The sequence below is a fragment of the Collimonas sp. OK242 genome, from assembly GCF_900107095.1.
Lineage (GTDB): Bacteria > Pseudomonadota > Gammaproteobacteria > Burkholderiales > Burkholderiaceae_D > Collimonas.
Genome location: NZ_FNOR01000014.1, coordinates 1 through 114226 on the forward strand (window position 1 = coordinate 1; position 114226 = coordinate 114226).

At 57.6% G+C, this 114226-nt stretch carries 111 protein-coding genes, 1 tRNA gene and 2 pseudogenes (1 of these 114 cut by a window edge); 15 read left to right on the top strand and 99 right to left on the bottom strand.

Features of this window, described 5'->3' with window-relative positions; translation table 11 throughout:
- The first annotated feature begins 180 nt into the window (after positions 1-180).
- A pseudogene (locus tag BLV81_RS16055) lies at positions 181-430 on the top strand (DUF3297 family protein).
- A 154-nt stretch (positions 431-584) separates the two neighbouring features.
- Here BLV81_RS16055 and BLV81_RS16060 read toward each other — a convergent pair.
- The 13 genes from BLV81_RS16060 to BLV81_RS16115 form a co-directional block, all read right to left on the bottom strand.
- Complete coding sequence (locus BLV81_RS16060; RefSeq protein ID WP_092358067.1) at positions 585-1355, bottom strand: nucleotidyltransferase domain-containing protein; 771 nt, start codon at positions 1353-1355, stop codon at positions 585-587.
- Positions 1356-1412: 57 nt separating this feature from the next.
- Positions 1413-2525: an FRG domain-containing protein gene (locus tag BLV81_RS16065; protein WP_092358069.1), complete on the bottom strand. Its 1113-nt coding sequence runs from the start codon at positions 2523-2525 to the stop codon at positions 1413-1415.
- Positions 2526-2912: 387 nt separating this feature from the next.
- Positions 2913-2997, bottom strand: a tRNA-Leu gene (locus BLV81_RS16070).
- Between the two features lie 120 nt (positions 2998-3117).
- Positions 3118-3243 carry a hypothetical protein gene (locus BLV81_RS24240; RefSeq protein WP_255365271.1) on the bottom strand — a complete coding sequence of 42 codons (126 nt, stop codon included), beginning with the start codon at positions 3241-3243 and terminating at the stop codon, positions 3118-3120.
- Complete coding sequence (locus BLV81_RS16075; RefSeq protein ID WP_092358071.1) at positions 3240-3629, bottom strand: hypothetical protein; 390 nt, start codon at positions 3627-3629, stop codon at positions 3240-3242. Before BLV81_RS16075 ends, BLV81_RS24240 begins: the two co-directional genes overlap by 4 nt.
- The gene (locus BLV81_RS16080) at positions 3626-3922 is read right to left on the bottom strand and encodes a hypothetical protein (protein WP_092358073.1); all 297 of its coding nucleotides are present in this window, start codon (positions 3920-3922) and stop codon (positions 3626-3628) included. The genes BLV81_RS16075 and BLV81_RS16080 overlap by 4 nt, the downstream gene beginning before the upstream one ends.
- A 410-nt stretch (positions 3923-4332) precedes the next feature.
- A complete protein-coding gene (gene iolB, locus BLV81_RS16085) occupies positions 4333-5127 on the bottom strand; it encodes a 5-deoxy-glucuronate isomerase (RefSeq protein WP_092358075.1) in 795 nt (264 codons plus the stop codon).
- The gene (iolE, locus tag BLV81_RS16090) at positions 5124-6047 is read right to left on the bottom strand and encodes a myo-inosose-2 dehydratase (RefSeq protein ID WP_092358077.1); all 924 of its coding nucleotides are present in this window, start codon (positions 6045-6047) and stop codon (positions 5124-5126) included. The genes iolB and iolE overlap by 4 nt, the downstream gene beginning before the upstream one ends.
- Positions 6048-6075: 28 nt before the next feature.
- Positions 6076-7962, bottom strand: a complete 1887-nt coding sequence (gene iolD / locus BLV81_RS16095; RefSeq protein ID WP_092358079.1) for a 3D-(3,5/4)-trihydroxycyclohexane-1,2-dione acylhydrolase (decyclizing) — start codon at positions 7960-7962, stop codon at positions 6076-6078.
- On the bottom strand, positions 7959-9923 hold the full coding sequence (gene iolC, locus BLV81_RS16100; protein WP_092358081.1) for a bifunctional 5-dehydro-2-deoxygluconokinase/5-dehydro-2-deoxyphosphogluconate aldolase: 1965 nt from the start codon (positions 9921-9923) through the stop codon (positions 7959-7961). Before iolC ends, iolD begins: the two co-directional genes overlap by 4 nt.
- Before the next feature lie 53 nt (positions 9924-9976).
- Complete coding sequence (locus BLV81_RS16105; RefSeq protein ID WP_092358083.1) at positions 9977-10759, bottom strand: ATP-binding cassette domain-containing protein; 783 nt, start codon at positions 10757-10759, stop codon at positions 9977-9979.
- Positions 10760-10761: 2 nt separating this feature from the next.
- Positions 10762-11856, bottom strand: a complete 1095-nt coding sequence (locus BLV81_RS16110) for an ABC transporter permease (RefSeq protein WP_092358337.1) — start codon at positions 11854-11856, stop codon at positions 10762-10764.
- Positions 11857-12138: 282 nt separating this feature from the next.
- Complete coding sequence (locus BLV81_RS16115; RefSeq protein WP_176992861.1) at positions 12139-13182, bottom strand: sugar ABC transporter substrate-binding protein; 1044 nt, start codon at positions 13180-13182, stop codon at positions 12139-12141.
- A gap of 192 nt (positions 13183-13374) precedes the next feature.
- Here BLV81_RS16115 and BLV81_RS16120 point away from each other — a divergent pair, with 192 nt between their 5' ends.
- A complete protein-coding gene (locus BLV81_RS16120; protein WP_092358085.1) occupies positions 13375-14256 on the top strand; it encodes a MurR/RpiR family transcriptional regulator in 882 nt (293 codons plus the stop codon).
- A 19-nt stretch (positions 14257-14275) separates the two neighbouring features.
- Here BLV81_RS16120 and BLV81_RS16125 read toward each other — a convergent pair whose 3' ends face one another.
- The 19 genes from BLV81_RS16125 to ndk form a co-directional block, all read right to left on the bottom strand.
- Complete coding sequence (locus BLV81_RS16125) at positions 14276-15301, bottom strand: Gfo/Idh/MocA family oxidoreductase (protein WP_092358087.1); 1026 nt, start codon at positions 15299-15301, stop codon at positions 14276-14278.
- The gene (gene iolG / locus BLV81_RS16130; protein WP_092358089.1) at positions 15298-16290 is read right to left on the bottom strand and encodes an inositol 2-dehydrogenase; all 993 of its coding nucleotides are present in this window, start codon (positions 16288-16290) and stop codon (positions 15298-15300) included. The genes BLV81_RS16125 and iolG overlap by 4 nt, the downstream gene beginning before the upstream one ends.
- Positions 16291-16451: 161 nt before the next feature.
- Positions 16452-17768 carry an MFS transporter gene (locus BLV81_RS16135; protein ID WP_092358091.1) on the bottom strand — a complete coding sequence of 439 codons (1317 nt, stop codon included), beginning with the start codon at positions 17766-17768 and terminating at the stop codon, positions 16452-16454.
- A 247-nt stretch (positions 17769-18015) separates the two neighbouring features.
- On the bottom strand, positions 18016-18552 hold the full coding sequence (locus BLV81_RS16140) for a phosphoribosyltransferase (RefSeq protein ID WP_092358093.1): 537 nt from the start codon (positions 18550-18552) through the stop codon (positions 18016-18018).
- A 7-nt stretch (positions 18553-18559) separates the two neighbouring features.
- Complete coding sequence (locus BLV81_RS16145; protein WP_092358095.1) at positions 18560-19873, bottom strand: adenylosuccinate synthase; 1314 nt, start codon at positions 19871-19873, stop codon at positions 18560-18562.
- A 3-nt stretch (positions 19874-19876) separates the two neighbouring features.
- Positions 19877-21025, bottom strand: a complete 1149-nt coding sequence (locus BLV81_RS16150) for an ATP phosphoribosyltransferase regulatory subunit (protein ID WP_092358097.1) — start codon at positions 21023-21025, stop codon at positions 19877-19879.
- 185 nt (positions 21026-21210) lie between these two features.
- Positions 21211-22107 (bottom strand): protease modulator HflC, encoded by an 897-nt coding sequence (gene hflC, locus BLV81_RS16155; protein WP_092358099.1) that lies wholly within the window; start codon positions 22105-22107, stop codon positions 21211-21213.
- Complete coding sequence (hflK, locus tag BLV81_RS16160) at positions 22107-23402, bottom strand: FtsH protease activity modulator HflK (RefSeq protein ID WP_092358101.1); 1296 nt, start codon at positions 23400-23402, stop codon at positions 22107-22109. Before hflK ends, hflC begins: the two co-directional genes overlap by 1 nt.
- An 85-nt stretch (positions 23403-23487) precedes the next feature.
- A complete protein-coding gene (hflX, locus tag BLV81_RS16165) occupies positions 23488-24621 on the bottom strand; it encodes a GTPase HflX (RefSeq protein WP_092358103.1) in 1134 nt (377 codons plus the stop codon).
- Positions 24622-24684: 63 nt separating this feature from the next.
- Positions 24685-24921 (bottom strand): RNA chaperone Hfq, encoded by a 237-nt coding sequence (gene hfq, locus BLV81_RS16170; protein ID WP_019141241.1) that lies wholly within the window; start codon positions 24919-24921, stop codon positions 24685-24687.
- A 139-nt stretch (positions 24922-25060) separates the two neighbouring features.
- Positions 25061-26407: a ribosome biogenesis GTPase Der gene (gene der / locus BLV81_RS16175; protein WP_092358105.1), complete on the bottom strand. Its 1347-nt coding sequence runs from the start codon at positions 26405-26407 to the stop codon at positions 25061-25063.
- A gap of 35 nt (positions 26408-26442) precedes the next feature.
- Entirely contained in the window at positions 26443-27594 is a 1152-nt protein-coding gene (gene bamB / locus BLV81_RS16180) for an outer membrane protein assembly factor BamB (protein WP_092358107.1), read from the bottom strand.
- A gap of 21 nt (positions 27595-27615) precedes the next feature.
- Entirely contained in the window at positions 27616-28266 is a 651-nt protein-coding gene (locus BLV81_RS16185) for a YfgM family protein (RefSeq protein WP_092358109.1), read from the bottom strand.
- A gap of 61 nt (positions 28267-28327) precedes the next feature.
- A complete protein-coding gene (hisS, locus tag BLV81_RS16190) occupies positions 28328-29707 on the bottom strand; it encodes a histidine--tRNA ligase (RefSeq protein ID WP_092358111.1) in 1380 nt (459 codons plus the stop codon).
- Between the two features lie 53 nt (positions 29708-29760).
- Complete coding sequence (gene ispG / locus BLV81_RS16195; RefSeq protein ID WP_092358113.1) at positions 29761-31026, bottom strand: flavodoxin-dependent (E)-4-hydroxy-3-methylbut-2-enyl-diphosphate synthase; 1266 nt, start codon at positions 31024-31026, stop codon at positions 29761-29763.
- Between the two features lie 32 nt (positions 31027-31058).
- The gene (locus BLV81_RS16200) at positions 31059-32066 is read right to left on the bottom strand and encodes a helix-turn-helix domain-containing protein (RefSeq protein WP_092358115.1); all 1008 of its coding nucleotides are present in this window, start codon (positions 32064-32066) and stop codon (positions 31059-31061) included.
- On the bottom strand, positions 32059-32901 hold the full coding sequence (gene pilW / locus BLV81_RS16205) for a type IV pilus biogenesis/stability protein PilW (protein WP_092358117.1): 843 nt from the start codon (positions 32899-32901) through the stop codon (positions 32059-32061). The genes BLV81_RS16200 and pilW overlap by 8 nt, the downstream gene beginning before the upstream one ends.
- Complete coding sequence (rlmN, locus tag BLV81_RS16210) at positions 32898-34073, bottom strand: dual-specificity RNA methyltransferase RlmN (protein ID WP_092358119.1); 1176 nt, start codon at positions 34071-34073, stop codon at positions 32898-32900. The genes pilW and rlmN overlap by 4 nt, the downstream gene beginning before the upstream one ends.
- A gap of 216 nt (positions 34074-34289) precedes the next feature.
- A complete protein-coding gene (gene ndk, locus BLV81_RS16215; RefSeq protein WP_092358121.1) occupies positions 34290-34700 on the bottom strand; it encodes a nucleoside-diphosphate kinase in 411 nt (136 codons plus the stop codon).
- A 280-nt stretch (positions 34701-34980) separates the two neighbouring features.
- Between ndk and BLV81_RS16220 the strand changes: the two genes are divergently transcribed.
- Positions 34981-35676, top strand: a complete 696-nt coding sequence (locus tag BLV81_RS16220; protein ID WP_092358123.1) for a Bax inhibitor-1/YccA family protein — start codon at positions 34981-34983, stop codon at positions 35674-35676.
- A gap of 80 nt (positions 35677-35756) precedes the next feature.
- Here BLV81_RS16220 and rlmD read toward each other — a convergent pair whose 3' ends face one another.
- The 5 genes from rlmD to surE all read right to left on the bottom strand — a co-directional run bounded on the left by rlmD (position 35757) and on the right by surE (position 40978).
- Positions 35757-37109 carry a 23S rRNA (uracil(1939)-C(5))-methyltransferase RlmD gene (gene rlmD, locus BLV81_RS16225; RefSeq protein WP_092358125.1) on the bottom strand — a complete coding sequence of 451 codons (1353 nt, stop codon included), beginning with the start codon at positions 37107-37109 and terminating at the stop codon, positions 35757-35759.
- Between the two features lie 165 nt (positions 37110-37274).
- Positions 37275-38300 carry an RNA polymerase sigma factor RpoS gene (rpoS, locus tag BLV81_RS16230; RefSeq protein WP_092358127.1) on the bottom strand — a complete coding sequence of 342 codons (1026 nt, stop codon included), beginning with the start codon at positions 38298-38300 and terminating at the stop codon, positions 37275-37277.
- Positions 38301-39287, bottom strand: a complete 987-nt coding sequence (locus tag BLV81_RS16235) for a peptidoglycan DD-metalloendopeptidase family protein (RefSeq protein WP_092358129.1) — start codon at positions 39285-39287, stop codon at positions 38301-38303. It lies immediately after the preceding gene.
- Between the two features lie 102 nt (positions 39288-39389).
- On the bottom strand, positions 39390-40244 hold the full coding sequence (locus tag BLV81_RS16240; RefSeq protein WP_092358131.1) for a protein-L-isoaspartate(D-aspartate) O-methyltransferase: 855 nt from the start codon (positions 40242-40244) through the stop codon (positions 39390-39392).
- The gene (gene surE, locus BLV81_RS16245; RefSeq protein ID WP_092358133.1) at positions 40241-40978 is read right to left on the bottom strand and encodes a 5'/3'-nucleotidase SurE; all 738 of its coding nucleotides are present in this window, start codon (positions 40976-40978) and stop codon (positions 40241-40243) included. Before surE ends, BLV81_RS16240 begins: the two co-directional genes overlap by 4 nt.
- Before the next feature lie 346 nt (positions 40979-41324).
- Here surE and BLV81_RS16250 point away from each other — a divergent pair, with 346 nt between their 5' ends.
- Entirely contained in the window at positions 41325-41828 is a 504-nt protein-coding gene (locus tag BLV81_RS16250; protein WP_143036354.1) for a polyhydroxyalkanoate granule-associated phasin, read from the top strand.
- A 165-nt stretch (positions 41829-41993) separates the two neighbouring features.
- Here the strand turns inward: BLV81_RS16250 and BLV81_RS16255 are convergent, their stop codons facing one another.
- The 23 genes from BLV81_RS16255 to BLV81_RS16365 form a co-directional block, all read right to left on the bottom strand.
- Entirely contained in the window at positions 41994-42656 is a 663-nt protein-coding gene (locus BLV81_RS16255; protein WP_092358137.1) for a DUF799 domain-containing protein, read from the bottom strand.
- Positions 42657-42666: 10 nt separating this feature from the next.
- The gene (locus BLV81_RS16260; protein WP_092358139.1) at positions 42667-43026 is read right to left on the bottom strand and encodes a DUF4810 domain-containing protein; all 360 of its coding nucleotides are present in this window, start codon (positions 43024-43026) and stop codon (positions 42667-42669) included.
- A 26-nt stretch (positions 43027-43052) separates the two neighbouring features.
- Positions 43053-43730 (bottom strand): CsgG/HfaB family protein, encoded by a 678-nt coding sequence (locus tag BLV81_RS16265; protein ID WP_255365278.1) that lies wholly within the window; start codon positions 43728-43730, stop codon positions 43053-43055.
- Positions 43731-43980: 250 nt separating this feature from the next.
- Positions 43981-44679: a 4'-phosphopantetheinyl transferase family protein gene (locus tag BLV81_RS16270; RefSeq protein ID WP_092358143.1), complete on the bottom strand. Its 699-nt coding sequence runs from the start codon at positions 44677-44679 to the stop codon at positions 43981-43983.
- Position 44680: 1 nt separating this feature from the next.
- Positions 44681-45937: a beta-ketoacyl-ACP synthase gene (locus BLV81_RS16275; protein WP_092358341.1), complete on the bottom strand. Its 1257-nt coding sequence runs from the start codon at positions 45935-45937 to the stop codon at positions 44681-44683.
- A gap of 8 nt (positions 45938-45945) precedes the next feature.
- The gene (fabG, locus tag BLV81_RS16280) at positions 45946-46713 is read right to left on the bottom strand and encodes a 3-oxoacyl-ACP reductase FabG (protein ID WP_092358145.1); all 768 of its coding nucleotides are present in this window, start codon (positions 46711-46713) and stop codon (positions 45946-45948) included.
- Entirely contained in the window at positions 46710-47195 is a 486-nt protein-coding gene (locus BLV81_RS16285; protein WP_092358343.1) for a hotdog family protein, read from the bottom strand. The genes fabG and BLV81_RS16285 overlap by 4 nt, the downstream gene beginning before the upstream one ends.
- Positions 47196-47209: 14 nt before the next feature.
- Entirely contained in the window at positions 47210-48391 is a 1182-nt protein-coding gene (locus BLV81_RS16290; RefSeq protein ID WP_176992862.1) for a beta-ketoacyl-ACP synthase, read from the bottom strand.
- 2 nt (positions 48392-48393) lie between these two features.
- Positions 48394-49026: a DUF3261 domain-containing protein gene (locus BLV81_RS16295; RefSeq protein ID WP_369823891.1), complete on the bottom strand. Its 633-nt coding sequence runs from the start codon at positions 49024-49026 to the stop codon at positions 48394-48396.
- A complete protein-coding gene (locus tag BLV81_RS16300; RefSeq protein ID WP_092358151.1) occupies positions 49023-50267 on the bottom strand; it encodes an NAD(P)/FAD-dependent oxidoreductase in 1245 nt (414 codons plus the stop codon). Before BLV81_RS16300 ends, BLV81_RS16295 begins: the two co-directional genes overlap by 4 nt.
- Entirely contained in the window at positions 50251-52656 is a 2406-nt protein-coding gene (locus BLV81_RS16305; protein WP_092358345.1) for an MMPL family transporter, read from the bottom strand. Before BLV81_RS16305 ends, BLV81_RS16300 begins: the two co-directional genes overlap by 17 nt.
- A 43-nt stretch (positions 52657-52699) precedes the next feature.
- Positions 52700-53317, bottom strand: a complete 618-nt coding sequence (locus tag BLV81_RS16310; protein WP_092358153.1) for an outer membrane lipoprotein carrier protein LolA — start codon at positions 53315-53317, stop codon at positions 52700-52702.
- Positions 53314-53748: an acyl-CoA thioesterase gene (locus BLV81_RS16315; RefSeq protein WP_092358155.1), complete on the bottom strand. Its 435-nt coding sequence runs from the start codon at positions 53746-53748 to the stop codon at positions 53314-53316. Before BLV81_RS16315 ends, BLV81_RS16310 begins: the two co-directional genes overlap by 4 nt.
- A gap of 4 nt (positions 53749-53752) precedes the next feature.
- Positions 53753-55303: an HAL/PAL/TAL family ammonia-lyase gene (gene hutH, locus BLV81_RS16320; RefSeq protein ID WP_092358347.1), complete on the bottom strand. Its 1551-nt coding sequence runs from the start codon at positions 55301-55303 to the stop codon at positions 53753-53755.
- 19 nt (positions 55304-55322) lie between these two features.
- Positions 55323-56285: an LpxL/LpxP family acyltransferase gene (locus tag BLV81_RS16325; protein ID WP_092358157.1), complete on the bottom strand. Its 963-nt coding sequence runs from the start codon at positions 56283-56285 to the stop codon at positions 55323-55325.
- Positions 56282-57100 (bottom strand): glycosyltransferase family 2 protein, encoded by an 819-nt coding sequence (locus BLV81_RS16330; protein WP_092358159.1) that lies wholly within the window; start codon positions 57098-57100, stop codon positions 56282-56284. Before BLV81_RS16330 ends, BLV81_RS16325 begins: the two co-directional genes overlap by 4 nt.
- On the bottom strand, positions 57087-58898 hold the full coding sequence (locus BLV81_RS16335) for an ApeI family dehydratase (protein WP_255365281.1): 1812 nt from the start codon (positions 58896-58898) through the stop codon (positions 57087-57089). Before BLV81_RS16335 ends, BLV81_RS16330 begins: the two co-directional genes overlap by 14 nt.
- Positions 58891-59505, bottom strand: coding sequence for a COG4648 family protein (locus tag BLV81_RS16340; RefSeq protein ID WP_092358163.1), 615 nt, complete (start codon positions 59503-59505; stop codon positions 58891-58893). Before BLV81_RS16340 ends, BLV81_RS16335 begins: the two co-directional genes overlap by 8 nt.
- 24 nt (positions 59506-59529) lie before the next feature.
- Positions 59530-59802 (bottom strand): acyl carrier protein, encoded by a 273-nt coding sequence (locus tag BLV81_RS16345; protein ID WP_092358165.1) that lies wholly within the window; start codon positions 59800-59802, stop codon positions 59530-59532.
- A gap of 9 nt (positions 59803-59811) precedes the next feature.
- Positions 59812-60072, bottom strand: a complete 261-nt coding sequence (locus tag BLV81_RS16350) for a phosphopantetheine-binding protein (protein WP_092358167.1) — start codon at positions 60070-60072, stop codon at positions 59812-59814.
- The gene (locus tag BLV81_RS16355) at positions 60059-60838 is read right to left on the bottom strand and encodes a lysophospholipid acyltransferase family protein (protein ID WP_255365282.1); all 780 of its coding nucleotides are present in this window, start codon (positions 60836-60838) and stop codon (positions 60059-60061) included. Before BLV81_RS16355 ends, BLV81_RS16350 begins: the two co-directional genes overlap by 14 nt.
- On the bottom strand, positions 60831-61616 hold the full coding sequence (locus BLV81_RS16360; RefSeq protein WP_255365283.1) for a beta-ketoacyl synthase chain length factor: 786 nt from the start codon (positions 61614-61616) through the stop codon (positions 60831-60833). The genes BLV81_RS16355 and BLV81_RS16360 overlap by 8 nt, the downstream gene beginning before the upstream one ends.
- Before the next feature lie 330 nt (positions 61617-61946).
- On the bottom strand, positions 61947-62138 hold the full coding sequence (locus BLV81_RS16365; RefSeq protein WP_092358171.1) for a DUF1289 domain-containing protein: 192 nt from the start codon (positions 62136-62138) through the stop codon (positions 61947-61949).
- 255 nt (positions 62139-62393) lie between these two features.
- Between BLV81_RS16365 and BLV81_RS16370 the strand changes: the two genes are divergently transcribed.
- Both BLV81_RS16370 and BLV81_RS16375 read left to right on the top strand, forming a co-directional pair.
- Positions 62394-63059, top strand: coding sequence for a TetR/AcrR family transcriptional regulator (locus tag BLV81_RS16370; RefSeq protein ID WP_092358173.1), 666 nt, complete (start codon positions 62394-62396; stop codon positions 63057-63059).
- Positions 63059-63640, top strand: coding sequence for an LOG family protein (locus BLV81_RS16375; protein ID WP_092358174.1), 582 nt, complete (start codon positions 63059-63061; stop codon positions 63638-63640). The genes BLV81_RS16370 and BLV81_RS16375 overlap by 1 nt, the downstream gene beginning before the upstream one ends.
- A gap of 57 nt (positions 63641-63697) precedes the next feature.
- On the opposite strand, the gene BLV81_RS16380 is transcribed toward BLV81_RS16375, so the two are convergent.
- The 18 genes and pseudogenes from BLV81_RS16380 to BLV81_RS16460 all read right to left on the bottom strand — a co-directional run bounded on the left by BLV81_RS16380 (position 63698) and on the right by BLV81_RS16460 (position 83487).
- Positions 63698-64933 (bottom strand): cystathionine gamma-synthase family protein, encoded by a 1236-nt coding sequence (locus BLV81_RS16380; RefSeq protein WP_092358175.1) that lies wholly within the window; start codon positions 64931-64933, stop codon positions 63698-63700.
- 80 nt (positions 64934-65013) lie between these two features.
- Positions 65014-66531, bottom strand: coding sequence for an amidophosphoribosyltransferase (purF, locus tag BLV81_RS16385; protein ID WP_092358176.1), 1518 nt, complete (start codon positions 66529-66531; stop codon positions 65014-65016).
- 104 nt (positions 66532-66635) lie between these two features.
- Entirely contained in the window at positions 66636-67124 is a 489-nt protein-coding gene (locus tag BLV81_RS16390; RefSeq protein ID WP_092358178.1) for a CvpA family protein, read from the bottom strand.
- A 100-nt stretch (positions 67125-67224) separates the two neighbouring features.
- Entirely contained in the window at positions 67225-68145 is a 921-nt protein-coding gene (locus BLV81_RS16395; RefSeq protein ID WP_092358180.1) for an SPOR domain-containing protein, read from the bottom strand.
- A gap of 67 nt (positions 68146-68212) precedes the next feature.
- Complete coding sequence (gene folC / locus BLV81_RS16400) at positions 68213-69523, bottom strand: bifunctional tetrahydrofolate synthase/dihydrofolate synthase (protein WP_092358349.1); 1311 nt, start codon at positions 69521-69523, stop codon at positions 68213-68215.
- Positions 69524-69589: 66 nt separating this feature from the next.
- Positions 69590-70462 (bottom strand): acetyl-CoA carboxylase, carboxyltransferase subunit beta, encoded by an 873-nt coding sequence (gene accD / locus BLV81_RS16405; protein WP_092358182.1) that lies wholly within the window; start codon positions 70460-70462, stop codon positions 69590-69592.
- A 113-nt stretch (positions 70463-70575) separates the two neighbouring features.
- The gene (gene trpA, locus BLV81_RS16410; protein ID WP_092358184.1) at positions 70576-71373 is read right to left on the bottom strand and encodes a tryptophan synthase subunit alpha; all 798 of its coding nucleotides are present in this window, start codon (positions 71371-71373) and stop codon (positions 70576-70578) included.
- Between the two features lie 87 nt (positions 71374-71460).
- A complete protein-coding gene (gene trpB, locus BLV81_RS16415; RefSeq protein ID WP_092358185.1) occupies positions 71461-72726 on the bottom strand; it encodes a tryptophan synthase subunit beta in 1266 nt (421 codons plus the stop codon).
- Positions 72727-72791: 65 nt separating this feature from the next.
- A complete protein-coding gene (locus BLV81_RS16420; RefSeq protein ID WP_092358187.1) occupies positions 72792-73484 on the bottom strand; it encodes a phosphoribosylanthranilate isomerase in 693 nt (230 codons plus the stop codon).
- Between the two features lie 111 nt (positions 73485-73595).
- Positions 73596-74420 (bottom strand): tRNA pseudouridine(38-40) synthase TruA, encoded by an 825-nt coding sequence (gene truA / locus BLV81_RS16425; protein WP_092358189.1) that lies wholly within the window; start codon positions 74418-74420, stop codon positions 73596-73598.
- A 93-nt stretch (positions 74421-74513) separates the two neighbouring features.
- The gene (locus tag BLV81_RS24435) at positions 74514-75740 is read right to left on the bottom strand and encodes a motility hub landmark protein FimV (protein ID WP_369823892.1); all 1227 of its coding nucleotides are present in this window, start codon (positions 75738-75740) and stop codon (positions 74514-74516) included.
- 822 nt (positions 75741-76562) lie between these two features.
- A pseudogene (locus tag BLV81_RS24440) lies at positions 76563-77519 on the bottom strand (FimV family protein); the annotation flags it as partial.
- Positions 77520-77816: 297 nt separating this feature from the next.
- The gene (gene asd, locus BLV81_RS16435) at positions 77817-78950 is read right to left on the bottom strand and encodes an aspartate-semialdehyde dehydrogenase (protein ID WP_092358193.1); all 1134 of its coding nucleotides are present in this window, start codon (positions 78948-78950) and stop codon (positions 77817-77819) included.
- Positions 78951-79031: 81 nt separating this feature from the next.
- Positions 79032-80102, bottom strand: coding sequence for a 3-isopropylmalate dehydrogenase (leuB, locus tag BLV81_RS16440; protein ID WP_092358195.1), 1071 nt, complete (start codon positions 80100-80102; stop codon positions 79032-79034).
- A gap of 49 nt (positions 80103-80151) precedes the next feature.
- Entirely contained in the window at positions 80152-80799 is a 648-nt protein-coding gene (leuD, locus tag BLV81_RS16445) for a 3-isopropylmalate dehydratase small subunit (protein WP_092358197.1), read from the bottom strand.
- A gap of 39 nt (positions 80800-80838) precedes the next feature.
- Positions 80839-80961 carry an entericidin A/B family lipoprotein gene (locus tag BLV81_RS16450; protein ID WP_092358199.1) on the bottom strand — a complete coding sequence of 41 codons (123 nt, stop codon included), beginning with the start codon at positions 80959-80961 and terminating at the stop codon, positions 80839-80841.
- A gap of 39 nt (positions 80962-81000) precedes the next feature.
- Positions 81001-82401, bottom strand: a complete 1401-nt coding sequence (gene leuC, locus BLV81_RS16455; RefSeq protein WP_092358201.1) for a 3-isopropylmalate dehydratase large subunit — start codon at positions 82399-82401, stop codon at positions 81001-81003.
- Between the two features lie 201 nt (positions 82402-82602).
- Complete coding sequence (locus BLV81_RS16460) at positions 82603-83487, bottom strand: DMT family transporter (RefSeq protein ID WP_092358203.1); 885 nt, start codon at positions 83485-83487, stop codon at positions 82603-82605.
- Between the two features lie 447 nt (positions 83488-83934).
- Between BLV81_RS16460 and BLV81_RS16465 the strand changes: the two genes are divergently transcribed.
- Together BLV81_RS16465 and BLV81_RS16470 are read left to right on the top strand one after the other, a co-directional pair.
- Positions 83935-84333: a type 1 glutamine amidotransferase family protein gene (locus BLV81_RS16465; RefSeq protein ID WP_143036355.1), complete on the top strand. Its 399-nt coding sequence runs from the start codon at positions 83935-83937 to the stop codon at positions 84331-84333.
- Between the two features lie 26 nt (positions 84334-84359).
- Entirely contained in the window at positions 84360-85925 is a 1566-nt protein-coding gene (locus BLV81_RS16470) for a sensor domain-containing diguanylate cyclase (RefSeq protein WP_092358207.1), read from the top strand.
- 25 nt (positions 85926-85950) lie between these two features.
- Here BLV81_RS16470 and BLV81_RS16475 read toward each other — a convergent pair whose 3' ends face one another.
- Both BLV81_RS16475 and BLV81_RS16480 read right to left on the bottom strand, forming a co-directional pair.
- Positions 85951-86145 (bottom strand): hypothetical protein, encoded by a 195-nt coding sequence (locus BLV81_RS16475; protein ID WP_092358209.1) that lies wholly within the window; start codon positions 86143-86145, stop codon positions 85951-85953.
- Positions 86146-86228: 83 nt separating this feature from the next.
- Positions 86229-87620 carry a collagen-like triple helix repeat-containing protein gene (locus tag BLV81_RS16480; RefSeq protein ID WP_092358211.1) on the bottom strand — a complete coding sequence of 464 codons (1392 nt, stop codon included), beginning with the start codon at positions 87618-87620 and terminating at the stop codon, positions 86229-86231.
- A gap of 619 nt (positions 87621-88239) precedes the next feature.
- Between BLV81_RS16480 and BLV81_RS16485 the strand changes: the two genes are divergently transcribed.
- A complete protein-coding gene (locus tag BLV81_RS16485; protein WP_092358351.1) occupies positions 88240-88938 on the top strand; it encodes a peptidoglycan DD-metalloendopeptidase family protein in 699 nt (232 codons plus the stop codon).
- A 96-nt stretch (positions 88939-89034) separates the two neighbouring features.
- Here the strand turns inward: BLV81_RS16485 and BLV81_RS16490 are convergent, their stop codons facing one another.
- The 13 genes from BLV81_RS16490 to BLV81_RS16550 form a co-directional block, all read right to left on the bottom strand.
- Positions 89035-90264, bottom strand: coding sequence for a DUF3443 domain-containing protein (locus BLV81_RS16490; protein ID WP_092358213.1), 1230 nt, complete (start codon positions 90262-90264; stop codon positions 89035-89037).
- 13 nt (positions 90265-90277) lie between these two features.
- The gene (locus BLV81_RS16495; RefSeq protein ID WP_092358215.1) at positions 90278-90748 is read right to left on the bottom strand and encodes a DUF2844 domain-containing protein; all 471 of its coding nucleotides are present in this window, start codon (positions 90746-90748) and stop codon (positions 90278-90280) included.
- Positions 90749-90922: 174 nt separating this feature from the next.
- Positions 90923-92281, bottom strand: a complete 1359-nt coding sequence (locus BLV81_RS16500; protein ID WP_092358217.1) for a TAXI family TRAP transporter solute-binding subunit — start codon at positions 92279-92281, stop codon at positions 90923-90925.
- An 85-nt stretch (positions 92282-92366) separates the two neighbouring features.
- The gene (locus tag BLV81_RS16505) at positions 92367-95381 is read right to left on the bottom strand and encodes a transglycosylase domain-containing protein (RefSeq protein ID WP_092358219.1); all 3015 of its coding nucleotides are present in this window, start codon (positions 95379-95381) and stop codon (positions 92367-92369) included.
- Between the two features lie 214 nt (positions 95382-95595).
- Positions 95596-96864, bottom strand: coding sequence for a dihydrolipoamide acetyltransferase family protein (locus BLV81_RS16510; RefSeq protein WP_092358221.1), 1269 nt, complete (start codon positions 96862-96864; stop codon positions 95596-95598).
- Positions 96861-97919: an alpha-ketoacid dehydrogenase subunit beta gene (locus BLV81_RS16515; RefSeq protein WP_092358223.1), complete on the bottom strand. Its 1059-nt coding sequence runs from the start codon at positions 97917-97919 to the stop codon at positions 96861-96863. The genes BLV81_RS16510 and BLV81_RS16515 overlap by 4 nt, the downstream gene beginning before the upstream one ends.
- Positions 97920-97921: 2 nt before the next feature.
- Positions 97922-99154 (bottom strand): 3-methyl-2-oxobutanoate dehydrogenase (2-methylpropanoyl-transferring) subunit alpha, encoded by a 1233-nt coding sequence (locus BLV81_RS16520; RefSeq protein WP_092358225.1) that lies wholly within the window; start codon positions 99152-99154, stop codon positions 97922-97924.
- Positions 99155-99293: 139 nt separating this feature from the next.
- Positions 99294-99779 carry an adenosine-specific kinase gene (locus BLV81_RS16525; RefSeq protein WP_092358353.1) on the bottom strand — a complete coding sequence of 162 codons (486 nt, stop codon included), beginning with the start codon at positions 99777-99779 and terminating at the stop codon, positions 99294-99296.
- A gap of 93 nt (positions 99780-99872) precedes the next feature.
- Positions 99873-100343, bottom strand: coding sequence for an aminoacyl-tRNA deacylase (locus BLV81_RS16530; protein ID WP_092358227.1), 471 nt, complete (start codon positions 100341-100343; stop codon positions 99873-99875).
- Positions 100344-100439: 96 nt separating this feature from the next.
- Positions 100440-100826, bottom strand: coding sequence for a hypothetical protein (locus tag BLV81_RS16535; protein WP_143036356.1), 387 nt, complete (start codon positions 100824-100826; stop codon positions 100440-100442).
- Positions 100827-101080: 254 nt separating this feature from the next.
- The gene (locus tag BLV81_RS16540) at positions 101081-101863 is read right to left on the bottom strand and encodes an anti-sigma factor family protein (protein WP_092358231.1); all 783 of its coding nucleotides are present in this window, start codon (positions 101861-101863) and stop codon (positions 101081-101083) included.
- Positions 101864-101913: 50 nt separating this feature from the next.
- Positions 101914-102435, bottom strand: a complete 522-nt coding sequence (locus BLV81_RS16545) for a sigma-70 family RNA polymerase sigma factor (protein WP_092358233.1) — start codon at positions 102433-102435, stop codon at positions 101914-101916.
- Between the two features lie 77 nt (positions 102436-102512).
- Positions 102513-102875, bottom strand: coding sequence for a COG4315 family predicted lipoprotein (locus BLV81_RS16550; RefSeq protein ID WP_092358235.1), 363 nt, complete (start codon positions 102873-102875; stop codon positions 102513-102515).
- Positions 102876-103150: 275 nt separating this feature from the next.
- Between BLV81_RS16550 and BLV81_RS16555 the strand changes: the two genes are divergently transcribed.
- The 4 genes from BLV81_RS16555 (at position 103151) to BLV81_RS16570 (ending at position 108102) form a co-directional block, all read left to right on the top strand.
- Positions 103151-103870: an ABC transporter ATP-binding protein gene (locus BLV81_RS16555; RefSeq protein WP_092358237.1), complete on the top strand. Its 720-nt coding sequence runs from the start codon at positions 103151-103153 to the stop codon at positions 103868-103870.
- 14 nt (positions 103871-103884) lie between these two features.
- Positions 103885-106479, top strand: a complete 2595-nt coding sequence (locus tag BLV81_RS16560) for an ABC transporter permease (protein ID WP_092358239.1) — start codon at positions 103885-103887, stop codon at positions 106477-106479.
- Positions 106479-107579, top strand: a complete 1101-nt coding sequence (locus BLV81_RS16565; RefSeq protein ID WP_092358241.1) for a lipocalin-like domain-containing protein — start codon at positions 106479-106481, stop codon at positions 107577-107579. The genes BLV81_RS16560 and BLV81_RS16565 overlap by 1 nt, the downstream gene beginning before the upstream one ends.
- A gap of 151 nt (positions 107580-107730) precedes the next feature.
- Positions 107731-108102 carry a hypothetical protein gene (locus BLV81_RS16570; RefSeq protein ID WP_092358243.1) on the top strand — a complete coding sequence of 124 codons (372 nt, stop codon included), beginning with the start codon at positions 107731-107733 and terminating at the stop codon, positions 108100-108102.
- 100 nt (positions 108103-108202) lie between these two features.
- Here the strand turns inward: BLV81_RS16570 and BLV81_RS16575 are convergent, their stop codons facing one another.
- The 5 genes from BLV81_RS16575 to BLV81_RS16595 all read right to left on the bottom strand — a co-directional run bounded on the left by BLV81_RS16575 (position 108203) and on the right by BLV81_RS16595 (position 111733).
- Positions 108203-108817 carry a glutathione S-transferase gene (locus BLV81_RS16575; protein ID WP_092358245.1) on the bottom strand — a complete coding sequence of 205 codons (615 nt, stop codon included), beginning with the start codon at positions 108815-108817 and terminating at the stop codon, positions 108203-108205.
- 172 nt (positions 108818-108989) lie between these two features.
- Positions 108990-109175, bottom strand: a complete 186-nt coding sequence (locus BLV81_RS16580) for a hypothetical protein (RefSeq protein WP_092358247.1) — start codon at positions 109173-109175, stop codon at positions 108990-108992.
- 486 nt (positions 109176-109661) lie between these two features.
- Positions 109662-110417 carry an anti-sigma factor family protein gene (locus BLV81_RS16585; protein ID WP_092358249.1) on the bottom strand — a complete coding sequence of 252 codons (756 nt, stop codon included), beginning with the start codon at positions 110415-110417 and terminating at the stop codon, positions 109662-109664.
- A complete protein-coding gene (locus BLV81_RS16590) occupies positions 110414-110962 on the bottom strand; it encodes a sigma-70 family RNA polymerase sigma factor (protein WP_092358251.1) in 549 nt (182 codons plus the stop codon). Before BLV81_RS16590 ends, BLV81_RS16585 begins: the two co-directional genes overlap by 4 nt.
- A 177-nt stretch (positions 110963-111139) precedes the next feature.
- On the bottom strand, positions 111140-111733 hold the full coding sequence (locus BLV81_RS16595; RefSeq protein ID WP_092358253.1) for a YdeI/OmpD-associated family protein: 594 nt from the start codon (positions 111731-111733) through the stop codon (positions 111140-111142).
- A gap of 174 nt (positions 111734-111907) precedes the next feature.
- On the opposite strand from BLV81_RS16595, the gene BLV81_RS16600 reads away from it, so the two are divergent.
- Together BLV81_RS16600 and BLV81_RS16605 are read left to right on the top strand one after the other, a co-directional pair.
- The gene (locus BLV81_RS16600) at positions 111908-112342 is read left to right on the top strand and encodes a MarR family winged helix-turn-helix transcriptional regulator (protein ID WP_092358255.1); all 435 of its coding nucleotides are present in this window, start codon (positions 111908-111910) and stop codon (positions 112340-112342) included.
- 10 nt (positions 112343-112352) lie between these two features.
- Positions 112353-114107: a chloride channel protein gene (locus BLV81_RS16605; RefSeq protein WP_092358257.1), complete on the top strand. Its 1755-nt coding sequence runs from the start codon at positions 112353-112355 to the stop codon at positions 114105-114107.
- 47 nt (positions 114108-114154) lie between these two features.
- Here BLV81_RS16605 and BLV81_RS16610 read toward each other — a convergent pair whose 3' ends face one another.
- On the bottom strand, positions 114155-114226 hold the final stretch of the coding sequence (locus BLV81_RS16610) for an acyltransferase family protein (RefSeq protein ID WP_092358259.1). It continues 975 nt past the right edge of the window; 72 of the gene's 1047 nt are visible here — the last part of the coding sequence; its start codon lies beyond the right edge, outside the window; it ends in the stop codon at positions 114155-114157.

Sequence of the window (114226 nt, forward strand, 5' to 3'; positions counted from 1 at the left end):
TTCAGTTCTGGGCAATCTGCCGCCCTCCGTCTACGAACGGAACATGGCAGCAAAAAAACCTATCGCCGTGTCCGAATTTACTTGACCACTACAAGTTGGCCGATAGCGGTCAACCAAGTGATTTAGCGAAACCACGCAAAAAAATTGTTTTGGTTAATCTTATAGTTGATAATTGTGGCCATGAACGATACCCAAACCCGCCCCCCAACTTCCTGATCGGCTCTCAGTCGATCCTCGTAGCCCTTACTATAATGCTGCCATATTTGAACATGATGTTGGTATTAAACTTAACAATAAGGAGCACTTCGAAGTTGAGGAATATTGCATCAGCGAGGGATGGATTAAAGTCCCGGCCGGAAAGGCGTTAGATCGGAAGGGCAACCCCTTAATGACTAAAGTAAAAGGCATGGTCGAACCTTTCTATCGGTAGGTGCTGTTCTTTGATTAGCATTTCTTACCTTCTTTGATTGTCTGCAAGGGCGTGTGCGCTAACGTCTTTTCGATAGCGATTACACGTCCATTTTTGGCCGATTACCGACTATCGCGATGAGTATTTGCCTGTAACTGCTAAGACGAACCATATTTCAGATCTGCAGTTGCATCCATGCCGAAAAAAATCGCAGCCGTTCGATGAAATCGTCCTGGTCGCTATCCAACATTTGTTGCTGGAAAAGGAAATAGGCAATCTGTGGCCTCATTTCTAGGTATGTCACCAGAAATTGATCAGCATGATCTTCGAGTGATTCGGGCCACGATAGCGCCTCTACGGGACGAAGTACGTTGGTCGAGCGAATGAGTTTCCTTGATGCAGCTCTCTTGAGACGTTCGATCAAAAGGACGTTATTCTCAGCTTCTATGCGTTGTGCGTAAGCAGCTAACACATCAGGAAAGTCTCCATTCACCGCTCTTGCAATCAGTCTGGATGGCCGGAATAGAGCGAATTGATTCGCAAGATCATTGCCATAGACGCATCGGCAATGATGCTTTAACCAGAAACCCCATTTATAGAGATTTTCAGGAGCATTGACATCCGCGAGACACCCAATATCGAAGTCGACCTTTGTAACTTCGGAATGTCGACTTTCTAGTGCGAGGCGCACAGACTCAATGGCTTGGGTGTCTTGTAAAGTAGGTTCACGGATCAGAATCAAGGTGACGTCCAAGTCTGATTTTCCAGCTATAGCATCACCTCTTGCGACGCTGCCGTATAAGTACACGCTGTCAATCAATGGTCCCAAGCAATCAAGCAGCATGTCGCACAGATTATCAACCGCCGTTTGGAAGGCGGGCTGGATTGGTCTACCCGATATGACACGGATGAATCCATCAGTATCTACGCCTTTTGATTCAACCAAATCTGTCCTCCCGGTCTACGCATTGTCTGGCATCAAGCGATAATGGCTCAGACTTGCCTACTCAAAGAATCGCTCCCTCAGCTCTGCGCAACTTCCGTCTAGGCCTGGTAGCAACGAACCTGCTGTAATTCCCATCATGCTGAGCTCTCGCATGATGGCGTGGCGGCCCTGAACAGGAACATCAAATACTTCCAGGTACGTCCGCTTGTTTCTCTGATCACACAAACGAATATAGGATTCAACATCGTCAATATTGGTCAGAATCGATAGTGCCTGCTGTGGAATCATCCGTTCATTATCGACCGCCAAAAATTCGTAGAACGAAAGATGCAATTTCAACGTATCAATTTTGCTTTCCTCGGCAAAGTCCTTTAGCCACGCGAGTCGATCAAACTTAAAAATTCTTACTCGGTCATCGCCTGATGCACTTCTGGCCTCTGAATTAAGAATGGATCGATATGCGAAGAAACCCGCAACAAATGCCGAATACGACCAGTCTAACAATGGCGTGGGGTAACCGTGATGTTGTCCTAAATGAAGAAATGCGCCAAATTCCAGAGGGTCCCTTAAATTAAATAAATGGCGTGTACGAGCACTTAGATTTTGGTGCAAAGTTGGTATATCGTTTTTTGCATATCGTACTAGGTCGGCTCGGCCACTACGATGATACGTAGTACGCAAACGGCCTGGCGTTCGTTGGCCTCTAAACACAAATCTGCGCGGCTCGAGATCAATCACGTGTTTTTTGAATTCGTCCCATGTTACCGGATTCAAAGAATATTCAGAAGCGCGCGCGGCACAACTCCTCGGCAACACGGCGCGACCTTGACCGCCTATATCAGACGTCCAGTTCAACGTAAGATTTTGAGCGTCCCAGCTCGCCGTGACTTGGAGCTGGCGAGCGAATTGCCCAACCGGATACTGTCTCACGACTTCTTCCCATGTCATTGAAAGCCCCGTGATGGGATTTGCAGCTGACAGGACGACAAAGAACTGCGCGGGACTTACCTTCGACGTTGTCTCGAAAAGACCAACAAACACTGGAGCGATGCCAGGAGGAGGGAAAACTACAGCACGCCCACCAAATCCATGGGGAAGCTCGTCTACATCGACTGTGATAGGGCCCGCGATCTGTGTAGCCTCAAATTTACCTAGCCATTGTCCATGCATAACGCCTCCGGGATGTGCGTCATATATATTTATCTTTTAACAACGCTAATTCTAGTAGCTACTGGCAACGAAACGACCATCTTCCCTGTCTATTGAAGGATCGCCACCCCAGTGATTATGCGGGTCTCGAGGGTATGAAATATTACCTTTATTAGACAACGATCTCGGCACAGTATCATATCCTATGCGGTCTAGCGCCGCGATAGACCGTGAGCCTGTTAATCCGTGGCCAGCTTATTAGAGCAAGCTACTAACAAACCGCAAATATGAAGCACGCCGTGCATCGTTCCAAGACCTGACTGCGCGCGCGCAGCATGGGCGCACACAAAAAAACCGCATAAACATTGATGTTTATGCGGTTTCTCTTTACTTCCAACACCAGTTTCCTGGTGCCCACGGAGGGACTCGAACCCCCACACCTTGCGGCACATGGACCTGAACCATGCGCGTCTACCAATTCCGCCACGTGGGCCGTAATGCGAAGCCAGCTAAGGCTCACTGCAATTGCGAAGACCGAATAATACGTGCATTTGATAGCTTCGGTCAATCGGAGTTTGCAATTTTATGCAATTATTCAAATTTTATTGTTGCATCATTCAAGCGGCTTGCTGCAGTCGGCGCTCAAACACAGATCGTCGAGCACATCGATATACACTTCCACTCGCTCCGCCAGCATGCTCGCCGCCACGTACCCGTCATGCTGCGCGGATGACGTCATTGATGGCTCTTCATTTTGCCCCCCTTGGAACGTGCCACCTTTCGTTCCAGCCACTCGGGGCCGTCATTGTTCAGCCATGTAATCGATCCATCTGCCGATTCGTGCAGCAGTTTTGCCGCTGCAATCGAGAAGCGCAGCAAAACCTCGGCCTCGTACTCGCTGATCGCCGGGGCGATTTCCTCCCCGGCCTCGGCTTCTTCGTTGTAGATGCGTTGAAAATTTGCCGCATGGACGATCTCTAGGCAGGTTTGCATGCCAAGGGCAAGGTCCAGCGTGAGCGCGACGAATTCCGCCGTGGGGATCTGCCTGGCCTTGTCGCTGAGAACGCTGAATGGCTGATGGACGCTGGCGGGGAGGGCAGCTTTTGGCTGGATGTCGGCGCTCATGCCGCACCTCGCGCCGCCAGTTGGGCCTGTAGATCAATGGATTGGTCCGACAAGCGCGGAATGGCGGTGTTTGCCGTTTGGGCGCAGAGGACAAAGCATTCGATTGCCGCTACCGGCTTGAGCGCTTCCTGATTCAGGCCGGTGCTTGAATCGAGCTTATCGACGATGGATTGCAGCAGGATATCGGTATGGCGCGCGGTGAATGCAATGTGGTCTGTCAGTTCTCGAATAGCCTCTAACGCTGCAGCTTGGTCGATGATAGGGGATTGTTTAGGCGTGGTGGTGCTAGGCATTGTGATCTCCTTGTACGGTTAAACCGCTCCCCGCTGTCAAACGGGGTGGGCGGCAAAGACAGGTTGACAGACCGGCGTACAAGGCTACCGGCAGCCCGAAGGCTCCCGCCAGTGCCGCCCAAAGAAGGCGCGACAATGGTATACGCACGTAAAAAAACGGCATTGCGCCGTTTGTGCGCCTCGTACATTTCGGACTGTCAAACCCGTTCCCCCTTTTTCTTGGGGGCGCAATGATTATAGCGCATCATGCCAGCCGCCGTGAAGTCAACGCAATTAATCATGCCGGCGTTACTGCGTAACGCTTCGCGCGGAAGAGTTGCCAGCAAAAAATTCGTCTGGGGGGCATTGGACAGGAACATATAGCTCAGTGCATCCGTTCATCATGCCGGGCGTCGCAAATTCAACCTGGATCAGCGCTGCAACATCCATTCATGCGCCGGATCATTCTTGAAATGCCATTCGCGCCTGGGGCCGGCCATCACGTTCAGGTAATAGCTGTCGTAGCCATGCGGCGCCACCACCGGATGATATCCGCGCGGCACCATGACCACATCGTGATTTTCCACCGCCATCGACTCGTCCAGCGAACGATCGTCGGTGTACACGCGCTGGAAAGCAAAGCCTTGCGGCGGATTCAGGCGATGATAATAGGTCTCTTCGAGAAAACTCTCTTGCGGCAAATTATCGGTATCGTGCTTGTGCGGCGGATAACTTGAGGAGTGGCCGCCGGGCGTCACGACTTCGACCACCAGCAAATGATCGGCCGGCTCGGTTTGCGGCAGGATATCGCAGACGTAACGTGTATTGCTGCCCTGCCCGCGCACCGAGCGCTTAGCCATTCCAGGTTCTATCAGGCGCGCACTCAGATCGCCATGGCCTGGAGCGCTGCAGACGGCAATTTCGGCATCGCCGTGGGCGCTGACGGTGACGGCATGGCTATGCGGCACATACACTGCATACGGCGAACTTTGATCGAACACGCTTTGACGCTCGCCGATTTCTTTCCAAGCATGAGCGCCAGCCTGGACGCTGACCACCCCGCGCAGCACCACGATGCACACCTCGCGCTGCGCCGTATCGAAATGAATCTTCTCTGCCGCAGCCAGCCGATATGCGGTAAAGCCGACAAAGCGCCAATGCGCCGATTGCGGCGTGACGCTGACGATTTCCCGTCCTAGCGCGTGCCCCTTGACGAGCAGACTCATGCCGCCTCCGCATGGTCGATTTTGCTGCCGGCCTCGATGGCGCTCACCAGACCGGCCAAATGACGATAACCCATTGCGGCGTACTGATAGCTTGGGGCGACAGCCGGATCCTGTTCCGCCTCAACCACCAGCCAGCCGGCATAGCCATGCCGATACAAGAGCCGCAGCAGGCCGTCAAAGTCGATGGCGCCGTCGCCCGGCACGGTAAAAGCGCCATTGATCACCGCCTGCAGGAAACTCCAGTTGCCGTTGCGCGCCATCTTCACCACCGCCGGCCGCACGTCCTTGCAATGGACATGGCAAACGCGCTTGATATGCTGCTCCAGCACCTTCAAGGGATCGCCGCCGGCAAACGCGATGTGGCCGCTGTCGAACAGCAGGCCGACTTCATCGCCGCTCAATGCCATCAAGCGCTCGACATCGGCCGGCGTCTCGACATAGGCGCCCATGTGATGGTGATAAGCCAGGCGCACGCCATGCGCCAAGGTAAAACGCGCAAAGGCAGTCAGCTTGTCGGCGTATTGCCGCCATTCCAGGTCGTTCAGAAAGCGCGGGCGCTTGTACAAGGGATCGGGCCGGCCCTGGATGGCATTGGCGACTTCGCCGTACACCATGACTTTGGCGCCGTTTTCCGCCAACAGCCGCAGATGCGGGCCGACCGCGGCAATTTCGTCCTCGACCGAAGCGGTAGCCAGGCGGCCGGAATACCAGCCCGAGATGCATTCGAGTTGATATTTGCCGAGCACCGCAGCCAGCGCCGCCGGCTCCTTTGGAAATTTATTGCCCAGCTCGAAGCCGCGATAACCGATTTGCGCGCCCTCGGCCAACGCCACTTCCAGCGGCGTCTCGCCGCCCAGCGATGGCAAGTCGTCATTCATCCAGGAAATCGGGTTGATGCCGATCTTTACGTTAAATGTCATGGTTTCTCTCACAATATCCACACTTCGTTCACACTTTTTGACTGCGGCGGGCTTGTTCGTACTCGGCTCTTGCCGTCTGTACCTGCTGCCGCTGCGACACCTCCGGCACCGCTACTTCCCACCAGCAGCCGCCCTCTTCAGTGCTGCGCGCAGGATCGGTGTCGATGCATACCAGATAGGTGCGGTCGGCCGCGCGCGCCCGTTGCAACGCCGCCTCCAATTGCGCGATGGTCTTGACGTTTTCCGCCAGCGCGCCAAGCGATTTCGCATGGGCGGCAAAATCGATGGCTGGCGCGCCATGCCGGCCTTGCAGGCAATCTTCCAGCATGTTGTTGAATGGCGCGCCGCCGCACGCCTGTTGCAGGCGATTGATGCAGCCGTAGCCGCGGTTGTCCAGCACCACGATGATCAATTTCTTATCCAGCATGACCGATGTGGCGATCTCGGAATTCATCATCAGGTAGCTGCCGTCGCCCACCATCACGATCACGTCGCGGTCCGGTTGCGCCATCTTGACGCCGAGGCCGCCGGCAATTTCGTAGCCCATGCAGGAGTAGCCATATTCGACGTGATAGCCGCCGGGCGTCGAGGTGCGCCATAATTTATGCAGCTCGGCCGGCAAAGTGCCGGCGGCGCAGACTACGATGTCATGCACGGTCGAATCGATGCTGGAGCGTTGTACCGCGCCGATCACTTCACCGTCGTACGGCAACGCAGGTGCGTCGATTTCACGTTTACCGGTAATTTCGTCGACGCTGGCACGCCAAGAGTTGGCCTGCTCCAGCGCCAGTGCATGCCAGGCCGCGCTGGCGCGCCAGTCTTGCAGGCCCTGCGACAAGGCGGCCAGGCCCAAACGCGCATCGGACAACATCGGCGTGGCCTGCCATTTGAGGACATCGACCGGGTTGACATTGATACTGAGCAGTTGCGCCTGGCCAAACAAAGAGTGCGAGCCGGTCGTGAAGTCTTGCAGCCGCGTGCCTACCGCAATCACCACATCCGCCTTTTGCGCCAAGGCATTCGCTGCCGGCGAACCGGTCACGCCGAGTGCGCCCAGCTGCAAGGGATGGCGCCAGGCCAAGGCGCTTTTCCCGGCCTGTGTTTCCGCCACCGGCACCGCATGTTTTTCGGCAAAACAACGCAAGGCGTCGCTCGCCTCGCCATACAGTACGCCGCCACCGGCAATGATCAATGGCTGCCTGGAATTTTTCAGCAACGCCAGCGCCGCCTGCAGCTCATCCACGGCCGGCCCCTGTGCGCGGAATTTCACCGTTTTCGGCGCAAAAAAATCGACCGGATAATCGTAGGCCATGGTTTGCACGTCTTGCGGCAAGGCCAGCGTCACCGGGCCGCATTGGGCGGCGTCGGTCAATACCTGGATCGCCCGCGGCAACGCTGTCAGCAACTGTTCCGGATAGTAGATGCGGTCGAAATAGCGAGACAGGGGCTTGAACGCATCGTTGGCGGAAACGCCGCCATCCTGGAAATTTTCCACCTGCTGCAATACCGGATCAGGCCGCCGCGAGACGAAGATGTCGCCCGGCAGCAGCAGCACCGGCAGCCGGTTCACGTGGGCCAGCGCAGCAGCGGTCAACAGATTGGTGGCGCCAGGCCCGATCGAACTGGTGACGGCCATCATGCGGCGCCGCATGTGGCTTTTGGCATAGGCGATTGCGGCATGGGCCATAGCTTGTTCGTTGTGCGCGCGATAAGTCGGCAATTGTTCCCGGTACTGAAACAAGGCCTCGCCCAGGCCAGCCACATTACCGTGGCCGAAAATCGAGAACACCCCGCCAAACAACGGCACAGCGCCGTTGTCACCGGCGCTCGCGTCCGCCGTATCGACGCGCAAGGCAGCCAGATAGCGCACCAGCGCTTGCGCCATGGTCAGGCGTATGGTTTTGGCTGCACTCATGCTGCGCGCTCCGCTGTGTCGGGTTGATCTGCACTACGGCTGGCTTGCCAGACACCGATCAGCTGTTCGAAAGTTGTCCGCACCTGCCGGATCAGCGTAGCATCATCTATCTGCCCTTGCAGCCAGCGCTTGGATGGCTCATGGAAAATCGTCCGTCCAACCATGAACCCGCGGCAAGTCTTGCTGTGGCGCGAGGCGCGAAAGCCGGCCGCCAGTTCTGCCACCGGCGCCGCCAGGCCCAGCAGCACCACGCCGCGGCAATACGGATCGCGCTCGGCAATCAGGCGATCGATCGCGTCCCACTGCTGCGTCGACATCGATTCCAGCTTCCACCATTCGGGATAAATTCCCAGGTTGTACAAGCGCTTGATGCCGCGCAGCACGGTGTCGCCGGCCTTCGGCATATCTTTCGGCGGGATGATCTCCAGCAGCAATTCGTGACCGCTGACCTGTACCGCGTCATACAAGCCGCGAATCTGGGCTTCCTGCTGCAGCCGGTTTTCGACCGCATCGTCCGGATGAAACTGCACCAGGCACTTGACCACATGCTCCTTGGGCCAGCTCAGCAGATGCGAAGCAATCGAGCGGCCGTAGTCGAATTCCAGCGGATTCGAAAGCGGCAGCTCGACCGCATGGCCAACCCACCAGCCGCGACCGGTAGCGGCGTTCAGCGCGTCCTGGCCGTAGCGGTCGTCGGCCAAGATGCCGATCTTGCCTTGCAGGCCCAGCGCCTGCTCGGTGGCGGCGACGGCTTGCACCAGCAGTTGCTTGAGCTGCGGCAAACGCGCTTCATCGACGCCTGATTCACGCGCCAATTCAAAGAACTGGTTGCGATGATCAAAGGCAAATACGTTGACTTCATCCCAGTTTTTACGCGGCGCGCTGACTCTATGCAAACGCTGCAGATGCGCGTCCTGGTCCGGCCGCTGCATGCGCTCGGCATGCTGCAGGAAATACGCCAGTTCGACCGGCGTCGGCATCGCCGGCGCGCATGCATGGCGCGACACGACCAAGGCGCCGCAAGCATTGGCGTAGCGGCAGCAGCTTTCATCGTCTGCGCCGTTCAGCCAGCCTTTCAGGAATCCCGACAGGAAGGCATCGCCCGCACCCAGCACGTTGAGCACCTCGACTTGCACCCCCTTATAGTTGAATCCCTCATCCAGCGAATTCGGAATCGCACCATGGATGACGGTACAGCCCAGCGGGCCGCGCTTGACCACCAGCGTGGCCTGGCTGAGCGCGCGCACCGCTTGCAGGGAAGCGATGATGTCGCGGCCGCCGCCGGCAATCATGAATTCTTCTTCGGTGCCGACCACCAGGTCGAATTTCGGCAAGATCCCTTGCAGATGCGCGGTTACGCCATCGTTGGCGATAAAACGCGTCTCGCCGTCGCCTTTCTGCGTCAATCCCCACAGCACCGGCCGGTAGTCGATATCGAGCACCGTGCGGACGTTGTTGCGGCGCGCGTACTCCAACGCCAGGCTGCTGCTGCGATGCACCTGCTGCGTGGAGAAATGGGTGCCGGTAATCAGCAAGGCCTTGCTGGCGGCGATGAAAGCCTCATCGATATCTTCCTCGGCCAGCGCCATGTCGGCACAGTTGTCGCGATAGAAAATCAAGGGAAACGTGTCTTTATCCTTCAAGCCCAGCATCACCAGCGCAGTCAGTCGTTCCGGATCGATCTTGATCTGGCTGACGTCGCAACCTTCCGCCGCCAGCGCGGCCGTCAGAAACCGGCCATTAGCTTCATTGCCAACCCGCGCCAGCATCGCCGATTTCAATCCCAGGCGGGCACAGCCGAAAGCGATATTGGCGGAAGATCCGCCCAGGTATTTGGCAAAACTGCTGACATCCGACAGCGGCGCGCCGATTTGCTGCGCGTACAGATCCACCGCGAGACGGCCGATGCAAACCACGTCGAGCCTGCGGCCCGGTGCGAAGGTGTTGTTGGTGTGTTGCATGAGTGCGTCCTTAACTTGAACTTAGATGCTTAAACTTAGATATCGACTCAGGCCTAGACCTGTATGCCTTCCAGCTGATTCATCAGCGTCTGCATTTCTGCGCCGCCCGCCATCATGTCCAGCACTTCATCCTTGCTGACATTGTCCTTGGTGAAAGTGCCCATCGATTTGCCGCGATTGAGCAAGGTGAAAGAATCGCCGATCGGATAGGCGTGATGCACATTGTGGGTAATGAAAATCACTGAAATGCCGCGCTCGCGCGCCTTGTGGATCAGCTTCAGCACATTGAACGATTGCTTGACGCCCAGTGCCGCAGTCGGCTCGTCGAGAATCAGGACGCGGGCGCCGAAGTGAATCGCACGGGCAATCGCCAGGCATTGTTTTTCACCGCCGGACATGGTGCCGATCGCATGGTGCGGATCGCGCACCATGATGCCCATTTCCGCCAGCTTTTCACGCGCCGTCTCGGCCGCATAGTTGATGTCCATGACGGTGATGCCGAACACTTTCTTGGTCGGCTCGCGGCCCATGAAGAAATTGCGCGCCACCGACAGCAGCGGCACCAGCGCCAGATCCTGGTAGACGGTTGCCACGCCGACATCCAGCGCCTCCTTCGGAGAATTGAAAGAGACCGGCTTGCCGTCGACCAGGTATTGCCCTTCGGAGGGCTTGTGCACTCCGGCAAGCGTCTTGATCAGGGTCGATTTGCCGGCGCCGTTATCGCCCAGCAGGCAATGCACCTCGCCTTTTTTCAAGCGCAAGGTGACATTTTGCAAAGCAATCACCGAACCAAAATACTTGCTGACGTTTTCCAGAGCCAGAATAGTGTCACTCATGATTACCTCGCCTCCGTCACGCGGCGACGGACATAATTGTTGAACAACACAGCCACCAGCAGCATCACGCCGAGGAACACCCGGAACCAGTCTGAATTGAGATTGGTGTAAGTGATGCCGATCTGGACCACGCCAAAGATCAAGGCGCCGAAGCAGGCGCCGATCACGGAACCGTAGCCGCCGGTCAGCAAGGCGCCGCCGATCACTGCCGCGATGATGGCTTCAAATTCCTTCTGCAAGCCACGATCGGCCGCAGCCGAACCGACGTCGGCCACCTGCAATACGGCAAACAGGCAGGCGCAAAAAGCGGTAAACACAAACAGCGTAGTCTTGACCCGCTTCACCGGCACGCCGACGTTCTTGGCGGCATTGGCGTCGCCGCCGACGGCGAAGATCCAGTTGCCGAAACGGGTCCGCGCCAGGACGAAGCTTGCACCCAACGCCAGCGCCAGCCACCAGATGATGACCTTGGGAATCCCGGGCACCAGCGGCTGGCCGTTATCCGTGGTCGCGATCCAGCCGTGGCTGGCCATCCAGTGGAACAGCCCGCTGCCGAGATTGCCGGTGAACAGCCAGCTGCCGAGCCAGTCATGCGCGGCCAGGTCGCCGACGCCGCTGACAATGGTACGGTTGGCGAACATGATCGAGAGCGCCAGCGTCAAGCCGCGCAAGATGAACATGAACGCCAGCGTGACGATGAACGAAGGCAGCCTGGTCTTGACCACCAGGTAGCCGTTAAGCCAGCCCAAGGCCATGGAACCGGCAAATGCAAACAGGATAGCCAGCCAGAACGGCCAGTGGAAATAGACGGTGGGAATCGCCACCATCATGCCGGCAAAGCCGATCATCGAACCCATCGACAAATCGAACTCGCCGGCAATCATCAACACGCAGGCGCCGATCGAGATCAAGCCCAAGTAGGCCGCCACCTGCATCCAGTTGACCACGCCATCAAGATTGAACATGCCGGAATCGCCGGCGGCGAAACCGAAGATGATAAACACCAGGATGGCGCCTGCCAGCGAAGCAAACTCGGGACGCCCGAGGAAACGCTTTAAAGAACCTTCCTTGCGAACCCGCTCGTCTTTCGGCGCCATGTTCTGCTGCGCCGGGCCATTGCCTTCGGCACCTAGCTTGTCAGCGTGCACACTACTTGAATTCATGACTGTATCTCCTGCTGTATTGGCCATTAGTCGAACCTCGGACTGGCTGTTGTATGGGGTGGTGCGGGATCGTGCGGACGTAGTCGAGCCCGGGTGCATCGCTCCCCTGGATTTCAACTTGCCGGCTGCCCGCGATATCGTTGCGGGCAGCCGCGGATGTCACAAAATGCGTGTCATAAATGCTGCCACAAACCGCACGTGACCAAAGTCGCTGGATCAGCGGTATTGGCCGGCGTATTTCAACACTTTGTCGAGATTGTCTTTGGTGATGTAACCAGGGCCGGAGCTGATGTGACGCGGGCCATAGAGCGGCGCCAAGCCATATTCGGCCAGCCGCGCCTGGAATTTCGGATTGGCTTTCAGCTTGGCCTGGATGGCAGCGACATCGGTGATCTTGTCTTGCTTCATGATGGCCAGAACGGCAACCGGAATGTAGCCCTGCAGGTAGGGTTGCTGGTCAATCGCAAACTGTACCGAACCATCCTTGATACCCTTGGCGACTTCTTCAGACAGATCGAAAGTAGCGAACCACATCTTGCCCTTCAGACCCATTTTTTGCAGTGCGCGCAGGCTTGGCGAGGCCGAATCGGGACCGAGCGCCAATACCGCTTGCGTACCCGGGTTATTACGCAGATAAGCGCTTACCTTGCTCTCGATACCGGTAGGATCCTGGCCGGCGTCCAGCGTTGATTTTTTATAATCGACGCCGATGGCATCGGCGAAACCGCGGCAACGCTCAAAGGAAGACGGGTTGGTTGCGTAGTGGTTGACGCACAGGAAAGATTTGATGCCTGCAGCCTTGGCTTTTTCGCCGGCGCCGTGGCCCGCATCGTATTCCGGCTGGCCGACATGCATGACTGCGCCCAGCTCTTCACTTTGCTGCTGGGTGCCGGAATTGATGGTCACCAGTGGGATTTTCTTGGCGGTGACGTTTTCCATGGCTTTTTTCAATACGCTGAAATCGGCGATGCTGGCGATCACGCCATCGTAGTGGCGGGCTGCCGCCTGCTCGATCAGGCGCGACATGTCGGCCAGGTCGCCATTCGGCGGATTACGGTAATCGACGCTGACATTGAAATCTTCGCCGGCCTGTTTGATGGCATTCTTGATGGTGTTCCACCAGGAGTCGGAATCCGGGGCATGGCTGATCAGAACGAATTTCTCATTTGCTGCATAACTACTGTTCATGGCGCCAAAGCCCATCGCCAGCGCCGTCACCATCAGGACCTTGGCCAGGCCCTTGCATCTGAGTCGTTGCATAGTTATCTCCGTTGTTGTTTTATTCATTACTTACAGGCTGAGCGCCCGGACCCGATAGCGTCATCGGTACTAAACAATAGAACAAGCGCATCCGATGTGCAACGTTTTTTTCAAATAAATTTAATTTAGAATTTAATTTCCAATCATTGAATCGAAGAGTTGAAATGTCTTTATAATTGCCGCACAACATAAATGAGAAAGAACGCCATGGCGGATACACCGGCTGTCGACCAGTTGATGCGGCAAATCGCGGAACAATACGCAACGCTTTCGCGCCAGTTGAAGATCATTGCCACCTATGTAGAGCAGCATCGCAGCAGCCTGATGCTGGAAAGAATCAGCGACATCGCCGAGCATTGCCAGGTGCAACCGTCCGCCATCGTGCGCTTTGCCAAGCAATTCGGCTTCAGCGGCTTCAGCGAGATGCAGGCGGTTTTCCGCGATGCCTATACGGCGCAGGCGATTCCGTCGCAGAACTACCAGCAGCGCATCCGCAAGCTGATCGACGCCAAGCCGACCCCGCTTACCGGCGGCTCGATGGCACGCGAATTCATCGCCGCCAGCCGCAGCGGCCTGGACGAATTATTGAACGGCATGGATGACGAGCAGTTCGACGCAGCGGTAAAGCTGCTGCAGAAAGCCGAGAATATCTATGTCATCGGAGTGCGCCGCTCATTCCCGATCGCCACCTATATCGTGTATGCCTTACAACACACCAATAAGCGGGTGCACCTGCTGTCCGGCCTGGGCGGCATGATCCGCGAGCAGATCCGCAGCATAGGCAAGAATGACGTAGTCATCGCCATCAGCTTTACGCCCTACGGCAAGGAAACCCAGGCTTGCGTCCGGCTGGCGCATCATCATCAGGCCAAGTCGCTGGTCATCACCGATAGCCAGCTGAGCCCGCTGGCAAGGCATGCATCGGTATTGCTGACAGTGAAAGAAGGCAGCGCCTTCGCCTTCCGTTCACTGACCAATGCGATGTGCCTGTGCCAGGCCTTGTTTATCGCCTTGGCTTACAGGTTGGAACTGAACGTGGAAGAAAGCGGCGCCATTGAGGGTTATGACGAGTAAATAAGCAGAAAATCGCAGGTCATAACAGTACCGGCCGCTTTGACAGCAGCGATTCGCGCAAGGCGATACCTATGCGGGTCGCCTCGCTAGCATCATCGAGGGTCAACTCCAGCTTGCGTTGCTGGCGTATCGCATCCACGAAAGTAGTGATTTCCGTCAGGAAGGCATCCTCGAAACGCTCGAAGAAACTCGGCAGGCATTCGTTGCGGACACCGTGGGCGTCGGCAATTTCCAGACGATTCTTGCGCGGGTTGCGGCCCACCGTCAAACGTCCCGCCGTGCCGGTGATTTCAGTCATGGTGTCATGCCCGTGCGGCATGGTGCGCGAGGCGTAAAAGGTCGCTATCCGGCCGTTGTCGAATTCACAGATGGCGACGCCGTTATCGACGTCCTGAAACTGCTGTAAATCCTGATGGATGGCCCGGGTGCCGCTGGCGTAGACCCGGACCGGCTGCGGATTGCCGAGCAGCCAGCGCGCCAGATCGATGTCGTGCACGCTGCAATCAAGGAATATGCCGCCGCTGGTGGCGGCGAATTTGACGAAAAAACCGTCCGGATCGTACTGGTCGCAAGTCTGCGAATACACCATGAACGGCGCGCCGATCGCGCCTTGCCGGATTTTTTTGTAAGCATCCTGATAGCTGGCGTCGAAGCGGCGCACAAAACCGATCATTACTTTCAATTGCGGGTGCCGCGCGGCCTCGGCGCTGACCCGGCGGCAATCCTCCAGATCCAGCGACAAGGGCTTTTCACAAAACACATGCTTACCGGCTTGCAAGGCCTGGATGATTTGCTGCGGATGCAGGGAGGTCGGCGTCACCAGGAACACCGCGTCCAGCCCGTCATGCGCCAGCATGGCTGCGTAATCGGCATACAGATGCGGCACCTGAAGCGTGTCGCGCGCCCATTCGAGTTCTGCCGGCACCGGGCTGCACGCAGCGACCAGTTCGGCGCCGGCAACGCGCGACGCCAGGTTTTCGGCGTGGCGCCGCCCTAGCCTGCCGAGGCCGGCTATGCCTACTTTCAAAGTTGGAGCGCGGCTCATTTTGCCAGCTCGATAGTGCGATTCTCACGCCACGACAGCGTTGCCGCCTCGGCCAACTCCAGCGCTTTGACACCGTCTTCAATCGTGGTGCGCACGGCAACCCGGTTGACTACCGCGTCAAAGAAATGGGCGATCTCGCGGGCATAGGCTGTGCGGTAGCGCTCCAGGAAGAAATGTTCGGGATTGTCCGAGCTGACGCCATATCCGGTCGCCGCGATCACTTCGGTCGGCTTGTGGTTTCCTGCCTGCAGCATGCCTTTGCTGCCCAATACCTCGAAGCGCTGATCGTAGCCATAGGCGGCGCGGCGACTGGTATTGATCTGGCACAGGCGGCCGCGGCGGGTACGGATGGTGACTGCCGCGCAATCGATATCGCCGGCCTCGGCAATCGCCGGATCGCTCAGGCAACTGCCGGTGGCGGAGATGCTGACTGCCTCGTCTTCCAGTATCCAGCGGAAAATATCGAAATCATGGATCAGCATATCCTTGAAAATGCCGCCCGAGCTTTTGATATAGGAAACCGGCGGCGCACCGGGATCGCGGCTGGTGACGATGAGCATTTCGGGATCGCCGATTTCCCCTGCGGCCAGGCGCGTTTTGAGGGCGTCGAATGTCGGGTCGAAGCGGCGTTGGAAGCCGATCATGCAAGTCACCCCGGCTTTCGCAACGGCGCTGGCGCATGCCTTGGCGCGCTCCAGCGCGAGGTCGACCGGTTTCTCGCAAAAGATCGCCTTGCCGGCTGCCGCTGCCCGCATGATCAGGTCGGCGTGAGTATCGGTGCTGGCGGCAATCAGGACTGCGCCTACGCTCGGATCGGCCAGAATGCGATCGATATCCGCTACCTGCGCGCCGTGCTGCGTCGCCAGCTCTTGCGCGGCTTGTGCATTGATATCGCTGACGTATTTCAGATTGGCGCCTGGCTGCAGCACCAGATTGCCCGCATGGATCTTGCCGATACGGCCGGCGCCGAATATTGCCACGTCAATCATGTCTGGTCTCCGTTTATGGATATGGTTTTACTTCCGCTTTCTGCCATTGTAGGCACGAATCTTCAAAATAGAAACAATTTTCCGTTTATTTTTTTAATCGAATATTTTTTGCATGACAGGCAAGCTGGCTTGCTCGCCTGTCATGCGCTTTTAAACAAGCATCAACGCAGACGCAGCTTATAACGCGCAGCAAGCGTAGCGATCACGCTCAACAATGCGCCGCCGATCACATAGAAAGTCACCGCCAGCTTGTTTTCGGTAACGGCGATCAGCCAGGTGATCGTCATGCCGGCAAAACCGCCAAAAATCATCACGGCGATGTTGTAGCTCAGGGACATGCCCGTGCCGCGCGTCTGGACCGGGAAAATATCGGACAGCAGCGCCGGCATCGATGCAAAATACATGGTCATCAGCAGACCGATGACGCCTTGCACCAGCAGCAGGTTGATAAAGCTCGGGTTGGACGACAACCAGGAAAACAACGGGTAAGTCAGCAGGACGAACAACGCGCTGCTGCTCAACATGAACGGCGTGCGGCCGTATTTGTCGGACAGGTGGCCAACCAATGGCGAGAACAGCAGCATGATCACGCCGGCCAGGATGGTGGCGCTGAACGACGCCGTCGAGCTCATGCCCAACTGCTTGACCGCATAAGTCGGCATGTAGACCACCAGGTAGACCGACACGGTGGCCATGATGACGCTGCCGGCGCCGATCAGCAAACGCATTTTCTGACTGCTCATGATGTCGCGTAGCGGCGTACTGGTGGCGCTGGCCTGGGCGAACTCAGGCGACTCTTCCAGATTCCTGCGGATGTAGTAGCCGGCAGGTCCGATCAGCAAGCCGAACAAGAATGGCAAACGCCAGCCCCAGGATTCCAGTTGATCGATAGACAGTTGCGACGACAGGAGTGCGCCGGCCACCGCAGCCAGCACGATGCTCAGGCCCTGGCTGGCAACCTGCCAGCTGGAAAAGAATCCGCGTCGGTGCGGCGCATGTTCAACCAGGAATGCGGTCGAACTGCCGAATTCGCCGCCGGCGGAAAAGCCCTGCAGCAAGCGCGCCAAAACGATGCCGGCCGGCGCCCACAGGCCGATCTGCGCATAGGTCGGCATGACGGCGATCAGCAACGTGCCGATCATCATCAGCAGGATCGATAGTGTCAGTGCGGCTTTGCGGCCGACGCGGTCGGAATAGGCGCCGATAACAATCGCCCCCAGCGGCCGCATGAAAAACGAGACGCCGAAGGTCGCAAAGGTAATCAGCAGCGAAACGGTCTGGTTCTCGGTCGGGAAAAACAGCTTGGCGATGGTGACCGCCATGGCGCTGTAAAGCAAAACATCGAACCATTCCAATGCATTGCCGATTGACGATGAAATGACAGCGCGCCAGGTTTGCGGGTGCTGTCCGGATGGTATTGCGGTGCTGTGAATTGGGGTGCTGTTAATTGCGGTACTGCCGATTACAGTGCTGCTCATAGTTGTATCCCTTTATGTGGCCTGCCCATCGTGATATTCGGATGCTGTTTTCCTGGGTCGATTATTGTGTTTTGATTTCCCTCCCCCGCCGCTTTTTACAGCTGTACGCGCGCAAGATTTCAACTGGATCGACTTGAGACAATAACGCAGACTGCCGGCTCTTGCTGCATTTCCGCGAGACGTAAAAAAAGCCCCGCTGCGTAAACAACGAGGCTTTCAAGGAAGCTATCAACAAAGCGCGCTCGACTTATCTCGATACGCCCTTCCTGCTCCAGGCTTCCAACTGATGTGGGCGCAGGCTGTCGTATTCTTCGAAAGGCTGGTGTATCCACGGATTGGTCGGCAGGTAATCGACGTAATAATCCGGCTTGAGCGAAGAACATGCCTTCCACCAGATTACCGCTGACTTCACCTCAGTGACCGGTGCATAGTTTTCTTTCAGGTGATGCAAGACTTTGTCCAGCGTAACGCCGGAATCGACCAGGTCATCGACCACCAGGACCCGGCCGGACAAGGCGCCGCGGCTCATGGTGATGTGTTTGCCGATATCGAGTTCGCTACGCACCGTGCCGGCATCTTCGCGGTAAGAGCTGGTCGACAAGATCGCCAGCGGCACATCGAAAATACGTGAAAACACGTCGCCCGGACGCAAACCGCCGCGCGCCAGGCACAGCACCTGGTCGAACTGCCAGCCGGAAGCATGGACATTCAATACCAGTTTTTCAATTATGCGGTGATATTCATCCCACGAGACCCACAGGTCTTTATCATCTGATTTGTTCATATTGCTTTTATTTAAATGGATGGCGCAAAACGATGGTTTCTTCACGGTCAGGACCGGTCGACACCATATCGATAGGCACGCCTACCAATTCTTCGATACGTTTGATATAGGCGCGAGCAGTAGCCGGCAAGGCGTCCATGGATTTGGCGCCAACCGTGGATTCGCTCCAGCCCGGCATTTCTTCATAGATAGGCTGGCACAATGCAGCTTCTTCAGCACCGACCGGGAAGATATCGACAGTCTTGCCGTTGAGCGTGTAGCCGGTGCACAATTTCAGCGTTTCCAGGCCATCCAGCACATCCAGCTTGGTCAGGCACATGCCGGAGACGCCATTGATCTGCACCGAACGCTTCAGCAGAGCGGCGTCAAACCAGCCGCAACGACGGGCGCGGCCGGTGACGGTGCCGAATTCATGGCCAACGCTCGCCAGGTGCTTGCCAACACCTTGGTCGGTCGGCAGTTCGGACGGGAACGGGCCGGAACCGACGCGGGTGGTGTAAGCCTTGGTAATGCCCAGGATGTAGTGCAGCATGTCAGGGCCGACGCCGCTGCCGGCAGCGGCATTCCCCGCCACGCAGTTGCTCGATGTGACGAACGGATAAGTGCCGTGGTCGACGTCCAGCAAACTGCCCTGCGCGCCTTCGAACAACAGGCTGGCGCCGTTATTGTAGGCAGCGTACAGGTCGCTCGACACGTCGGCCACCATCGGCCGCAGGCGCTCCACGGTTGCCAGCGCATCGTCCAGCGTCTTTTGATAATCGACAGCTGGCGCCTTCAGGTAATTGGTCAGGACGAAATTATGATATTCCAGATTGGCTGCCAGCTTTTCGGCAAAGCGCTTCTCGTTGAGCAGGTCGGCGACGCGAATCGCGCGGCGCGCCACCTTGTCTTCATAAGCCGGGCCTATCCCTTTGCCGGTGGTGCCGATCTTGGCATCGCCGCGGGCCGCTTCACGCGCCGCATCGAGTGCGGTGTGGTAAGGCAGGATGATAGGGCAAGCTTCAGAGATTTTCAGGCGCGACGCGACTTCCACTCCGGCCGCCTGCAATTTATCGATCTCGCGCAGCAAATCGGGAACCGACAGCACGACGCCATTGCCGATATAGCAGGCCACGCCGGGCCGCATGATGCCGGACGGGATCAGCTGCAATGCCGTCTTGTGACCGCCGATGACCAATGTATGTCCTGCGTTATGACCACCCTGAAAACGCACAACTGCTTGCGCGTGATCGGTAAGCCAGTCGACGATCTTGCCTTTTCCTTCGTCGCCCCATTGGGTGCCAATCACAACGACGTTTTTTGCGGTGCTTTTCTGTAACATCACTTAGTCCAAATTTTTGATAATCCAGTTTCCATTTTCGAGTACGACCGCGCGGTCGCAATCGAACTCGTCTTGATCGTTTTCGTGGCCGGGCAGACTCTGGATCACAACTTCCCCAGCCTTGCGCAACTCAACGATCTTTTCCTTCAAGCCGGCTTCAATTCCCCAGGGCGCATGAATTGCGCGCTTGCGGATTGCTACCGGAATCAGTCTTGCCAGTTCTCGCAAATCCATCGAGAAGCCGGTAGCCGGACGCGAACGGCCAAATGCCGCGCCGACGTCGTAACGGCCGCCGCGCAGTATGGCGTTCGGCAAACCGGGCACATAGGCGGCGAAAATCAAACCACTTTCGTAATGATACCCGCGTAAGTCGGCTAAATCGACGGTAACGCAATCTTTCCCTGCAGCTTCCGCCAGGGTTTCCAGTTCGTCCAGCGCCTTGGCGATGGCCGGCAAGGACGGCAGCACCTGCCGCGCCTGCTGCAATACGCTGGCATCGCCATATAAACCGGGCAGCGCCAGCAAGGCGGCGCGGGTCTGCGGCCCGTAATTGACGCTGATGGTGCGTAAGCCTGGTAAATCCTTGGCTTCCAGCAATGCAACCAGCTCGCTTTCATCCACCTTGGCGGCGTCATCGCCGCCAATAATTGTGCGCAAAATACCGACATGACACAAATCCAGGCGTACCTGGGTGATCCCGGCCAAGGCCAGGGTCGCCAGCGCCAGTTCCTGGATTTCGGCATCGGCTTCGAGTCCAAGATGACCGTAAATCTCGGCGCCGATCTGCAACGGTTCGCGGGTTGCGTGCAAGCCTATCTGACGGGTATGCAAGACGCTGCCGACGTAGCACAGGCGGGTAACCGACTCGCGATTCAGCAAATGCGCATCGATACGGGCAACCTGGGTGGTCATGTCGGCGCGAATGCCGAGCGTGCGGCCAGACAGCTGGTCGACCAGCTTGAAGGTCCGCAGATCGGTATCCTGGCCGGCGCCGGCCAGCAAGGATTCCAGATATTCCAGCATCGGCGGCATGACCAGTTCATAGCCGTACAGGCGGAAATTATCCAGTATCAGGCGACGCAGATCTTCGATCTTGCGGGCTTCCGAAGGCAAGACATCGGCAATATTTTCAGGGAGAAGCCAATTTGGCATAGTAAAAATGAATCTAGGGAAAGTTACTTTTGTGGATCAATTCGGCTAAACGCTGAAGATTTGATGATTTGATTAATTTATTGATTAATAAAAAAACAATGCGAACATACGGCCGTCGAAAATAAGGAATGGCGCCTCAAGCGAGGGCGCCATTCCCGGACAAGCTCATTCTTGCAGAAAAAGACTTATTTTTTTGCAGGCGCCGCAGCTCCGCCGCCGGCCGGGCTCCGGAAATATTTAAAGAATTCCGAATTCGGATCAAGCACCATCAAGTCCTGACGGGTCTTGAAGCTGGCCCGATAAGCTTCAAGGCTACGATAAAACTTGTAAAACTCCGGATTCTGGCCAAATGCCTGGGCATAAATCTGCGAGGCTTTGGCATCGCCCTCACCGCGCATCTTTTCAGCATCGCGATAAGCTTCCGCCAGAATCACGGTACGCTGCTTGTCTGCATCTGCACGTATCTTTTCCGAATCGGCAGAACCGGTCGAACGCAATTCGTTGGCAACCCGCAAGCGCTCCGACTTCATGCGATCGTAAACGGAGGCATTGATCTGGTCGACGTAATCCACCCGTTTCAGCCGCACATCAATGATGTCGACACCGATCTGCTTGGATTCATCCTGCACCTTTTGACGAATCGAATCCATCACCTTGCCGCGCTGGCCCGAAATCACTTCACGCACGGTGCGCTTGGTAATTTCATCATTCAAAGCGGCTTTGACGATTTGCGACATACGGTCCTGGGCGCGTTTTTCATCGCCGCCGAAACTGACGAAATACAATTTCGGATCGGTAATCCGCCATTTTACAAAGGCGTCGATCAGGATGTTCATTTTTTCCGCAGTAATAAAACGGTCTGTATCCGGCGGATCGATAGTCAGGACCCGTTTATCCAGGAACAGCACATTTTGAAACGGCGGCGGCAACTTGAAATGCAAGCCAGGCTGGTTGATCACCTGCTTCACTTCGCCAAAAGCGAACAAGATCGCATACTGGCGCTGGTCAACCACAAAGATGGTGGAAAACACCAGCCACAACGCGACGAAGACGAATATCAGCAACGAGATAAGGCGATTCATTATCTGCCCTCCCGATCACGCGAGTCGCGGCTATCACGCGAACGATCGTCCGGCTGCTGCCGCGATTCGATGGTGCTGGCGCCATCCTTCATCATTGACGGTGCGGCGCCGCTTGCCGGGCCGCCTGAACCGGCGCCCGGCACGGCATTAGCTGCCGATTGCGCAATCAGCTTATCCAATGGCAAATACAATAAATTACTCCCGCTTTTAGCATCAACCATTACTTTTGTCGTATTTGCGAAAATCTGTTGCATGGTATCCAGATACATCCGGTCCCGCGTCACGGCAGGCGCTTTCTGGTATTCGGTCAGAACCTGTTTGAAACGCGAGGCATCGCCCTCGGCGTTGGCGGTAACACGGGCGCTGTACGCTTCGGCTTCCTGCAGCAAACGCGACGCCGCGCCGCGCGCCTTTGGGATCACGTCATTGGCATAGGCCTGGCCTTCATTCTTTTGGCGCTCGCGATCCTGTCCGGCTTTTACCGCGTCGTCAAAGGCCGCTTGCACCTGCTCCGGCGGTTGCACGCCTTGCATCGTGACGTTGGTAATTTGTACGCCGGCCTGATAACGATCCAGAATCTGCTGCATCAACTGACTGGTGTCCAGAGCCACTTTCTCGCGCCCCTCGTACAGTACGAAATCCATCTTGTTCTTACCGACGATTTCACGAATTGAAGTTTCCGCCACCTGGCGTACGGTTTCTTCCGGATCGCGAACGTTGAAAATCCAGTCGGACGCGCTCTTCAGCGTGTATTGGACGGCAAACTGGATATCGATGATGTTTTCATCATCGGTCAGCATCAGGGCTTCTTTGGGTTGCTTGTTCTTGGCGTTGGCACGATAGCCGACCTCGACCGTACGCACTTGCGAAACGTTGACGATCTCATGGCCCTGAATCGGGTAAGGCCAGCGCCAGTTGAAACCCGGGGTGGTCGAATGGCTGTACTTGCCGAAAGTCATCACAACGCCGGTCTGGCCTTCCTGGACGGTAAAGAAACCGCTCGCCAGCCATAACAGAGCCACCACGGCTGCAATCGCACCGATGCCGACGCCAGCGCCTTTCATGTCAGGATTGAAACCGCCGCCATTCGAATCGCCACCGCCGCCGCTCTTGTTACCCAGCAAGCGCGTCAGGCGTTGATTGAAATCCTGCCACAGCTTGTCCAGATCCGGCGGACCGCTGTTTGGCTTTTTGCCATCATTGTTTTGCTTGTTGTCATTTTGCGAATTCCGACCCCATTGCGGGTCATTCAACGAAAATTTCAAACCAAGTTTTTTGAATAAGGTACCAAGCATTCGATCGTTATCTTTAAGTAAATGAAACAAATAGGTTGGAATGCTCGTTAGAGGCGCTTACTTAGCTTACTTATTTAGAACGGTTTTACACCTGCTGTGTACTTTCGATAGCTGGCAGTGAATATGCCGTTGCCGCCGGATCGCCGGCCGCCGGATTGCCGGTTACGAATTCGGTGATGGCCTGCCGCAATAAATCCAGGCCTGTGCCCTTTTGCGCGCTAACAAAAACTCGCTGAATTTTATCATACTCATCACGTTCGACCCCCGGCTCCAGTTCTGCAACGTCGATCTTGTTCCACACCAGAATCTGCGGGATATGATCGGCGCCGATTTCTTTCAACACCAGGTTCACCTGCTCGATTTGCTCCATACGCGCCGGACTTGCTGCATCCACCACGTGCAATAACAAATCGGCATGGATGGTTTCTTCCAGCGTTGCTCTGAATGCCGCAACCAGTTGATGCGGCAATTCGCGAATGAATCCGACCGTATCGGAAATCACCACACTGCCCGCCTCGCCCAGATAAACCCTTCTGGATGTAGTGTCCAGCGTTGCAAACAACTGGTCCGCAGCGTACACGCCGGCTTTCGCCAGCGCGTTAAACAAGGTTGATTTGCCGGCATTGGTGTAGCCCACCAGCGAAATCGAAATAGTTGCACTGCGCCCGCGTGCGCGCCGTTGCGTTGCGTGTTGCCGATGTAGCTTGTCCAGCCTGGCGCGCAGGGCTTTGACCCGGTCGCCTAACAAACGACGGTCGGTTTCAAGCTGGGTTTCACCAGGACCGCGCAAACCGATACCACCCTTTTGCCGTTCCAAGTGAGTCCAGCCGCGTATCAGCCGTGTCGCCAGATGTTGCAACTGCGCAAGCTCAACCTGCACTTTACCTTCATGGCTTTTGGCTCTTTGGGCAAAGATATCGAGTATGAGACTGGTGCGATCCAGAACCCTTACTTTCAATACGCGTTCAAGATTGCGTTGCTGGGCCGGCGACAAGGCATGATTGAAAATGACGATTTCAAGCTCATCATCAAACACGGTGTCGGCTATTTCCTGTGCTTTGCCGGAGCCGACAAACAAGGCGGCGTCCGGGCTGCTGCGCTTGCCGGTGATGGTGACAAGCGGAACCGCCCCGGCTGACTTGGCCAGCAATGACAGTTCTTCGAGACTTGCGGCAAAATCACCTTTGCCGAAGTCCACTCCGACTAGCGCTGCGCGCATGGGTACATTCGTGTAGTAGTTGCGGCTCTTGCCGATAGCAAATAGTTATTCTGCTTCAAATAGTTATTCTGCTTCAGATTCAAGATTCAGATTGACAGCGCGTGCCGGAACTACGGTTGAGATGGCGTGCTTGTATACCATTTGGGTAACGGTATTACGCAGTAAAACTACGTATTGATCGAAGGATTCGATATGGCCCTGAAGCTTGATGCCGTTGACCAAATAGATGGAAACCGGGACGTGCTCTTTACGCAAGGCGTTCAAAAACGGGTCTTGTAACAATTGCCCTTTATTACTCATGGCTACTCCACTGTGTTGTTGTGATTAGAAGTCAAATGCAAATTAAATCGAGAATGAATTCTGCGAATGACTCGGTGGGTGTTTTACGAATGTAAACGATTTTCGGATTTACTGCTCAGAAAAAAGTGTTTTTAAAAAATTATTTTTCCTGGCGCGCGTAAGGGTTCCGGCTAGATCTGAACTCGATGCGTAATGGAGTCCCAACCAGCGAAAAAGTTTCTCGAAAATGTTTTTCCAGATAACGTTTATAGTTATCTTCGATCGATTCCAAGGCATTGCCATGGATGACGACGATAGGCGGATTCATGCCGCCCTGATGGGCATAACGCAGCTTCGGACGGATAGAACCCTTGCGCCGCGGTTGCTGATGCTCTACCGCCTCGATCAAGGCGCGCGTGAGCTTCGGCGTAGTCAGGTTGGACATTGCCGCCGCATACGCGGAATCGATCGATTTCATCAACGGCGTAATGCCGGTCGATTTCAATGCTGAAATAAAATGAAATTTCGCAAATGAAAGAAAATTCAGTTTGCGATCCATGTCCATCTTGATTTCATCGCGGCGATCGCTGGTCAAGCCATCCCATTTATTGACGCCGACCACCAATGCGCGCCCGGTCTCCAGCACGAAGCCGGCGATGTGGGCATCCTGTTCGGAGATATCCTGCTGCGCATCGAGCAACAGCAAGACCACGTTGGCTTCCGAAATGGATTGCAAGGTCTTGACCACGGAAAACTTTTCGATAGCTTCGAAAACCTTGCCGCGGCGACGGATACCAGCGGTATCGATCAAGGTGTATTTTTTGCCGTCGCGCTCGAACGGAATCTCGATCGAGTCGCGCGTGGTGCCGGGCATGTCGAAAGCAATGACACGCTCCTCGCCCAGCAAGGTATTCACCAATGTGGATTTGCCGACGTTCGGGCGACCGACGATAGCGATCTTGATGCCGCGATCTTCCTTGCCCTCCGGCTCGTCCACTTCCGGCGGACGCTGTGCGAACGCCAGATCCAGCGACTCTTCCACCAGATCGGTGACGCCATCGCCGTGGGCAGCCGAAATGACGTACGGATCACCCATGCCGAGCTCGTAGAATTCGGCGGTGACCGAGGTGTACTTCATGCCCTCGGATTTATTCACCACCAGCATCACGGAGCGGCCGGATTTGCGCAAGAAATCGGTGATGGTCTTGTCGTGCGGCGTCAAACCCTGACGGCCGTCGACGATAAAGATCACCACATCGGCTTCAGCCACAGCCTGCTTGGTCTGTTTCGCCATCTCGTGCATGATGCCGTCTTTGGCAACCGGCTCGAAACCACCAGTATCGATCACCAGGAACGGGCGTTCGCCGACCCGCCCTTCGCCGTAATGGCGGTCGCGAGTCAAGCCGGGCAAATCGGCGACCAACGCATCACGGGAACGCGTCAGACGATTGAATAACGTCGATTTGCCGACATTGGGACGTCCTACAAGTGCAATTACTGGCTTCATTAAGTTGTTTTCACTGAGTTATTTTCACTAAGCTATTACTCTGTAGTAACAGCAATTAGTGTTCCGGATTTTGTTTGAAAAATCACATTAGAACCTGCCACCACCGGATTAGACAGGACCGGGCTGCTATCTGCACGAATTCGTGCTTTCAATGCGCCGTCTTCACGTGACAAGAAGTGAATATATCCTTCAAAATCACCCACGGCTACCGTATCGCCCAATACTACCGGGGTAGTCAGCACACGATTGGCGAGCTGTTTGTTTTGCCATACTACCGTACCGCTGTCCAAGGTGAACGCTGAAACAGCGCCATGTTCGTCAGCTGCATAGACGTTCTTGCCGTCACTACCGACGCCGACACCACTGGAGAATGGCTTGACCCAGTGCGCGGTACCGCTGCCGGCGTCAAAACAGCCAACCCGGCCCTGGTACGCGACAGCACAGACTTCACGTCCGATAATAACCGGCGTGCCGGAAGCATCGGCAACCCGCTCCAGCTCCGTAGTGCCGCGTGGATCGCCGATCGCCATTTCCCACCATGGGCCGCCGTTGGTCAGGTTCAACGCTGACAGACGGCCACCCGGCAAGGACAGGAAAGTTGCTTGCGGAACAACCAGAATGCCAGGCGCCGAGCGCAAAGTCAGCGGCGGCAAGGTACGCAGCACGGCCCAGCGACGTTCGCCGGTCGCCGCATCATAAGCGGCAATCCGGTTATCCTGGCTACGTACGATCACCAGCCCCTGGCCTACTGCCGGCGCCGACAATATCTCGCTGGAAGCTTGTGCCTGCCACAGTTTTTTACCCTGAGCGTCAAACGCCAGCACAATACCCTTTTCACCCGCCACTGCAACCGTGGAACCGTCACTGCCGGCGCCGCCAGTCAAATGCATGCCGGCATTGATGCGCCAGGCAACCGTGCCATTGGCGGCATCGATGCGGGCAACAGTGCCGTCAGCTGCCGCCGCATACACGCTACCGTCGACGACAGCAGGCGAAAAAGAAAAGATGGAGGCGCTGCCAATCGACTGGGTCCAGGCCGGATGCACTTTGAGGCTTTGCGTAAACTCGACCAAAGGCGCCGGCGGATTGCTCGGTTTCTTACCGCTGAACAAGGAGCAGCCACCCAATACCAACACAGCGCCAGCATAAACAACCGTAGCAACCGCTCGCATAGTCTTCACACGCATATTCTTCCTTTTTCCGAATTATCAGGCGGCAGCTTTGGCGGGAGCTCCGCCAATCGCATCAAGTTTCAATTGAATCAATTCCTTGCCAGGATTCTTGCTATCCATCTTATCCAAAGCCAGTTGGTAAGCGGCGCGCGCTTCGTCCAGCTTGTTCTGCGCTACCAGGATGTCGCCCTTGCGATCAGCTGCAGCGCTGGCGAAAGGCGCCGGCAGGTCTGCCGCCAGCACCTTCAAGCCATCGTCGTAGGCCTTCTGATCCAGCAGGATGCCGGCCAAACGGATTCTGGCCAGCGCCTTGTAGTCTTCGCTGCGGCCATGATCGACCACCCATTGCAACTGATCTTTCGCTGCGTTCAGATCGTTGGCATCGAAAGCGACCTTGGCGGCCGACAATGCAGCCATGCCGGCATAGGCGGTGCGGCCGAATTTCTGCTGTATGTCGGCAGCGGCGCGCTGTACCTTGGCATTGTCTTTGCTCGCCACGGCTCTTTGCTGCTCGTCGTAAAGCTGCGACGCCTGCAACGACTGGCTACGCTGATAGTAATTCCAGCCAGACCAGCCGGCGTAAGCAGCCAGGGCGATAATCACTACCCAGGTCGTCAGATTGCCGTACTTCTTCCACCAATCCTTAAGCGTTGCCAGTTGTTCCTGTTCGTCGAGATCGAATGCCATATGATTTTAGTTTTTAGTGATGAATTTAGTGGTGAACTTGGTGATTAACTTAACGATGAATCTAGTGGTGATAATGAACGTGTTCATGATCGCCATGGTCATGATCGTGGTCGCCGCCGGCGCCGACGATCTGATCAACCAGATAATCGCTCACCGCATCGAAAGGTACGACACTTTGATTGCCGGCACTAGCTTTTTCGCCGTCGACTTCGGCACGTAAGGTCTTGACGGTAGCGGTATGGTTGGCCACTTCGTCTTCGCCGATGATGATAGCGTAGGCGGCGCCGCTGGCGTCCGCGCGCTTCATCTGCGCCTTGAAGCTGCCGCCGGCATTGGCCGAGGCGCAATGTAGCACAACATCCAGTCCGGCATTGCGTAAACGCTCAGCCAGGACGAACGATTGCAGCTGCGCCGCCTCGCCCTGATGCACCAGGTAGACGTCGCATTCGTTACGCACGGCTTGCTCGCCGTTGGCGCGCATCAATTCCAGCAAGCGCTCGATACCCATCGCAAAACCGCAGGCCGGCGTCGGCTTGCCGCCAAACATTTCCACCAGCGGATCGTAACGACCGCCGCCGCACACCGTACCCTGCGAACCGAGTTGATCGGTGACCCACTCAAACACGGTGCGGTTGTAGTAGTCCATGCCGCGCACCAGGCGCGGGTTGATGGCGAAAGGAATGTTGTTGTGATTCAGGATTTTTTGCACGCCGTCGAAATGGGCGCGCGATTCCTCACCCAGATAGGCTAGCAATTGCGGCGCGCCGTTGACCATTTCCTGCATGGCCGGATTCTTGGTATCCAGGATGCGCAGCGGATTGCTATGCAAACGCCGTTGCGCGTCAGTATCCAGCAAAGCCTGATGCTGTTCAAAGTAAGCGATCAGGTCGGCGCGGTGACGATTACGTTCCTCCGCATCGCCGATCGAATTCAATTGCAGCTTTACATCCTGCAAACCGAGATCGTCCCACAGCCGTTGACACATCATGATCAGCTCGGCGTCGATATCCGGGCCGGTAAAGCCGATGGCTTCTGCGCCTACCTGATGAAATTGCCGGTAACGGCCGCGCTGCGGACGCTCGTGGCGGAACATCTGACCGCTGTACCAGAGCCGCTTGGGGCCGTCGTAAGTCAGATTATGTTCAATCGCGGCGCGCACTACGCCGGCGGTGCTTTCAGGGCGCAAGGTCAGGTTGTCGCCGTTCATCGAATCGATGAACGAGTACATTTCCTTTTCGACGATGTCGGTCACCGCGCCAAGGCCGCGCGCAAACAATGCGGTGGATTCGACGATGGGCGTACGGATCTGTTGGAAACCGTAGCTCTTCAGCACCGATTCCACCGTGTTTTCAAACAGCTCCCACAAGGCCGCATCGGCCGGCAGGATATCGTTCATTCCTTTTACGCCGACGATTTTTTCGGCTTTCTTATTTTCTGACATTCTTTTTCAATACACCGGTAGTGATTAGTATTTCGTGATTAATTTTAGTCGGATCAAGCTGCGGGCTGAGCGTAATGGCTTTTCACGTAATCCAGCACCACTGCCTGGAACTCTTCGGCAATCTTGTCGCCGCGCAGGGTCAGCTTTTTCTCGCCATCGATGAACACCGGCGCCGCCGGCGATTCGCCGGTGCCAGGCAAACTGATGCCGATGTTGGCATGCTTCGATTCGCCAGGGCCGTTCACGATGCAACCCATCACCGCCACATTCATGCCTTCGACGCCGGGATAGGCTTTTTTCCAGACCGGCATCTGATCGCGCAAATAGGTTTGAATCTTGTCAGCCAGATCCTGGAACACCGTCGAGGTGGTGCGGCCGCAACCAGGGCAGGCAATCACCATCGGCGCGAATTTGCGCAAGCCCATGGTTTGCAGGATCTCTTGTCCGACAATCACTTCTCTGGTGCGATCGCCGCCTGGTTCCGGCGTCAGCGAAATCCGTATGGTGTCGCCAATGCCTTCTTGCAGCAGCACCGACAAGGCTGCCGTCGAAGCGACAATGCCCTTGCTGCCCATGCCGGCTTCGGTCAAGCCGAGATGCAAGGGATAATCGCAGCGCCGCGCCAGCTCGCGATATACCGCGATCAGATCCTGAACCCCGGATACCTTGCAAGACAAGATGATGCGGTCGCCCTTCAGGCCCAGCTCTTCCGCTCTTTGCGCGTTCTCTATCGCCGAGGTAACCAAGGCTTCATACATCACCGCCTGCGCTGGCCATGGCTGGCTGCGCAAGGCGTTTTCATCCATGATACGGGCCAGCAGAGCCTGGTCCAAACTACCCCAGTTGACGCCGATCCGCACCGGTTTATCATACTTGCAGGCAGCCTCGATCATTTGCGCAAACTGCGTATCGCGCTTGGCGCCTTTGCCGACGTTGCCCGGATTGATCCGATATTTCGACAATGCCTTGGCGCACTCCGGATAGTCGTTCAACAGCGTGTGGCCGTTATAGTGGAAATCTCCAACCAGCGGCACATCTATACCCATCTTGTCCAGCTGCTCGCGGATCGCCGGCACTGCGGCAGCCGCTTCCGGATTATTTACCGTAATGCGTACCAGCTCGGAACCGGCGCGCGCCAGATCCTTGATCTGGATCGCGGTGCCGACGGCGTCAGCGGTATCGGTATTGGTCATGGACTGCACCACTACCGGCGCGCCGCCGCCAACCATTATCTTGCGTTCGCCATAACTGATCAGCGCGCTGCGGCTAAGGCGGCGCACGCTGGGACCTGAGCCGATCGGCAGATTTGTTTGCGGCATGGGTTTCTCTCGCTTCTCTCTCTCGGCCACGCTTATTTCAAGCTCACTCTGGCCACATTCGTTTTGGAGCCGGCCTTCAGATCCAGCGGCGCGCCGCGCAATGTAGCGTCGACACCGGCAATATTACCGATAATGGCATTGACCGGTTGCGACATATCGACCGCTTCCGTGCTGCCCGCCTTGGCCAGGCGCGAGATCAGCACGGTGTTGTCGGCGCGCTTGATTTCGACCCACGAATCCTGCCGGAAATTCAGGACCAGTTCGCCGCCACCGCCGGCAGCCGGATTAGCTGCCGCGGTGTTTGTTACGTTATTTGTTGCGACATTTGTTGCGGCGTCAGCAGCAGCGTTTGCCGGCGCAGCATTCGCGTCCGCTTCAGAACCAGCCGCACCATTTGCTTGCGCAGTTGGAGCAGCAGTCAAAGCAGCGTTAGCTGCAGCATCGGCCGCTTGCAATTCTGCGGCTACAACAGGCACGCTGGCCTTATCTTCGCCGCCGGCTGCAAAGGCGGCCGCCGCGGCAGGCGACTTTGCAGTCAACGACTGTATTGCGTTCTGCAGACCTGGCAATACGTCAAACCGTATCGCCACAGCCAGCAGCAATAGCAGCACAGCCAGCACCACCAGCCATTTATAGGCAAATTTACTACGCCCCATCAAATGGAAGGGCGACTCGGAGAAAGGCGTCGACAACTGGCTATGGATCGGGCTGACCGCCGGTTGCGCTGCAACTGCCGGCGAAATGGTCGCCAACAAGGCCGTCGCGTCCAGACCCAGCAATTTTGCGTAGGAACGGATAAAACCGCGCGTCATCACCATGGTCGGCAAAGCGGCATAATTGTCGGCTTCGATGGCGTCGATCTGACGTGGCGCCAGCTTCAGGTGGCTGGCCACATCCGGCACCGACCAGCCGAGCTGCTCGCGCTTGCTGGCCAGTTGCGCGCCGAGCGAGAGCTGGCCGGCACCAGCGGTTTCGGGCACGACGTGCTCCACATCTGCCGACCCGGCATATTCAGCTTTCAGCTGTTCAGGCTCACTCATTAAATGCTCCGCGCTGGTACGCTGCGAACTCCGAGGAGTTGCCAAACCGACGGCGTAATTGCGTCACCAAACTTGCTTCTGCAGCTGTGTCACCCAACTTTCGCTCCACTTTGATTGCGGTCCATAGTGCTTCCGCATTTTGCACATCGTTTTTTAATACGAGACCAATATAAAACCGAGCCCGCTCGTAATCGTTACGGTCATACGCCAGCTGCGCCAGCTTGGCATTCGTCAGAGGATTGCCGGCGTCAAACTGGAAGGCTTGCGACAGATAGCGTTGCGCCGCCACGGTGTCGTTGAATTTGAGACTGCAAACACCGGCATTCGTCAGCGCCTTTGCCGGCGACTGGTAGTTACGGCTTTTCAGGGCGGTCTCGAAATGCGCAATCGACTCCTTCGGCCGTCCGGTCTGGCACAGGAACCAGCCATAGTTATTGGCATAGTCCGGATTGTTCGGGGCGCTCCGCAAGGCACGCTGAAAATTATCGTCGGCCAGCCGGTTCTCACCCATTTCCATATAGATCAGTCCGCGCACGCTATAGGCATCGGCCAGCTCGGGATCTGCCGCCACGGCCTGCTTGATCTCGTCCAGCGCCACCGCCAGCTGGTGCTGCTCGTAATAGCCGACTGCCAGCTGCAGACGAATGCCGGCCCGGCGTTGCGCTTCGGTCTGATCGGAGCTGGTGGCCAGTTCGCGGCGCGAACCGCCCTCGCTGTCGCTGCTAAGCGGTTGATTGCCGCAAGCACTCAAGCCAGTCAATAGCGACAACGCGGTCGCGGCGAACAGCAGCCGGCCATGCCAGCCCTCCAGCTTGCTACTTACTTGTTTTATCACTGAGACACCTCGATGATGCGGCCAAAATTCTTGCCGAATTTTTGTTGATATTCGGTCATTTTCTGCATCCGCTCCTGCACCTTCGTCCTATCCTGCACCTCGCCGGCGAGCTGGCCGCAAGCAGCATCGATATCGTCGCCGCGCGTCTTGCGCACGGTGGTGACGATGCCGGCGTCCATCAGGATCTGGGCAAAGGCTTTGATGCGCGGATTATTCGAGCGCTTCAAACCGGATTCCGGGAACGGATTGAACGGAATCAGATTGAATTTGCAAGGGACCGCAGGTCCGCCTGCCTGGCCCTGCACCAGGGCGATCAATTCGCGTGCATGGGCGTCGGTATCGTTGACGTCGTCCAGCATGCAGTACTCGAAGGTAATGAAGTCGCGCGGCGCGAACTCCAGATAGCGCTTGCAGGCGGCCATCAGTTCGCGCAGCGGATATTTCTTGTTCAGCGGCACCAGGCCGTCACGCAAGGTGTCATTGGAAGCATGCAGCGATACCGCCATCGCCACCGCACAATCCTGTGACAGCTTATCGATCATCGGCACCACGCCGCTGGTAGACAGAGTCACCCGGCGACGCGACAAACCGTAGGCGTTATCGTCAAGCATCAACTTGAGCGCCGTCACTGTCGGTTCGTAGTTCAACAAGGGCTCGCCCATGCCCATCATCACCACGTTGGTGATCTGGCGCTCGCCTTTATGGCCCGGCTCGACGCCCTTGGATTTGCGCAGCTCGAATTCAGCCATCCACAATTGGCCGATAATTTCACCGACCGTCAGATTGCGGCTGAAGCCTTGCTTGCCGGTAGAGCAAAAGCGGCAATTCACCGCACAGCCGGCCTGCGTCGAAATACACAGGGTGCCGCGGTTCTCTTCGGGGATAAACACCGTCTCCACCGCATTGCCTTGACCAACATCGAGCAGCCACTTGCGCGTGCCGTCGGTCGAGGTGTGGTCGCTGATCACGGCGGGAGCGGCGATCAGCGCCCGGGTAGCGAGCTTGTCACGCAATGACTTGGCCAGGTCGGTCATTGCATCGAAATCGTGTGCGCCGAATTGATGAATCCAGCGCAGCAGTTGCTTTGCGCGAAACGGCTTCTCACCCAACTCGCCGCAATAAGCGGTCAGTTGTGCGGGATCCAGATCCAGCAGGTTGGTGAGAGCAGTCATGGCATTTCCAATTTAAAATAATTGCGGGACAGAGTTTAAAAGCAGCCAAGTGCGGCGAATTACCCCGTCCCCCAACCAAGTAAATAAAACATTTAAAGCAACTACATCAGTTTGCAAAGCAAGTCACAAACAAGTTTTGACTTATTTTGACTTGCCTGCAGTACTTATTTACAGCATCTATTTACGACAATTACTTAAGACACCTACTTGCGACAATTAGGCTGCTGGGAAGAAATAAGCGATTTCAACTTTTGCCGCTTCTACTGCATCCGAACCGTGTACTGCGTTAGCGTCGATCGAATCAGCGAAATCAGCACGGATGGTGCCTTTTTCTGCCTTCTTAGGATCGGTTGCGCCCATCAGGTCGCGGTGCTTCAATACTGCGTTTTCGCCTTCCAGCGCTTGAATCATTACTGGGCCGGAGATCATGAAATCAACCAGGTCTTTGAAGAAAGGACGCTCGCGGTGAACCGCGTAGAAACCTTCGGCTTCTGCGCGCGACAGATGTGTCATGCGGGCAGCAACGATTTTCAGGCCGGCGTTTTCAAAACGGGTGTAAATTTGGCCGATTACGTTCTTTGCGACTGCGTCCGGTTTGATAATCGACAGGGTGCGTTCAATTGCCATCTGAAAAACTCCAATAAAAAGAAAGGGTTAAGGTGCGTATTTAAATGATCGCCTAATGATTCGAAACGAATTCTAACTAATTCAATCAACCTTTGATTTTAACACGAAACACCCATATAGAATCGTCATAAGCAGCCAAAACGCAAGCTGCCGATCATTAAGAAGCGCAGACAGCCTGCAGAGAACCACTTTGCGGCTGTACTGTCTGATGTAAAGATGCGTTGGTAAATGCTATGATCGCAACAGTTTAATACTTTTGCAATTTTCAAAGGAGTCCCTGATGGATCAAAATCTGCAATCGACCTACTCGCCGGGCAGCACCGCACTGAGCGCGCAGCACCGCGTACTGCGCAATACGTACTGGCTGCTGGCGCTGTCCATGCTGCCGACGATTGCCGGCGCCTGGCTTGGAGTACAGATGGATTTCAGTTTCTTTAGAAACAGTCCGCTGATCGGCTTCATGGCCTTCATGGCCGTCGCATTTGGTTTCTTTTATGCAATTGAAAAGACCAAAAACACCGGCTGGGGCGTATTGCTCTTGCTCGGCTTCACCTTCTTCATGGGCCTGATGCTGTCGCGCCTGATCGGCCATACACTGGTCGGCTTCTCCAACGGCGCCACGCTGATCATGATGGCGTTCGGCGGCACCGCCAGTGTTTTTGTCGTGATGGCAAGTATCGCAACGGTCAGCAAGCGCGATTTCTCGAACATGGGGAAATGGCTGTTTGCCGGCGTAGTGGTGCTGTTGCTGGCGTCTCTGGCGAATGTTTTCCTGCAGGTGCCAGCGCTCTACTTGGCGGTATCGGTAATCGCCATCGCGATTTTCTCTGCCTATATCTTGTATGACGTACAACGCATCATCAATGGCGGCGAGACCAATTACATCTCCGCAACACTGAACCTGTACCTGGATGTCTACAACATCTTTGTCAATCTGCTTTCCCTGTTAGGCATTTTCGGCGGCAACCGGAACTGAGCAAAACTGGATGTTCATGCAAAAAACCGGCCTTTTGGCCGGTTTTTTATTTGCAGTCTTATTTGCAGCCGCAAGCCCGGTCAAGGCAAATCAAACACCGCAATCGACTCCACGTGCGCAGTGTGCGGGAACATGTTCACCACCCCGGCCTGGCTCAAGCGATAGCCGCCCGCCGTCAGCAAGCCGGCGTCACGCGCCAGGGTCGAAGGGTTGCAGGAGACGTACACAATCCGCTTCGGCATCATCGATGCCTGGCCAATTGCAGCCAGGCCAACGATCGCCTCACACACCGCCGCTGCGCCATCGCGCGGCGGATCGATCAGCATCCGGTCGAACTTGCCCAGCGCGACAAAATCCTCGGCGCTGGCCTCAAACAGGTTGCGGCAATAGAAGGTGGTCTTCTCACCCAGTTGATTCACCGCGGCATTCTCGCCTGCGCGGTTAATCAAAGCCTGGCTACCCTCGATGCCGACTACCTCCACCGCCTGGGTGGCTAAAGGCAGAGTGAAATTTCCCAGGCCGCAAAACAGATCGGCCACTCGCTCATGCGGCTGCACATCCAGCAAACGCAAGGCACGCGCCACCATTACCCGGTTGATCTGGTGATTCACCTGAGTGAAATCGGTGGGCTTGAAAGGCATGCGTACGCCGAATTCCGGCAGGGTGTAATACAACTCGCTCTGCTCCGGATAAAACGGATAGGCGCTGTCCGGGCCCGCGGTTTGCAGCCACCAGTTGACTTGATATTGATCGGCAAATGCTTTCAGCTTGACTTCGTCGTCTGCCGTCAACCCAGCCATGATGCGCAGTACCAGTGCCGTAACCTTGCCCTGCGGCCCTTCGCCGATCGCCAGTTCGATCTGCGGAATATGGTCAATCAGGCTCAGCGAAGCGATCAGGTGACGCAAGGGCACCAGCATCGCTGACACATTCGCAGGCAAGACTTCACAGGCCTTCATGTCCGTGACGAAAGATGATTTTCTTTCATGGAAACCGACCAGCACCCCGCCTTTTTTAGGCACATTGCGCACTGAAATACGGGCGCGGTAGCGATAACCCCAGGTCGGCCCGTAAATCGGGCGCAACATGGATTCCGCCTTGACCTTGCCGATATGCCACAAATTATCTTCCAATACCCGCTGCTTGATGGCTACCTGCGCAGTCGGCTCCAGGTGTTGCATGGCGCAGCCGCCGCACAGGCCGAACACCGCACAGCGCGGCTTCACCCGCAATACCGATTCCTTGTGCAGGGCGGTCATGGTGGCCGCTTCCCATTTCGGCTTCTTGCGATACGACACGAAACTCACGCGTTCGCCCGGCAAAGCGCCCTCAACAAAAATGACCTTGCCCTGGCTGCCGTCTTCATTTTCCAGATGGCCGATCCCGCGCGCATCCATGTCGAGGGATTTGATATCGATAGTATCTTGTTGCATAGAAAATTCTAGAATTGCGGGAAAGTGTTCAAGAGCCGCCAAGGCCTGCCTTGCGGCGAATTACGCTGTTCCCGGCTGATCGGATAAAGGGGTGGATTATAAAGAAAAATAGCGGCGACGCCATATTTGCCCGCATGGGCGCCTTATGTCGACCTTATGCCCAAGCTACAGAAAGGAGTCCTTGCCGACACCCTTGGCGCCCAGCAAGCGCTTCAGCTTGATCAAAGCCTCTTGCTGAATCTGCCGCACCCGCTCGCGCGTGACGCCTATTTCGGCCGCCAGCTCTTCCAGTGTCGAAGGATCGTCGTTATCCAGGCCAAAACGGCGCATGATCACATTACGCTGCTTGTCGGTCAGCTTTTCCAGCCAGACCCGCACCAGGATCGACATTTCCTGCTGTTCGGCACGCGAATCGGGATTTTCCTCAGTCGCGCTCGGCAGCAGATCCATCAGGCTGGCGAGCGGATCCTGATCCAGCGGCGCATCCAGCGATGCGGCATGCTCCGACAACGCCAGCACATCCTGCACATCTTCCACCGGACGGTCCACCAAATGCGCGATATCTTCAGCGCTGGCGTCCTTGCCGTCGTGGTGCTGCGCTTCCAGGTGATATTTGGCACGCAGAATCTGGTTCAATTCGCGCACCATATGCACCGGCAGGCGGACGGTGCGCGCCTGGTTCATGATGGCGCGCTCGATACTTTGGCGTATCCACCAGGTGGCATAAGTAGAAAACCGGAAGCCGCGCTCAGGCTCGAACTTGTCGATCGCCCGCATCAGGCCGAGATTGCCTTCCTCGATCAAATCGAGCAAGGCTACGCCACGGTTGATATAGTGCTTGGCAATCGACACCACCAGGCGCAGATTGTGTTCGATCATTTTCTGCCGGGCTTCAAAATTGCCTTGTTTCGCCAAGGTCGCGAAATGTACTTCTTCGGTCACAGACAACAGCGGCCGGGTGCCGATCTGATTCAGGTAATGCTGCGTGGTGTCGGTCGACAGCTCGGCTGCCAATACCTTCTTCAGCTCTTCGACACCATCGACCACAACGACCACGCCATCGACCACGACTTCGTCGTCAGCATCCTGCCCGGCGACGGCAGCATCGACATCCTCTTGCTCGTCGTCGGTAAACTGCTCCGACGACGCGTCATGCTCGTCATCCTGATGATCTGTCGGCCGTTTGCTCATTTATCGACTAGGTAAGAATTTCGATGGATCGACAGGTTTGCCTTGCTGGCGGATTTCGAAATGCAGCTTGACTGCATCGCTGTCCGAATTCCCCATTTCGGCAATCTTCTGGCCCTTGCTCACCGTCTGCCCCTCTTTCACCAAGATTGTCTTATTATGCGCGTAAGCGGACAACAAGTTGCTGGTATGTTTAATGATAACCAAATTGCCATAACCGCGAATACCGCTGCCTGCATACATCACCTTGCCGCCGGCTGCCGCAACCACGGCCTGCCCTGCTTTGCCGGAAATGTCGATGCCTTTCTTGCCTTGATCGAAAGAAGCGACCTGCTTGCCTTCTGCCGGCCACATCCAGTCCACACGATCCTCGTCGCCGGATGACGGCGCCGCTGTCGAGGCTGCCGCATTGGCCGCAGTGTTGGCAGCCGCAGTAGCGGCAGACGCCACGGCCGCCGGCGCCGCTTTCGGCGCCTCGCTGGACGACGCCGCATCCGGCTTTTGCAACTCAGCCAGCGCGCTCTCGGAATACGGACGTTTGTCGCCGCGCGGCCCGCTCTTGTTGCCGGCATTGCCGCCATTGCCCGCCGCAGCAGTGGACGGCGGCGCCGACAGAGACCTCACTTCAACCCCCGAACCGGACGCCACATTGCCGATCTGCGCGCCGCCGGCCGCCCCCGAATTGCCATCCGCAGGCTGCACCCGCAAAACCTGGCCGACCTTGATGTCATTGGCGTTTTCCAGCTTGTTCCAGGCCACGATATCGCGCGGGCTTTGACCGAAATCAAGTGCAATCCGATACAAGGTATCGCCCGCTTTCACGGTATAAGAACCGCGCCCTTCTGCAGCGCGCGAGGTATCGGCTGCGGCCGTGGCAGTAACGCTGCCGCCCGAGCGCCGCTCCACAACCGGAGCGGGAGTACGCGGAGTGGTGCATGCGGCAAGCGTAGCTACCGTTAATCCCAAAGCTATAAAGCGAGTTTTCTTCATTCTCATTACATTTATTATGTATGTGCGACAGGGCCGCTGATTATTCGTCAATTTGTTCGTCAACTTATTTGTCATTTGAGTCGCCAAACCACGCCAGCACACTCAAACCGTTCCGGCACGCAAAGGCACAAAATGACAGTCTTCCAGTGTGGTACTGGTCCAATCAAATTTACTTGTTCGCTGGATGAGCTGCAGTACTTGATGACGGGAGCCGACCGGCGCCACCAAACGGCCGCCGATCGTCAATTGGTCCAGTAAAGCTTGCGGTACTTCAAGGCCGGCTGCAGCCAGTATGATACCGTCGAAAGGGGCAACTTGGGGCAGGCCAAGCATACCATCTCCATAATGCAAGCGGATGTTCGCAATCCGCAGCGGACGCAAGTTGCTTCTTGCCAGTTCGTGCAAGGGCTTGATCCGCTCTATCGAGTACACTTCCTTCGCAACCAGAGACAATACCGCCGCCTGGTAGCCGCAGCCGGTGCCGATTTCCAGCACGCGATTCAAGACGCCGCCTTGCTGGTTGTCGCGCATGATCTCTATCATGCGGGCGACGATATACGGCTGCGAAATAGTCTGATGATGGCCGATCGGCAGCGAAGCATCTATGTATGCCTGGCTGGACAAGCCCGGCTCCATGAACATATGGCGCGGCACGGCCTCCATGGCTGCCAGCACCTTGGCGTCCTTCACGCCCTGCCTGGCAACCCGATCCACCATGGCCTTGCGCACGCCATCGGAAACCATGGAGCCGGAGCGCTCGACACGGCTTGCGGTTTGCGCCGGACGCGCCATCGGTTTGCTGACAGGCGCTGCAGGCGCAGGCCGGGAACTGTCCCAGGCAGCATTTTTAGTCGCGGTCTGCGGGGTGGCGACGCTTCGTTTGCTATGATCGGCTTTGGATTTCTGATCGACTACCGACGCTAGCGTCAGCGGGAAACGCTTGGCCTTGTCGGTCATGACAAGTCTTTCCTCAGCGCGGCCAATTGTGCCGCATGCGTCAAATCGATCTGCAACGGAGTGATCGAGATGTGACCGTTGGCTGTCGCATGAAAATCCGTGCCCTCGCCGGCGTCACGCGCGGCGCCGGCAGGTCCGATCCAGTATATGTCGCGGCCGTGCGGATCCTTGTCCTTGACGACGGCTTCCGATTCATGCCGTTTTCCGAGCCGGGTCGCCACCATGGTTTTCAGTTGATCGTACGGCAGGTTGGGAATATTCACATTCAACAGGTAGGGCTGCGGCAGATTATCAAAGCGGCGCTCGACGATTTCACGCGCCACCGTGGCCGCCGCTTCCAGCTCGTCCCAGCCTTTGTGCAATTGCGAAAAAGCGATGGCGGGAATGCCAAACAAAAACCCCTCGGTGGCCGCCGCAACGGTGCCGGAATAGAGAGTGTCATCGCCCATGTTCTGGCCCTGATTGATACCGGAAACAATCAGATCCGGTCGAAAATTCAGTAAACCGGTCAAGGCTATGTGCACGCAATCAGACGGCGTTCCATTAACAAAATAAAAACCGTTGTCAGCGCGCTGCACGGACAAAGGCCGATCCAGCGTCAGCGAATTGGAAGAGCCGGAACGATTGCTGTCCGGGGCTACCACCACGATTTCGGCAATCGGTGTCAGTACATTCGCCAGTGCGATAATACCCGGCGCCAAATAACCATCGTCGTTGCTGATCAATATTTTCATATTTGGATTTTACCCGAAGCAATGTTACTGATTTATGAAGATTTTGGAAATTTAAGCAGCCGCATCCTATAGACGCATAAGAAATCGATTTGCTTGCCTTTTCAGCATGCAAATCGTTGAATTGTAAAATTATGTTGCAGCGCCGCACAAAATTCACAGCAGACGCGGAAAAACAGGTATTGTTAGCGCTATCAAGACTACATTACATACGCTGCATCAGTAAGCGTCTCCAAACGGCACAAGAGTCAAAGCTGAACCACTGCCGACCTGCATCAGACAGGCGTAACGTCCTGCGGCAAGACCGCCGTTCAATCAATTCACCTGTTCAGACGATCAAGGAGTCCCCATGAAATCGTACCGAGTCCGCAACGCTCTCGCCGCCAGCCCTATCCCTCTTAATGACTGGACCGACTTGTTGTTCAAAACCGGGGAAATGATGAACGCCTCCGCGCAAGTGATCGGCCATCGCACCGCCCAAATGGCGCTGGCCGGGCCGGCGCCAAGCCAACGCGACCGCCATGAATTCACGCTGATGGGCCAGGAAAAAATGGAAGCGGCAGCGGAGTCGGTGCACGCCATGGCGATTCGGATAATGAGCTTGCACCAGGAAGCTGCCAGCCTGGCGATACAGCACATGCTGGACGGCGCCGTCAACCTGGCAGCGGTGGCCAGCAGCAGCACGCTGCATCAGTCGGGACGCCGGCAGAGCAAGCTGGCGCATGACACCATCCGCAACTCTGCCGAGGCGGTGTCGCAGTTCAACACTTCGCTGGCGAATATTGCCCAAACCGGGTTGCATCCGATCCATGCGCGGGCCACAGCCAACGCAAAACGCTTGAATAAACTCTGAGAGATATCGGGACTAAGCAGTCGCAGCCAGCGTCAGGCGGAAGCATTGCAGAAAATGCCGCAGGAAGTACCGCAAATACATAGGCTGGAGATTTGAAAATTCAAATTTGAAAGCCGCATGACCATGCCAAACCTTGGCATGGTCATGCGGGTTACATCAGTCACATCAGTCAGTACCGTATTTCGGCGAATACGGACCATACAGGATGCCGTTCGGCTGTTGAGCCGACAATAATCGCTGGCTGGTCAAGCCGGCAATGGTGAACCCTCTGTCGGTAACGTTGTTGACGATTTGATTGACGGCGGCAGCAACCAGCGCCCCGATCAGACCGCCGCCACCATTATTGCTTCCTTCAGCGCTGGAAGCACTGGCGGTGCCGGACCACAACAGGGCTCCGCTTTTCAAATCCATCAGCTTGGCATTGGCGGTTACCACCACGGCGCTGTTAAGCACCGTATAAACCGAACCGTATTTGCTGATAGTGACGTACAGCGCTGCATCGGCGCCGAAGATCTCCTGCAATTTAGCCGGCGCGATAGCATGGCTGTCTGCCGCCGCAGTCATGCCGTTTTGCTTGAGCGTTTCATCGACTAGCGCCACCGGCAACACGTAATAACCAGCCTCGGCCAAGGGATAGCTCATTTGCGCCAGCATGCCGTATGTCGCCTTGACATCCGGCGACTCATTCAGCGGCGGCAATATCAAGATGGTTTTAGGGCGGCTTTGCTTGAACGCCGTATAGTCAAGTTGCTTGACCGGTGCGGCGCAACCCGCAGCCAGAATCGCCACCGACAAGCAAACAACTGATTTCAGAATCTTTTCTAACATGTCCACCCTCTTATTTTTTGAATTTTCTCATTAAGAAATCCATGTAAGTCGACGATTCCGGAAACAGTTCTTTCTCTGTCTGGAATTCTTGCACCACTTGCTCGTCTTTTCCCAGGCTGGCATATAACATTCCCAGCTGAGCGTGATATCCCGGCGGCGGTTTGCTCCCGGTGGCACGGATTTTTTGCAGATCCCGCTCCAGGACTGTCACCTGCTCTACCGAAGCCTGTCCCTTGAAGTATTCATAGACCTGCGGTTGATAACTCTCCCACTGATAAAGCGGTTTAGGCGGTGTATTGCAGCCTGCCAGCAAGGCGCAGGCCGTCAAGGCAAATGGCAAAGCATGCCGTTTTGCAAATTTGTTCTTCATGATATTTGGCAAGTTCCGGGTTGTTATTATTTAGCAGGTTGCCAAGCGCCGGAGTCGATAGCGGCGGTCAGCTTATTGATGGCTTCACGCATCGCCAGGTCAAGCACTTTGCCGTTCAGCGTGGAGTCGTAGCTGGCGGTGCCGCCAAAACCGATGATCTCGCGCGCAGCCAGATTGTATTCACCAGCGCCCTGGATGGAATACACCACTTCGGAAGTCTTGATGTTAACAATGTTCAAGTTGACTTTGGCATAAGCGGTCTGTGTCTTGCCGCGGCCGAGGATACCGAACAGTTGCTGATCGCCGACTTCTTTGCGGCCAAACTCGGTGACGTCGCCGGTGACGACAAAATCGGCCCCCTTCAGAGCCTGCGCCTGCTTCTTCAGCGCAGCCTCTTGCCTGATCTCTTCCATATTGTCCCGATCCAGGACATTGAAGCGATTGGTTTGCTGCAGATGCGTGATCAGAATGGTCTTGGCTTGTCCGCCAAGGCGATCGACGCCGTCGGAAAAGATGCCGCGCATATAGCTGGAACGGTTATCGAATTTACCCACTGCGATCAGGGTGCGCGCGCCATTGTATGGCTTGTTGGCAGTCTCTACCTTCTGCACCGGCAGCGCGTTGGAGCTCTCGGTGGCGCAACCACCCAATGCGGACAGCAGCGCGCCGGCCGCCAGGATCGGAATCAATCTAATTTGTTTCAAGGGCTCATCTCCACATCTCCCCATAGGGGCAATCGACAATAAGAAAAAAAATAGCTGAAGAATCAGCGGTGTTTACCGACCATCTTCGAGTTGACATTTCAACCCGGAAAGTTGTCAGGGCGCAAATTTAACACTCTTGCAAGACTTCGTCCATTAAGAAAGTGTATTTTTTGCAATGTTTAGCGAAGTGTTGTTTTTAGGCATGATTATTGAGCCCGGTGAAATACAGCCGATGGGAGATGCAACAAGGCTAACTTAACTGCTGCGACCAAGCCGACGGCGTAGCGCCGCGCAGGCAAATCCGCGCTACCGATTGCAAGCGATCGCCGCTGCATAGCGTCATTGCCAGGCCTTGTTGCGACCACGTGCGGGCATGCCACCCTGGCCCCGATCGCAAGCATACGCCGGCGGCTACTTGATCAGGCGGTGCAGCGCCGCCCGCCTGAGCCGACATCAGTTTGAAGATTGCCTCTTTGCTGCTCCACAAGGTATAGAAGTCCGCCACTTTATCGCCGGCAGGACGGCTGGCCAACCAATTGCTCTCGGCCACGGAAAAAGCGGCGCGGCCGATGGCGTCGACGTCGCGCTCGGCATCCAGCGTCTCTATATCGAGACCCAACGCTGTATCGGCGCTGACGGCGCAAGCTACCCAGCCGCGGCTGTGAGACAAACTGAAGTGCGGAGGCGTGGCGCTCGTGGCCGGCAGCTGCACCAATGGCGCCTGGTTCTTGCGCTCGGTGACGCACACGGCGTCAGTTGCGACGCCGGCAAGGCGGGCGACGGCGAAACGCAGCAATATCCGCCCCAGCAAAAATTCACGCTGGCGCAACGGCCGCAGGAAGCGCTGGTAACGCAACACCTCCTCTGTACTTAAACAGGCAAGGAAACGGTCGCGGTCATCGTCCGCCAGCTGATTGGCGTTGTGCAGCAGGATGACCGCGGATGGCATTTTAATCCAGGCGTTTGAAAATCAACGATGTATTGATGCCGCCAAACGCAAAATTATTCGACATGAAATATTCGCATTGCAAGCTGCGGCCCTGATCGACAATGTAGTCCAGCTCGGCGCAGTGTGGATCGACTTGCTTCAGATTGATGGTCGGCGCAAACCAGTCGGAGCGCATCATTTCGATGCCGATCCAGGCTTCCAGAGCGCCGCAAGCGCCTAGTGTGTGTCCGGTATAGCTCTTGAGCGAGCTGATCGGCGTATGCCGGCCGAATACGGCGGCGGTCGCGTGAGATTCCGCAATATCGCCCTGTTCGGTACCGGTGCCATGGGCATTGATATAAGCGATCGCCTCTGCCGGCAATGCGGCATCGGCCAGCGCCAGCGTCATCGCGACTTGCATGGTGTCGGCGTTCGGATGGGTGACGTGACAGCCGTCGCTATTGGTGCCGAAACCGACGATTTCAGCGTACATCTTTGCGCCCCTGGCACGCGCATGCTCGAAATCCTCCAGAATCAGGCTGCCGGCGCCCTCGCCGATCACCAAACCGTCGCGGCTGCTGTCAAATGGACGCGGCGTCAAGGCTGGCGTGTCATTGCGCACGCTGGTGGCAAACAGCGTATCGAATACCGCTGCTTCGGTAGCGCATAATTCCTCGGCGCCGCCGGCGACCATGATTTGCTGGCGGCCGCTACGGATCGCTTCATAGGCATAGCCTATCCCCTGGCTGCCGGAAGTGCAGGCGCTGGAAGTGGTGATAACCCGGCCGGTAATGCCAAAAAACACGCCGATATTGACCGGCGCCGTATGCGCCATCATTTTGATATAGGTAGTAGCGTTGATACCGCGCGTGCTGCGTTCGTCCATCATCCGGCCAAAATCGCCAATCGCCTTTGGCGTACCGGCAGAAGAACCGTAGGCGATGCCGCAAGCGCCGCTTTTCAACACAGGATCGTCAATCAGGCCGGCGTCGATCAAGGCCAGCTCGCTGGCGCGGGTCGCCATTAACGCCACCCTTCCCATACTGCGCATGCTCTTGCGGTTATAGCGATCGGATAATGCGAATTCCACGGCAGGAGCGCCCAACTGGGTGTTCAAGCCATCGTAACCAGCCCAGTCTTCCATCCGTACTATGGCGTTGCGATAACTGCCGAGATGCGCGCGAATGCTGCTCCAGTCGTTACCGATCGGGCTGATGCCGGCCATGCCGGTCACTACTACCCGCCGTACTGCCGCCGTATTGTTCACGCTGCTACTCATGCCGCCGCTCATGCCATGCCTCCGTTGACCGAAATCACCTGGCGCGTGATATATGCGGCATCGGCATGCATCAGGAATGCTACCGTCGCCGCCACCTCCTCCGGTTTGCCGACGCGGCGCGCAGGAATCAATTTGAGTGCTTCGTCCAACGGCAGCTCATTGATCATGTCGGTTTCTATCAAGCCGGGCGCGACGCAATTGACCGTGATGTTACGCTTGGCCAGCTCGATCGCCAGCGCTTTGGTGGCGCCGATAATCCCCGCCTTGGCGGCGCTGTAGTTGACTTGTCCGCGATTACCTATCAATCCAGATACCGAAGCCAAGGTCACGATACGGCCCGCCGCGCGCCGCTGCACCATCGGCATCACCAAGGGATTGAGGACATTGTAGAAACCATCCAGGTTGGTCTTCAGCACCAGATCCCAATCCTCTCCCGGCATGGCGGGAAAAGCGTTGTCGCGCGCCACACCGGCATTGCACACCACGCCGTAATAACAAGCGTGTTGCTCGACGTCTGCCAGCAAGGCGGCGGCGCTGGCCTGGCGGTCGCCTATATCAAATTGCAAGACACGCGCTTGCACGCCCAGCTCGCGCACGCTCAGCGCCACGGCATCTGCGGCCTCGCGCCGTTGATGGCAATGCAAGACGATATCGTAACCTTCGCGCGCCAGCCGCAATGCAATCGCCTTGCCGATCCCGCGGCTGGAACCGGTGACCAGCACGCTCTTGTTCAGGCGGGCAGCCGGGGAGTCCGCCCTGTTCAATTCCAACGTCATTCGCTACTTCCCTCAAGAAAAACAGCCGCGTCAGCCGGCTGAAACACGGTAATGGTGGCGCTCGCCAGTTGCTGACTGCCGGCATGGATATGGCATTCGAACGATCCTATCCCATTGTCTGCCTGCAGTATTCTTTTCACATGTATTTTCAGCAGGCTGCCGACAGCAAAAACGGGACAACTGCTTTCATAGCGCCGGGTTCCCAGCAAGAAGCCGATTTTCACCGGCTCGCCGCGCAACTGTGCGGTATGCCCGGCGTAGGCGGCAATCGCCTGCGCCATATATTCGACGCCGACCCAGCCGGGCACGCCATGGCCGTCGCAAAACATGCTGTCCGGGCGGATGGCCGTCTCAGCCAGCAACTCTTCCGGCCCGGCTTCCAGCAGCCGGTCCAGCAAGACCATGGCGCCGGAGTGCGGCAGAAAACGCCGGATATCCAGGGTCTCGACCGCACCCGGCTGATCCGGGCCCGATTGACTCATGCTTGATTGATTCATCATTCACGTCCCAGCAGCAAACTTGCATTGGCGCCGCCAAATGCAAAAGAATTACTCAAAGCCAAACGCAATGGCCGTCCAAGGCGAGCGCCGACGGGCTGCAGATTAAGCTGCGGCAAGCCAGGATCGCTGACGCCATCCCACAAATGCGGCGGCAGCCGGCCCTGCGGATTATTGTCTTGCATTGCCAGCCAGCATAGGCCGGCCTCCAGCGCACCGGCTGCTCCCAGCGCATGGCCGGTAAAAGGTTTGGTCGAGCTTAGCGCCACATGGTCAGCGAATATGGCGGCAACCGCCCGTCCTTCCATGGCATCATTTTGCACGGTAGCAGTGCCATGCAGGTTGATATAATCGATTTGTTTCGGCCTCACGCCCGCGCGCGCCAGCGCTTGCTCCATTGCGCTGCGGGCACCCGCGCCGGAAGGATCCGGTGCTGAAATATGATACCCGTCCGACGATTCGCCCCAGCCGCGCAAGCTCACGGCTGCCTCAACCTTGCTCATCAAGAACAAGGCTGCGCCCTCGCCGATATTGATGCCGTTACGATTGGCGCTGAACGGATTGCAGCGCGCAGCACTGACCGACTCCAGTGCGGCAAATCCGGCCACGGTGAAGGCGCACAGAGAATCAACCCCGCCGGTCAGAACCGCATCGCATAGTCCCATGTTAATCAAACGGGCAGCGCTGGCCATCGCCTTGCTGCTCGACGCGCAAGCGCTGGAATGCACGTAGGCGGGCCCGGTCACGCCCAGCACCGATGCCAGCGTCGCCGCCGGCGAAGCCATTTCTTGCTGCGCATAGCCAAAATCAGCAGGGAAGCCGCCGTTTGCCAGCCGATAGCGAAACGCTGCTTCGCTCTGTGCGATGCCGGAGGTGCTGGTGCCGAGCACGATCGCCACCCGGTCCGCACCAAACTGCCGTATGGCCGCGTCCACTTGCGGCCGGATCTGCGCCAGCGCCGCCAATGCAAGCTGGTTATTGCGGCTGCGCTGGCCCAGCGGCAGCATGCCGCTGTCCGGCAGAACAGTCTCCACGCAACCCAGCGCCAGTTCCCGCTCCCGTGATTGCGAATAGCGCGGCGTCATGGCGACGCCGCTATCGCCGGCAAACAGGCGGCGGCTGATCTCTGCGTGGTTGTCACCAAGCGGACAAATCATGCCGAGTTGATTGAGATAAAGCATGATTATGGCGCCGCGGTCGGTGCGGCAGGGTTGGGTGAAACCGGGTCATCGGCAGCAGTATCGCTGACCGATTCAATCGTCAGGCGATAGTGATAGCGCAGGTTATTCAGTTCCACTTTGCCATCCCATGGCGTCGGCCTGCTGTAGTTGATCACCATTACCGGCTCTCCTTGCAGCAGCAGCGTGCGCTGCAACCCTTGTTGTTCGATGGTCCAGCCTGCGGGCAACGCCTGGCGGATTGCCGCCAGCGGCCACAGCGTCAATTGCGTGTCTTCCAGCACATCCTCAGCGCGCACCTGCGATGGCAACAAAGGATGACGCCAGGACTGCACAGTCTGTCCATCATAATGCAGACTCAGGACACGCTGGCCAAACGCCAGGCCGACCATATTGAATTGCTGCTGATCGACTTCCACCGCTGCATCGAGCTGGTCGATGCGGCCATTGCGTTCGACCGTCAAATGCTGTTGCAAGCTGATATTGGCGCCCAGGCTCGCCGGCGCCAGCTTCAACCCCAGCCGTGCCGGCGCTTGCAATGCCGGTGTGGTGGCACAGGCGGCCAATGCGAGCACCGCCGCCAGCGCGCAACATCGCAAGCCAAGGCCCTGCCAGCCGCCGCGGCCAGGCGAACTCAACTGCATATCTCCTCCAAAATACTCAGGCGACGCTTGCTTTCCTTTACATACGGATTGCTGTCGTCCCAGGCATAGCCGGCCAGGATCGCGGCAATCATGCGACGTATCTCCGGCTGCTGTTGTTCATAAAAAATGACTTTCTGGAATCCGCCCGAGTACCAGGAATCGACAAAGGTACGGAAAGTATCGACGCCCTTTTTCAGCGGAACCGCATATTCTTTTTCCCAATCGACCGCGATGCCGTCAAACTGACGTTGCAAGGCGGCGACGGCCAGGCTGGCGGACTTGACTGCGATCGTGACGCCGGAAGAAAACACCGGGTCGAGGAATTCCCCGGCATTGCCGAGCAAGGCATAACCTCTGCCCCAGAGCGATTTGACGTTGGACGAATAACCGACAATCTGACGGGCCGGCGTATCCCAGCGCGCATTCTTCAACAAGGCGCGCGATGCCGGATCTTGCATTACCAGCATCTGCAGGCGTTCGCTCTCGCTGCCCTTGAATTGGTCCAGGAAAGCCGTTTCGGCGACCACGCCGATGGAACAGCGGCCGCCGGCAAAAGGAATCAGCCAGTACCAGACATTGCAATGTTCCGGATGCACGGTAATGCGGATCTTGTTGCGATCGAAACCGGCTGCATCGATGCCATCCTCGATATGGGTGAAAATGGCGCCGCGCACCGGAAAATTCGATGGCGTTTCCAAATCCAGCAAGCGCGACAATACGCGCCCGAAACCGCTGGCATCCAGTACAAACCCCGCTTCCACCACATATTCCGAGCCGTCCGCATGGCGCACGGTAACCCGCGGTTTTTCTGCATCGGCATCAAATGCCGTGACGGTGTGCTGATAGCGCACTTGCGCGCCCTGGCGCTCAGCTTCATCGGCCAGCACCTGGTCAAACCGGGCGCGCTGTACCTGGTAGGTGGTGCCCCAGCCGGCAGAATGCTTGTCGCGGAAATCGAAATCCGTATAGCGCTCTCCGCGCACAAAAGCGGCGCCGTTCTTGTATTGAAAACCGGCTTCCACCACGGCTTGCAGCATACCGGCCTGCTGCAGATATTCCATGCTTTGCGGCAGCAGGCTTTCGCCTATGCTAAACCGCGGAAACTGCTCCCGTTCCAGCACCAGCACTTGCCGCCCTTGCTGCAGCAACAAGGCCGCCGCCACCGAACCAGCCGGGCCGGCGCCAATGATCAGCACATCACACTGCTCAACTCTTGGTTCAACTGTTGTTTGCATTTTTTTCTTCTTTTCCTTGTTGTAAATCCTGGTCAAAATCCTGGCCAAAACATGGCGCAATCAACCAGACAATTGCAATTCCTATCAGCATCGTGCATCCAAATGCATGCAGCGGCGGCGTGCCGGACAACGCCAGCAGACCGAACGACAACAAGGCGCTCGCGGCCGACAAACCGACCGTGAGCCAGGCGAAGCGATCGCGTTGCATGTTTTGTTCCTGCAAGAAAATTCCGTAGTCCACGCCCAGGCCGAGAATCAGCATCAGCGCTAGCACATGAAACAGTTGCAACGGCTGCCCCAGCAGACCGAGCATGGCCAGAGTAGCAATACTGGCGACGGCCGGCGGCGTCAGTACGCGCCAGGCCGCACTGCGATAGCGGGTAAATAGCAGCAGGTAGATTGCAGCATAGGCCCCTAGCAATACCCACCCCATATATTGCCGGTAGTGAGCTAGCACTGAAGATATTTCGCTGACCTTATCGACCCATGACACCCCGTCCAGCTGCGCGGCAGCCTGCTTCAAGATGGGCAGGTTGCCATAATTATCAAGCCCGCGCAGAGCGACGATGCTGGCGTAGACGCTGCCTTGACCACCCTTGCCTTCTACCGTCCCCAACCAGAGATGGCGCGACGGCTCGCTGGCCGCGCTCTTCAAAAACTCAGCCGGGGTAAGATCGTGGCCGCCATTGGCGTTAGCCGCGCCAAGTGCCCGGCCGCGCATTTGCGCGACCCAGGCGTCATCTTCACCCAGTTGCGCAGCCAGTGTCTGCAACGGACCGTCCGCAGCCAGCAAGGCCTGTGTGACCAAAGCGCGATTCGCGGCTTGTTCTCGCATCGACGGTACCCAGTTAGACATCGCCTGATAGCCGCTGATCAAGTGTTTGGCAATCAAAGGTTCCAGCCGCTGCTTGAGTGCTTCCTCACGCTGCAATACCTGTTCCGCGCTGGCGCCGCGCACCAGGTAAAACTGCACCGGCGTCGGCGCATCCAGCAATTTCCCTAGCTTGATCTGATCCGCCAGCAGTGCTTTCGGCGGTGTCTGCAAGGATCGGATATCGTCGTTCACCGTCAACCGGCTTATGCCGGCCGCGGCAAGAATACCGAACAATAGCGCCGCCAGCGCGGAGGCGCGGTTCAAGCCCAGCAACGGCCAATGCCGGCGGGTCTGGCCGACCCAAGCGGCAAAAGAAGAGCTTTTCAGGGTATTCGCAGTCAACAGGGCCGGAAACCAGAAAATCACGGTCAGCCAGGCAAACACCAAACCCAGCACCGAGAACAAGGCCATCTGGCGCAAGCCCGGAAACGGCGTCAGCGCCAGGCCGATGTAACCGATCACCGCTGCGGCCAGGGTCAATGCAAGGCCTGGCAACAGGCGCCGCAGCAATTGCCATGACCCCAGCGACCGGTCTACCGAAACCCTGCTGCATAAGAAATATATCCCGTAATCCTGGGCCACGCCGATCAGGCTGGCGCCGAACACCAGCGTCAGCAAATGCACTTGGCCGAAAATCATCCAGCACAGAGAAAAAGCTGCCATGCAGCCGATGCCTATCGACAGCATGATCAACGCTATCGGCCGCAATGAGCCGAAGGTCAGCCACATCAGCAGTACGATACCCAATAAGGAGCCGATGCCGATGGTTGACATCTCCCGGCTGGCTTGCGCGCTGCCGGCTCCCGCATGCAAGACCACCCCGGCGCTGATCAGCTCGACCGCCGGCACCGCCTGCCGTGCAGCTTTGCCAGCCTGCTCCAGCAACGGTAACACCGCCTGCTGGGTCGCCATGGAGAATGCCGGCTGCTGCAAATTCATCAGCAGCACGATGTAAGGACGGCCTTTGTCCTCGACGAACAAATAACCGTCGCGCGGACGCACCGTCGTTTCTTGCGCCCGGGCTTGCACCCAGCCGCTGAACAAGCCGAACGGATCGTCTTGCCAGGCACCCAGCTTGGGGCCGGAAAACGGGCTATACAACTGCTGCAGCGCGGTGTCGACCCAATACTTGGGCGCTTGCTCACGCAGCTTTGTTTGTTGGTCTGGTGTCAGCAAGCTGAGCCGCATCTGTTGCGACGGCGCCAGCCAGTCTTGCTGGTTTTGCGCCGACAGTTGAACCCCGGTCTGCAGCAAAGCCGGATGCTTGGACAGCACCCCGTTGTAGGCGTCGGCAGCGGCGCGGGCATGCTCCCAGTCAGCGGCGCCGACCAGCACGATCACGCGTTGCTGGGCGGCGTCGACCATGTGCGTGAATGCCTGTTGCAGCACCGGATCGCGCTGCTCGACCGGCAACAGCGCCAGGATGTCGGTATCCGGCACCACGCCTTTGACCAGCCACAGATAGCCGTTGTGCGCCAGCAGCAAAGCAACCGCCAAGGCCCATATCAGCGCCATGCGCTTCGGCCAACTGGCTTTTACGCTGCGGTCATGGCCGGAATCATTCAAATGCCGCCCCTTCTTCAGCAGTCATCGCGCTGCTGCCGCTTTGCAGGGCGGAGAAACTGATTTCAGTGTGATCGCCGCTCGCTTCGTTAATCGTCACGGTCTTGACATAAGCGCCGCCGGTCAGGGCCAGCGTACCGATGGCCTTGGCCAGCGCCGGTTGGCGTGCTGTCAACGCTACTTTCCAGCTATTGCCCTGCACGCTGCCATCCAGTTCAAACAGGGTTTCCAGCTGACTGAGATCGCCGGCCAGCAATGAAAACAGCACGCTGTTAATCATCCTCACTACCGGTTCTTGCTTGGCGTCCATGCGCATGGCAACCCGGCCGCCCTGCATTTGCACGATCTCGTCGCGCTTCAGGCGCAGCGTATTGGGAAACGGCTGCAAGGTGCGCCACAGCACGCCCTTGCCGTTCACCACGCAAAACCGTCCATTCGACAGCAACGGTTTCTTGATGCCGACCAGTTGCTTGCTTTGATCGAAGCGCCCGCACAAGATCGGCGGCCGCGCCAGCATCGACTGGATTTTTTCCACAGGTGCGGCAGCCAGCGCCGACATGGCGGTAGCGGCTAACTGCATGGTTAACAAGACGACGGCGAGACTTCGTTTCATGCTTGCTCAATTCCTATTTTTTTAAATAACACAGGCGGCGACGCGAAACACATTTCGTGTGTCGCCATATCCACCGCGACCTGCGTGGTGGTGCCACGGCTAAGACGCTGGCCGCTGACGCTGTCGGTAATCACGTATGCGATCTTGAGGCGATTTTCCCACTCGATGACGCTGGCGCGCACCTTGATGCGCTGCCCGAACGTGGCTGGATGGGCGTAGCGCAGGTGCAAATCGATGATCGGCCAGGAGTAGCCGGATGCCTGCATTTCCGGATAGTTGTAATCCAATCTATCCAGCAGCGCACAGCGCGCTACTTCCAGGTACTTGACATAGTTGCCGTGCCAGACGATCTGCATCGGATCGAGATCAAAGAATTGCACTTGCAATTCGACCTCGGCCGACCAGCGCTCTTTGGTAGGTATATTAGTCATGGCCTTACTCGTACAACTGCCATTGCTTGCAGCGGATGCGCTCCAGCAGGCGGCGCAGATCCGGTTCCAGCATGCGGTCTTCCCGTATCACGGCAATGTCGGCCGCCAGCACTTCCATCATCTGCTGCAGGTTCTGTTGCGGTTGCGCGGCGCCGTCCAGCCGGGAGCGTAGCCAAACACCCTGGCGCACGCTGATCAGTAGCGCGGCCACTACCTGTTCGGTCAGTTGCAATACGCGCAGGCAATCGCGGGCGGCAATCGTGCCCATGCTGACCTTGTCTTGATTGTGGCATTCGGTAGAACGCGAAAATACCGAGGCCGGCATGGTCTGCTTGAGCGCTTCGGCGGTCCAGGCAGAGGCGCTGATTTGCAAGGCCTTCAAGCCATGGTTAATGCTGGCGCGCGGTCCTTCGGCGCCGGATAAATTGGCCGGCAAGCCATGGCTGTAACGGCTATCGACCAGCAAAGCCATTTGCCGATCAAGCAAATCGGCGACATTGGCGACTGCGTTTTTCATGCTGTCCATGGCGAACGCGATGTGGCCGCCGTAGAAATGGCCGCCGTGCAGCACGCGCTCATTTTCAGCGTCGATGATCGGATTGTCGTTGGCGCTATTCAATTCGTTTTCAATCGACTCTCGCATCCACGGCAGAGCATCCGCCAACACGCCTATCACGTGCGGCGCGCAACGGATGGAGTAGCGATCCTGCAAACGCTTTTGATTGCGCGGGGCGTCGTCTACCGGCAAATCCTGGCGCAGCCAGGCGGCCACTTGCTGCTGGCCGGCGTGCGGCTTGACGGCAAACAAAGTGGCGTCGAAATGATGGGCGTTGCCGTCCAAAGCGAAACTCGCCATGGCCGTAATCCGGGTGGCGATGCGCACCAGGTATTGCGCGCGGTCGTAGGCCAGGCAAGCCAGAGCCGTCATTACCGCGGTGCCGTTCATGATCGCCAGCCCTTCTTTCGGCCGCAGGCGCAGCGGCGTAATACCGGCTGCCGCCAGGGCCTCGGCGGCGCCGACCTTGACGCCGTTGCGCCACACTTCCCGTTCGCCGCACAGCACGGCAGCCAGGTAGGACAGCGGCGTCAGGTCGCCGCTGGCGCCGACCGATCCTTCGGACGGGATCAAGGGCAACAAATCCTCTTTCAACAAGCGGGCGATCTGTTCCAGCAAACCGACGCTGACGCCGGAATACCCTTTGCTGAGCGAAGCCAGCCGCGCCGCCATGATGGCCCGCGTTTGCGCCGGGCTAAACAATTCACCCAAACCGCAGCCATGATAGGTGTACAAATGATGCGGCAATTCAGCGATCAGTTCGGGCGGGACGGTGACGGTACAGGAGTCGCCATAACCGGTGGTGACGCCGTAAATGGTGCCGTCTTCACGTAGCAGGCGATCGAGGAAGTCGGCGCCGCGGCTAATCGCGGCGCGGAATGCCGCGTCATCGGACAGCACGACCTTGCCCGACCCCGCAGCGATGTCGACAATGTCTTCAATCGTTAATCGGCCTTGATCAAAACGGACGGCGCGTTGCGCCGGCGCCGGCTGTGCCATGCCAGACAAGTCTTTCAGTTCAGTGGGATGCATCTTTGTACCCGGATAAATGCCAGAAATCGTAAAAATTGAACCACTGCAGCGGGGCTTTTAAGCAAAAATGCTCGAGCCTTGCCGCATAGGCGGCGGCCAGTTCATGGAGGACTTGATCGCGACTCTTGCGCGGCAATTGAATCGCTTCCCGAAACAATTCGAAATGACATTCGGAACGGCCGTTTTTTGTCATTGAGAACAGCAGGTAGACGGGACACTGCAACACGCTGGCCAATACATAAGGGCCGACCGGAAAGGCCGCCGTTTCACCCAGGAATGAGGCACATGCCACGCGCGGCACGGCCGCCACCGGGATGCGATCGCCGGCAATCGCGACAAATTCGCCGCGCCCTACTTTCTCCGCCAACAGCATGGCGGTAGCTGGTGTCATCTCAGTTACCTGCATCAGGTTCAACTGGCTGTCCGGATCAAGTGTTGCCAGCAGCCGGTTAAACGCCTGGGCGTGTTTGGTATGCACCAGCACCGTAATCCGCAACGCATGACGCTGGCGCGACAGCACCCGGCATAACTCAAGATTGCCCAGATGCGCACAAATCAGCAAACCGCCACGCTGCGCCTGTATGCTTTCCTGCATCTGCTCGCGGCCGAACGAAACTACGTCCGCCGTCTTGAACAAACCGCCCCACAACAACATCTTGTCGAGGATATTTTCGGCAAAAGCAGCAAAATGCTGGAACACCCCGCGCCAGTCCGGTCGAATCCGGTTGAGCCTGGCCACGGCCGGATTGAAATCGCAAAGCCGTTGCAAATAAAGCATGGAAGCGCGGCGGGCGGCCGGCTTGCTCAGCACATACCAGCCCAGCACCGGGTACAGAACCACGCGAAACGGCCAGCGGCCGGCGATCCGGTAGATCCCGAACAATAGCCGCATGCCGCCCACAAAGCTGGCTTCGTTGATCTGTGCCCAATGATGTTGGCTGGCGCTCATGACCGGCCTCGCGCCAGCCACAGACGGCGCGCCAGCAGGCGCGGCGCGCGTATGAGCATGCCAAAAAACAAGGTCGCGTGCATACGCGAGATCAGCACATTGTCGAGACCAACCCGAAAATGCGACACGCCGTCCATGGGGTAAGTCACGCGAGTCGGCAGATTGACGACCGGCACGCCATCCCAGTGCAAACGCACCAGTACCTCGGTATCGAAATCCATCCGCGCGCCGAGTTGTTTACGCTGCGTCAGGTGCATCAAGGACGGCAAGGGATAGACCCGGAATCCGCACATCGAATCCTTGATATCCAACGACAGGGTATTGATCCAGACCCAGACATGCGTCAGATAGCGCCCATAGAAACGCACCGACGGCACGCTGTCGTCATATTGCGGACAACCGGCAATCAAGCTTTGCGGCTGGGCAGCGGCCTGCTGCAAAAACCGCGGGATGTCGTCAGTGCAGTGCTGGCCGTCGGCGTCGATCTGCAACGCATGGGTGTAACCTGCGGCGGCAGCATGCCGGACAGCCGTCAACACCGCCCCGCCCTTGCCGCGATTGGCGGCATGGCGCAACAAGGTGACCCGCTGCGGATGAGCGGCGGCCAATTCATCAAGCACCGCCGCGCACGAGGCTGAACTGGCATCGTCTACCAATATGCAAGGCAAGCCGTGCGCCAGTACTGCCGCCAGCACCGTGCCGATGGCGTGTTCATGGTCGTAGACCGGGATAAGCGCGCATGGCCTGAATTGGGCGGCTTCATGTCCGACCTCATGCGCGGGATTCAATGCAGGCATCATTTCAGCTTGCTGCATGGCTGCCCCCAAACGTGACGCGGCCGCTGGCATGCTGCCCGGCCGTCGAAGCCATGCGAAACGCCAGGCTGCTTTTTTGAGGATCGTGCAGCAACTCCAGTTGCACGACCGCGCCTGGCAAAATCACCCGTTGAAATTTCAAGCCGAGCATGCCGAGGAAATGCGGCGCCAGTGCAAAATATTGCCGTCCATAGCTGATCGCCCAGTCGAGTTGCACCACGCCAGGCAAAATCGGCGCACCATCAAAGTGGCCGTTGAAATACAGGAGATTGGCCGGCACGGTCAACTCCAGCAATATGCGATGGGTTTCCTGTTCCAGTACACGCACGAGCGGCTTGCGCGGAAGCTCGGCCAGGTCCGAGCTGGCGGGCGCAGGCGATTCCAGCAGCGCCAGCAAATCGGCGCGGGTGGTCTTGCCTTGTGCATTCACCGGCATCGCGTCCAGATAACGCCAGCTGCGCGGCAGCGCAACCGCTTCCACCGCATGCGCCATGCCGTTGCGCAGCATGCGATTCAAGGCCAGCTTGCCTTGCGTTGCCAGAATCTGCAGGCCGGCAGCGGACAGCACAACGAAGGCGGCAATCCGCTGCCGTTGCCGCGGACTGAACTCTGACGTCGATTCGGCCCCTGACTCTGGCTGTTCCAGCAACAACACGCGCACATCTGCCACCTGCGCCATTGCTTTCAGTTGCCGCTCCAATGCGTCCAGGGAGATGCGTTTTTCTTCGACCTTGACGATGCGATCGATGCGTCCTTCCAAACGAAAACGCTGCGGGTCGATAAACTGCACCTGATCAGCCAATGCGTACCAATCGGAGTCAGGCAAATGGGGCGAGCAGATTTCAAGCACGTTGTCGTTAGCGGCGACGCGCCACCTAATCGCAGGCATCACTTGCCAGCTGTCGTCTGCGCCGGCGCCACGTTGGCGCCAGGCCACGCCGCCGGTTTCAGAACTGCCGTACACCTCAAGCGGAATCGATCCCAGCAGCGCCCCGGCGGCAAAGGCGATTTCTGCCTCCAACGGACCGCCGGATGAAAATATGGCACGTATCGAAGCGGCCTGATCTTGCGCAAACGTGGCAGGCAGCCGTCTCAGGTGGGCAGGACTGGAGATCAGGACGACTGGTTTGCCACCTGGTGGCGGCTGCAGCTCTTCCAGATAAGCGATTTGCTGAGCGTGTATTGCGCGGCCGTTAGTCAAGGGCCACAGTATCTTGAACAGTAATCCATAAATATGCTGGTGCGAGACCGTTGCGACGACATCGGCGTTGCCGATCCTGTCGCCAAACAACTGTTCCAGAGACGCCACTTCGGTGGCCAGCTGAGACAAAAATTTTGGTACCGCTTGCGGTTCGCCGGTACTGCCCGAGGTATAAATCACCAATCCGGGAAAATCCGGCAGCAAGGCTTTGAATTCGGCTGCTGTCTGGCTAGGGCTATCGTCGTCGATATCGAGACTCAACGGCGCATATCGGGGCGGGAATTCACCCAGGTAGCCGTCTACCAGCGCACTCAGATTGGCGCAGGTGGCAGGCAACGCATCGCCCGGCAAATAAATGGTCTTGTCGGCTTGCCATGCGCCCAGCAAGATGCAGGCAAAGGTGGCGCTATCGCTTGAATACAAGGCGAAGCGCGATCCGGCCTGGCGCGACAGCAAGCGCCGCCAGGCGGCAACTTGCGCAAGCAGATAGGCATAGCTGAGCGGCTTGCCGTCGCGCCATGCGAACGGGCGCTCCTGCCCTTGGTGGTGACCGGGCAGCGCACGCAATAAGGTCAGCAAATCAGGGGGATTAAACATGCTGACCATCCGCTTGCCCACCCAGCTGTGCCGCGAGTTGCCGATGACGGCGCCGGACAATGATCCTCACCAGATATTCAGCGGCAAACAAGCAGCCCATCAGGACATAAGCCAGGACGCCGTTGTAGAACGACCAGACGGCAGCAGAGGCCCAGATGGCGGTCAGCAGGGCCAGCGTGCCATTGACGACGAAAAAACCGCACCATACCTGGGTAACCCGGCGCGTATAGGCAATCGCGTAGACCGGTAACGCCGGATCGCTCAGGCGGGCCATGCGCTCGATGACCGATGGCGGCGCATACAGACTGTAGGCGAACACCGCCAACATGCCGAGATTGACCAGCACCGGATATAGCTTCAAAGGCAGCAATGCATTGTTCCATATCGCCAGCGCCGCCAGCAGCAAGGCGCCGGCCAGCCACCAGCGGCTGGCGCGATTCAGTTTCAAGGCCGGCAGACGGGTGGCTGCTGCCAGCACCAGCAACAGCGCAAGCAAGCGCGGCTCGACGCGCCCGTGTCCGAACCAGATCGCGAGCGGATAGAGCAAAGTGACCAGCAAGCTGACCAGGGTGGGCAAAAAGCGCCTGATAATGGGTAAATTCCGCATCCTGTGTGAAGATCCCTGGCGGTCTTACTTGCCATCCTCTGCCAGCAGGACAGCCAGCGCGTCGACCACGTCTTGCACGGTGCGGACGGCCTTGAACACATCGGGCTGCAAGCGCTTGCCGGTGAGTTGCTTGAGCTTGACCACCAGATCCACCGCATCGATGCTATCGATATCCAGATCCGTATACAGATTGGCTTGCGGCGTCACCTGCTCCTTGTCGATTTCGAACATTTCATGCAACACATTCACCAGCCACAGGTAAATTTCTTCCTTGCTCATGGAATTGGTCAATATCATGTCACACCGTCACTTCTTTCTATTGCTGGCAATCATCGCAGCCAGCGCGCGTACCGATGCAAAATGGTTACGTGTCTCCGCCGAGTCTGCCGACAATGAAATGCCGTAGCGCTTTTGGATCGCCACGCCCAACTCCAGCGCGTCGATCGAATCCAGGCCGAGACCGTCGACAAACAACGGCGCGTCGGTGACGATATCGGCCGTAGTGATATCTTCCAACTGCAGAACATCGATGATGATCTGCTTCACTTCTTCTTCAAGCTGCTGCATAGCCCTGGCTTTCTTTCCTAAAATAATCTTGCAGATGGGCAGTTAAATGCCTTGCTGCCAATACTTCGCTACCGGCTTTTGCCAAAAATTCGTGTACGTCTATATCCTCTTTCACTTCAATGCTGAAATGCGCCGCTACCGGCGGCACCTGCCACCACTTGCTGCCCTTGCCCAAAGTCGGCGGCAGGCAACGGATCACTACCGGCGTCACATTTGACAAACTGCGCACGGCGATATTGGCGGCACCGCGTTTTAAGCTGATTTGACCATCACCGTCAGTGCGAGTGCCCTCCGGAAAAACAATCAGGTTGCTGCCGCGCCGCAGGGAGCTGATGCAATCCTCGATCAGCCCGCTGCCGCGGTCGTTGCTGATGTAGCCGGCGGCGCTGACCGGCCCGCGCGTAAACGGATTATCCCAGAGCCGGTCTTTGACTATGCAGTCCGCACGTTTGACAAAAGCCATCAGGAACACGGTGTCAATCAAGGTCGGGTGGTTTGCCAATATCAACAAGCCTTGCCGCTCCAATCGCTCCAGTCCGCTAATTTCGTAGTTCAGCACGCCCAGCCATCGCATACATCCGACAAAGCCGCGAAATGCCAGCCGAATCACACGGCGCGCTGCCGATATGCGCAGTTGCCGCTCCCAAATAAGCAGATTCATTACCGGGAAAACCGTGACACGCAAGAGCAAGCCGCCGACGGCAAACAGTACAAAGCTGAAACCGGTTGCCAGCACGCGCCAATAGCGATTGGCGCGCTTAAGCAAGACGCCTCCAGCACCATCGGCGGCCGTCGATGGTTCGGACCAACTCGGGATCTTGACGTAAATAAAAGGCCAACACTTCCAAACCGGCGGGTTGGCGGCCGCTGTCTGACTCTTGTTCCATTGCATCCATTTCATCTCCAGCCTGCCCACACCAGGACAGAGAAATGGTACTACCCGATTCCACGCTTGCCAGCTGTTCTGCCTGCGCGGATTGGATTAACCACGCCCAAGCAAATGGCTGTTCCCGGCAATCCTGGTATTCTTCAAATATCTCAGGCAAAAAACCGTCATAAACCACCAGCAACACCTCAGCCGCACCGTCCGCAAGCAGGCCGCAGGCTTCAATTACCGCATGTTCTACGCCACTGTGGCCGGCTGCCAAGGCCGCATGACTGGCCTGATCCTGACGAGCGATGGAAAATAAACCGGCAGCAGCATTATGGACTGACAAACTGAAAGAGGTGGGAGACAGAGGCTGCTCTTGAGCAAGGTCGGCCAGCAACTCTACCGAGCGCACGCACTCGCCGTGACGAGAACAAAACACGGTCGGCACATCGGCCTTGCCGTCGAGACAACGATAAGCCGCTTCCAATGCCATTTTGCCCATGGCGCCTGCACGCCGGCGCAACATGGCAGGCATGGCTGAAACAGCAGCTTCGCCATTGCCGGTAATGACATAGGGATGGCTGGCCCATGCCAGCCAAGCGGCAGCCGTATCCAGTCCAGGCGCCCATGCCGCGTCAGCTACAATTGAAAACCTGACACCTCCGAGTTTCATCTCACCATTCTCCAACGCCCGTCAAATCGATTTCATGTTCTGCCAGCAATCTTGGGAGTTGAGCCGATCGCAATTCCAGTCGTAATTTCAATCATAATCCTTGCATTTCGCGCGGCATTATAAGCTATATACCGCAGAGAAATATTATTAATCATGCACTATCTCTATCTTTAAGCTTTTCTTACAATCCCTTATGGTAAGGCTTGTTTTTACGCCGAAATATACAGCAAGTTTTAACATAAAGAACGGCGTAAAACCGATCATTTTCATTCAGTTACAGTCATTCTGATGATCGGAAACAACACAATCCTGGCGGCTTGAGATCGGCGACTACCCTTGCCGACGTGGATAGCCCTCGGCGGTAATCCGTTGCCAGACCTTGGTTTTCTCTTCCTCGGTCATGAAGACCCAATGGGCAACCTCATTAACGGTACGACCACAACCGCGACAAACGTCGTCGAAAGTGGTGGAACAAACCGCCACGCATGGGGTATCGGGACGTTGCGGAGGAGACTCTGACATGCTGACCTTTGAATATGTAAAGCGTTGCCGGGATATCGGCAGCAGGCGCGCCATTTTATAACAGCGGCAGGACGACTGCGCTGATTAGGTGTGCTCGGAAACAGGGATCCGCGCTGAGTCAAGCAAATATGTTCACTATCATTTCAGCGACGCAAACAACGACGATAGGCAAGAAGCAATATACAATCTTCACTGAATATATTTGCCAATTGGTAAAACAGCATTGCGGACTGGATATCAGAAAGAAAATAAGTCATGGAGCAAAAGGCGCCGCGTCGCACCCGCGAAAAAATCATGGATCTGTCGCTGCGACTCTTCAATGAGTTCGGCGAACCCAATATCACCACCACCATCATCGCCGACGAGATGAAAATCTCGCCGGGAAACCTGTACTACCACTTTCGCAACAAGGACGATATCGTCAATTCGATTTTCGTCACGTTCGAGGAAGAAATCAGCCGCATGCTGGCCATGACGCAAGGGCAGCGCCCTACCATGCACGACGTCTGGCACTATCTGCACCACATGTTCCAGCTGATCTGGCGCTATCGCTTCTTCTATCGCGATCTCAACGACCTGCTGTCTCGCAATCGCACCCTGGAACTCCACTTCAAGGAAATCTTCGGTCACAAGATAGCCGTGGTCAAAGAGTTATGCCATGGTTTGCAAGAAGATCAGGCGCTGCATGCCAGCCCGGCCGAGATCGACGCCCTGTCGTCCAACATGGTGGTGGTAGCCAGCTACTGGCTGTCCTACCAGTACGTCCTGAATCCGCGCCAATATACGGAACAGGCGGTAGTGGAACATGCGCTGGCGAGCGGCTGCTACCAGGTGCTGGCACTGATGCAACCCTATCTGCGCGGCGAAACGCTGGTCCATTTTGAACAACTGAAGACCAAATATTTGCAAAGCACGGTCTGATGAAATTTCTCTGCATTTATTGCGGCTCCTCTCCCGGCGCGACACCGGTCTATGCGCAAGCAGCGCGCGCACTGGCGCAAGCCATGGTCGAACAGCATATCGCGCTGGTGTATGGCGGCGGCAATGTCGGCCTGATGGGAATTATTGCCGATGAAGTCATGCGCCTGGGCGGCCAGGCCACCGGCGTCATCCCGGAAGCATTGCTGAAAAAAGAACTAGGTCACAACGGCCTGACGCAACTGCATATCGTCAAGGACATGCATGAGCGCAAAGCGATGATGGCCGACCTGTCCGATGGCTTTATCGCCATGCCGGGCGGTGTCGGCACGCTGGAAGAATTGTTTGAGGTATTTACCTGGGCTCAATTGGGATTCCACCAGAAACCGATAGGCTTGCTGAACGTCGACGGTTTTTACGACGGTTTGCTGCAGTTCATCCAGCACATGGTGTCGCAACGCTTCCTGAAAGGCGAGCAGGCGGATATCCTGATAGCGGAAGCGCAGCCCGCGGACTTGCTGCAGCGGTTCAGGTCGTTTGTGCCGCATCACCTGCCGAAATGGCTGGACCGCAACACCATCTGAAATGCAAACGGGGTGGGCACACTCATAGTGCCCACCCCGTCGCATAACCCTGCCAGACTAAGCCTGCAGCGCTTGCCGGAAATCTTCCACCAGGTCTGCCGTATCTTCAATCCCGATCGACACCCGTATCAGCGATTCGCTGATGCCCATGGCAGCGCGGCGCTCTGCTCCCATCTCATAGAAAATGGTATGCGCAACCGCGATGACCAGGGTGCGGTTGTCGCCCAGATGGGTGCCGGAGATCGCCAATTTCAGGCGGTTCAGGTAATCGAAACAATCGATTTCCGGCTTCAATTCAAAACTGAACAGATAACCGGACGCACGGAACAGATCGGCCGCCAACGCGTGTTGCGGATGTGATTTCAAGCCCGGATAGTGTACTGCCGCCACCCGCGGATCGGCTTCCAGCATCTGCGCTACAGCCAGCGCACTGGCGCTGCTGCGCTCCATCCGCAGCGCCACGGTTTCTGCGCCGACGGCGATATGGTGCGCCGCCTCCGGCCCGAGAGATGCGCCGAAGTCACGCAAGCTTTTGGCGCGGATCTGCGCCATGGCCCATTGCACCTGCGGATTGCGTTTGTAGGCATCGAGGATATTCGGATAGCGGCTCCAGTCATACAAGCCGGTATCGGTGAGCGCGCCGCCCAGCGCATTGCCATGGCCGCCGATCGACTTGGTCAGGGAATTGACCACCAGCCCGGCGCCCACCGATTTCGGCTGGAACAGATAAGGCGAAGTCATGGTGTTATCCACCACGAATAAAATACCGCGGTCGCGACACAAAGCGCCAATGCGCTTGAGGTCGGCAACCTGGGTGCGCGGGTTGGCAATGGTTTCAACAAACACCATGCGTGTCGCCGGTGTCAATGCGGCTTCCACCTGCGCCACATCGGTGGCGTCGACCATGCTCACTTTGCCGCCCAGACCAGCGAAGGTTTGCCACAGGCTGGCGGTATTCCCGAACAAGAATACCGATGACACCACGTGATCGCCTTCGCGCAGCAACGCTTGCACCAGCGCACCGATGGCCGCCATGCCGGAAGCGAAACAGATAGTGGCGTAAGCCCCTTCCATTTTTGTCACTTTGTCTTCAAGCGCTGCAACGGTCGGGTTGCCCTGGCGGCCATACCGATAACCGGACTGCTTGCCCTGGAATACTTCAGCCAGCTGGCGCGCATCGCTGTAACCCCAGGTTACCGAGGTGTGGATAGGCTTGTGCGGCGCGCCGTGCTCGATGGTTTTTTGCCGGTCGCTGTGCAGGATGGTGGTGGTGAAGCCGTATCTTGAAGTCATATTTGATTAATGCTTGTTTGAGAGCCATGGCATGCAGGGCGGGCAAGAGAACTTGCCCACCCTACTTCGCGACCTGACAATCAGTCAACTTGCGCCAGGCTCAAATTCAACTGCGAACGCACCGCATCTTCGCTTTCAGGCTTTGGATTATTGCGTGCGAACTCGATGCGGTCGAGATAGTCGCGCGAAATGTCGCCGGTGATGTAGTTGCCGTCAAAGCAGGATGCTTCGAAATTCTTCAGCAGAGGATTGACGTCGGAAATCGAACGCTTGAGGGCGTCGATATCCTGATACACCAATGCATCAGCGGTAATTTCGCGGCAGACTTCTTCATCGGTGCGGCCATAGGCGATCAGCTCGCCGCGGGTCGGCATGTCGATGCCGTAGACGTTGGGGAACTTGACCGGTGGCGCGGCCGAGGCAAAGATCACGCGCTTGGCGCCGGAATCACGCGCCATTTGCACGATTTCACGGCTGGTGGTGCCGCGCACGATCGAATCGTCGACCAGCAGCACAGTCTTGCCCTTGAACTCGGAACCGATGGCATTGAGCTTCTGGCGCACCGATTTCTTGCGGATTGCCTGCCCTGGCATCAGGAAGGTGCGGCCGATGTAACGGTTCTTGATGAAGCCTTCGCGATATTCGATATTCAGCTTGAGCGCCAGCTGGATTGCCGCAGGACGGGACGAATCGGGAATCGGCATGACCACATCGATGTCGCCGCCGGGAAATTCGCGCTTGATCTTGTCGGCCAGGTACTCGCCCATTTTCAGGCGGGTTGCATACACCGACGCGCCGTCGATGATCGAATCAGGGCGGGCCAGGTAAACGAATTCGAAGGCGCAAGGATTCAGGGTCGGATTGTCCGCGCATTGCTGGTTGTACATCTGGCCATCGATGTCGATGAAAATCGCTTCACCCGGCATCACATCGCGCAGGAAGCGGAAACCCAGGCCTTCCAGGGCGACCGATTCGCTGGCGATGACGTACTCAGTGCCCTTGTCGCTTTCATTGAGGCCTATGCACAGCGGCCGGATCCCGTACGGATCGCGGAATGCCAGCAAACCATGGCCGGCAATCTGCGCCACCACGGCGTAAGAGCCGCGCACACGCTTGTGGACGCTTGCCACGGCCTTGAACAAGACGCCAGGATCGAGCGAGTAGCCGATCGTTGCCTGCTGGATTTCATGCGCCAGCACGTTCAGCAACACTTCGGTGTCTGAATCGGTGTTGATATGCCGCCTATCGTTTTTGAACATCTCGATTTTCAGCTGCTCGGCGTTGGTCAGGTTGCCGTTGTGCGCCAGGATGATGCCGAATGGCGCATTGACGTAAAACGGCTGCGCCTCTTCCGCGCTGGCGGTGCCTGCGGTCGGGTAACGCACCTGGCCGATGCCGAAATTGCCTGGCAGCGAGCGCATGTTGCGGGTGCGGAAGACGTCGCGCACCAGGCCGTTGGCCTTGTGCATGAAAAATCCGTTGCCGTGATTGGTAGCGATCCCCGCTGCATCCTGACCACGATGCTGCAAAAGCAACAAGGCGTCATAAATGAGCTGATTGGCGGGGTTGTGGGAAGCGATGCCGACTATGCCACACATGGTGGACTCCTAAACAATAAACAATCCGGGACTACTCAATGGGATTCATGCAAATTTCGGCGTACCGTGCCGGCGAAATTCCACGTAAATCCTGTAAAGCGAATTCAAAACTTCAGATGGCTGGCAAACTGCCCGGGCAAATACGGTATGACAGTACGCGCAGCGGTCTCCGCCAACGGGCTCAGCATCGCATCGCGCCATAAAGGCTGTTGCGGAATTGCCGTAGCACCACATACCAAAACCACCGCCAACACAATCACCAGGCCGCGCGCCACGCCGAACAAGACACCCAGCCCATGATCCACCAGTCCCAGACCACTGGCTTTGATCACGGCTTCCAGCGCCATGCTCAACAACATCATTAATAACCTTACGCCAATAAACAAAGCCAGAAAAGCCACGATTAAACGCGCTACATTTCCAGGAATCACTTCGGGCAGCAATTTTGCCAGATTTTCACCATACGCGTTGGCGACCACCAAGGCCACGACCCAACCTGCCAACGACAGGATTTCCCTTACCAGACCGCGCAAAGTGCTGATCACGACCGAGCAGATCAGTACGAATATCACCAGATAGTCGAAAATTGTCACGCTGTCCGCATCGTTGTCTGCATATTTGTGATCAGTGGCCTATATGGCGCCCTATGCGGCCGAAATCAAGCCACGCGCTCGCTGGCTCGTTAGCTTATTATCAACCTGGAATCAAACTGCCGTTCAGACCCAGCCTGGTCAGCTTGGCGCGCATTTTTTCAGCCTCTTCCTTGCTGTTGAACGGACCAACGCGGATACGGATGCGATCCCCGGCCTGGGTTGGGATTTTTTGAGTATATGAATGAATGCCGGCTTCTTTCAGCTTGCCCTGCAGCTCATCGACCTTGTCTTGCGATGCCAGTGCTGCCACCTGCAGCGCGAATTTTCCCGGCTTCTTGTCGGCTGCCGGCGCGGCTACAGCCCGTCCTTCCAGAATCGCTTGCGCCCGCGCTGCGTCATCATGCTTGTCAGCAACCTGGCTTGGCTCGGTTTTAGGCTTTGGCTTCGCCTCGGGCTTTGGTTTAGGTTCCGGCTTGGGCGCGACCTCCGGCGGCGCCACCGCTACCACCTTTGGCGTCGGCGCTGTAGCAGCATTGCCAGCCACGGCGGGTTTGGCTGCGCTCGCTGCCGGTGGCGCTGGTGCAACCGGGGTGCTGCTGGCCGGATCAACTATTTCTTCCTGTTGATCAAGGCCGCTGCTATTGCTGACCGATGCCGCCGCGCTGGCCGAGGCACTTGCGCTTGCGCCCAATTTATCGCGCGAAGGGATTTGAATTGCAATATCGTTGGGCAGCGACTTCGGCTCGGAATCTAGAATCATCGGCAACACAATCACTACCGCCAGCACCAGGGCTACCGCTCCAACCAGCCGGCGCCGGGCTCGCTTCTTTTCCGGCAGGACCGGATCTACCGCTTCATTCGGCTGGTTGCCGACCTTGCTTGCCTTGGCTTTGCGCGCACGCAGAGGCAGTTCGCCCTGCTCCGCGCCAAGGCCGAATCCGGCATCCGCCTTTGAACGATAAACGCCCTGGTCAGGGTCTGTTTGCTGCTTGTTTTTGCGAAGAAAAGAGAACAAACCCATGCGATATTTTTTGCTAGCCAGTGAGCCGGTTCACACGCATACCCCGTGCATACCCGCTGATAAATCGTCAGTGAAATCCAGACTTTCTGGCCGCCATTACACCGGCCACTGTCAGGAACGATCCGAAAACCACAATTCTATCATTCTCACCTGCCCTGCTTAATGCATTTGCATAGGCTTGTGCAGGAGAATCGAAGGACATGACGCTGGATTGCGCATCCGGCCCGTGTTCCGGATGGACACCGGCCTCCAGCAAGCGTTCTTGCAGCTGCTCGCCAGTGGCCGCGCGCGGCAGCGGCAACGCCGCCAGACACCAATGATCGATGCGTGTCTTCAATTGCGCGACTATGCCCTCGATATCCTTGTCCAGCATGGCGCCGAATACCGCATAGGTATACGGATGAAAGCCCATATTATCGAGATTCTGGGCCAGGGTCGCCGCCGCATGCGGATTATGCGCGACGTCCAGGATCACCAGCGGCTGTCCCGGCAAAACCTGGAAACGGCCCGGCAAATCCATCATGACAAAGCCGCTGCGCACCTCCTGCGCGCTGACCGGCAATCGCTGCCGCAGCGCCTCCAGCGCAGCCAATGCCGCCGAAGCATTCAGCAACTGGTTGGCGCCGCGCAAGCTGGGATAGCCCAATGAATTGCGGCGCTGGCCGCGGCCGCCGTAATTCCACTGCTGCTTGTCGCCGGTATAGTTGAAATCGCGCCCCAGCAGCCAAAGGTCGGCGCCGATCGCATTGGCGTGATCGATCAATGATTGCGGCGGCACCGGATCGCTGCAGATGGCGGCTTTGCCGGCGCGGAAAATGCCGGCCTTCTCAAAACCGATTTTCTCGCGCGTGTCGCCCAGGTATTCGGTATGGTCGATATCGACGCTGGTGACGATAGCCACATCTGCATCGACAATATTGACCGCATCGAGGCGCCCGCCCAGACCCACTTCCAGGATCACCACATCGAGCTTGGCCGCTGCCAGCAGATGCATGATGGCCAGCGTGGTGAACTCAAAATAAGTCAGGGAAATGTCGCCGCGTTGCGCCTCTACCGCCTCGAAACTGGCGATCAGGGCCGCATCCGACGCCGATTCGCCGCCAATGCGCGCGCGCTCGTTGAAATCGAGGAAGTGCGGTTTGATATACAGGCCGACCTTGTAACCGGCGCGCAGCAGGATAGCTTCCAGCATGGCGCAGGTCGAGCCTTTGCCATTGGTGCCGGCAACCATGATGACCGGACAGGCAAATTGCAGCTGAAGTCTGTCCTTCACCTGCACCACCCGGTCCAGGCCCATGTCTATGGTTTTGAAGTGGCGCGACTCCAGCAGAGCAAGCCAGTCGGCCAGCGTCACAGGCTTGGCGGAAATATTTGACATTTTGACATCCAACTAAAAGCAAAAGGCCTGAACCGCGACAGTTCAGGCCCCGTGGCAAAATTCACATCAAGCGATGGATTCAGCCGGCTGATCTTGCAACAGCGCCAACAAATGCGCAATTTCTTCACGCATCTTGCGGCGGTCGACAATCATGTCGACTGCTCCCTTGGTGACCAGGAATTCGGCGCGCTGGAAGCCTTCAGGCAGCTTTTCACGCACGGTATTCTCAATCACCCGCGGACCGGCAAAACCGATCAGCGCTTTCGGTTCCGCGATCACGACATCGCCCATGAAGGCGAAAGAGGCGGAAACGCCGCCCATGGTCGGATCGGTCAGGATGCTGATGAACGGCAATTTCTTTTCCGACAGCTTGGTCAGCATCGCAGTGGTCTTGGCCATCTGCATCAGGGACAACAAGCCTTCTTGCATACGCGCGCCACCGGTAGCGGTGATGCAGATGAACGGCACTTTTTGCTCCAGCGCAACCTGGGCGCCGCGCACAAAGCGCTCACCCACCACCGAACCCATGGATCCGCCCATGAATTCAAACTCAAACGCCGCCACGACCACTGGCAAGGTCATGATGGAACCGCCCAGCACGATCAGCGCATCGGTTTCGCCGGTGGCGTCCATCGCAGCTTTCAGACGGTCCGGGTATTTCTTGCTGTCTTTGAATTTGAGGGTGTCGATCGGCAGGGTTTCCTGGCCGATTTCATAGCGTCCGCCGGCATCCAGCAAGGCATCCAGGCGTTCACGTGCACGTATCCGCATGTGGTGGTCGCACTTCGGGCAAACATGGATGTTCGACTCCAGATCGGTGCGATACAAAACCGCCTCGCACGCCGGGCATTTGACCCACAATCCCTCAGGGATCGATTTACGGGTTGCCGAGTCGCTGCGCTGAATACGTGGGGGTAGTAATTTTTCTAGCCAACTCATAGAGTGACCTCCTTCAGATTTTTTTCTTGCCGAATTGTACCTTCATCCCCAAATCAGCGAAATAGCTAATCAAACCAGCTGATTCGGGAAACATTTCCATTCCGACATGTAAATTACTCGTCCAACGCTTTCCGTATCCCTGCCAAGAAGCTCTCCACCGCCGCCACAGCTTGCTCACGCGGCGTATTTTCAAGCTCCTGGATAATCCGGCTACCGATCACCACCGCATCCGATACTTGCGCCACCGCCTTGGCAGTTAGCGCATCACGGATGCCGAAACCGACGCCGATCGGCAATTTGACATGTTTGCGTATCGCCGCCACTTTGGCGGCGACTTCGCCGGTATCGATATGGCCAGCGCCGGTGACACCCTTCAATGACACATAATACGTGAATCCGCTGCCAACCTTGGCTACTTGCGCGATCCGCTCTTCGGTCGAGGTCGGCGCCAGCAGGAAAATCGGATCCATGCCGTTAGCCTGCATTTTCTCGGCAAATTCTTCACATTCTTCCGGCGGATAATCAACCACGATGCTGCCATCGACTCCGGCCTCCTTGGCGGCGGCAATAAAGGCATCGACGCCCATCCGCTCCAAAGGATTGGCGTACCCCATCAATACCACAGGCGTGCCGGTATCGGTTTGCCTGAACTCGCGTACATAGGCCAGCACGTCATGCAAGCTGACGCCGAATTTCAACGCTCGTTCGCAAGCGCGCTGAATCACAGGACCTTCCGCCATTGGATCGGAAAACGGCACCCCCAGTTCCAGGATATCGGCGCCGCCCCTGACCAGCGCATGCATCAGCGGCACGGTCAGTTCCGGCGCCGGATCGCCGGCCGTGATGAAAGGGATCAGCCCTTTCTTATTGTTTGCGGCGAGTGCTGCCAAGGTAGTCTGGATTCGTGACATAGGATCTATAGATATGAATTGCGTTGTGCTTGTTTGCCGGTCCGCAGCGGATATGCTGTGCTGCGGATCGGATCGCGGCTGGCCGTGTCAAGCCAGTTTCAACCGTTCGGCAACGGTATGCATGTCTTTGTCGCCGCGGCCCGACAAATTGGCCAGGATGATCTTATCCTTAGGCAAAGTGGCAGCCAACCTGGCCGCATAGGCCAGGGCATGGCTGGACTCCAGGGCCGGGATGATGCCTTCGATGCGGCAACAGGTATGAAATGCCGCCAGCGCCTCATCGTCGGTCACGGTTTCATAAGTGGCGCGGCCGGAATCCTTCAACCATGCGTGTTCCGGCCCGACTCCCGGATAATCGAGACCGGCCGAAATCGAATGGGTTTCGATGATCTGGCCATTCGCATCCTGCAGCAGATAAGTACGGTTGCCATGCAGCACGCCAGGCGAACCCAGTGTCAGCGAGGCCGAGTGCTTGCCGCTGGCAAGTCCCTCGCCGGCAGCTTCCACCCCGACCAGGGCGACCTCGTGATGATCGATGTAGGGATAGAAAATCCCCATCGCATTCGAGCCGCCGCCGACACAGGCGATCACATGGTCAGGCTGGCGCCCGGTCATTTCCGGCATTTGCGTCAGGCACTCATTGCCGATCACTGACTGGAAATCGCGCACCATCATCGGATACGGATGCGGGCCGGCGACCGTGCCGATGATGTAGAAAGTATCTTCAACGTTAGTGACCCAGTCGCGCATGGCTTCGTTGAGCGCATCCTTCAAAGTCTTCGAACCGGATTCGACCGGCACCACCTTGGCTCCCAGCAGGTTCATGCGATACACGTTCTGCATTTGCCGCTTGACGTCCTCGCTGCCCATGTAGACCACGCATTCGAGGCCAAAGCGGGCGCAGATGGTGGCGGTTGCCACGCCGTGCTGGCCGGCGCCGGTTTCAGCGATCACGCGCGGCTTGCCCATGCGTTTGGCCAGCAACGCCTGGCCGATCACATTGTTGATCTTGTGGGCGCCGGTATGATTCAAATCCTCGCGCTTGAAATAGATCTGCGCGCCGCCCATCTGCTCGGACCAGCGCTTGGCGTGGTAAATCGGGCTGGGGCGGCCAACATAGTGTTTCAGCTCGCTGTGGAATTCGGCCAGGAATTGCGGCTCGTTTTGATATTTGGCGTAAGCCTGCTGCAACTCGCTCAGCGCCAGGGTCAATGTTTCCGAGACGAAGCTGCCGCCGTACATGCCGAAATGGCCTTTGGCGTCAGGTAAATTGTACTGTGCGCTTTGACGCAAGGTGGTACTCGCGAGCGGCTGGCGCTCGGCGTATTGCTCGAGGGGGGTGAATTCTTTCATGGCATATCTCTCTAAACTGACTAATCGTGGAACAGAGTTTAAGAGCCACCGCGCGGCGAATTACACTATCCGTGCGACTCTGTCCCCAACTGATCGTGATCGGCGTCCGCCTGCCGTATCGCATCAATAAATGCGCGAATCTTGGCGGCGTCCTTGATGCCCTTGTCTTGCTCGACGCCACTGCTGATGTCGACCGCAAAGGGACGTACGCGCTTTACCGCGTCAGTCGCATTGTGCACGCTCAAGCCACCACTTAAAACGACCTGAGGCGCGAGTTCTTTTGGGATGAGAGACCAATCAAATACCTTTCCACTGCCGCCATAAGCTTCAACCAGGGTATCCAGCAGCAGCCCGGCAAACAAACGGCTGCCGGAACGATACGCCTGGGCGTATTCTAGCAAATCGGCAGCCACTGCAGTACTGCCAATCCGCATCGCGCGTATAAATGGCCGGTTTACCGATTGCGCCAGCGCGGCGCAATCCTGTACGGTTTCGTCGCCATGGAACTGCAGTAGCGACACCGGCGCCTGCGCCACTATCTGTTGCAACTGCTCCGGCTCGGCATTGACAAACAGACCAACCGTGGCGATGAATGGCGGCACGGCGGCAATCAGCTTGGCGGCCTGCTGCGGGGTGACGTAGCGCGGGCTGTTCGGGTAGAACACAAAACCAAGGGCGTCCGCACCTGCGGCAACGGCGGCCTGCACATCCTGTTCGCGGGTCAAGCCGCAGATTTTAATTCGGGTACGGTGGCTCATGGGACTTAGTCCAGTCAACAAAACATCGATATGCGCAATGTATCACCTTGAAAATATCATTTAAATATCATTTGCAATAAATGGCTATTTAACAATATAAGCGCGGGACATCTATAACCAGGGCATCAACCCGGCCGGTTGCTGGGGCAGCCGCCATTTCGGATCATAGGCCACTTGCGCCAGATACAGGCCGTCCGGCATGAAAGTCGGCGCGGCCAGGCCGCGATCGCGCTGCAACAGCAACTCTGCAATCCATTCAGGCGGTTTGCTCCCGTTGCCGGCATAGATCAGGGAACCGACGATATTGCGCACCATATGATGCAAGAAAGCGTTGGCGCGCAAGCTGAATACGATCAGGTCGCCGCGCCGCTCGATGCGAACTTCTTCCATCGTGCGCACCGGCGACTTGGCCTGGCATTCCACTGCGCGGAACGCCGAAAAATCGTGGGTGCCGACCAGATGCGCCGCAGCTTGACGCATCAGATCAAGTTCCAATGGCCGGAACACCCAACCAGCCTTGCCTTCCAGCAGCGGCGAGCGGACCGGATTGTTGTACAACAGGTAGTGATAAGTTCTGGCAGTGGCGCTAAAGCGCGCATGGAATTGATCTCCGGCTCCGCGATCCGCCACATCTCCTTCAGCGGGCGCAGACAGCTCATGCGCCCAGCGCACGGCGATCGATGACGGCAGGAAGGCATTCAAGCCACGCACCCAGGAAAATATTTCGCGCGATAAAGGCGTATCAAAATGCACGACCTGCTCAAGCGCGTGCACACCGGAATCGGTACGGCCGGCACAAGTCGTGTCGATCGGGCCTTGCGTGAATTTTTGCAAGGCCGCTTCCAGCCTGTCCTGCACGGTCTTCCCGTTAGGCTGGGTCTGCCATCCTTGCCAAGGTGTGCCGTCGTACTGCACGCCGAGAACGATACGTTTCAATCAAACTCCAATTAAAAAGGAAAACGGGCGCCAGCATAACGCTGCGCCCGTCGAAAGCAAAATGCTAGGGTTATTGTACTAGCTGCGTGCTAGTTACAGCTTGGCCAGTAATGTCTTCGCTGCATCGACCTGTTCCGCGCCGCCGCCTTTCAATACTTCTTCCAGCAATTCGCGCGCACCTTCCTTGTCGCCGATCTCCTTATACGCAACGGCCAGGTCCAGCTTGGTCGCCATTTCGGGATTGGCTGAGGCAGATGCAGCAACCTCAGCCGCTGCCGGTGCGGCGCTTGCTGCCGGGGTATTTGCATGAACGGCACTGTCCAGGTCCAGATTCATGTCGGCCAGATTGAATTCCAGCGGCGCAACCATAGGCTCGGCATGCGGAGCATACGATGGCGCGGCCGGTGTTTTGACTGGCTTGGTTTCAGCTGGAATATCGATATGGGCGTGGGCCGGTTCGTAATTCGAAGGCTGGCCGCCGACCGGGATTTCCAGCGCGCCAAACGCCATCGGCGCCGGCGCACTCTTTTCCGCTACTTTCGCCACTGCTGCAGGCTTATGGTCCAGTTCGAAATCGAGTGCATCGAGCATGGATTTACCGGCGTCATGGGAAGTTGACAGCAACACGGTGTTTTGATTGGCGGATGCTTCGCTGCCGAGCTCTTCCAGATCGAAATCCATATCGTTTGCATGCATTTCTGCCGATGCCGCTGTCGATCCTGCAGACGCGCTGCCAGGCTTGCCCAGTTCGGTTGCTGTCAACGGCGCCAGCAATTCCACCGGGGCTGCAGGCTGCACCAGTTGCGGAATCGGCACAGCTTGCGGCTGAGTCGGCGCCGTCAAGGAATTGAAATCGAGACCTTCCATCGGCTGAGTCGGCGCGGTAATCGAATCGGCCTTGGCAATCACCTGATCCTGCAATTTACCGCCACCGTATAAAGGATTGGCTGGATCGACATTCAGGCCCAGAGCGGCCGCCTGCTGCCAATCTTCGCCTTCGCCACGGGTCAGGCTGTACAACTCGCTGGCCAGGATTTCAAACGAGCGAGGATCTTTGCGATTCGCGTAGATTTCCAGCAGCTTGACGCGAATGGCGTTGCGGTTTGGCTGGTTGCGCAGAGCTTCTTTCAGGATTTCTTCGGCTTGCGCATCGCGTCCGTAAGCGATATACACGTCCGCTTCGGCGACCGGATCGACATTGGTATCCAGGTGGCTGACCGACGGCACGAAATTCGAATTGAAGATGCTGTTCTTGGTGTCGACGCTCTGGCCGCCTGTCGAACCGAACAAGGAGTTACCCTTCAAGCCCGAATTGGTCATCGGCGCGCCGCTGCTATCCAGGAAAGCCTGCTCGCGCGCGCGGTTGCGACGGTAACGGAACAGGCCGAGACCTGCCAGCAACGCCACCAGGACACCGCCAACCGGCAGCAACAATGGGTTTTCGGTAAGGCTTTCAATGAAACCCGGCTCTGGCGCAGGCGGTGCTGCCACCTTCGGCTTAGCTGGCGCCGGGGCCGGCGCTGCGGCAGGTGCAGCGGCGGCCACTGGAGCCGCAGGCGTAGCGCTGGCGTCGGTTGCCGAAGCAGCCGCTGGAGCCGAAGCTGAGCTTGCGCCAACAGCTGCTGCCGAGGCCGCCACAACCGGAGCCGTCGCGGCCGCTGGCGAGGCCGTTGGCGAGGCCGGAACCGCTGCTGCCGGAGCTGGCGTTACCGCTGGAGCCACCGGTGCGGCTGCCGGCGCCGCTGCAACAGGTGCAGGCGCGGCAGGTTTCACATTGGCGGCCTGATTCTGCAGGTCAGCCAGGTTCTTGTTCTTTAACTCGAGCGTTTTCTGCAGGTCGCTGACATTTTTTTCCAGTTCCTTGACACGCGAAGCAGCCTCGGCGGCAGCTTTTTCTCGTGCGATCTTCTCTTCCGTAGCCGCGTTGGCGGCAGCCTTGGCGTCGGCAGCGCCGGCCGCAGCCGCGGCAGAACCGCGCGACAATTTCAGCTTGTCCTTGGATTCACTGGCAGGAGTGGCTTGCTCTTCCACCTTGGCGGTAATTTTGCCGCCGCTGCTTTGCCTGGATTCAGCCGTTGCATTTGGCGCGGCCGATTCCACCAGCCCGGCCAAGGTATTGCGATAGCTCTTGAAATCCTTGGACTGCGCCACTACCACGTTCCTGGCTTCCGATTTACTGACGCTGCCTGCGCTGTCAGCATTAGGAATCGACAGGATCTGGCCCGAGCGCAGGCGATTCATGTTCTTGCCGACAAACGCAGCTTCGTTGCTGCGGTATAGCGCGACCAGCATCTGGTCCAGCGAGATGCCAGCCGGCAGGTTTTCGCTAGCAATGCCTACCAGCGTATCGCCCTTCTTGACATGGTAGTCGCCGCCTGCAGGCGCTGCGGCCGCAGCTTTGGCCGGGTTGCCGCCAGTGGCGGCAGCGGCTGGCTTGGCGGCGCCGGTGGCGCCGTTAGCACTGTTGGCACCGCTAGCGACCGCCTTGGCTGCAGCAGCGCGCGTAGCATCGGTGATGGTCGAACCGGTTGACGACGGTGCCTGGACAGCCTGCTGGACTGGCGCCGAACGAGGGGCGGCAGCGGCAGCAGTGCTTGTTGTAGCGGCACGTGGGACAGCAGGAGCGGCCGGCGCGGCAATTTGCGCCGGCTGTGCCTGGCGCTGGCCGGCAGGATCAAGCAACAAGGTATATTCGCGCACCAGATGTGCTTTGGTGCCGCCTAGCTCCATCAGCATGTCGACAAACGGCTCATTGATAGGCTGGGTCGAGGTTACCCGCACAAAACGACGGCCATTGCGCTGATCGATGGCAAATTGCAAAGACAACAACGCTGGGTTGAAATCGATATTGGCTTGCTGATAAGTTTCCGGACTAGCCAGTTTCGCCACTAGCGTACCTGCTTCGTCCTGGCTTACCGAGGTAAGCTCAATTTCTGCACGTAACGGTTGTCCCAGTGAGGACAGCACGGTTAATTTACCCAGACCGGCAGCCTCTGCACTGGAAATCATCAGCATGGCGGAAACCACGGCTGCAGTGAGGGTCTTTAAACCGGTGGAAATAAATTTATTCGAAGAATTCAGGTGCATGTTGTGTGGCATGAAGGACTGTCCGTTGACGTATTAGGAAACAAATCTTGCTGAAAGCAAATACTGTACCCAGTTTTTTTAAAAATCAATATCTAGATTGACATTAGTGTGGCGCTTAGCAAACGATGACTCTATTCACATAGCACTACACCAAGCAGCGTAACGGTCGATAAATAGTGAATAAGCAGTCAATAAGTACTGGCAAACACCATACCGACAGATACGCCAAGCCCGCCAAGACTTCCTTTAAGAAAATATTTAGCGGGCCATATTGCAAGTCGGCAACAATATCACAACTACCGTAACAAGTCAGGTATCCAGAACAATCCGTAGCATGCGGCGCAACGGTTCTGCCGCACCCCACAACAATTGGTCACCTACGGTAAATGCTGACAAATAATCGCCGCCCATCTGCAATTTGCGCAAACGACCGACAGGAATTGTCAGGCTGCCGGTCACCGCCGCAGGCGTCAGGTCGCGCATTGACGATTCTTTATCGTTAGGCACCACCTTCACCCACTGGTTATTACTAGCGATGATGTCATTGATTTCATCCAGCGGCACATCTTTTTTCAATTTGATGGTCAAAGCCTGGGAATGGCAGCGCATGGCGCCGATGCGGATGCACAGGCCATCCACCGGGATCACCTTGCCACCATTGCTGAAACCGGCACCGCGGCCAAGAATCTTGTTGGTTTCTGCGCCGGCTTTCCATTCTTCTTTTGACAGGCCCTCACCCAGATCCTTATCGATCCAGGGAATCAGGTTGCCACCCAGAGGCACGCCGAATTGCTTGATTTCGTCAGCCGACATGGAATGCTGCTTGCCCAGCACCTTGCGGTCGATTTCCAGAATCGCCGATTTCGGGTCGTCCAGCAGCGCCTTGACTTCGGCATGGATGGAGCCGAACTGCGTCAGCAATTCACGCATGTGCTGCGCACCGCCGCCCGATGCCGCCTGATAAGTCATGGAGGTCATCCATTCGATCATATCGTGCTCGAACAAACCGCCCAGGCCCATCATCATGCACGACACGGTGCAATTGCCGCCGATGTAGTTCTTGACGCCGCGCTTCAAACCATCCTTGATCACGTCCAGATTGACCGGATCCAGCACGATGATGGCGTCATCATTCATGCGCAGCGTGGAAGCGGCGTCAATCCAATAGCCATTCCAGCCGGCAGAACGCAACTGCGGGAAAATCTCGCTGGTATAGTCGCCGCCCTGGCAGGTAATAATGATGTCGCATTTTTTCAAGGCTTCAATATCGGTGGCGTCTTTTAACGTTGTTTCGTTTTTCGCCAATGCCGGTGCTTTACCGCCAGCATTTGAAGTTGAAAAGAATACCGGCTCGATATGGGCGAAATCGCCCTCTTCCTGCATACGCTGCAACAAGACCGAACCCACCATGCCACGCCAACCGACCAAACCAACCAGTTTCATCATGATTCCCTAACAATAAACGGGAAAAGCCCCGCACTTCACATTACGGCAGACCCACCTGCCAAATCTCTTTATGTCCCTCTATCCCAGCGCCTTTACCACCGCCGCACCCATTTCGCCGGTGCTGACCTTGGTCGTGCCTGCTTCGTAAATATCCGCAGTACGCAAACCTTGCGCCAATACTTTCTTGACCGCATTTTCGATACGATCGGCCTGCTCCGCCTTGTTCAGCGAGTAACGCAACATCATGGCAGCCGAAAGAATGGTCGCCAGAGGATTGGCAATACCCTTGCCGGCGATGTCCGGCGCGGAACCATGCGACGGCTCGTACAAGCCCTTGTTGTTGGCGTCCAGCGAGGCCGATGGCAGCATGCCGATCGAACCGGTCAGCATGGAAGCCTGATCCGACAGGATATCGCCGAACATGTTGCCGGTGACCACGACGTCGAAATTCTTCGGCGCGCGCACCAGCTGCATCGCGGCGTTGTCGACGTACATGTGGTCCAGCGCGACGTCCGGATATTCCTGATGAACCTCGGTGACGATGTCTCTCCAGAACTGGAAAGTCTCCAGCACATTGGCCTTGTCGACGCTGGTCAGGCGCTTGCCGCGCTTTTGCGCCGCCTGGAAAGCGACGTGCGCGATGCGACGGATTTCCGGCTCGGCGTAGCGCATGGTGTCGAAACCTTCGCGCTCGCCTTTAAAGGCGCCGTCCGGCGCGGTGCGCACACCGCGCGGCTGACCGAAATAAATGTCACCGGTCAGTTCGCGGATGATCAGGATATCCAGCCCGGACACTACCTCCGGCTTCAACGTCGAGGCGCCGGCCAGCTCCGGATACATGATCGCCGGACGCAGGTTGGCGAACAGGCCGAGGTGCTTGCGCAGGCCGAGAATCGCCTGTTCCGGGCGCAGTGAACGCTCCAGGGTGTCGTATTGCCAGTCGCCCACAGCACCGAACAAAATGGCATCGGCATCTTGCGCCAGTTTCAGGGTGCCTTCCGGCAGCGGATGACCATGCGCCGCATAGCCGGCGCCGCCGACCGGAGCCGATTCCAGTTCAAATCTTTCGCCAAGCACGTTCAACACATTGACCGCTTGTTCAACGATTTCCGGACCGATGCCATCACCTGGCAAAATTGCTATTTTCATTTTTTCCTGGATTGAATAATTCAAAAAATATCAGTTGCTGGCAAGCCGCTTAAATAGTATTGCTCAACCAAGGCTGAGCAGCTAAGTGGCGCTCTTCAAAGTCGCGAATCTTGTCGGACTGGCGCAGGGTCAGGCCGATATCGTCGAGACCGTTCAGCAGGCAATACTTGCGGAATTCGCCGACTTCAAACGGGAAAGCCAGGCTGCCGTTGGCTGTGCAGACCAGCTGCTTCTCCAGATCGATTATCAGGCGATAGCCCGGGAATGCCTTGACTTCATCGAACAGGCGATCGATTTGCGCCTCTGGCAGCACTAGCGGCAACAAGCCGTTCTTGAAACAGTTATTGAAGAAAATATCGGCGAAACTGGGCGCGATGACCGCACGAAAACCGTATTGATCCAGCGCCCACGGCGCGTGTTCGCGCGACGAGCCGCAGCCGAAGTTCTTGCGGGTCAGTAAAATCGAAGCGCCCTGGTAACGTTGTTGATTCAGGACGAAATCCGGGTTCAAAGGACGCCGCGAATTATCCATGCCCGGCTCGCCATGATCCAGGTAACGCCATTCATCAAACAAATTCGGGCCGAAACCGGTCCGCTGGATAGACTTCAGAAACTGCTTCGGGATAATCGCATCGGTATCCACATTAGCGCGATCCAAAGGCGCTACCAAGCCATCCAGTACAGTAAATTTATTCATTTCTTGATCCCAATCTGCCACCCCGCCAGCGCGAGGTGATCATTTGCCTTGAATTTTCTCGCCGACGTGTTCCACATCCTTACCAAAGCCGTGGAAGGTATTACAAGCGCTCAATGCATAGACGCTGGCCAGCAAAACACATAAGGTGATTATTTTTTTCATCTTTGTCCTTCGGTAAATATTTTATGTAGAGCGAACGAATTAGAGGGAACGGATATCAACGAAATGACCGGCAATGCCCGCCGCCGCCGCCATCGCAGGGCTAACCAGGTGGGTGCGGCCGCCGGCGCCCTGCCGGCCTTCAAAGTTGCGGTTCGAGGTGGATGCGCAGCGCTCGCCCGGCTCCAGCCGGTCAGCGTTCATCGCCAGACACATGGAACAGCCGGGTTCGCGCCATTCGAAACCGGCGTCCTTGAAAATCCGGTCCAGGCCTTCGCGCTCGGCTTGCTCCTTGACCAGGCCGGAGCCCGGCACCACCATCGCCAGCTTGACGTTGGAAGCACGGAACTTGCCGCGCACTACCGCCGCCGCCGCACGCAAATCTTCAATCCGCGAATTGGTGCAGGAGCCGATGAATACCTTGTCGATACGGATGTCTTCAATCGCGGTATTCGGCTTCAGCGCCATATAGGCCAGGGCCTTTTCCATGCCGTCGCGCTTGGTGGCGTCTTTTTCCTTGTCCGGATCAGGCACGCGGCCATCAATCGCCACCACCATTTCAGGCGAGGTGCCCCAAGTCACTTGCGGCTTGATCTCGGCAGCGTTGAGGGTCACCACCATGTCGAACTTGGCGCCCGGATCGGAATGCAAGGTGCGCCAGTAAGCGACGGCGCGCTCCCAATGCGGCCCGACCGGCGAAAACGGCCGGCCTTTGACATAGTTGACGGTAGTGTCGTCGACCGCGATCATGCCGGCACGCGCACCGGCTTCAATCGCCATGTTGCAGACCGTCATGCGGCCTTCCATCGACAACGCGCGAATCGCCGAACCGGCGAATTCGATTGCATAGCCGGTGCCGCCGGCGGTGCCGATACGGCCGATCACTGCCAGCACGATGTCCTTGGCGGTGACGCCGTTAGGAATCACGCCGTCGACCTGCACCAGCATAGCTTTGGATTTTTTGGTCAGCAAGGTCTGGGTCGCCAGCACATGCTCGACTTCGGAGGTGCCGATGCCGTGCGCCAGGCAAGCGAACGCGCCATGGGTCGACGTGTGGGAATCGCCGCAGACCACGGTCATGCCAGGTAAAGTTGCGCCCTGCTCCGGTCCGATCACATGGACGATGCCTTGGCGATGGTCGTTCATGCCGAAATAGGTCAAGCCGTAGGTCTTGGCATTCGCATCCAGGGTTTCCACTTGCAAACGCGAGATCGGATCGGCGATGCCGTTAGCGCGGCCGGTAGTAGGCACATTATGATCGGCCACCATCAGGTTGGCCGGCAGCCGCCATGGTTTGCGGCCGGCCAGCTTCAGCCCTTCGAAAGCCTGAGGACTGGTGACCTCATGTAAAAGATGTCGATCAATATACAGAATCGCCGTGCCATCCTGTTCAGTATGGACGACGTGAGATTCCCAGAGTTTATCGTAGAGCGTTTTAAGCATGATCCAGGGCGGCTGCGAGGCGCGCTAAACAGTGAATTTAGCTCTTGATTATGCCATAGAAGCAGGCAATTTACGCTGCTGGAAGCCGCGAAAACGACATACCGGCGACTGGAATGTTGCATATCTTAACTTATCGGGCAGGTCCAGCCGGTGCAAAACCGGCACTTGTTCCATTATTCATTTCCTCATTTACTTCACGATTCATTTCGCTACCTTACTGCCCAAATAGCTGGACAGATCAAGCTTGCCGGTCGCCAACGCCGTACCCAGCAGCACGATCAGGCAGCCTGCCAGCATGGTCGCGCTAACTTCTTCCTTGAGAAAAATCGCACCCCAGATCACGCCAAAAATAGGAATCAGGAAGGTCACCGAGGCGGCATAGGCCGAACCCACATGCTCCAGCAAACGATAGAAAATCGCGTAGGCGATACCGGTACAAACCACCCCTAAAGCCAGCACCGAGTACCAGGCCGTGGCAGAAGCCGGCGCCGTCGGCCAATACAGAATCGCCAGCGGCAGCAACACCAGCGTCGCCGCCAGCTGGCTACCGCATGCGACGACAAAGGGCGGCACGCCGGCCAGTCGCGTCTTCGAATAATTGATGGCGAAACCGTAGGACAGCGTGGCCAGCAGTACCGCAGCTATCGCTAGCCACACGCCTGGCATGCCGCTGCCGATCTTGTCCGACACCAAGGTAATCACGCCCGCCATGCCGACCAGCATGCCAATGACTTGCGGCCGGCTCATCGGCGCTTTCAGCCAGGCGAACGCAATCAAGCCAGTCCACAGCGGCACGGTGGCGTTCAGGATCGCATCGAAACCGGCGTTGAGATACAAGGTCGAGTAGGCAAACAGGGAAAACGGCAGGGCCGAATTGGTGATGCCGACCACCAGCAGCGGCCACGCCTTGCTGCGCAAATGAGCGCGGGCGGCGGCCGAACGCAACACCGGCAGCAACACCAGCGCCGCTATCCCGACCCGCAAGGCGATCAGCGGCACAGGGCCGAATTCCGGCGTGCCGACACGCATGAAAAGAAATGATGCACCCCAGATGGCGGCGAGAGAAAACAGTTCAACTATATTCATGACTGGTCTTTTTGAGTGGCGACAAGGATCGAACAGACATTCGTTTGCATGCGGCAATATATCCGATAACCGCAAGACGCGCTCGACGCCGAAAAAGGGGAATGCAGGAACACTGCAGTCCGTCCAATTGAGCGCACGCCGTAAGCATGGGAGTGATAAGGCGATGAGCAATATTGTTTAAGTTCAGATGTGAGAAAACAGCTTGCTACTTGCCGCACACCCAATTAAATTCTCCGCGGAAATTAACGTTAATACGCGGAGGAAATTTCAGGATACGTTTCTGTTACTGAAAAAAAATTTGTGTGGGTACGCCACGAAACCAACTATATTTAACAATCAATCGCTGGACAAAATCTATTTTTGTAGCAGAATGGAAATAGTAATTTACCAATAAAAAATTGCGTCCCGGCAATGCAAAAAGGTAGATTGCCTGTAGGGGAGAGTCACATGGATATCGAGTGCGCAAAGACACTTGAGGTGAGTGGCGGCAGCAGCTCAGACACCAACTCGACCAGACACATAGGGATCATCGTTTTCGAAGGGATCGGACTGGCCAAACATCGGTTCGATACGCTGCCCATGGCCGGCACCGGAAACTTCGACACTTACCGAGATCCCCCGATTGCCTGGTTACAGCAAATGCGCGGCAGCGTACGTCGTATCGCGGCAATCTGCACTGGCAAGCCCCACAAAACGTTGCTCTGGTTGGTCGAACATCTGGCGGAAGCGATCAGAATGGTCGATGCGGCCTGTTCAGCGGCGAACAGGTCGCCAAATTGTCTCGCAAGCACATGTGGACTTCGCCGACCGAGTATCGCAAGGGAATACAACCAAGCTGAAGCATAGACCAACGCGCTATTGTAGGAGAAACGATGAGCACTCCCATCGCGATAGCGCCTCGGCTAACGCATGTTGGCCTCAAACCGCTACCGATCACCCTTCTTGCGACCATCTTTGTGGTGCTGGTTTGCGCCTCGCTGATGACGGTCGAGGTGTGGCGCAGTTGGAATGCGCGCGACATCGCATTGCGAGAAACAGAAATCGCGACTTCCAACCTGGCACGCGCCTTGTCGCAACATGCCGACGACACCATCAAGGAAGCCGACACCGTTCTGGTAGGCGTGATTGAACGTCTGGAAGCAGATGGCACCGGCAGCGCCTCGCTGGAGCGCCTGCATAAATTGCTGATCCAGCATATTGCTGAATTGCCCCAGTTGAATGACCTGTCTATCTACGATGAAAACGGACTATGGCTGGTCAACGCCCGCAGCGGACCGATCCCGCTCGTCAACAACTCTGATCGGCAGTACTTCAGCTATCACCGCAGCCACTCTAGCCGCGGACCTTTCATCGGGCCGCCGATACGCAGCCGCTCCACCGGCGTATGGATAGTCACCGTATCCAGGCGTTTCAATCATCCCGACGGCAGTTTCGCCGGCCTGGTGTTAGGCACCATCAACATCGACTACTTCAAGACCTATTACGAAAGCTTCGATATCGGCCGCGCCGGTTCAATTTTTCTCAGCCTGAATGACGGCACCATGCTGGTAAGGCGTCCGATGCAGGAAGATGCCATAGGAAAAAACCTGTCCAACTACCCGATCTATCGCGACTACGCCTCCAGGAGCGCCGTCGGCACGGCCGTCATGCACTCCGGCCAGGATGGCGTGGAGCGGCTGATCGCCTATCGTCACCTGGAGCAATATCCGCTGTTCGTCACCGTTGCCCGCTCAAAGGACGAGGTGCTGACCGACTGGCGTGCCGACACTTATCTGCACCTGTTCGGCGCCATGCTGCTGACGCTGGCCTTGGCCTTGCTAGGCTGGCGGCTGATTCACCAGATCCAGTTGCGCTTGCTGGCAGAGGCCGATCTGTTGCGGGTCCAGGAATCGCTGAAAACCCTCAATCAACATCTGGAGCGACTCGCCTTGCAAGACAGCCTGACCGGCCTTGCCAACCGGCGCCAGTTCGACAGCGCGCTACGCGACGAATTCAGTCGTGCCGCGCGTACCGGGATTTCGCTCGCGCTGGTGATGATCGATGTCGATTACTTCAAACAATATAACGATATATACGGACATCTGGCCGGCGACGAATGTCTGCGGCAAATCAGCGACGCCATAAGGGCCAGCAAAAATCGTCCGGGCGATCTGGCCACACGCTATGGCGGCGAAGAGATAGCGGTGCTACTACCCGACACCAATCTGGCGGGCGCGGTTGCAGTTGCAGAAAAGATACGGCTTGCGATCTACAATCTGCAGATCGAGCATCCTGGCGGTCCTGACGGGGTGATCACTATCAGTGCCGGCGTCGATGCCTTCGTCCCGGTCAGAGATGAGAATATTCCTTTTGAACTGATTCGAGCTGCGGACAGAGCGCTGTATGCCGCAAAATTCGCCGGTCGCAATTGCGTTTGTTCCAGTGCCGACCTGCATTAGCCGATAGTTGCTTCCTGTCCTGATTTCAAGCCCTGCCGCGACGCCCGCTTTCATACACTAAAGAACCCACAGCGATCAAACGATATAGCTCTTGCTCGGTCAGTTTGTATGACAACGCTGCAATCTCCCGCGCCAGCATGCCGATCAATAAATCATTTCCCGGCACCTGCGCTTGCGGGCTGGCGCAAGCGATCAAATCGACTATCTGTTCCGCTCTCATGATCCCACCTCTGAAAGATTATTCGGGATTGAAGCAAGGAAGCCTGGCATATGGCCAGTGCTTCCTCGTGGATCATTCAACCATTATTTCTTGGCGCCTCCCAGCAATCCGCCAAGCAAACCTGTCGCAGGGGCCAGCGGGCTCGCGGTCGATCCTGTTGCGCCACCGGCCGCACCGGTCAAGCCTGCTACCAGGTTGGTGACTGGGGCCAGAGGACTGGCACCCGCCCCCGTTGTGCCGCCAACCGCGCCAGTCAAGGCACCCAACAAACCGGTTACCGGAGCCAACGGACCGCCGGTTGAGCCTGTTGCGCCGCCGACCGCGCCGGTCAAACCACTCAACAAGCCGGTGGCTGGGGCCAACGGACCGCCACCGGTAGTTCCGCCCACTCCGCCAAGCCCCCCCGTAAGAGCGCTATTCAAAGGTTGCAATAAACCACCGGTCTTGTTGCCGAGCAGGGGTTGTCCGGTACCGACCAAGGCATTCGTGCCCAGACTCGCCACTGTAACGCCGACGCCGCTGACCACCGCGCCCAGATTACTGACCACAGGCACCTTGGCGCCGGTCAATGCGCCTCCCACAGTATTGACGCCGCCGCCCACTGTCGCCAGCAAGGTATTCACAGGCTGGTTGAGGCCGGTTGTATTGCCGATTGTTTGCGTCAAGGTAGCAACTGTGCTGGTCAGCGGCACGATTGCCTGACTGACGCTCTGAGTGATTTGTTGCACCGGACCGGTAGTCAGGACGCCGGTCAGCGGCGCTCCCAGTCCGGCGACAGTAGTGCCGACCTGGGTCACCAAACCGCCTACAGGCGTGGTCACCGGCGCCAACGGCGCCAATGGCCCGCTACCCAATCCAGAGACCAGCTGCCCCGCACTCGTTACAGTATTCCCCACATCCGTAACTACCCCGCCGGTACTGCCGAGAGTAGTGCCGAGCGCATTCGGATTGCTGCCGAGCTGGCCCAAGCCGTTGCTGATACCGCCACCCAAGGTCGCAACAATACCTGTGCCGTTATCAACCACTCCAGCCAAGCCGCTTTTTGCCTGGGTAGACAGGATCGGCACGTTATTGATCACGGTGTCGCCTATCGCACCAAGCGCGGCGCCTGTACCAGATACGGCGCCGCCAGCGTTAGAGAGGAAGTTGCTTGCAGCACCAGTACCGCCACCAGTACCGCCACCAGTGCCGCCACCAGTGCCACCGCCTGTGCCACCGCCTATACCACCGCCTGTACCACCACTAGTACCACCGCCAGTGCCAGTACCACCTGTGCCGCCGCCCGCACTACCACCGTCGCCACCACCCGCGCCGGTGCCGCCACCTGTACCGCCGCTGGCACCGAGAGCCTCCTGTCCGGTTCCTGCAGCCGAACCGAGTGATTTGCCCAAGTCGCCGCCACTGGCGCAACCGGCCAACAAACTGCTCAACAATAACGATGCGACGATCAGGCTACCTTTTTGCGATGTATTCATGATGTATTCCCCTTTATTGAAATTTCCAAGCAATTGTTCCTGCTTGTCTATTCCGCAAAGAACATGCCAACCGGAAAAACCTCGAACAAAGGAGCAGTGCAGGCCATCACTTCCCATAAAATCAAAAAATAAAACCTTATAAATCAATGACTAAAGAAATTTTCAAGCAAATCCAGATAAATTGCGCGCCGTGTTACACGGCAGCATTTGATACGTTACATGTAACGTAACGGCAAGCTGCGGACGGGTACAATTAATTGCCTTATCAACATCAAAAAGAAAAGCCATTACCTGCCCGAGGCTGGCGCTCAATCCTGCTTCGACGGAGCGATATCGACATTTACCTCGTCGGCAGAATTGAGATATCCTCAAACCTCTAGAAAAAATGGCAACACATGCACACTCCCGCAGCAATGGATGCGGGATACGCAACTAGTTAAGCCAAACAAGGTCAGAGGATGCGCACTGGCGCAATGTTGCCGGTGATTATTTAAGCAGCGCGAAACAAGGCGTAGGGCGGGCAAAATCTATTACCGCCTTGCGATGATGTCTATTGATCAGAGGAATGTCATTGTTGGTCCAGAAAACCGCGGCGTCCAGCCCGCAAAATCCAAACAGAATGAGAAAATTCGGCCTTGCGCTAATCCTGCTGGCCACCCTCGCCGCCTGCGGTACGCCATCCGGCTCCGATACCAATGGCACAGCGCAGCCCAGCGGCCCCGGCTATTACGCGGTGCAAAAGGGCGACACCCTGTCCAGCATTGCGCGCAAATTCCGGCTCAGCAATAGCGACATCATCAGCTGGAACAAGCTATCTGACCCAAATGACATCAAGGTGGAACAAGTATTGCGGGTCGCGCCCCAAGGCGTTCGCGCCGGCAGCAAAACCACGCCGCGCAGCGTCGACAATAGCGCCGCTAGCGCTGCTGCCGGCGCAGCCAACGACGAACAAAATACGATCGACTGGACCTGGCCCGCAAGCGGCCAGTCCGCCGGCGGCCTCGGCCAGGGGAAAAAGGGGATGGATATTTTCGGCGAGCTCGGACAGCCGGTGCTGGCCGCCGCCGCCGGCAAGGTCATGTATTCCGGCAGCGGCATACGCGGCTACGGCAACCTGGTCATCATCAAACATGACAGCAATCTGCTATCGATCTACGCCCACAACAAGACCATCGTCGTCAAAGAGGGGCAGATGGTTGGCAAGGGCCAGAAAATTGCCGAGATGGGCAAAACCGACAGCAACTCGGTCAAACTGTATTTCGAGATCCGGCGCCAGGGAAAACCGGTCGACCCATCCCGTTATTTACCAAGTCGCTAAGAAGCGGATCTGCTTCTTAGCAGACAAAAAAGGGCGCATGAAGTGAGTAAATTCGCCCCCCTTAGGATAATTCACAGCAACTGTCCCTGCTGCGGCTCAATAAGCAATGTAGGGCCCCGCCGTACCGCCAGCCGATACGCCTTCAAGCGCGGTATAGACTGAGCGCCCAAAGTAGAATGGCAGCCCCCAGTCGAAAAACGAGGCAAAAGCCGCGGCGCCGGCCAGATTGCCGAATGCCGTGTTACCCGGGTTGGACTGGAACAGCGAATCTGCATTGGCCACATTGAAGCTGACGCTATTGCTGCGGCCGTTCACGCCGGTATTCACCGCATTCCTGCTCAACGTCGACGCTGGGCAGTAAAAACCTTTACTCGAGGTGCAGTTGGGAATAGTCGAATCGGCAAAGAACAGTCCATTCGAGCCACTGTCAAAAAAGGCTTGCATGGTCTGTCCCTGATACAGGGTGCTCAAGTTGCCGGAACTGTTCAAGGAATAGATGGTGGCGCCGCCCAGTGCATTATTGGCTTGCGTGCCGATGCCGAAAATCAGCGAACCGGTGACGCCAGACGCGCCATTGCTACCCACTGCAGGCAGTTGTATCAGCGTGCCGTTATTGTCCTGCGGGAAAACCGCCACCGGATTGCCCACTTGCCTGTCCAGCGCCAGCGCTGTAGCGCTGCAATTCGTGCCCGAGCAGGAATAATACCAGCCGGCCAGCGCCTGACTGGCGCAGGCCGCGCCGCAGTCCTGGATAAAGGTGCTGATGCCGAGCAGGCCGTTGGCATGGAATGCCGCCACTGTATTTTCCGCCACCAGGCTGCCGGAACAGCCGCCAGGCACAGACGGAAAAGCGCTGTCGCCTATGATCTGCACGGAGATGCTGCTGGCAACCTCGCCGGCGATGCGTAAATCCGCCTGTTTCACCGAACCCCAGCTATAGCCGTCAGCAAACCGTGCGCATTCGGCCACGGTGCTGCCGTCGGCGCTAGTCACCGATGGCAGAGCCATATTGCCAGCCAGGGCAGAAGACATGATGCGCAAACCGCTAGATCCGGTATCCACCAGAATGTGATCGATGGTCTGGCATTGCGTCGTACTGCCAGGCTGGCAGATGGTCAAGGTGGCATAGGGCGAATTGACGGCGCCGACCGACTGGCCGGAAGCTGTCAGGGGTCCGCTATCGAGCACCAGGGTCTGGACATTTTGTGCGGGTTGCGGTTGCGGCGTCGAGGCCGGCGTTGAAGCGCTGCCGGAACCGCCACCGCCGCCGCAGGCGAGCAAGAGAAGACTGCAGAACAGGCAAAGCAGATACGTCAAGAAGCGCATAGTCATCCCCCGGTCAGCGAATATTGTCAGGAGTCACGCCTTGCGGCAGCAAGGCTGGCACATAAGCACTGCCGGCGAAGGAACGCATATGTCCGCCCGAATGCAATACCAGCTGGTCCGACTGAATCGCTACCGCGCGCCGTCCCGGATGCGGCGCACTGGCTGCGCTCGCATATTGATCCGCATAACTGCCCAGCAATTGCTGAAGATTCGGCATGCTAGGACCTTGCCAGCTGACGGCAAACACGATGTTATCGGCACCGATGTATTCGCGCACCGTGGTGCCCGAGGGCTCCACCACTTCGCTCACCGAATAGCCGTTGTAGCTGGTTACCCGGGCGCTGGCCATGGCACGCGCGCTACCCGCCTGAGCCTGGCCTTGCTCTGTGCCGCCGGCCGGGCCGACAGCCGCGCCAAGCGCGGCAAACGCCGGCGCGGATTGCGCAAACAGCAACACACACAGGATAGTAACGGGCAATCTCATGGCTCACCTCGGTTCGAATAACGAATATCAGCCAAATCATACCCGATGCCGCAGGGCAATTCACAAAGATGTTTTAGCGTCCGCGCCAGCCATTGCCGCTCGTAATATGCTATATATTTTTCGCTGCTTGCAAGGAATTGGTTTAATTGCGGCTTAGTTGCGGCTTAGTTGCAACTAACTCCGATTAAGCAGGCGCATACGCACAAACCCGATGTGTTCGCGCAACACGTAAAATTGATCGGCAAAAGCCAGCGGCATTTTCATCCGGTTCACCGCTTCTTCGATATGATCCAGGCGCTTCAACAGCTCTGCCTGCTGTTCCGGGGTGTCGGTGTCGGTGACAGCTGCGCGTTCCAGTGCGATCAGGATGCCGTACCAGCGATAGATACGCGATTTGATGCGCCAGCCGTAGAGCAGCGGCACCAGCTTGAAACCGGGAATCAGCAACAAGATAATCGGCAACAGCACGACTAAAGTACGATCGACCAGGCTGGCAAGCCAGAACGGTAAGGTGCGGTAGAAGAATCCCTTACCCGACTTGTAGTAACGGGCGGCATCGTCGCTGATGCGGAACTCATGCGCCAGGGGGGCCGGAAATTCATCGGCGCGCTGCAGCACACTGGCGCCGCTATGCACTTCCTTGGCGGCCTCAATCAACAAATCGGAGAGTGCCGGATGCAGGTCTTCGCGGGCAATCAGTTCGGCGGTCGGAGCAATCAGGCGAATGTCGCGGCCGGGTATATTCTTACCCAGATCGAACACGCCTTTTGGAATCTTCAATTCGGTCAAATAGCTGAAACGGCGCGCGTAGGCGCTGGCTTGCGCAAAATCGACAAGACGGATGCCGGGTGTACGCAACAGCTTGCCCATGGTCGGCGGCGAGGCCGAATCGCCCATCAGAAAAGCAGCGTCGATCTTGCCTTCAGTCAGCGCCTGCGCCGCTTCGTCGCCGCCGATATCCAGCAACTCGACCTTGCCGCCGGCTTCGATACCGTTGGCTTTCAACAAGGTCAATGCCAACACCCGCGAACCGCTGCCTGGCACGCCGATCGCTACCCGTTTTCCGCTCAGTTCTGACAGCCGATCCATTCTGTCGCGGCCGCGATAAAACACGGAGACCGGCACATAGGAAATACTCCCCAGCGACACCAGCCGATCGATGGGCAGGTCGCCAGCTACTCCGCCCTGGACAAAAGCAACATCAACACCGGAGTTCGGATCGCTTATTTTTTTCAGATTATCCAGCGATCCTTCCGAAGTCACGATGTTGAGCTTGATACCGTTGCGCGCCAAAATCTTCTTGTATTTCTCTGCCGTATTCCAGAAGTTGCTGTGTTCGGGACCGGTGGCCATGGTGAGGGTCTTCGGCGGCGCCGGATGGATGAACCAGATCGCCAGCCAGATGGCGACAATCGCCAGCAAGACAATCGGACCGAAGCTGATAGCCAGGTCGCGCCACGAAATCGCGACGAAACGCATCGTGATATTTTTCGCGGATTTTTTCAGGTCGGACGGATTGAATGGGGTAGCCATGAGAATTATTCTATCGTTGAAAGGCATGATTCTGCAGCATGATACGGGATGTAGAGTATCACCTGCAAAGCAAGTTCAAGAACAGTCAATGGCGACAGGCCAACAAGGTGTCGCTTGCGTCCGCTTCCACCATGGGAAGCAAGGTCGGCGTGAGCGACTTGAGCAATTGCACCGACAGCGCACTCGTAAACTTGTAGCTGGCAGCATAGGGCTCGTGGACGTAAGCGGTCATGGTGCCGAAGAAGCGATCGCCGATAAAAAACACGAAGGTGGCGGAACGGTTCACGGCGCGCGAGGATATCAGCCTGCCGCCCGCCGCGTAGACCTCGAACCGCTGGTCGCCGGTGCCGGTTTTTCCGCCGACTCCAATCGGCTTGCCGTTCGGATGGAGTGACGGCAAGCCGCCCTTGAGGCGTTTGGCAGTGCCGCCCTCGACCACATCAATCAGCGACCGCTGCACTACGTCCGTTATCTCTTGCGGCAGCAGCCGTTCCGCCGCCGGTCCGCTATTCTCAAAGTGCGTTTCATATGGCGTTCCCTGCGCCAGCGCCAGGGTTTGCAATTTCCTGAGCGGCAGGCGCATGCCATGATTGACGATGATCCCCATCAATTCCGCCAGCGCGGCGGGCCGGTCGCCCGAGGCGCCGACCGCGGTTGCATATGAGGGAGTCAGGGATTCGAAGGGGTAGCCGAGCCGCCGCCAGTCGCGGCCGATTTCCAGAAACGCCTCGAGCTCCAGCATTTGCCGGATGCGTTTATCTTGCTTGTTTTTATTACGGGTTTTGAAGAGCCAGGCATAAACGTCCTGACGCGCGTCGCGGCTGGCGTCCAGCGTCTGCGTCAGCGTTGCGTCCGGATGCTGATGCATGAATCCGAGCAGCCACAATTCCAGTGGATGGATGCGCGCGATGTAGCCGCGATCGGCCAACGAAAATTTGTCCGGTCCGTACTGCTCGTACAACGCCTGCAACTTAGCCTCCGACAAGCCGTCTTTGGGAAACTGCTTGTGCATGAAAGCAGAGAACTGCTGCAGATCCGCGTCCGGCGCTATGCTGCGGAACACCGTGGCAAGTCGCGCCGGCACCGGATGCACGTTTTCCAACAACAGCTCCTGCGCCTCCTGCGGCGTCTTGCCTTGGTATTTTTTGTAGAAGCGAACCATGAACTGGCGTCCTTCTTTATCGGCAAAGCGAGATAGAATTTCCTGCCGCTTCGCTGCACTCATACCATCCATCGACGCGCTACCGGCGTCGGCGCCAACCATCTTGAATTTGTAATGGCGCACGATGTCGCGCATGAGCCGTACAAAAACCAGATTCACCGATTGCTGGAAACCTTCGCGTATCGTCATCACCTTGGTGTTTTCTTCAGACTCGAAATTCGTGAATGTCTGCACGCCGCCACCGGTCACAAATGCCTCCCCCGGGCTGCCCGAGTAGCGGCGTTCCATGGCCGCTTCCAGCATCGCCGGCAAAGCCAGGTCCTTTGCTTGCGCCAGGTAGCCCAGCGCCCATAGACTCAGCACGTCCTCCTTCTCCACTGGAAAGCGGGCACGCTGGTCCGCAGTCATGCCGGCGTAACGCTGATGCAAATCGGCGATTATTTCCAGATAGGTAATCAAGGTGCGCAACTTGGCGGTAGATCCCAGATTAAGTCTGGCGCCCTCGTTGATGTCGAACGGCTGGTCGAAATTATCGGTCTGCACGCGCAGCAGATTGGCGCCGCCGCGCTGCTCGAACAGCGTAAAACTGAAAATCAGCTTGCCCGGATCGTCGCCTGGACTGAGCATGTTATGCCCATACAGTTCCGCCGCTTTGGCGTCGGCGGGCTGCTTGAGCTGGCGCAGCACGCTTGTCACCGCGCGCTGCATCTCGCCGTTCATGGTGGTCGCCGCGGTGAGATCGAGGCGGTCCAGATCGTAAAGGTGGTTGACGTGCAACAAGCCAGAAAGATTGGCGCGCAATGCAGTCACCGCTTTACGCGTGACAAATGAAATAGGTGGTGCGCTGACCGATTTTTGCTGCAGATTCAACTTGAGCGGCAACGCCGCGTCGCGCAGCGCCGCCGGGATAATCCCCGCTGCCGCCAGCAGCCGCAAATGACTGTCGGTCAACTGCGCCAGGTCGGCGGCGCCTTCCCGCAGGTAATACGATGGCCGGCGTTGCGCGATCATCAGCGAAAGCGCTTGCTTGAATGCCTCTGCCTTGCGCCCTAATTGAGATTGATCGGGATCGCCTGGCGCAGGGTCGCCTGCCGCAGGATCGCCTGCCGCCACATCGGCGTTGTTGCCCGTCTGGTTGCCCAGCAGCCGGTTCACCTCATCGAAATCGCGCCCGTACCAGGCCCACAGGCCGTCGCCCAGGCCATCGATTTCACCGTAGCCGGGCTTGGCCGCAAGCGGCACGGTATTCAGGTAATCCAGCACGATCTGTCGGCGCGCCGCAAGCGTGTTTTCACCGCCCAGATACGCCCTGACCGAAGCCGACGCCATCTGCTGCAGCTTTTCTTGCGGCGACGCGGTGCGACCATCAGGCGAATGACGATATTTTTCGATCTGCGTCGCCAGCGTGCTGGCTCCCGGCGTCTGGTGCGACTTATCGAACACATGCAGCACCTGATCAGAGACGGCCCTGCTGAAGCGGCCCCAGTCGATCGCCGGATTGTGCAGCGGATAACGGGTAGTGAGCAAGTCACGGTCTTCGATAAAGAGCAGTGTATCTGCCAACAAGCGCGGCACCGCTTCGAAATCCTTATATCTGCGCTGAGGGAAACGTTCCGAGTACAGGGATTGATCATTGCAATCAAATAAATCAAGGCCCGTTTGCGTCTTCTCGCTATAAACCGGCGAGAGTCCTTTATCGATGAGTTCCGCGAGCCGTGGCGAGATCCGCGCTTGTTGCGTAATCCGGTAATCGTGCATGGTCAGGAATTGGGTAAAAGCCGGGATCTTGCTATACCCGAGGCGCTCGTCGTAAGGGCCTGATTTGGGGAAACGGATAGCGGCGCTGGCCCCGGGTTCGAGTTTGAATGTCAGTTCACGGCCAAGTTCGGACAGACGGCGCGCCTGCCATTGAGATGAGCGCAATTCGTTATTGACCATTCGGGCGGCAAATCCCAGCAGTCCGAGTAGACCTATGAGTAACAGCAACTTGCCCCAATTACGTAGCGTCACTTTTTTTATGGGTAGGAATGCAACTTGGCGGGAGTGCCTGCATATCAAGATAATCGCCTTTTCAGACTATGTCTAGCTGCGATTGAGGCGTTTATTTTTTAGGCCGACACGCAGACCGGACGATGCCGGAGTCGCCTCCGCGCTATTCTACAAACAAGGCCGCGGGCGATTCAAGATAGCCGCGTAGCGACTGCACGAATTCGGCTGCATACTGGCCGTCGACCACCCGATGATCGAAGGAGGACGACAGATTCATCATCTTGCGCGCCCCTACGATTTTGTCACGTATCACCGGCCGCTCAATAATCCGGTTGACTCCGACAATCGCCACCTCCGGGTGATTGATCACCGGCGTCGACACCAGCCCGCCCAAGGCCCCCAGGCTGGTAATCGTGATGGTTGAACCGGAGAGCTCGGTGCGTACCGCCCTGCCCGCCCGCGCAGCCTCGGCCAGACGGGTGATTTCGGCCGCATTCGACCACAGGTCGCGCGCCTCCGCATGATGCACGACCGGCACCATCAAGCCGGCCGCAGTCTGGGTGGCTATGCCGATATGCACTGCGCCGTAGCGCGTGACTACGCCGGCATCATCGTCGAAACGGGCGTTGCATTGCGGGTACTCGCGCAACGCCAGCACCATGGCGCGCATCAGCAGCGGCAGCAGGGTCAGGCGGCCGCGTTCGCCGCCCCATCTCGCGTTCAGATGGGCGCGCAGCGCCTCGATGTCGGTGACATCGCATTCTTCAACGTAGGTGAAGTGCGGGATGCGGCGCTTGGATTCCTGCATTTTTTGCGCGATCTTGCGACGCAAGCCGATCACCGGTATCGCTTCTTCGCCATGGCGTTCAGCATAGCGCTCCGCATAGCGCCTGTCGTCGGCACTCGCCGCCGGCGGGCTGCCGCCGCGGGCGGCATGCGTGACATAGGCATCCAGATCTTCATGCGTGATACGGCCATCGACGCCGCTGGCAGGCACATCTTGCAACGCAATCCCAAGCTGGTGGGCGCGCCGGCGCACGGCTGGCGATGCAGTCGGTGCAGTGGCGGCTGGCCGCATGACGTGTACGGAAACGGTATCTTGAAGCGGCAGTTTGGCGGTCGGCATTGGCGTTACCGTCGCCTGCGGCAATGCCGTCAATGTTGTCGATGCCGCACCGGCATGCTCCGCTGCTTCAACCTCGATGCGTATCAACTCGCCCCCTACTGCCAGCACCTGGCCAGGTTCACCACCCAACGACAGCACCCTGCCTACCACCGGCGAGGGAATTTCGACGGTCGCCTTGTCAGTCATCACGTCGGCCAGTATCTGGTCTTCGACCACGCGTTCGCCAACCTGCACGCGCCAGGCTACCAGTTCAACCTCGGCAATCCCTTCGCCGATATCCGGCATTTTGATTACATGGATACTCATCTTGCCTCCAGCGCGCGTTTGAAGGCCGCCCCGACCCGGTCCGGGCCAGGGAAATAAGCCCACTCCTGAGCGTGCGGATAAGGCGTATCCCAACCGGTCACGCGTTCGATCGGCGCTTCCAGATGGTAGAAACAATGCTCCTGCACCAATGCCGCCAGTTCCGCGCCGAAGCCGCTGGTGCGGGTGGCTTCGTGCACCACGACACAGCGCCCGGTCTTCTTGACCGAGGCGACGATGGTATCGAGGTCGAGCGGCCACAGGCTGCGCAAATCGATAATCTCGGCGTCGATGCCGGTCTCGCGCGCTGCCGCTGCCGACACGAATACCATGGTGCCGTAGGTCAGCACCGTCAACTCGGCGCCAGGACGATATATCGCGGCAGATTCGAGCGGCACCGTGTAATAGCCCGCGGGCACCTCTCCCAGCGGATGCTTGGACCACGGCACCATCGGCTGATCGTGATGGCCGTCGAACGGGCCGTTATACAGGCGTTTCGGCTCCAGGAAGATCACCGGATCGTCATTCTCGATCGATGCAATCAGCAGCCCCTTGGCGTCGTACGGGTTAGATGGCATTACCGTGCGCAGGCCGCAGACATGGGTGAACAAGGCTTCCGGGCTCTGGCTATGGGTCTGGCCGCCGTAAATACCGCCGCCGCAGGGCATGCGGATCGTCATCGATGCCGTGAATTCGCCGGCCGAGCGGTAGCGCAGACGCGCCGCCTCGGAGACGATCTGGTCCGAGGCCGGATAGAAATAGTCGGCGAACTGGATTTCGACCACCGGCCGCAAACCGTAGGCCGCCATGCCGACGGCAGCGCCGACAATTCCGCCTTCGGATATCGGGGCGTCGAATACGCGCGAAGGGCCGTATTTCGCTTGCAGGCCTTCGGTGCAACGAAACACGCCGCCGAAAAACCCCACATCCTCGCCGAATATCACCACATTGCTGTCGCGCTCCAGCATGATGTCCATCGCTGAACGCAGCGCCTGGATCATCGTCATAGGTACTGTCAACGAGCTTGCCTCAGGCTTCACGTCTTTCTGCGCTGCCATGATCACACTCCCAGTTGCCGGCGCTGCTGCCGCAGATGCTCCGGCATGTCTTTATAGACATCTTCGAACATCGTCGCCGGACTGGGTATCTGGCCGCTGGCCAAGGTGCCGTAGCGCTCCGCCTCTTTCTGCGCTGCGATCACTTGCGCCTCCAGTTCCTGTTCCGTGTCCTGGTGCTCCTGCTCGGACCAGGCGCCAATCCGGATCAGATGCTGTTTGAGACGGGCAATCGGATCCCCCAGCGGAAAATGCGACCAGTCGTCTACCGGCCGATACTTGGAAGGATCGTCGGAGGTTGAATGCGGGCCGGCGCGATAGGTGATCCATTCGATCAGGGTTGGTCCCAGGTTGCTGCGCGCCCGTTCGGCAGCCCAGCGCGAGGCGGCGTACACGGCCAGGAAGTCATTGCCGTCGACCCGCAACGAGGCGATGCCGCAGCCGATGCCGCGCGCGGCGAACGTGGTGCTCTCGCCGCCGGCGAGCGTCTGAAAGGTCGAGATGGCCCATTGGTTATTGACCACGTTGAGAATCACCGGGGCTTGGTAGACGTGCGCGAAAGTGAGCGCGGTGTGGAAATCCGACTCGGCGGTGGAACCGTCGCCAATCCAGGCTGAGGCGATTTTAGTGTCGCCTTTGATCGCCGAGGCCATGCCCCAGCCGACCGCCTGGATGAATTGCGTTGCAAGATTACCGGAAACGGAAAAGAAACCGGCGGCGCGCACCGAGTACAGCACCGGCAGCTGCCGCCCTTTCAGCGGATCGCGCTGATTCGACAGCAATTGGCAGATCAAATCCACCAGCGGTACGTCGCGCGCCATCAGCAGGCTTTGCTGGCGGTACGTGGGGAAGCACATATCGCCTTCCTGCAATGCCAGCGCATGCGCCGTGCCTATCGCTTCCTCGCCCAGGCTCTGCATATAGAAGGACATTTTTTTCTGGCGCTGAGCGATCACCATACGGGCATCGAAAATCCGCGTTTTCATCATGGCTCGCATCCCGCGGCGCAGCAATTCGCGGTCTATTTCCGCAGCCCAGGGGCCGACAGCACTGCCATCGTCATCCAGCACCCGCACCAGGGTATAGGCCAGATCGCTGGTGTCGGACGGCAGCACTTCCAGCGGCGGCCGGCGTACGGCGCCGGCCGCCGCCAGATGCAGATAGGAGAAGTCGGTTTCGTGGCCGGGCCGGCCGCTAGGCTCCGGAACATGCAACGTCAGAGGCTTATACTGGCCCATACCCGCTCCCTCGCGCTTGGTAATGTCCAGTTGAGTTTAGCAAACTTTAGCGCTGGCGGCTTTTTACTTTTACCATCCTTTTACAATCATTTTGCAGCCGCTACAGCGCTGTGAGTTGCCGGCGCGACTGCTCGCGCGCTCATAGCTTGTAGCCGATTTGCCGCAACAAATCCTTACGCCATTTGATGTCGTCCTCGCCTTCGATGCCTTTGGTGTGGAGGCCGTCCACCACGCCCAGCACGGCGCGTCCCTGTTCGGTTTCAGCAAGAATCACTTCGCTTGGATTGGCCGTTGCGCAAAAAATGCGGCATACCTCCGGCACCATCTTGACTGCGTTCAAGACGTTCAGCGGATAGAAGCCGTCGCCCAGGAAAATGATGAAGCAATGGCCGGCGGCAATCGCTTGCGCGTTCTTTTTGGCAAGCTCAACCATGGCGGGATCGGTGCCCGACCAGCGCACCAGGCATTTACCGGAAGCTTCGCAAAACGCCAGGCCGAAAAGAATGCCCGGCACGGCGGCCGCCAAGGCTTCGTGGAGATCCTCCACGGTTTTGATGAAATGGGATTGGCCAAAGATGAAGTTGATTGTTTCCGGCTTTTCGATTGTTACCGTGATCAGTTGCATCTCGCGCCGCTCCCTTGCCAGGATTGTGACCTGCATGGATCATCCGCAGGGAACTCACTGCAAACAACGCCATCAGGCTAGCCCAGCAACGCCTCATATCCGATATGAGAACCTGCCTCTTTCAGCCTGATCCATGAGATCGAGGAATTGCTCCCTGCGCATCTGGATCAGGGCTTCGTGGTCGCCTGCCTCGAAGTAGATCTCCGGCTGATGCAGCAGGCTCTCGTCGAGATAGGTTTGCAGTCCATAGGCGGTGCATACCGGATGCAGCGCTCCTACATCGCAATCCTTGAACAGCTCTCGCAATTCGGCTTCTTCGGCCAATACCAGGCGGCGCCCGGTCTGGTCCCATAGCTCTGACAATTGCAAGTGATAGGTTGACGGCAGCACCGCCGCCACATAGCCTTGGGCATCTTCCAGGACGATCGTTTTGGCCAGGCGATCGCCCGGAATATGCGCCATCTCTGCGGTTTCGCTGCTGGCGTGGCTGTGCGGATGATGCAAGATATTGTAGCGGCTGCCTTTGCTGCGCAGGCAGTCCTCCAGGGTAACGGAAACTGACATGACGATCCTCCGCCGGAATGAGGTGGATGGAAATTATCGGTTGTTGTTTTCAATATAGTGGCATTCCGCCTCCCTGGAAAGGTCAATTCGCCAAGCTTAGCGATGCATCATCCCGCCGCTACGCAATACGCTGCTTCCGGCAACGCTTTGATGCTGCATCGACGCATGGTCAAAGTGATGGTGATGACGGTCGCGGTCGATAAAGATTATCTGCGAACCGAAGCCGAACGGACCCCAGTACCAGGGATCGTAATAGGCGTATGGGTAGCCGTAGTACTCGCGCTCGGTATTCTGCATCAATTGCCACGTATCGTCGCTTTGCTTGCAGGCAATGCCATTGACCGGCTGCACCTGCCCGTTAATTTCAGCCTGGGTCGTCACTTTCTGGCAAACCGGTTTGGCGGCGTAACCCGACGTGCCCTGGCTGCCGGTGCAGGCAGAGAGCGCCAGCACCAGTGCTATCAAAGGAATTTCGTTGTACATGATGTCGTCCTCGATAAAGGCCCGACGTAAGGACGCGCGCAAGTTTGGCGCAAGGCAACATCGGTTCGCCTCACAGGTGGCTGCCGCCGTTGCAATGCACTATTTCGCGCATCAATCTGATACATGATCCGACGGCAAGCTCGCTTGTAATATGTAAACGAAAAAGCAGACGCCACTATTCCAGCACCGTGTTTATTTTCGGATAGAGGAGAAATCCGCCAGGAGACGGATGCAGGCCGGCAACATGAAAATGGTTAGCGCCATGCCTCCGGATGTCCGCCCAACGCGCTGCAGACATCAATCGCCATGGTGCGCAATTGCGCCACGGATGTTTGGCCGGACAGCGCATATCCCATGCCCTGATTTACCCAGTAGAAGGTACTTCGCTTGCCGTCGTGGAGCAGGCGGAACGCTGTGGTTTCCTTGGCTGTTGCAGTAACGTAGAGGGTCAGCCGTTCGCCCTTGCCGTTTTGATACATGAACTGCGCCGCCGGACCTGTTTCGCCAGGCAACAAGCGTCCCCCAACCAGCGTATAGCCATATTCCTGGAGCGATGGCGTTTTCAGCGGACGATCGAGACGCTTGGACAACCAGCTGATCAGATGTTCCTCGTCGGCCGCGGCAACTTCGACCGGATGGCGCTGCTCCGGGGCATAGACAGCGTAGGCAATGTCCGCACGTTTGGCGAACGCCGGCTGCTCGTTGGAGAAATACTGCCCCAGCCAGCCGGCAGCCGCCCCGCACAGCAATCCCGCAGACAGCCAACCGGCGGCCACTCCGGTACTGCGCCACCACGGCGTCCGCCGCGGCAGGAAAATGCACCTGACGTTGTCTTGCGGCGTCGCAAACAAGGCTTTTAATGCGGCATTTTGTGCCCGGTAATCGGCAATCCGCGCGCTATCCTGCGGCGCGTTCGCCAGCCGTTCGATGACTGCCGCCTGCTCGGCGGCGGAAAGCTCGTTGTCGACCCACGCCGACAAGGCCTGTAAATGCGCCTGGTCCGGGTCCGGCAACCTGGAGCTGGTATCCTCGTTCATGACCTGTATCTCGTTACCTATTTATCATTACTTGCTATTGCCACTTGCTATTACAACTTATTTTTCACTACCTTGAGCGGCGGCCGTTTGCTGCCCGGATCTTCCTTCAACAAAGAACGCATGCGCTCCCGGGCTCGCGACAAGCGCGACATCACCGTGCCGACCGGAATGTTCAAAATAGCCGACACCTGCTGATAGCTGAGTTCCTCCAGGCCGACCAGCAACAGCACCTCGCGCTGCTCGACTGGCAAGCAATACAGCGCGCGTTGCACGTCGGCCAGGAACAGCCCGTCGACTTCGCCGGCCGGCGCCGCCATCGTGCGCCAAGGCGCGCTTTCATCGTCAACGGCGATTTCGCGGCGCTTGCGCAACTGGTCGATATACAAGTGCCTCAGAATAGTCAACAGCCACGCTCGCACATTGCTTTCGGGCTGCAAGGTATGCCATCGGTTCAGGGCGCGCTCTGCCGTGTCCTGCACCAAGTCGTCAGCCCACGCGGTATCGCCTGTCAGTGCGCGGGCATAGCGCCGCAACACCGGCAGCCAGACCACCATGTCGGCTTCGAAACTCATAAGGGCGTTCTCTAGAGCCCAGGCTAATCGTCAATAACTGTTGCTGTTCATCGCGCCGCGCTTCGTTTGGCTCGGCTTCAAGGTTTCGCCGTATGCCACATGCCGCCCTTGCCGTCGCCGTTGGCATCGCCGGCTTTCTTGTCCATGGCGAAGCGGTATAGCGGATGCCCCTTGTAGGCCCATTGCCGCTTGCCGTCGGCGCCTGTCACAAAACTCCAGTCGCCGCCAGCCTTGTCATAGGAATCCGCCTGAGCCGCCGGCCAATTTGCCGCACAAGCACCTTCGCAAGCGCTCTTGCCGGCAACCGTGTCCTTGTCAAAGGTATACAGTGTCCGGCCAGCTTCATCCACTAGCATCCCGTGGACGGTCTTGGGTGCCTCAGCCAATGCAGGCAAGGCGAGAGTGGCGCAGCTAAGCAGTAGAAATAGGGGTTTTCGCATGATTCCTCCTCAGGGTGATCGGTGGAAAAAAATGCTGCCTGGAACCAGCTCCGGGAATGATGGCTGGCTTAGCAGTTAAACGTCCGGCACAAGCAGTTTATTCCAATTTTCTGCAACCATTTGATACATTATTTTCATTCCGGTGACTATTAAGCTGGGACAACAGTCGGTCCGGTCACAGGATCTTCGCGGACGGATTTACCGGGACAATCCCGATCATCCCCCAAAATCCTCTACACTGTTGGCACTTAACCTATTCGAAAAACCAAGCTTGCATGCACGCCGACCTTGAAATCAAGCACACTGTCGATCCCGCCATCGATAGCATTGTCCCGGCGCTGGAGTGCCGCGGGCTGCGCAAGTCTTACGGTCATGGCCGGGTGGTGCTGGCGCATCTCGACTTCACGCTGGCTGCCGGCGAATACGTCGCCATCATGGGCGATTCCGGCGTCGGCAAATCGACCTTGCTCAACCTGATTGCCGGTCTCGACAGTGCTAACAGCGGTTCGATACTGATAGACGGCGTTAACATCTCCAGCCTCAACGACGATGCCGCCACTCTCCTGCGCCGTCAAAAACTCGGGTTCATTTTCCAGGCCTTCCATGTGCTGCCGCACCTGACCTTGCAACAGAACGTCGCCCTGCCCCTGCTGCTCAACGGCGCGTCGCCGGAGCGCGCATCAGAGTTGCTGGCTGCGGTCGGGCTGGACGGCCGCGGCAACGACTTTCCGCGCCAGCTGTCGGGCGGCGAAATGCAGAGGGTGGCGATCGCGCGCGCCCTGGTGCACCGGCCCACATTGATCCTTGCCGACGAACCGACCGGCAACCTGGATCCGGACACCGCACATGAAGTGCTGGCGCTGCTGCGCCAGGAAATCAAGGCCAACGGCGCCTCGGCCATCATGGTCACGCACTCCGCCGCTGCGGCCGCAAGTGCGGACCGGATCCTGATCATGAGCGCCGACGGCTTGCATCCGCCGGCCGAGAAATCCTGATTCCCGCTCATGCGATGACGTCGACCAGCACCGATACTGGCACCGATACCGGAACCCGCGCTGCCAAAACCGGCAATCCGATCCGGACCCTGGCGCGCTGGCTGCTGCTGGGCGAGTGGCGTGCACATCCGGTACGCGCGCTGGTGGCGATTGCCGCCATCGCACTCGGGGTCGCGCTCGGCTATGCAGTCGACCTGATCAATGGCGCCGCTTTCAACGAATTTTCCGCCGCCGCCAGAAGCTTGTCCGGCCAGTCGGATCTGCAACTGCGCGGGGTGCAAGGGCTGTTCGACGATGCCTTGTATCCGCAACTGGCAAACAGAGCTGGGGTGGCGCTTGCCAGCCCGGTACTCGAACTCAACGTCACCGTGCCGGGCCAGACCAGTGCGCTGAAAGTGCTTGGCATAGATACCTTGCGCGCAGTCCGCATCACGCCCGACCTGATTGGCGTGCCCGCTCCGGAGCGGCCGTTCGACACGCTGGCCGACGATGCCATCTTCTTGTCACCGGCAGCGCAGCAATGGCTGCAAGTACAACCCGGCCAGACGCTGGCCCTGCGCAATGGCACCGCCATCGTCAAGCTGAGAGTCGCCGGCGGCCTGGTGCGGGCGCGGGCCGGACAGCGGCTTGCCGTCATGGATATCGGCGCGGCGCAATGGCGCTTTGGGCGCATCGGCCAACTGTCGCGTATCGATCTCAAGCTGCAGCCTGGCGTCAATCGAGACCAGTTCAGGCGTGCCCTGCAGGCTGAGTGGCCGATGCGCTTGCAGGTATCGGCAAGCCAGGATCAGGAAAGCCGCAACGACAATATGTCGCGCGCCTATCGCATCAATCTGAATGTGCTGGCGCTGGTGGCGCTGTTTACCGGCGCCTTCCTGGTGTTCTCGACCCAGGCGCTGTCGGTAATCCGGCGCCGTTCGCAGTTTGCCCTGCTGCGCGTGTTGGGATTGCGGCGCAGCCAGTTGTTACGCCAGGTATTGCTGGAAGGCGGCCTGCTGGGTTGCCTGGGAGCGTTGCTCGGCTTGGCGTTGGGATATCTATTCGCAGGCCTGGCCCTGCATTTTCTTGGCGGCGATCTGGGCGGCGGTTATTTCCGCGGCGTGCAGGCAAGCGTACAATTCGACCTGCCGGCGGCACTGATTTTCTTTGCGCTCGGCAGCGGCATCGCCCTGCTAGGCAGCCTGGCGCCGGCATTGGAAGCGGCCCGGGCGCAACCGGCGGCGGCGCTCAAATCCGGCAGCGAAGAAACCGCGCTGGCGCGGCTGGCGACGCCCTGGCCGGCGTTAGGCTGCTTGCTGCTCGGTGCGCTGCTGACGCAAATGCCGCCGCTGTCCGGCTTGCCTGTCTTCGGCTATATGGCAGTCGCACTATTGCTAATCGGCGGCATCACGCTCATGCCGCGGCTAGCTTCGCTGGCGTTTTCCGCACTCCAAAGATTCAGCCTGGGACGTCGCAACGGCGTCATTACAACCCTGGTGCTGGCGCGCCTCGCCAACGTTCCGGGGCAGGCCTCGATTGCGCTCGGCGGCGTGCTGTCCAGCTTTAGCCTGATCGTCGCGATGGCGATCATGGTCACCAGTTTTCGTATATCGGTCGACGACTGGATGCAGCAGATATTATCGGCAGATCTGTATGTACGCTCGGCCAGCAATGGCGAGACCGGCGCCATGCGGCCTGCCGAACAGCATTTGCTGGCGACGGTGCCAGGCGTGGCGCGCGCCGATTTCCTGCGTACTTCGGCACTCACGCTAGACCCGGCGCGGCCGCCGGTGGCATTGATCGCACGCGCTGTCGACGCCGCCGATCCGGTGCGCACCTTGCCGCTAATCGGCCCGCAGCTGCCGTCCAGTGCGATTGCCGCGGATAGCTTGCCGATCTGGGTCTCGGAAGCGATGGTCGACCTGTACGGCTACCATCTCGGGCAACAAGTCACGCTGCCGCTGGCCACGCATCCCTACCGCTTCACCGTGGCCGGCATCTGGCGCGATTATGCGCGGCAATCGGGAGCGATCCAGCTGCGGCTGGCGGATTATCAGCGCTTGAGCGGCGATACCGAAGTCACCGACGCCGCACTCAGTTTGCAGCGCGATGCCGATCCGGGTGCGGTCATTGCGGCGCTGCGTGCACTGCCATTCGGTGCGACGCTGGAATTTTCCCAGCCGGGAGAAATCCGCGCGCTCACCTTGACCATTTTCGACAGAAGCTTCGCCGTCACCTATCTGCTGGAAATCGTCGCCATCGTGATTGGCCTGTTTGGCGTGGCAGCCACCTTCTCGGCCCAGACCCTGGCGCGAGCACGGGAATTCGGCATGCTGCGCCATGTCGGCGTAACGCGCCGCCAGATCCTGTCGATGCTCGCGCTGGAAGGCGGTTTGCTGACCGCGCTAGGCATGCTGGTAGGCTTTCTGCTAGGTTGGACCATCAGCCTGATCCTGGTATTCATCGTCAATCCGCAATCGTTTCATTGGACCATGGAACTGCATATGCCATGGCTGGGACTGACGCTGGTGGCGTTGTTGCTGCTGTTCTCAGCCGGCGCGACGGCTTTGCTGGCAGGTTCACGCGCGGTTTCCGTCGATGTGCTGCACTCTGTGCGGGAGGACTGGTAATGTTGTCTGGATTTCGTCGCCGGCTGCTGTGCGCCCTGCTGATGTTGTGGGCGCCGCCGCAATTTGCCGCACCGCCACGCTTTGCACAAGTCGTCCCCGGGCATCCGCTGGCGCTGCCGCAAGACAGCGGCGCCCATCCCGATTTTCGCACTGAATGGTGGTACGCCACCGGCTGGCTCAACACGCCAGACGGCAAGCCGATCGGCTTTCAGATTACCTTTTTCCGCTCCGCCACTGAACATGATCGCGCCAATCCGAGCGCCTTCGCACCGACGCAACTGATCATTGCCCATGCGGCGCTATCCGACCCCAGCCTGGGAAGGCTCTTGCACGCGCAAAAGAGCGCCCGCGCCGGCTTCGGCCTGGCGTATGCCAAAGAAGGCAATACCGATGTCGCGCTGGATGACTGGCGCTTGCTGCGCGGCGCCGACGGCCGTTATCAGGCCAGCATCGCTACCGGCGAATTCAGCTTGCAGCTTAGCCTGACGCCCAGCCAGCCGCCGTTGCTGCAAGGCGATCAAGGCTATTCGCGCAAGGGACCGCAAGCGGCGCAAGCCAGCTACTACTATAGCGAACCGCAATTGCGGGTCAGCGGCAAGCTGACCCGCGCCGGCCGCGGGCAGGAGGTCAGCGGCGGCGCCTGGCTCGATCACGAATGGTCGACCAGCGTGCTGGATGCCGATGCGGCGGGTTGGGATTGGCTGGGCGCCAACCTGGAGGACGGTTCAGCCTTGATGGCGTTCCAGATTCGCAATCGCAGCGGCAACAAGATATGGGCCCATGCCGCCTTGCGCGACGCCAGCGGCAAGCTCACCCAGTTCCCTCCCGAGCAAGTCAGCTTCCAGCCAGAGCGCAACTGGCGTTCGCCGCGTACCGATGCCAGCTATCCGGTGCAGCAAGCGCTGCATATCGGCGCCGATACAGGCGCCGGCGCCATCGTTTGGTCTTTGATACCCTTGCAAGACAATCAGGAACTCGATTCACGGCAATCGACCGGATCGGTATATTGGGAGGGTGCGGTGACCGTGAACCGCGACGGCCGGCGCGCCGGGCGCGGTTATCTGGAACTGACGGGTTATCTCAAGGCCTTGAAATTCTGAACAGCGAGACCACAAGCTTTCGTTTGGCCTATGGTTTCTATTTTTGCCAACCGGGGCTAAACTTAAGGTCGCGCTGACGTTCTCCAAAAGATGATACATTTGGCACACTGACATCACAGTCCGGATTGATGCATTTTTTATTGGGAGACGCATGAAAAGTCCGTCGCTACTTCTCACTACCGCCGCCGTTGCAGCCGTCCTCCTTGCCGGCTGCGTTGCACAACCAAATGTGCGCAGCTATACGCCCCCGCCACGCAGTTCAGCACCGGCGCCGGTATCGCTAACAGAATCATTGAGTCCGTCCGAACAGATTGTCGACGTGCCGCAACAGCCCTCCAACCGGAAGAGCGGAGAATTGTCCGACACCGTGGAACGGATGGCGAAACGGAACGCCTGCACCCCGGCTGGCAGCGCAACACTGATCGCGAAGACCACCGCAGCCGAAACGTATCAGGTCAGTTGCCGAGACGGCCAGCAACAGCTGTACAAATGCGAGCTGCGGCAATGCCGCCTGATGAATTGAAATTCGAATAAAGACCCGAATCAGCAGCCAATCCAAGGGCTGCTTTCATGAAAACAGCACTATAGCCGCCGCCAGGCTCTGCCCGCGGCTCGGCAGTTTCTTATAACGGCGGTGCAGCGATGAACTCAGCCAGCTGTTCCGCTCGTTCGGAGAACGATTGCAGCGTTGGATAATCGGCCGCGAGGACGATTTCCGGCAACATCATCCGCGTGAATTGCCAGGCAACGGCAGTGGTCACACCCGCCTGATTAATCGTCTTGCTGGCGACTTCCAATGGCCTGTTGCGCAGTTCGAGTTCCAGCGCCTGGTAGGCGGCATAGAGCTGGCCCTGGACCCGCGCGACCCAAGGCTCGTGCTGCTTCTCTGCCGGCCGCAAGTTGCGCTCATAGACAATCTGCACGGTTTTTTCGCAAGCCGCCAATGCCAGCCCGATCACCCGCAATGCATGCTGGCGCTCGCCGATAGCGGCAGGCATCAGGCTTTTGCCAGGCGCCGCCAGAGCTTCCGCATAGTCCAGGATAAGCGTCGAATCCATCAACAGCTCGCCATCATCGCAAACCAGCGACGGCGCCTTGACTACCGGGTTGATCGCACGAAATTGCTCGAAGGTGCTGAACACGGAGATGGAGCGGTGTTCGAATGGAATTGCAAGCAATTGCAAGGAAATCGAGACGCGGCGGACATAAGGTGAGTCAAGCATGCCGATGAGCTGCATAGGTTCTCCAGTTGATTGTTCGGCGACGGCTATCGCGCATACCGCAGCATGCGACAAACGCAGTCGACGCAATGAATTTATCGAAGGGAAATCCTAGCATAGAACGACATCAATCCGGTGTTGGCGCCACACTTGCTCGCATCAACACCGGCAACAGCGAAAGTTCGTCGCGTCAGGCTTCCTGCACCTCACGCTTAGCGGGAGTTGAGTAGATATCGATGCATTTGAATGTATCTGCGTAGCGCTTCGGATCGCCGCCTGCTTCCAGGCGTTTCTTGAATTCCATCGCCTCGGCGGTGCTATCGAATTCGTAAGCCAGTCCTTTAAAAGTGACGGTAGCTTCGTTCAGCCTAACCATTAGTATCTCCTTAGCTTAATGTCGAAAGGAAGGAGCATCCCGGCACTGCTGACAGTGACGACATGCCTTTTCTTTTTCTTACAAGGGAAAACAGGGACACAGCGATGCGTGGGAAAACAACTTACCCTCGGCTCTGCCGCCAGGAGGCATACCGTACAGGTAGCCGCCTCTTTTCCTTGATAGTACGCTTTTGGTGATTCTTGTTGAACTGTCAAAAGTGGCAGCTTATTGCCTATTCCTGCCTATTGATGCCTATTCGCGTCCATGCAGGCTACGCCATCTGGGCAGGCACGCAAGGCCGCGCGAATTACTGCCATTCCGAACCTATTCACTTTCGTCCACGAACTGGCATCTGTCAAACAAGAAAATGTTATTAGTTTGTCGGCGCCCATCAAAAAATGTAAGGCATGTCCCGGATAGTGAGAGAAAGAACAACATCTTGCGCACAATGCGCGGCAACTCATCGGGGGTGCTTATTCAGGTAACTTATTGCCGTACCGTGGAGCGCACCATCCCCGCGAAATTTTCCAGTTCGTTCGCGGCCAGATCGGATACCGTCCAGTAATTCATGCCGTCCCAAGTCCAGCGCACCACATGATAACCTTGCTTGTTTTGCAACTGCGGCGCTGCGTCCCTGTCGTTGCTCGGCCATATATATAAATTGATAGGATGCTGGGCGCGCCGATAAATCAGCGCGGCTACCGGCCGGCCGCCGAGATAATCGAGACGGCCGCCGATCAGCGGAAAACCCTGGGGCGCCAGATCGACCACCGGCGGAGCAAAATTCAACTTGCCGTTGAACCAGGGTTTTACCGTGTGCTGGTCGCTTGAGGCCACATCCGAAAGGTGGTTGACCTGGAGTGAGCGAACGTGGCTGGCAACCACTTCGTCAGTCAATGTATCCTGCTCAGACGGCAGATTGAGATACAAGCCTGCGCTCCATGCCAGCGCCAGCCCGGCAGCCATGGCGGCGCCGAGATTGAGCCAGCTGACGTGCCAGGGCTTGGCGCGCGGCGGGTCTTGCGGCAAGGCGGCGCTGATGCGCTGCACCAGATGCGCCGGAGCATCGAAATAATCCGCCTCCTGCTTGAAGCGTGCGCTGACGATGCGCTGCGCGGCATATTCGCGCTGACAATCGGCGCAGCTCTCAAGATGGCGCTGCACCTCCAGCGCCTCGCTTATGCCGAGCTCCTGATCAGCATACGCCGGCAACAGCTCCAGTATTTCCTGATGACCCATCATGCCTCCTGCCTGGCCGGCGCAAGAATTGTCGCCAGCAATTTACGACCGCGCCCGAGACGCGACATTACCGTGCCGATCGGAATGCCGACGATGGCGGCGATCTGCTTATAGGACAGCTCTTCCAGTTCGCGCATCACCATCACCTCGCGAAACTCCAACGGCAAGGCTTGCAGCGCCTGCTGCAGCTGCCGCTCGCTGTCTTTCTGCATCAGCAGCGTCTCCGGATTGTTGTCCGCATACGCCATGCCGGACCCGTCGCCGGTTTGGCAAATATGCACATCCTCGTCAAATACGGTTTGCTGCCGCTGTTTCTGCTGCTCCTGATACCAGGTGTAGAAAGTATTGCGCACGATCGTCAGCAGCCAGGCACGGCTGTCATCGCCATGAAAACTGTCGAAAAATTTAAAAGCGCGCAAATAAGCCTCCTGTACCACGTCCTCCGCATCCTGACGGCTGCGCGTAAGCCAGCACGCCAGGTTGAACGCGGAGTTCAAGTGCGGCAGTACGCTGGCTTGGAATCGCTGCTTCTTTGTCGAGTCGATCATCCAGGCATTTCCAAGGTTCATGAAACACAAGACCGCCGATATGCAAAATTAATTCCCGGGAAAGCCGATTAAGTTGAAATCTTGAGTTGGAATTTCGGCCGGGAATAAATGACAGGGTACACCGGCATTCCCGTTGCTGACGTTGCTACCTGACATCACGCATAGCGAAAAAACAAATCACGGATGAAATTTCTCGTGCCGTTCCAGCATGCGGGTGTAGTCCTGGATGCGCTTGGCACGCGTCTCCGCTTTCTTGGCGGTTTGAATCCTGAACAAAACGGCGTAACGATTACTACTGTTGAGGCTGGCAAAAAACGTCTGCGCACGCGGGCTGGCGTCCAGTGCTGCCTGAAAATCTGCCGGCACGGTCGACGCGCTGGCTGAGTCATAGGCGGCATCCCAACGGCCGTCGTTCCGGGCGCGCTCTATTTCCTTGAGCCCGGATGGCATCATCCGGCCGCTTTCGATCAGCTTCAAGGCGTTGTCGCGATTGATCCTGGACCAGATGCTCTTGACTGAACGCGGCGTAAATTTCTGCAGCCAGAAATCGTCATCGTCGCTCTTTTTCTGGCCATCTATCCATCCGAAGCATAACGCCGACTCTAGCGCCTCCGGATATGAAACTGAAGTCCGATCCGAACTCTTCTTTGCCAGCCGCAGCCAGACCCCGGGCGATTTGTCATGGTTCTTCTTCAGCCATGCGGCCCAGTCCTTTTGCCGATCGAAAAGCTGTATCGGCAGCTCCGCAACCTTGCTTCGATCTGAATTCATCGGCTTTCCCCCACGCTGACGGAAGTTGCATTTTATTACTATTTTTCGAATCTTCCTGGCCACGCCGCTGCAGGCAAATGGCGCACGTCATTTGAATCAAATCACGCCTCGGTGAATTTATATCGTATTGTGATATATTATCCGATCCCAAGAATCCCATTTCCCCGGAAAACCGTGCATCAGACACCCCCCTCATCCCTGTCCAAGCAAGACTTTGAAGCGCTATCGACCTTTCGCTACCAACTCCGAAAATTCCTGCGTTTCAGTGAAGACGCAGCCCAAAGCGAAGGCGTTACACCTCAGCAATACCTACTGTTGCTGCATGTAAAAGGCACTCCCGGCCGTGACTGGGCCAGCGTCGGCGAGCTTGCCGAGCGCCTGCAATCCCAGCATCACAGCGTCGTTGCGCTGATCTCGCGTTGCGAAAAGCTCGCTTTGGTCGAACGCCGCAACAGCGAGATCGACCGCCGCCAGGTCAACATCCACCTGCTGCCGGCCGGCGAACGCTGCCTGGCCAAGCTGGCGGAATTGCACCATGCCGAACTGAACACCCTGAGCGATATTTTCCGCGTGCCCAATATCAATACCTTCAATACTTTCAATATTTGAAAATTCCATCATGCCTCCCAAACATCAACCGCACAAACGCGATTTCGCGGCCGATACGCGCCTGCTTAAAATTTCACTGATCGCGGTGCTGATCGGCGGCTTCGGCACGCTGGCGGCATTTGCACTGCTTAAGCTGATCCGGCTGTTCACTAACTTGTTCTTCTATCAAACGCTGTCTTTCGTTACGCGTTCACCCGCCGATAATCACCTGGGCGCCTGGGTGATCCTGTTGCCGGTCGTGGGCGGCTTGATTGTCGGGCTGATTGCACGCTTCGGATCTGAAAAAATCCGCGGCCACGGAATTCCGGAAGCCATCGAAGCGATCTTGTTCGGCAAAAGTAAAATGTCGGCCAAGGTCGCCATACTCAAGCCCCTGTCCTCGGGTATCGTGATCGGCAGCGGCGGCCCGTTCGGCGCGGAAGGCCCGATCATCATGACCGGCGGCGCCATCGGTTCGCTGATCGCTCAGCATTTCCATCTGACCGGAGCCGAACGCAAAACTTTGCTGGTGGCCGGCGCAACGGCCGGCATGACCGCGGTGTTCGGCACGCCGGTGGCGGCCGTGCTGCTGGCGGTGGAACTGCTGCTGTTCGAATTGCGGCCACGCAGCCTGCTGCCGGTCATCGTCGCCTGCGCAGTCGCCGGATTCACCCGCCCGTTGCTGCTGGATGCCGGCCCGCTGTTTCCATTACAGACATCGGAAATCGGCATCAGCGCCCTATTCTCTTGCGTCATCGCAGGCATTCTGGGGGGCACACTGTCGGCATTGATGTCGACTGCCTTGTACAAGGTTGAGGACCTGTTCGGCAAACTGCCGATCCATTGGATGTGGTGGCCGGCGTTAGGAGGCATCGCGGTCGGCATAGGCGGTTATTTTGAGCCACGTGCGCTCGGCGTCGGCTACGATGTCATCGGCGACCTGCTCAACGGCAACCTGGCCTTGCAACTGGCGCTGGGCCTGCTGCTGGTCAAAGCCGTGATCTGGGTCATTGCGCTCGGCTCCGGCACTTCCGGCGGCGTCCTGGCGCCATTGCTGATTATCGGCGCCGGCCTGGGCACCGTGCTGGCGCCGTGGCTGCCTGGCGGCGACGCGCATTTATGGCCGCTGGTATGCATGGCGGCGGTCCTGGCCGGCGTACTCGGTGCGCCGCTTACCGCTGCCGTCTTCGCCTTCGGCCTGACCCGCGACACCAACGCGCTGCTGCCGCTGCTGCTCACCACCGGCGTCGCTTACGGCTTTACCGTATTGACCATGCGGCGCTCGATCATGACCGAAAAAATCGCCCGCCGCGGTTATCACATCTATCGCGAATACGGTGTCGATCCGCTGGAACGGCAGCACGTGGATGAAGTGATGACGCATGCGGTAGCGGCGATCCCGGCCAGCCTCACGATAGCAGAAACCCTGGAGCGCTATTTCGGCGCACAGCAAGTGCATCGCTGCTACCCGGTGGTCGACGTAGAGCAAGGTCTGATAGGCATGGTCGAACGCAGCAGCTTCGGTGCGCAGGCCGATGGCAGCAACACGCTGACGACATTGTTCATTCCCGCTCGCATGGAACCATCCGCCGCCCTGGTTGCGCTACCGTCCGAAACCTGCCGTATCGCAGCCGCACGCATGGCGACCCATCATCTGGAACGGTTGCCGGTGGTAAGCGACTTGCAAAGCCGGCGCCTGATCGGCATCATCAGCCGCAGCGACCTGATCAAACCGTCGCGGCTGTTTTTTGATGAAGAGCAAAAGCGCGAGCGGCTGTTGAGCTAAAAACACAAAAGCAGCGGATTATCGCCGCACGTGGAACTGCGGCATTCTCAATGGGAATTTCTGGTTATTGAAATCGGCATGCGGCGTAAAAACACTACGAGCGGGACGCAAAACAGTAT

Coding starts and splice junctions, on each gene's coding strand:
- BLV81_RS16300 (WP_092358151.1), bottom strand. CDS start 50,267: ATGCAAACAACAGTTGAACCAAGAGTTGAGCAGTGTGATGTGCTGATC.
- BLV81_RS16250 (WP_143036354.1), top strand. CDS start 41,325: ATGAAATCGTACCGAGTCCGCAACGCTCTCGCCGCCAGCCCTATCCCT.
- BLV81_RS16570 (WP_092358243.1), top strand. CDS start 107,731: ATGAAAAGTCCGTCGCTACTTCTCACTACCGCCGCCGTTGCAGCCGTC.
- hflC (WP_092358099.1), bottom strand. CDS start 22,107: ATGAATCGCCTTATCTCGTTGCTGATATTCGTCTTCGTCGCGTTGTGG.
- hflK (WP_092358101.1), bottom strand. CDS start 23,402: ATGCTTGGTACCTTATTCAAAAAACTTGGTTTGAAATTTTCGTTGAAT.
- iolD (WP_092358079.1), bottom strand. CDS start 7,962: ATGAGTGCAGCCAAAACCATACGCCTGACCATGGCGCAAGCGCTGGTG.
- BLV81_RS16325 (WP_092358157.1), bottom strand. CDS start 56,285: ATGAGCGCCAGCCAACATCATTGGGCACAGATCAACGAAGCCAGCTTT.
- BLV81_RS16380 (WP_092358175.1), bottom strand. CDS start 64,933: ATGACTTCAAGATACGGCTTCACCACCACCATCCTGCACAGCGACCGG.
- BLV81_RS16535 (WP_143036356.1), bottom strand. CDS start 100,826: ATGTACAACGAAATTCCTTTGATAGCACTGGTGCTGGCGCTCTCTGCC.
- BLV81_RS24435 (WP_369823892.1), bottom strand. CDS start 75,740: ATGACCAATTCGGGCTTGAAGGGTAACTCCTTGTTCGGTTCGACAGGC.
- iolG (WP_092358089.1), bottom strand. CDS start 16,290: ATGATTGACGTGGCAATATTCGGCGCCGGCCGTATCGGCAAGATCCAT.
- BLV81_RS16545 (WP_092358233.1), bottom strand. CDS start 102,435: ATGAGTTTCGAAGCCGACATGGTGGTCTGGCTGCCGGTGTTGCGGCGC.
- BLV81_RS16080 (WP_092358073.1), bottom strand. CDS start 3,922: ATGCCTAGCACCACCACGCCTAAACAATCCCCTATCATCGACCAAGCT.
- rlmN (WP_092358119.1), bottom strand. CDS start 34,073: ATGACTGCTCTCACCAACCTGCTGGATCTGGATCCCGCACAACTGACC.
- hfq (WP_019141241.1), bottom strand. CDS start 24,921: ATGAGTAATAAAGGGCAATTGTTACAAGACCCGTTTTTGAACGCCTTG.
- BLV81_RS16315 (WP_092358155.1), bottom strand. CDS start 53,748: ATGACTAATATACCTACCAAAGAGCGCTGGTCGGCCGAGGTCGAATTG.
- BLV81_RS16525 (WP_092358353.1), bottom strand. CDS start 99,779: ATGCAACTGATCACGGTAACAATCGAAAAGCCGGAAACAATCAACTTC.
- BLV81_RS16360 (WP_255365283.1), bottom strand. CDS start 61,616: ATGAAACTCGGAGGTGTCAGGTTTTCAATTGTAGCTGACGCGGCATGG.
- BLV81_RS16460 (WP_092358203.1), bottom strand. CDS start 83,487: ATGAATATAGTTGAACTGTTTTCTCTCGCCGCCATCTGGGGTGCATCA.
- bamB (WP_092358107.1), bottom strand. CDS start 27,594: ATGCGTGTGAAGACTATGCGAGCGGTTGCTACGGTTGTTTATGCTGGC.
- BLV81_RS16585 (WP_092358249.1), bottom strand. CDS start 110,417: ATGATGGGTCATCAGGAAATACTGGAGCTGTTGCCGGCGTATGCTGAT.
- leuD (WP_092358197.1), bottom strand. CDS start 80,799: ATGAATAAATTTACTGTACTGGATGGCTTGGTAGCGCCTTTGGATCGC.
- BLV81_RS16255 (WP_092358137.1), bottom strand. CDS start 42,656: ATGTTAGAAAAGATTCTGAAATCAGTTGTTTGCTTGTCGGTGGCGATT.
- BLV81_RS16520 (WP_092358225.1), bottom strand. CDS start 99,154: ATGGGCCAGTATAAGCCTCTGACGTTGCATGTTCCGGAGCCTAGCGGC.
- BLV81_RS16335 (WP_255365281.1), bottom strand. CDS start 58,898: ATGTTTAATCCCCCTGATTTGCTGACCTTATTGCGTGCGCTGCCCGGT.
- BLV81_RS16420 (WP_092358187.1), bottom strand. CDS start 73,484: ATGAGCCACCGTACCCGAATTAAAATCTGCGGCTTGACCCGCGAACAG.
- BLV81_RS16345 (WP_092358165.1), bottom strand. CDS start 59,802: ATGATATTGACCAATTCCATGAGCAAGGAAGAAATTTACCTGTGGCTG.
- BLV81_RS16145 (WP_092358095.1), bottom strand. CDS start 19,873: ATGTTACAGAAAAGCACCGCAAAAAACGTCGTTGTGATTGGCACCCAA.
- BLV81_RS16200 (WP_092358115.1), bottom strand. CDS start 32,066: ATGAGTGAGCCTGAACAGCTGAAAGCTGAATATGCCGGGTCGGCAGAT.
- BLV81_RS16075 (WP_092358071.1), bottom strand. CDS start 3,629: ATGAGCGCCGACATCCAGCCAAAAGCTGCCCTCCCCGCCAGCGTCCAT.
- BLV81_RS16150 (WP_092358097.1), bottom strand. CDS start 21,025: ATGCCAAATTGGCTTCTCCCTGAAAATATTGCCGATGTCTTGCCTTCG.
- surE (WP_092358133.1), bottom strand. CDS start 40,978: ATGAAAATATTGATCAGCAACGACGATGGTTATTTGGCGCCGGGTATT.
- BLV81_RS16370 (WP_092358173.1), top strand. CDS start 62,394: ATGGAGCAAAAGGCGCCGCGTCGCACCCGCGAAAAAATCATGGATCTG.
- BLV81_RS16395 (WP_092358180.1), bottom strand. CDS start 68,145: ATGGGTTTGTTCTCTTTTCTTCGCAAAAACAAGCAGCAAACAGACCCT.
- BLV81_RS16495 (WP_092358215.1), bottom strand. CDS start 90,748: ATGAGATTGCCCGTTACTATCCTGTGTGTGTTGCTGTTTGCGCAATCC.
- BLV81_RS16105 (WP_092358083.1), bottom strand. CDS start 10,759: ATGAGTGACACTATTCTGGCTCTGGAAAACGTCAGCAAGTATTTTGGT.
- rlmD (WP_092358125.1), bottom strand. CDS start 37,109: ATGCAACAAGATACTATCGATATCAAATCCCTCGACATGGATGCGCGC.
- BLV81_RS16065 (WP_092358069.1), bottom strand. CDS start 2,525: ATGCATGGACAATGGCTAGGTAAATTTGAGGCTACACAGATCGCGGGC.
- der (WP_092358105.1), bottom strand. CDS start 26,407: ATGAAGCCAGTAATTGCACTTGTAGGACGTCCCAATGTCGGCAAATCG.
- BLV81_RS16500 (WP_092358217.1), bottom strand. CDS start 92,281: ATGGCTACCCCATTCAATCCGTCCGACCTGAAAAAATCCGCGAAAAAT.
- BLV81_RS16115 (WP_176992861.1), bottom strand. CDS start 13,182: ATGCAACGACTCAGATGCAAGGGCCTGGCCAAGGTCCTGATGGTGACG.
- BLV81_RS16285 (WP_092358343.1), bottom strand. CDS start 47,195: ATGAGTCAATCGGGCCCGGATCAGCCGGGTGCGGTCGAGACCCTGGAT.
- ispG (WP_092358113.1), bottom strand. CDS start 31,026: ATGCCGCAAACAAATCTGCCGATCGGCTCAGGTCCCAGCGTGCGCCGC.
- BLV81_RS16275 (WP_092358341.1), bottom strand. CDS start 45,937: ATGAGTAGCAGCGTGAACAATACGGCGGCAGTACGGCGGGTAGTAGTG.
- BLV81_RS16465 (WP_143036355.1), top strand. CDS start 83,935: ATGGATATCGAGTGCGCAAAGACACTTGAGGTGAGTGGCGGCAGCAGC.
- BLV81_RS16595 (WP_092358253.1), bottom strand. CDS start 111,733: ATGAATTCAGATCGAAGCAAGGTTGCGGAGCTGCCGATACAGCTTTTC.
- BLV81_RS16135 (WP_092358091.1), bottom strand. CDS start 17,768: ATGAGCAGCACTGTAATCGGCAGTACCGCAATTAACAGCACCCCAATT.
- BLV81_RS24240 (WP_255365271.1), bottom strand. CDS start 3,243: ATGACGTCATCCGCGCAGCATGACGGGTACGTGGCGGCGAGCATGCTG.
- BLV81_RS16510 (WP_092358221.1), bottom strand. CDS start 96,864: ATGAGTATCCATGTAATCAAAATGCCGGATATCGGCGAAGGGATTGCC.
- accD (WP_092358182.1), bottom strand. CDS start 70,462: ATGAGTTGGCTAGAAAAATTACTACCCCCACGTATTCAGCGCAGCGAC.
- BLV81_RS16515 (WP_092358223.1), bottom strand. CDS start 97,919: ATGGCAGCGCAGAAAGACGTGAAGCCTGAGGCAAGCTCGTTGACAGTA.
- hflX (WP_092358103.1), bottom strand. CDS start 24,621: ATGCGCGCAGCGCTAGTCGGAGTGGACTTCGGCAAAGGTGATTTTGCC.
- folC (WP_092358349.1), bottom strand. CDS start 69,523: ATGTCAAATATTTCCGCCAAGCCTGTGACGCTGGCCGACTGGCTTGCT.
- BLV81_RS16480 (WP_092358211.1), bottom strand. CDS start 87,620: ATGAATACATCGCAAAAAGGTAGCCTGATCGTCGCATCGTTATTGTTG.
- iolE (WP_092358077.1), bottom strand. CDS start 6,047: ATGACATTTAACGTAAAGATCGGCATCAACCCGATTTCCTGGATGAAT.
- BLV81_RS16110 (WP_092358337.1), bottom strand. CDS start 11,856: ATGGCGCCGAAAGACGAGCGGGTTCGCAAGGAAGGTTCTTTAAAGCGT.
- BLV81_RS16540 (WP_092358231.1), bottom strand. CDS start 101,863: ATGAACGAGGATACCAGCTCCAGGTTGCCGGACCCGGACCAGGCGCAT.
- BLV81_RS16235 (WP_092358129.1), bottom strand. CDS start 39,287: ATGAAGAAAACTCGCTTTATAGCTTTGGGATTAACGGTAGCTACGCTT.
- BLV81_RS16560 (WP_092358239.1), top strand. CDS start 103,885: ATGACGTCGACCAGCACCGATACTGGCACCGATACCGGAACCCGCGCT.
- BLV81_RS16330 (WP_092358159.1), bottom strand. CDS start 57,100: ATGCAGCAAGCTGAAATGATGCCTGCATTGAATCCCGCGCATGAGGTC.
- BLV81_RS16270 (WP_092358143.1), bottom strand. CDS start 44,679: ATGCCATCCGCGGTCATCCTGCTGCACAACGCCAATCAGCTGGCGGAC.
- trpB (WP_092358185.1), bottom strand. CDS start 72,726: ATGAAAGAATTCACCCCCCTCGAGCAATACGCCGAGCGCCAGCCGCTC.
- BLV81_RS16350 (WP_092358167.1), bottom strand. CDS start 60,072: ATGCAGCAGCTTGAAGAAGAAGTGAAGCAGATCATCATCGATGTTCTG.
- BLV81_RS16490 (WP_092358213.1), bottom strand. CDS start 90,264: ATGCGCTTCTTGACGTATCTGCTTTGCCTGTTCTGCAGTCTTCTCTTG.
- BLV81_RS16505 (WP_092358219.1), bottom strand. CDS start 95,381: ATGGTCAATAACGAATTGCGCTCATCTCAATGGCAGGCGCGCCGTCTG.
- trpA (WP_092358184.1), bottom strand. CDS start 71,373: ATGTCACGAATCCAGACTACCTTGGCAGCACTCGCCGCAAACAATAAG.
- BLV81_RS16470 (WP_092358207.1), top strand. CDS start 84,360: ATGAGCACTCCCATCGCGATAGCGCCTCGGCTAACGCATGTTGGCCTC.
- BLV81_RS16550 (WP_092358235.1), bottom strand. CDS start 102,875: ATGCGAAAACCCCTATTTCTACTGCTTAGCTGCGCCACTCTCGCCTTG.
- hisS (WP_092358111.1), bottom strand. CDS start 29,707: ATGTCAGAAAATAAGAAAGCCGAAAAAATCGTCGGCGTAAAAGGAATG.
- asd (WP_092358193.1), bottom strand. CDS start 78,950: ATGAAACTGGTTGGTTTGGTCGGTTGGCGTGGCATGGTGGGTTCGGTC.
- BLV81_RS16125 (WP_092358087.1), bottom strand. CDS start 15,301: ATGAGCCGCGCTCCAACTTTGAAAGTAGGCATAGCCGGCCTCGGCAGG.
- BLV81_RS16485 (WP_092358351.1), top strand. CDS start 88,240: ATGAGAAAATTCGGCCTTGCGCTAATCCTGCTGGCCACCCTCGCCGCC.
- BLV81_RS16375 (WP_092358174.1), top strand. CDS start 63,059: ATGAAATTTCTCTGCATTTATTGCGGCTCCTCTCCCGGCGCGACACCG.
- BLV81_RS16565 (WP_092358241.1), top strand. CDS start 106,479: ATGTTGTCTGGATTTCGTCGCCGGCTGCTGTGCGCCCTGCTGATGTTG.
- BLV81_RS16555 (WP_092358237.1), top strand. CDS start 103,151: ATGCACGCCGACCTTGAAATCAAGCACACTGTCGATCCCGCCATCGAT.
- iolC (WP_092358081.1), bottom strand. CDS start 9,923: ATGCAACACACCAACAACACCTTCGCACCGGGCCGCAGGCTCGACGTG.
- BLV81_RS16580 (WP_092358247.1), bottom strand. CDS start 109,175: ATGGTTAGGCTGAACGAAGCTACCGTCACTTTTAAAGGACTGGCTTAC.
- fabG (WP_092358145.1), bottom strand. CDS start 46,713: ATGACGTTGGAATTGAACAGGGCGGACTCCCCGGCTGCCCGCCTGAAC.
- BLV81_RS16365 (WP_092358171.1), bottom strand. CDS start 62,138: ATGTCAGAGTCTCCTCCGCAACGTCCCGATACCCCATGCGTGGCGGTT.
- BLV81_RS16605 (WP_092358257.1), top strand. CDS start 112,353: ATGCCTCCCAAACATCAACCGCACAAACGCGATTTCGCGGCCGATACG.
- ndk (WP_092358121.1), bottom strand. CDS start 34,700: ATGGCAATTGAACGCACCCTGTCGATTATCAAACCGGACGCAGTCGCA.
- iolB (WP_092358075.1), bottom strand. CDS start 5,127: ATGAGTCTGCTCGTCAAGGGGCACGCGCTAGGACGGGAAATCGTCAGC.
- BLV81_RS16140 (WP_092358093.1), bottom strand. CDS start 18,552: ATGAACAAATCAGATGATAAAGACCTGTGGGTCTCGTGGGATGAATAT.
- BLV81_RS16575 (WP_092358245.1), bottom strand. CDS start 108,817: ATGCAGCTCATCGGCATGCTTGACTCACCTTATGTCCGCCGCGTCTCG.
- BLV81_RS16305 (WP_092358345.1), bottom strand. CDS start 52,656: ATGGCGCTGATATGGGCCTTGGCGGTTGCTTTGCTGCTGGCGCACAAC.
- BLV81_RS16260 (WP_092358139.1), bottom strand. CDS start 43,026: ATGAAGAACAAATTTGCAAAACGGCATGCTTTGCCATTTGCCTTGACG.
- rpoS (WP_092358127.1), bottom strand. CDS start 38,300: ATGAGCAAACGGCCGACAGATCATCAGGATGACGAGCATGACGCGTCG.
- BLV81_RS16310 (WP_092358153.1), bottom strand. CDS start 53,317: ATGAAACGAAGTCTCGCCGTCGTCTTGTTAACCATGCAGTTAGCCGCT.
- BLV81_RS16475 (WP_092358209.1), bottom strand. CDS start 86,145: ATGAGAGCGGAACAGATAGTCGATTTGATCGCTTGCGCCAGCCCGCAA.
- BLV81_RS16590 (WP_092358251.1), bottom strand. CDS start 110,962: ATGATCGACTCGACAAAGAAGCAGCGATTCCAAGCCAGCGTACTGCCG.
- BLV81_RS16120 (WP_092358085.1), top strand. CDS start 13,375: ATGAGAAAGAACGCCATGGCGGATACACCGGCTGTCGACCAGTTGATG.
- hutH (WP_092358347.1), bottom strand. CDS start 55,303: ATGGCACAGCCGGCGCCGGCGCAACGCGCCGTCCGTTTTGATCAAGGC.
- leuC (WP_092358201.1), bottom strand. CDS start 82,401: ATGCTTAAAACGCTCTACGATAAACTCTGGGAATCTCACGTCGTCCAT.
- BLV81_RS16530 (WP_092358227.1), bottom strand. CDS start 100,343: ATGTCAGTTTCCGTTACCCTGGAGGACTGCCTGCGCAGCAAAGGCAGC.
- BLV81_RS16290 (WP_176992862.1), bottom strand. CDS start 48,391: ATGCTTTATCTCAATCAACTCGGCATGATTTGTCCGCTTGGTGACAAC.
- BLV81_RS16185 (WP_092358109.1), bottom strand. CDS start 28,266: ATGGCATTCGATCTCGACGAACAGGAACAACTGGCAACGCTTAAGGAT.
- BLV81_RS16240 (WP_092358131.1), bottom strand. CDS start 40,244: ATGACCGACAAGGCCAAGCGTTTCCCGCTGACGCTAGCGTCGGTAGTC.
- purF (WP_092358176.1), bottom strand. CDS start 66,531: ATGTGTGGCATAGTCGGCATCGCTTCCCACAACCCCGCCAATCAGCTC.
- leuB (WP_092358195.1), bottom strand. CDS start 80,102: ATGAAAATAGCAATTTTGCCAGGTGATGGCATCGGTCCGGAAATCGTT.
- BLV81_RS16450 (WP_092358199.1), bottom strand. CDS start 80,961: ATGAAAAAAATAATCACCTTATGTGTTTTGCTGGCCAGCGTCTATGCA.
- BLV81_RS16340 (WP_092358163.1), bottom strand. CDS start 59,505: ATGCGGAATTTACCCATTATCAGGCGCTTTTTGCCCACCCTGGTCAGC.
- BLV81_RS16220 (WP_092358123.1), top strand. CDS start 34,981: ATGGATCAAAATCTGCAATCGACCTACTCGCCGGGCAGCACCGCACTG.